We start from the raw sequence: 112840 nt of genomic DNA on the forward strand, positions 1-112840 counted from the left end.
ACCTCAAGATGGATACGCTGATCCGCGACAGCCATCATGTTCTCGGCCTTTGTCAGAGGCGCGAAGACGGCGGAATTGTCGAAATCCTTGCCCAGGCTCCAGGGGCGCTGCTTGGCGCGTTCGCTCAGTTGAAGATCGCGCCGCGTCATGTCGAGCGCGCAGCCATAGGCATAAATGGCCGCGCTTGCCGCCTCTCTCGTCACGCGAAAGACAGGCGCGCCGATCGCGATCACGAGTTCCATCTCGTAGTGAAAGTTCCCGGTTCCCGGAGGGTATGGCACCCGCGCTCCGCTCAATACGGCGGACGCGGGCGATTTCATGAAATAGAACGGCTTTTCCCTGTCGACCTCCACCCCCATTTCGGCCGCGTGGGCCGCATAGTTGCGTCCGACGCAAAAAATGCGGCCGATCGGATAGGTCGCGGTTTCGCCCTTTACGGGAATTCCGGGGACCTGTGGCAGGTCGAACAGGGTTTCGGTCATCTTTGTCGTTCCTTATGGGAGCCTTGCCGCGACTGAAGCGCGCGGTCTTTTATACCCATCGGAAGCAGACCCTGTCTGCCCTCGGTTTCGGGTCGGCGATGAACGCATCATTTTGGCCTCACGTCTCGATTGGCCGTTTGCCTGGGCCGGGCTCTTTTCGGCGATCACGCAATGAATTCAGGAAGTCGGACGCAAGGGTGGAGAAACGAGCGACCGCCCTTGTCGCATCTGGCGGCAAGGGCGGTGCGGTTCATTCCGCCGCGGTCAGGTTGTCCGAGGACAGCGCGGACACGCGGCAGGCCGAAAACTTGAACTCGGGGATCTTGCCGTAGGGGTCGAGCTTCGGATTGGTCAGGATGTTCGCCGCCGCCTCGACATAGGCGAAGGGCAGAAACACCATGTCGGTCGCAACGGCGCGATCCGCCCGCGCCATGATCTCGATCCTGCCGCGGCGTGTTTCCAGCGCGATCATGTCGCCCGGCCTGACCCCCAGCTTGCGAAGGGTCTGCGGGTGCAGCGAAGCGTTGGCCTCCGGTTCCGCCCAATCCAGAACGCTGGCGCGGCGCGTCATGGACCCCGTGTGCCAGTGTTCCAACTGCCGGCCGGTGGTCAGGATCATCGGATACTCCTGGTCGGGAACCTCTGCGGGCGCGATGACGCTGGCGGGCGTGAACCTCGCCCGTCCGTCCGGCCGCGGGAAGCCATCGCTGAAAACGATCGGCTGGCCCGGATCGTCGGGCGTCAGGCTGGGATAGGTCACGGCCGTCTTTTCCAGCCGTTCCCAGGTGATGTTGTTCATGCTGGGCATGTTCAACGCCATCTCGGCGAAAACCTGTTTCGGATGGGTATAGGACCAGTTCAGCCCGAGGCGTTTCGCCAGTTCCGTCGTGATCCACCAGTCCTCTTTCGCGTCGCCCGGCGGCGGCACCGCAGGCCGTCCCATCTGAACCTGGCGGTTGGTGTTCGTTACGGTGCCGGTTTTTTCCGGCCAGGCCGAGGACGGCAGGACCACATCGGCGAAATTCGCGGTTTCGGTCAGGAAGATGTCCTGGACCACAAGGCAGTCGAGCTTTGCGAGCGCATCCCGCGCATGTTCCGCATCCGGGTCAGACATGGCCGGATTCTCGCCGAGGATGTACATGCCCTTGATCTGGTCCGCGTGAATCGCATCCATGATCTCGACGACGGTCAGACCGCGCTTGTTGGAAAAATCGCCGCTGCCCCAAACCTCGGTAAAAGCCGAGCGCACGCCGTCGTCTTCCACCGACTGATAATCCGGCAGGAACATCGGGATCAGCCCGGCGTCTGACGCGCCCTGGACGTTGTTCTGGCCCCGCAGCGGATGGAGGCCCGCCCCCGGCCTGCCGACCTGACCGGTCATCAGCGCCAGCGAGATGAGGCAGCGCGAATTGTCGGTGCCGTGGATGTGCTGGGAAACCCCCATACCCCAGAAGATCATCGCCGCCCTGGCCCCGGCGAAGGTGCGGGCCACGTCGCGCAGAACGTCGGCCTTGACGCCGCAAAGCGGTTCCATCTTCTCCGGCGTGAAGTCGGCGAGATGATCCTTCATCGCTGCCCAGTTTTCCGTAAAGGCGGCGATATACTGTTCGTCATACAGTTTCTCTTCGACGATCACGTTCATGATCGCGTTCAGCATCGCCACGTCGGTGCCCGGCCGGAACTGCAACATGTGCGATGCATGGCGTTTCATTCCGGTGCCGCGCGGATCCATGATGATCAGCTTGCCGCCGCGTTTCGCGAACTGCTTGAAATAGGTGGCCGCCACCGGGTGGTTTTCCGTCGGGTTGGCGCCGATCACGATCGCCACATCGGCGTTTTCGATTTCGTTGAAAGTGGCCGTCACCGCGCCCGAACCCACATTTTCCAGCAAGGCCGCGACAGAGGACGCATGGCAAAGCCGAGTGCAGTGATCGACGTTGTTGTGGCCAAATCCCTGGCGGATCAGTTTCTGGAACAGGTAAGCCTCTTCGTTGGAACACTTGGCGGAACCGAAACCGGCGATCTCGGTGCCGCGCCCCTTGAGCCCCTTGGCCGCAGCGTCCAGCGCCTCGTCCCAGGACGCTTCGCGAAAATGCGTCATCAGGTTCGCGGGATCGACGTTCAATCCCTTGGCGGGCGCATCTTCGCGCCGGATCAGGGGCTTCGTCAGGCGGTGGGGGTGGTGGATGTAATCGAACCCGAACCGGCCCTTGACGCACAGCCGGTTTTCGTTTGCCGGCCCTTCGACCCCATCGACCCAGGCGATCTTTTCGTCCTTGATCTTGAACGACAACTGGCATCCGACTCCGCAGAACGGGCAGACGCTCTCGACTTCGCGGTCAAAGCTCTTGCTGTCGCCGACACCGGATTCATCCAGAACCGTCGCCGGCATGAGCGCGCCGGTCGGGCAGGCCTGCACGCATTCGCCGCAGGCCACGCAGGTCGACGCCCCCATCGGATCGTCGAAATCAAAGGTGATCTTGGCGTCATGCCCGCGACCGGACATGCCGATCACGTCATTGACCTGCACTTCCCGGCATGCACGGACGCACAGGTTGCAATGGATGCAGGAATCCAGGTTGACCGACATGGCGACGTGCGACGCATCCAGCAGCGGAACCCGCTTTGCTTCGATCGGGGGAAACCGGCTCGAACGGACGCCCTGAAGGTCGGCCATGTCCCAGAAATGCGAGGATCGGTCATGCGCCCGATCCCGCTCCGGCTGGTCGGCGAGCAGCATTTCCACGACCATCTTGCGGGCCGTTTCGGCGCGGGCGGATTCGCTGCGCACGATCATGCCTTCGGACGGGGTGCGGATACAGCTCGCAGCCAGCACCCGCTCGCCGTCGATCTCCACCATACAGGCGCGGCAGTTGCCATCGGACCGATACCCCGTCGCATCCTTGTGGCACAGGTGCGGAATGGTCTTGCCGTTTCGCTTGGCGACCTGCCAGATCGTTTCGCCAGGGTTGGCCGTGACGTCCTGGCCGTCAAGGTTGAATGTGACTGTCTTGCTCATGGCTCAGACCTCGTCCGCAAAGTGTTTCATTGTCAGCCGGATGGGATTGGGCGCCGCCTGCCCCAAGCCGCAGATGGATGCATCGACCATCACGTTGCACAGATCCTCGAGCAGCGGCTTGTCCCAGGTGTCGGCCTGCATCAGCTTGACGGCCTTCTCGCACCCGACCCGGCAGGGCGTGCATTGACCGCAGCTTTCATCTTCGAAGAACCGCAGCATGTTCAGCGCCGCATCTCGGGCCCTGTCCTTGTCTGACAGAATGACGATCGCCGCCGATCCGATGAAGCTCCCGTGCGGCTGGAGCGTGTCGAAATCCATCGGAATGTCGTTCATCGACGCCGGCAACAGACCGGCGGAAGGCCCGCCGGGCTGATACGCCTTGAATGCATGGCCATCCAGCATCCCGCCGCTGGCCTCGATGATGTCCAGGATCGTTGAGCCGGCGGGCAACAGGTGAACGCCTGGGGACTTGACCCGGCCCGACACCGAATAGGCCCGAAGACCTTTGCGGCCGTTCCTTTCGGTGCCATTCAGGATCTCGGGGCCTTCGCGGCAGATCCGCGCGACCCAGTAGAGCGTTTCGACATTGTGCACCAGGGTCGGGCGGTTGAAGATGCCCACCTGCGCAACGAACGGCGGCCGATGGCGCGGGATACCGCGCTTGCCTTCGATGCTTTCGATCATCGCGCTTTCTTCGCCGCAGATATAGGCGCCGGCGCCGCGCCGCAGGTCGATGAATCCTTCCGGCACGATCCCGGCGCTTTCGAGTTCCGCGATCTCGTGGCGCAGGATCTCGAGCACTGCCGGGTATTCGTCGCGCATGTAGATGAAACAGGTGTCGGCCTGCACGGCCCAGGCGCAGATCAGCATGCCTTCCAGGAACAGGTGCGGCGTGCGTTCGAGAAGGAACCGGTCCTTGAACGTGCCGGGTTCGCCCTCGTCGCCGTTCACGGCCAGATAGCGCGGGCCGGCCTCGGCGCGCACGAAGCGCAGTTTCTTGCCGGACGGGAAACCGGCGCCGCCGAGCCCGCGCAGCCCGGCGTCGAGGACACGGTCGAGTTCGGCTTCCCAGTCGCCGTCGTTGCGCAACTGCACCAGCTTGTCATAGCCGCCTTTCGCCCGGTAGTCGGCAAAGCCTTCGTAGTCGGGCAAATGGGCATGCGTGTCGCCCGCCTCGATCGCGGCCAGCACCTTTTCCGGCGTGGCGTGATCGATGTGGTTGTGCCCGAGTTCCAGAACCGGCGCGGTGTCGCACCTCCCCATGCAGGGCGCGCGCAGGACGCGCACTTTCGCCGGGTCGAGGCCGGATTCGAGCGCAGACCTGAGTTGCTGCGCCCCGGCGAGTTCGCAACTCAGGGAATCGCAGACGCGGATCGTCAGCGCCGGTGGCGGAGTTTCGCCTTCCTTCACCACGTCGAAATGCGCGTAGAACGTCGCCACCTCGTAGACTTCGGCCTGCGACAGCCGCATCTCTTCGGCCAGCGCCCGAAGATGCGCCGACGACAGGCACCCGAACCCGTCCTGAATGAGGTGCAGGTGTTCGATCAGAAGATCGGACCTGCGGGGCCGGTCCCCCAGAAGCGCGCGGATATCGGAAAGAGCCTCATCGTCGAACTGCCGTCCCTTGGGCGTATTCCGGCCCTTGCCTTTTCCGGATTTCCAGACGCCGGGCTTCGTATTGACAACGTTCATGTCGAGACTCTCCATTCTTTCGGCTTCATGTCCCATTGTTACGTCATATGTTCAAATAGCGATTTCATAAGGTATCATCTGATTTTGTTATAATGAACTCCGCACGGCCTCTCGGAACGCCTTGATGATCGGCGGAACCGGCGACTGTTCCTTGATTGTCAAACCGATGGCCTGCGTCAGATGAGGCTCGACCAGATCCAGCTTTATGGCGTCCTGCGCCGCGAAATAGGTTTCGGCAACGATCCTCGGCGCGATCGTGGCGGCATTCCCGCTGACGATCTGGGCAAGGACGGCCGTGAACCCGTTCGCTTCCATGACCACGTTGGGGCTCGCTCCGATGGACCGAAAGGTTTCGTCCACGAACTGTCGGTTCCGCATGTCCTGAGTCAGCAGGCACAATGGCAGATCCGCGGCTTCCAACCAGCTGGCCCTGCCGCTGGACCGCGGCGCAAGCTGCGCAGGGGCCAGGAGCACATAGCTCTCATCGTAGAGCAATTCCGTGCAGTCGGGATCGGCTTCGTTGACATAGGTAATCCCTGCGTCCAGCGAATAATCGTTCAGACGGATTTCGATCTGGCGTGACGACAGCGATTGCAGTTGCAGCGACAGGTCCGGATGGGAGGAGCGAAGACGCGAGGATACACGGGCGGCAAAGGGCAAGGCGGTCGGAATTGTCCCGACGACCAGCTTGCCCGTCAGATTGTTGCGGAGCGCATCCATTTCCTGGCGCATCCCTTCGGTGTCGTTCAGCAGGCGGCGGGCCCATTTGAGAACTACCTCGCCCTCACGGGTGAAGCCGAGAAACTTGTTGCCACGCCTGACAAGCGGAATCGCGAATTCCTCCTCCATCTTCCGGATCCGCGCGGAAAAGGCGGGCTGGGAGACCCCGCAATCATCCGCGGCGCGCGAAAAATGCTTGTGATGCGCCAGCGAAACCAACAGTTTCAAGTCGCGTATTTCCGCCATCGGTTCTCGTGCACCCTATCACAGAAAGTCGTGACCGGCAGCCGATCATACGCCATCAGGCTAGGGTCGCGCGGTTCGGTTTTCCAGCGAATTCGGACGGAAACCGGCCGTTGTCCCGGCTCGGCGGTCAAGTATTCGCCCGGATAGAACCATCGTCTGCGGGCGATCCCAATCCAGGATTTTCCCGTTTTCCCGGTGCGAACGGGCGGTTGCCGGACCGGTTGCCGGACGGAGGCGAACTCGAAGCTTCCTCGGTACCGGGCTCCGCGCGCCTTCCCGTTCGGTCAGGGAAAATAACTGCGCACGAGCGCGCTTGCGATGAGGCTCCAACCGTCCGCGACGACAAAAAAGGCCAGTTTGAAGGGGAGCGAGACAATCGCCGGGGGGACCATCATCATCCCCATCGACATCAGTATCGCGGCCACGACGAGGTCGATGATCAGGAAGGGCAGGAAGACCAGAAATCCGATCTGGAACGCGCGCGCGATCTCTGACAGCAGAAAACTGGGAACCAGGACCGACAGGGGCGCGTCCGGCCCGACTTGGATGCCACCCGAATCGGGACGCAGATCCGCCATCGCGCGAAACGTGTCCGGATCGACCCGCGCCGCCATGAAACCCCGGAACGGGACCAGCGCCCTGGTCATCGCGGTTTCGACATCGATCGTTTCTTCCATCAGCGGGCTGATGCCGGTGTCCCACGCCTCCGTGAACACCGGCTCCATCACGAAGTAGGTCAGGAACAGCGCCAGGCTCACGATCAGCATGTTGGGCGGCGACTGCTGCAATCCGATGGCCTGGCGCAGAATGGCCAGCACCGTCACGAGAAACGGGAAACAGGTCACCATGATCGCGAGGCCGGGCGCGAGGCTCAGAACCGTGATCAGAAGGATGAGCTGGATCGAGCGGGCGGAAATGGACCCGTCATCGCCCAGAGACAATGTAATGTCCTGGGCCACAGCGGCGTCCGGCACGAAGACGCAGGCGAGAACCAGGCCCGCCGCGACGAGCGATCGGGGCACGAATGTCATCAGAGCCCGTTCTGAACGTCTGCGATCTCGGTCAACCTGACGGCCAGTTGGCCGGACTGTTCGCCCGTCAGTTCTTCCAGCTGCCCGCGCGCCACGAGACGGTCTCCGACATAAAGCTCGACCGGGTCCTCGACTCGTTTATCGAGGGTCAGAACCGCATTTTCCCCAAGGTTGACCAGGTCGCGGATCAGGGGGCGCGCCTTGCCGACCGAGACAGTGATCTCGATCGGCACCGCGACAAAGGGGTTCGTGTGGTCAGGCCCCGCATGCGTGTCCGGTTTCTTATCCATATTGTTTTGCCTCACTCAAACTGTAGGAGAACGCTTCGATCGACTCGCGGAGACTGGACAGAAGAAGGGTCGTGTCGATCTCGCGTTCTCGATCGCCAAGCCTAAGAAAAACCTGCCCCGCACCGATCCTGTCGCTCTCCTGAATATCGACCTTCATGGCCAGGTTCTTTTGTACCGCCGGCCGGATCGCCGCGCTCGATCCGACAGGGACCACCAGCTTTACCGGTTGATCAAGCTGGCCGGCGGCCAACTCCCGGCACTGCTCCACGATCTGCAAGCCGATGGTTTGCATCATGGCTTCCGGAAGGACCGTTTCGACCAGCGCCTGGAACACCGGTTCGACGGCCGCCATCATCTGCACGAGGGCTTCCTGGTAGGTGAACGACAGGTCTTCGAGATTCCGGCCCAAGACGCCCATGATGCGGGATTGATCATCGGCCTGCGCCCGGATCGCATCGTCCCAGCCGGCCTTGTATCCCTGCTCGAAGGACGCAAGCTTGACATCTTCCAGCCGGTCTTCGGTCATCAAGGTCGTCGGCTCCAGGTCCAGAGGCTTCAAGCTGAAGTCCTCCAGAAGATGAGAAATCGCCATCATGCATTCTCCTCGCTTTCTTCCAGCCAGCTGCGCAGTATCTCCACGGTTTCCTCCTGTCTTTCACCGATCATCGACCGCAGTCTCTCGACCGGCGACAATCCGTTTTCCTGCAGGGCCGGGACCGGGTTTTCAGTGGATCCGTCGCGCGCTTCGATCCTGCCCGGCGATCGGAACGCGTCAGCGCCTTCATCGTCTATTTCACCTGTCAGGACCGGGCCGTCGTTCAGCTCCGCAGGTCTGTCCCGTCCCTCTTTGGGCAACGCGCCGACGGCCGGGGCCGGGACGCTTTGCGGGCGGGCAAGAATCGGACGCACAACGAAGAGCCCGAGAACAAGCGCGACAAGAGCGAGCGCGCCCACCTGGATCAGTGACATCGCATCAAGACCGGTGCCGTCGAAGAAAGCGACGTTTGCGGCGGTCCCGAGCGGCGCCGCCGAGGGAAGATCCATCGACTTGAGCGTGATCACATCGCCGCGTTCCGCATCAAAGCCCACCGCCGAAGCCACGAGATCCCTGAGCGCCGACAGCTCTTCTTCCGAACGCTGCCGAAAGACCGGAGCGCCGTTTTCTGCGGCTTCGGTAAATCCATTGACAAGAACCGCCACGGTCAGCCTTTTCACGGCTCCCGGCGTCCGCAGGATTTCGTGTTCGGTTTCCGAAACCTCGTAGTTGACGCGCTCCCGCGTCTCGGTTGCATTCGCCTTCGATCCTTCTGCCGCCTGTTCTCCGTCCGGCAGGTTCGAAGCGACCGTGACATCTCCGCCGGCGGCATTCGTGGACGAATCGCTGCGCTCTTCCGTGTCGGTGCTTATCACGACACGGCCTTCGGGATCGAAACGCCGCTCCCGGATGGATTCGGTTTGGGTCACTGTATCGACGCTGACTTCGACAACGGCATTTCCGGCCCCGACCCGCGCCTCGACCAGGCGCAGGACCCGGTCCCTCAGCACTTGAGCCTTGTCATCCGCCGTGCTCGGAGAGGCGGCGGTTTCAGCCGATCCGATCAAGGTGCCGTTCGCATCGATCACCGCCACATTCTCGACCGCGAGTCCGGCGACGGCAGACGCGATCAGAAACCGGATCGCATTGGCCTGGGCCGGCGTGACCGGAGCGCCCGTCGGCACGACGGACACGGAAGCCGTGGGATCAATGGTTCTCTGAAACGGATTGGATCCGGTATTTGCAATATGAACGCGGGCCTGCGCGACGTGCGGACTGGCGACGATGGTCCGGGCCAGTTCGCCTTCCTTGGCCCGCCAATAGGCCGCATCGAACATTTGCGACGTCGTGCCGAACCCGCTGAGCGTGTCCAGCAGTTCGTAGCCTTTTCCGCCATTGGCCGGAAGACCTTCCCCGGCCAGAACCATCCGCAGTTCATCACGCTGATTCGCGGGCACATAGATCGATCCACCGCGCACTTCGAAGACGGTTCCTCGCTGCTCCAGGGCTGTCACCACATCCCCGGCAGATCCGACTTCCAGACCGGCGTAGAGCAGTTTCATCGTTGGCGCCGTCGCCATGCGCGACATGAAGACAAGGGTCGTCACGATGACCAGTGAGGCCAGGACGATGATGACTTGCTTGCGCCTGTCCAATGCAATCCAAGCGGATTTGATCTGCTGCACGGTGTCCTCCGTATCGCCGACGTTCTGCCAACGTTCCGCCATGTTTGGGCGATTGGCCTTAACAATCGGTTAGTTCCTGACTGGTTATGAAGAGACCCGAAGAACGGATAGGAATTACGATGTCGGATGCTGTTGCAGACACCCCTGAAGCGGTTGCGAAATCCAGAAAGCTCCCACTTTTACTTGGGGTGCTGTTCGCGATTCTCGGTGCCGGGGCCGGATATTACATCATGTCATCGGGGCTGCTCGGAGTAACGGACAATCATGTCCTGAGTGGCTCCGCGACAGAACGTCCGGCAGCCTTGCCGGACATTGCTTTCGTCGAAGTGGATCCGTTCCTGATCTCGCTGACCGGAAGCGAGACGGCCCGGCATCTGCGATTTCGCGCCCAGCTGGAGGTCGAGGCGGCGTCCAGGGATGATGTCGAACATGTTCTTCCACGCGTCACGGATGTCCTCAACGGATATCTCCGGGCTCTGAATGCCCATGATCTTGAAGAACCCCAGGCGTTGATTCGCATCCGGAGCCAGATGTTGCGTCGCGTTCAGATCGTGGTCGGAAAAGGCCGGGTGCGCGATTTGCTGATCATGGAATTTGTGCTGAGTTAGGAGGCCATCGTGGAAATGATAGCGGATATACTACTGGTCGCCGGGGCGTTGGGCGCGGGTTTCTATTGTTTTGTTCTCGCGCGCCGCCTGAAGCGTTTCAATGATCTTGAAAAGGGTGTCGGAGGTGCGGTCGCCGTGTTGTCCGCCCAGGTGGACGACCTGAACAAGACGCTGATTGCCGCGCGCGATGCATCCAACGGATCGACCGCCAGTTTGCACGACCTGACCGGCCGGGCGGAAGCAGTTGCGAATCGGCTCGAACTCATGATGGCTTCCTTGCACGACATACCGGATGCGGCCGACGCGCCGCAAAGATCCGAACCCGGAAAAGCGGCCCCAGAAGCCAACCCGCCGGCCAGGGCGACCGGTCCCATGTTCATGCGCCACGAGCGAACCCAGACGGGATTGTCGCAATGACCCGAAAGACACGCGGCAGCGCAAGGCGCAGGTTTCGCACCGGAACGCTGTTTGCGATATCCGTCTTGCTGATCGGTTCGGCATCGCTGCGCATCGGATTGCAGGCCGGACCGGCGATCGCACGAGAATCCGCCCCGAACCAGGCATCGCATGAACAGGCCGCGATGGCCCCGGCAGGTTCCGGCGCGACCTCGGAAGATCTGGGCGCGTTGATCTCCGCCCTGCAGAAGCGCGAACAGGATCTGAAGCGGCGGGAACGCCAGATCGAAGATCGCATGAAGGCGCTCAGTATCGCCGAAACGGCAATCGAAGACCGGATTGCGGCTCTGCAAGGCGCCGAACAGGCGCTGAGCGCGACGCTTTCGCTTGCGGACAAGGCGGCCGAGAACGACCTGGCTGGCCTGACGGATGTTTACGAGAAAATGAAACCCAAACAGTCGGCGGCGCTGTTTGAAGCAATGGACCCGGAATTTGCGGCGGGATTTCTGGCGCGCATGAAACCGGAAGCCGCGGCCAGCATCATGGCCGGATTGAGCCCGATGGCAGCCTACGCCATCAGTGTCGTTCTGGCCGGTCGAAACGCCTCCGTGCCGACCGAATAAACTTCGGGACAAGTCAGCGTTTATTAAGGCGAACACGAGACACTCCCCAAAGCCCAGTTTGAAACGGAGTCGAAAAATGATCGGCATGATTGGCATTGTCACGATTTTTGCTATGGTGTTCGGCGGCTATTTGCTTGCCGGGGGCAAGATGGCCATCATTCTCAAGAGCCTGCCGTTTGAAATGATCATTATCGGCGGGGCCGCCGCTGGCGCATTTCTGATCAGCAACGATTCCTCTGCGGTGAAGCACACGCTCAAGGACATCGGAAAAGTCTTCAAGGGGCCGAAATGGAATCCTCAGGACTACAGCGATCTTCTTTGCCTTCTGTTCGCATTGATCCGGATTGCGAAACAGAATCCGATCGAAGTCGAACACCATATCGAAGACCCGAGCAATTCGGCGATCTTTTCCAGATACCCGAAGATTCAAGCGGATGAAGAAGCCATTAACCTGATCTGCGACACCATGCGGTCGGCGTCCATGAACTACGACGACCCTCACCAAGTCGAAGAAGTTCTGGACAAGCGCATGGACGCAACTCTGCAACATGCGCTGCATCCGAGCCACGCCCTGCAGACGGTCGCCGACGGACTCCCGGCTCTTGGCATCGTGGCGGCTGTTCTGGGGGTCATCAAAACCATGGGATCCATCGACCAGCCCCCTGAAGTGCTCGGCAAACTGATCGGTGGCGCCCTGGTCGGGACGTTTCTTGGGGTCTTCCTGGCCTATGGTCTGGTCGGTCCCTTCGCCTCGAAGGTCAAGACTGTCGTCGAAGAGGACAGCCACTTCTACTTTCTTATTCGCGAGGTGCTGATCGCCAACCTTCACAATCATTCCGCCGCGATGTGCATCGAAGTCGGCCGCCAGAACACGCCCGCTCACATCCGTCCAAAATACGCCGAACTTGAAGAAGCTCTGAAAGCCGTCAAACAGGACGCAGCATGATCCGATTTGTCCTGTTTGCATTTGTTCTCGGACTTGCCGCGTCCCATGCGGAAGCCCGCACATCCGTTGTGAGGTCCGGTGAGCACCGAACTTTCACCCGGCTCACGGTGCAGGTTCCCCAGAATGCCAGATGGTCAATTTTCAATCACCAGAGTGTTTCCGAGATTTCAGTCGATCAACCGGAGATTCTTTTCGATACCAGCCAGGTTTTCAATCGCATCCCGAAGAAAAGACTGATTGATCTGGAACAATCCGGACCCGGAGGAGCATTGTTGTTGACTCTGGGCTGTGAATGCGACGTGACCGGATTCAAGCTCGACGATACGATGCTCGTCATAGACATCAAGGATCCAGAGGAAAACCCGACGACTGAAGCGACGGAACCGGCTCCGATCCAGGGCGGCCCATTCGGGTTCAGCCAATCCAACCCGCATGAAACCGCTGCCCGGAGAGAGGATTTTCGGTTGCCTGCACCCGTAGGTTTCAACCGGAACATGCAGCCTCAATTGCCGCCGGATCCTGCGGTCCCTGACGGGCTTGCTGAAAGATCCACAGATGTCGCAATCAACATCTCCGAGCAGCGGCTGCTGGAGCAGATCGCGAGAGCCTCGCAACAGGGTTTGATCACGCCTGTTTCTCCAAACCGGCCCGCGAAAGCCGATCCCGTAACGGCGACCGGGCAAATCGGCACAGCGGAGCAAACCTTTCCCGCTGCGCCGAATGTCAATATCGTGGCGGCCACTTCGATTGACAGGGACATGAAGAACGCAGCCGGACTCTTTCCCGCAACGGCGGCAAAACAGCAATGTCTTTCCGCGGACATGGTTTCAATTTCCGAATGGAGTGACGGGCGGACATTCTCGGAACAGATCGGCGAATTGCGGGCCGAAGTTTTCGAGGAGTTCGACCGGCTGGACAAAGCCGCGCTCAGAAATCTCGCCAAGACCTATCTCCACTTCGGTTTTGGGGCAGAAGCGACGGACGCCCTGCAAATGACGGGCAATCCTGAGCCGGAAGACATGGTCTTGCTGGCGCTGGCCAAGATCGTCGACGACGATCCGATCGAAACCGTCAATCCCCTGGATGGTCAAGAAAGCTGCACAAATGAAGCCGCTCTTTGGGCCGTCTTGAGTCACCCGGAACTTGCAAGCGCGGCAGACCCGGACACGATCCAGCAAGCTTTTGCGCGCCTGCCCTTGCATCTCAGAGCATATCTCGGTCCTCGGTTGAGCCAGGTCTTTTCCAGATCCGGGGATCCAAACCTGGCCGCCGCAATTCTGAGGGCGACTGACCGGTCAGGAGAAACTGCCGGCCCGGCGCAGGATTTCGCCCATGCCGTTCTTCAGAATTCTCGTGGCAACGTTGAAGACGCCCGTCGGAAAATGACCGACGCGGTCGATCAGAACACGGAGTTTTCGCCGGAAGCCTTGATTGAACTGATCGAAACCCATTGGGTGGAACGGCTGCCGATAGCGCCCGATCTGCCGGACCTGGCGGCTGCCTACGCGGTAGAGCTCCGTATGAGTGAAATGGCTCTTGCGATGCATCGCGCGCACGCGATTTCCCTGGCGCTTTCCGGTGCGTTCGATGCCGCCTTCGCTCAGGTTTCGGAAATCGCCGAACTGTATGGGGGTCCGGCGAAAGAACAGGCATCAATTCCCGTTCTTTTCCTGTTGGCCGAGAATGCGGACAACGTGACTTTTCTGAAACACGCCATGAATTCCGCAAGCGCGAATGAAACCGCCCTGCCTGTGGAACTGGAAGATGCGACAGCAAGCCGGCTTCTGGAACTCGGGTTTCCGGAAACGGCCATGACGTATCTTTCGGCGAAGGAAACCGGGCCGGCGTCATCCGGAAGACGTTTGATGCGCACCGAGGCGGCCATCGCATTGGGATTGCCCCACCGGGCGCTGATCGAACTCCTGGGCGTGACCGGGCCGGAAGCGGAAAGACTGCGGGCCGATGCAATGTGGCAGAACGGCGACGTCAAGCGCGCGAGCGAAATCCTGCAAGACTCCTTGGGCGACGAAGCCGCCAGGCGCGGATTCTGGTTGTCGGATTCCCTGGATCAGGTCGATACCGGCACAGACAGCAAATATGCAACACTGACAGAAATATCCCTCAGGCTTCAGGAAGAAGCGGCAGCGCCCGAAGCGTCGGCCCCCTTGGCCAGCGCGCGGGCATTGCTTTCTGGCAGCGAACGGACAAGAGAAGAAATCGATTCCCTTCTGGGTCTGGCACGAGACAGTTCCGCCGCAAACTGACGGGCGTCATACCGGCGGGAATTTGGGTTTGGTGACCAACGAACATGGCCGTCAGGAACCGCTGATAACCGAATCTCAATCCGACACCTATTAGCCTACCGAAACCTGGAACTGGGTATGGGATTGGCAGGATGCCGAGAATCGATTGCCGCGTCGGAAACACGAAGTCTGAAAATGCGCTTCTTTCTGTAAACGGGCACTTCGCGCGTCTGCTTGCGGCCATTGTCCTGGCATTTTGCACGATCGTCACGCCCGCACCGGCAGGAGCTGATCTCGGACCTGCGTCCAGCCTGTGTGACAACGCGGCCCGATCGGCATCGGCCTCACACGGCGTTCCCCATGATGTCTTGATGGCCATTTCCCGTGCCGAGACCGGAAGGTCGAAATCGGGCAGGCTGCAACCCTGGCCGTGGACCGTCAACATGGAAGGCGCCGGGAAATGGTTCGCGGATCAGGATGAGGCGCGCGCCTATGTGTTCAAACATTTCAAACGCGGTGCCCGAAGCTTTGACGTCGGTTGCTTTCAGGTCAACTACAAATGGCATGGCGCTGCGTTTCGTTCCATCGACGACATGTTCGATCCAAAGCTGAACGCGGACTATGCCGCCCAATTCCTGCTGGAGTTGTATAACGAATTCGGGAATTGGACCGCCGCCGCCGGTGCATATCACTCGCGAACGCCGGTGCACGCCAAGTCCTATGCGGCTCGGTTCGAAAAGATCCGGAACTCGATCGAACCGGCGGACGATCCAGAATATGCGGCCAACACCCGAACCCCGGATGACGAACCGCTGGTTGCCGGCGATCTCTTGAATGGCGGTTTCCGCAAGCCGTTGATCGGGAGCGGTTCCGCCAGGCTTGGTTCCCTGGTTCCGCTGCTCCGAAAGGACGAGAGCCAGGGCCGGGCCTTCGTGATGATGAACTAGGATCGACTTTCATGCCCAGATTTTCCGCAAGAGAGATTTTCAGCCCGACCGTGTTATTGGCGCTGGCGCTGATGGCCGTGATCGTCATGATGATCCTGCCGATGCCCGCCTGGGTGCTGGATGTCGGGCTGGCTGCGTCCTTCGGGCTCGCGATCCTGATCTTCACGGTCACCCTGTTCATCGAACGTCCTCTGGATTTTTCCGCGTTCCCGACGATCCTTCTCGCATCTCTGATGCTCAGGCTCTCCCTGAACGTCTCGTCGACCAAGCTGATCATCGGGCAGGGGCATACGGGGCCGAACGCCGCAGGAGACGTCATCGAAGGGTTTGCCCAGTTCGTAATGGGCGGCAGTGTCTTCCTCGGGTTGGTGGTGTTCGGCGTCCTGTTGATCGTCAACTTCATGGTCATCACCAAGGGGGCTGCGCGCATGGCCGAAGTCGGCGCGCGCTTCGCCCTGGACGGAATGCCCGGAAAGCAACTGGCCATCGACAGCGACATGTCGGCGGGCGCGATCGATCACAAGCAGGCCAAGGAAAGGCGGGAACTCGAACAGCAGGAAACGACCTTCTTCGGATCGCTGGATGGGGCTTCGAAATTCGTCAAGGGCGATGCCATCGCGGGCCTTCTGATCACGCTTCTCAACCTTGTCATGGGATTGATCATGGGCGTCGCGGTTCACCGGATGCCCATCGGAGCCGCCTTTGAAACCTATGCCATCCTGACGGTTGGCGATGGCCTGGTCTCGCAGATTCCGGCCGTCATCATCTCGATCGCTTCGGCCCTCCTTCTGGCCCGCGGCGGCACCCGCGGGGCCACCGATCTCGCGCTGTTCGATCAACTGGGGAAATTCCCGGCAGCGCTGGGGACTGTCGCAGTGCTTATGGCGCTGTTCGCTCTGGTGCCCGGCCTGCCATTCCTGCCGTTCATCCTGGGGGGCGGAGTCCTGGGCGTGGCCGCCTTCCTGATGAAGAAAAAATCGGATGGCCGGGCAGAGGAAGAGGAAGCCGAACAGACGCAGGCGCCGGTTCGAAAAGAGCTCGGAGATGTTCTTGACCTCGACGACGTGCACCTGGAATTCGCGCCCGACCTGGTCAGCATGATCCTTGACGCGGGCACCGGGCTGGACACCCGAATTGCAAACATGCGGACCCACGTCGCGGCGGTCTTTGGTCTCATTCTTCCGGACATACGGCTGACCGATCAGCCAGAACTTCAGATCGGCACCTATGTCATCCGCGTTCAGGGAGTCGAACAGGCGCGCGGCACGTTGCATCCGGATCTGGTCCTCGCCCTGATGCCGGAGGATCGGGGCGCGCTGCCATCCGGAACAGACGTGACCGAACCGGTCTACGGCGCCCCCGCCCGCTGGATATCCCCGAAAGACCAGGAATCCGCCGCTCTCGCAGGGGCGACCATCGTCACGCCGCCGGAGATTCTGGCCACCCATCTTCTTGAGATGATCAAGCAGAACTTCGCACGCCTTCTGACGCTCAAATCGCTCCGGCGTCTGTTGGCGGAAATGGGTCGTCTGTCCGACCCGGCCAGATCCGAGGCAAATCGCAAGCTGCTCGACGAACTCATACCGGACAAGGTTCCGATCGATACATTGCATAGCGTTCTTCGCCTGCTGCTCGAAGAACGCGTGTCCATTCGAAACATGCCGCTTATCCTTGAGTCGATCGCAGAGGCGCGGATTTTCACCACCCAGCCCGAGGGGATCTGCGAACACGTGCGCCAAAGGATGGGATTCCAGCTCGTCGCCGAACTGAAGCGCCAGGATGGCAGTATTCCGCTCGTGCAACTGGCGCCCGAATGGGAAGACACGTTCCAGGCCTACCAGGTCGAGACCGCACATGGCGGGTTCGATATCGCTCTGCCGCCAGAGCTTTTCAATCGGCTGGCGGATGGCGTGTCGGACCGACTGAACCAGACATCGCATCAGGGACTGTTTCCAGCCATCGTCACATCGACGAGAAGACGCCGGTTTCTGCGAACGATCCTGCGCGCCAGGGGCATAACCAATCCCGTCCTGTCCTTTGAGGAAATCGGACTCGAAGCACGCCCCTCCCTGGTCGGAATGGTCGCGGCATGATCTCGGTTCCGGCTGAACTTCTCGGCCTGCTGTCCGATTGGCTCTGGCAGACGATGATGGTTTTTATCCGGGTGTCCGCGCTGGTTTCCGTTCTGCCGGCCTTCGGCGAACGCGCCGTTCCGATGCGGATCAAGCTGGGGATCGCAATCGCATTTACCCTGATCATCACCCCGGCGCTGCCGTCAAGCCCGCTTTCGCCCGAGTTCCCCGCCCTGGCGCGACTAGCCGTTTCCGAAGCCATCGTCGGTCTGGTGCTGGGATTGGGAATACGCCTGTTCGTCCTGGCCCTGCAGACGGCCGGATCGATCGCCGCGCAATCCACATCGCTTTCCCAGATCCTCGGCGGCGCCGCGGCCGAACCGATCCCGGCGATGGGCTATGTTCTTGTGGTCGGGGGCCTGGCGCTCGCCGTGATGGCCGGCCTGCATGTATATGCCGCCGAACTCGTCATCAGATCCTACCTGGTGTTTCCGGCCGGGGAGTTTCCCTTCGCCCGTGACCTTTCGGCCTGGGGGATCGCGCGCATTTCCAACGCGTTCTCGCTGGCCTTCATGCTGGCCGCGCCATTCGTCATAACCTCGGTTCTCTACAATCTTACCCTTGGCGTGATCAACCGCGCCATGCCGCAATTGATGGTCGCGTTTGTCGGCGCGCCCGTCATCACACTGGGCGGCATGTTCCTTCTGTTTCTCTGCGCGCCATTCATGCTTGCGGTGTGGACCGAAGCCATGATCGCCTTTCTTCAGAATCCCATGGGACCGGCCCGATGAGCGGCGGCGACGACGAATCCGAAAAGTCCCACGAGGCGACACCGCAGAAACTCCAGAAAGCCCGTGAAAAGGGCGAGGTCGCCAAATCCGCCGACCTTTCTGTCGCCGCTGCATACGGAGGGCTCCTGCTGGCAGCGGTCGCTATCGGAGCGCAAACGCTCGAGGATCTCGGCACGACGTTCATGGTCTTGCTCGACCAACCCGACCGGTTGTCGGATCTGATGCTGAGCGGGCCGGCGACGGCCCCGGTCGGCGGCCTTCTGTCGGCGCTGGCAAGCCCGTTGTCGCCGTGGTTCCTGATGCCGGCGACCGCGGTTCTGCTATCCATCGTCGCGCAACGCGCCTTTGTCGTCGCACCGACCAAGATAGCACCGAAACTGTCGCGCATTTCCATCGTCTCCAACGCAAAGAACAAATTCGGCCGGTCGGGCCTGTTCGAATTTGCCAAGAGCTTTGTGAAGCTCGTCCTCTATTCCGTTTGTCTCGGACTGTTCCTGAACGCCCAACTGCCAGAGATCGTCGCGGCGACCGGTTCCAGCCCGCAGATGGCGGTGTCTCAACTCGTTCGACTTTGCATTCAGTTCCTGTTTCTGGTCCTGGTGATCGCCACGGTTATCGGCGGGATCGATGCGGTCTGGCAACACAAGGAACATCTCCGCAAGAACCGGATGTCGCGCAAGGAAGTGACCGACGAGGCCAAGGAGGCCGAGGGCGATCCCCACATGAAACAGCATCGCCGGCAACGCGGCCAGGAAATCGCCATGAACCGGATGATGGCCGACGTTCCAACGGCGGATGTGGTGATCGTGAACCCGACCCACTACGCCGTCGCGCTGAAATGGAACAGGACGCCGGGAGCGGCGCCCGTTTGCGTGGCCAAGGGTGTCGACGAGGTCGCCGCTTCCATACGCGAAGCGGCAAACCTGGCCGGCGTTCCGATTCACCATGATCCCCCGACCGCCCGCGCGCTTCACGCCACAATAGACCTTGGGCAGGAAATTTCCGAAGACCACTACCGGGCGGTCGCCGCCGCCATTCGGTTTGCCGAACAGATGCGCAAACGCGCGAAAGGAAGGGGGCGATGAAACAGGACAAGCTGGGGCAGATGGCGGATGTGACGCACGCGGTCTATCTGAACGAGTTTCAGAAGGTCAGAGGCATCCTAGAGGAAGAGTCGCGATTGCGACAGCAACTCGCGCGCGTCAAGGATCAGTCCAGACAGGGGCGCGAAGACATGAAGGAGGACGTTTCGATGCGTTCGGTCGGCGCGGATCTTCTGTGGCAGGCGTGGCTGACCCGCACCCAGCGCCAGCTGAACATCGAACTGTCCCAGGTCATGGCCCGGAAATTGACGGCGATGGGGCGTGTCCGCCGCGCGTTCGGCAGGCAGAACGCCGTCGCGGCGATGCATGAAACCCGGAAGGACGAAACCGAAAAGGCGCGTCGCAGGAAAGCCTTCGAACTCTTGATCCAGAACTCATCCATAGGCTGATCCGGACTTTGTCAAACGCGTCCGTGGCCCACCGACTTTTCCCGCGCTTGCGGCGCGAGACTTTCCAGCCTCCGTCGCCGGTCACGAGGATCAACTGTCCTGACGGGTGATATCGGTGATCAGAACGCTTTGCACATCGGCCCCGAGCTCCTTGCGCGCCACGTCGTTCAAGGAATTCCGGAGGATGGAAAGCATGTCGGACTTCGTGAACGCGCCGTTGAATCCACCCATGTTGGCATGGTCAAACAGAACTTGCAGAAAGGCGTCCCGCAGCCTGGGTTCCCGTTCATACACGACGTCTCTCATCGGGATTCGGGTCTCGATGCTCAGCGAAAGCACCACGAGCGACGCAACCTTTTCGTCTTCGATGACGGGAATGACGAACTGGTTGTTGAGCTTGACGAATTCGGTGTCTGTTTCGTCGCGGCCGATGTCGGCCGGCTTCCGTTCCGTACCCGGTCTGGCGTCCTCGGTTCCGAGCTCATCGGTCGGCGAGAGGACCAGCGCCGCGCCGACGCCTGCGCCGATACCCAGTATCAGCATGAAAACGGGCAGAAGTTTCAACAGCATGTCCTGTCCCTAGAACGGCAGAACCGTATCGAGTATCTGCTGGCCATACCGCGGTTGCTGCACATCGGTGATCTGACCGCGCCCGCCGTAGGAAACCCGCGCGGAGGCAATCTTGTCGTAGGTGATCTCGTTCTGGCGGGAAATGTCTTCCGGCCGCACATAACCGGTGACAAGAAGTTCGCGAAGCTCGAAATTCACCCGCAGTTCCTGCGTTCCGGAAATCGCGAGGACACCGTTCGGCAACACGTCGACAATGGTCGCCGCCACCCGCAGCGTCAGCTTTTCGTTGCGCTTGACCGATCCTTTGCCCTTGGTCGCGCTGCTGGAGCCGAGCCCCACCGCCTGGGCCATCGACGCGCCTTCCGGCAGGCTTTCATCCAGCCGTTGCGGCAATCCCAACAGGTTGGGCACCTTCATGGATTCCTCGCCAAGACGCGACCGCTGCGTGTCGTTGCTGATCTCGGCCTTCTCGTCGATTTCGATGACCACGGTCATGATGTCGCCCTTGCGCACCGCGCGCCGGTCGCCAAGCAGAGATTGACGTCCTCCGCTCCAGAGCGAAGCCTGATCGACGCTCCGCTGCGGCTGGGTCTGAAGGGGCAGGCCGGGCATGAGCATCGCCACATGTTCCGGCGTTTCGGTATTCGAACTGAACGAAGGCGCCTTGCCGAGATGATCCATCCGACCGCAGGCGGTCATGGCCAGAATGGCGGTCAATCCCACGAAACTTTTGAAATTCGGCTTGTGCATTATTGAACCTCTATGGATCCGTCGCCCGAAATGCGACCTGTCACGGTTGTGCGCGATGACAGGTTCATCGCGCGGATGGTTTCACCCAATGCGCCGCGCCCCAGCGCGCGCCCTTCGGTTTCGATGCGCAGCCCGCCCTTGAAGAAGACGAGCGTCACCACGTCATTGTTGCTGACGATGGCCGGCGGTCCGACATCGCCGGTGCGGACCGGCCGTCCGGGATAGAGCGCCACCCTTGCTTCCTGACCGACAAGGTCGCGCGGATCGGACAGGGCGCCGTCGATCTCGACCTCCTTGGGCACGAGATCTTCGGCGGCGATGATCTCCTTGGCGCGGATGGTGCGCGCCGGAACTAGGATGTCGGCTTTCAGTTCGAAGGCCGCCAGCGACATCGCGAGAAGAACGAGGTGCCTCATCATCGGATCTGCGTCGTCGCGCCCATCATCTGATCCGCCGCAGATATGACCTTGGCGTTCATTTCGTAGCCGCGCTGCGCTTCGATCAGTTCGGTAACTTCCCGCACCGCATCGACCGAGCTGGCTTCGAGATATCCTTGCCGGAATGTGCCGAGCCCGTCTTCACCCGGAGTCGCAACGAGGGCCGGTCCCGAAGCCTCGGTTTCCACGAACAGATTGCTCCCGATCGCCTCCAGGCCCTTGGCGTTGGTGAAACCGGCGATCGAAAACTGACCCAGAAGCTGACCCTCGGGCGTTTCATCGAAATAGGCATAGACCTCTCCCGACGCGTTGATCGAAATGCTGCGGGCATCCGTGGGGATCACGATCTCGGGCGCCACCGCATGCCCGTCGGACGTGACGATCATGCCTTCGGCGGATCGTTTCAGACTGCCATCGCGTGTATAGGCGGACTGCCCTGACGGCAGCGTCAGTTCGAGATAGCCCTTTCCCTCGATCGCGATGTCCAGATCGTTGCCGGTTTCTTCCAGCGTTCCCTGGGCCAGATGCACCGTCACGGAACTCGGCCGGACGCCAAGCCCCAGCTGCACCCCGGTCGGAAGAACCGTGCCGTCCGACGCATTCACCGTTCCCGCACGCGATACCTGTTGATAGTGCAGGTCGGAGAATTCCGCGCGGCGGGCGTTGTAGCCGGTCGTGTTCATGTTCGCGAGATTGTTAGAAATCGTTTCCACCCGCAGCTGCTGTGCACTCATTCCGGTGGCGGCAATACTCAGGGCACGCATAGGATTCTCCTTTGCTGGTTACTTGATCAGGGTCTTCACGGCGTTCCTGATGCGCTGGTCTTCGGTGTCCAGAAAGCTCTGGCCCATTTCATAGGCGCGCTGGATCTCGATCATGCGGGACACCTGGAGGATCGCGTTGACGTTGGACCCTTCGACGAACCCCTGCAGGACGGTTGCCTGTTCCGCCGGTTCGAAACCGCCGTCGGCCCGGAACATGACGCCATCCTCGCGGATCATGCCCAGCTGGTCGACGGGTTGCACCAGGCCGATCTGGCCCAGAACGCGCCCCTTGGCGCTGATCGTGCCGTCGGCCGCGACACTGATGTCGGCGGCGTCCGGCGGCACGAAGATCGGCGCCCCGCCCGAATCCAGCACCCGGTGCCCGTTCGGGTTCACAAGGTCGCCATCGGCATTCGGGGAAAAGCTGCCGGCACGAGTGAGCCGTTCGCCCGCCGGCGTTTCGAGAAGGAAGAAGCCGTCGCCTTCGATCGCGAAATCGAAACTACCGTTGGTCTGGGTCAGACCTCCCTGATCCATGGAGGTGTTGCGCACGCGCGCCTCGCTCATCGACAGGGACGACTGGTCCGGGGCGGACTGCACGTATTCCGAAAAGATCAGCCCTTCCTGCCGATAGCCGGTGGTCGCGGCATTGGCGATGTTGTTGGCCACGATCCGCATTTCACGCATCAGGCCCGATTGGCGGGACAGCGTGACATATCCGGCAGCTTCCATCAGGAACCTCCGACAATCAGGGGAATGATGTGGCCGTCAAAGAACGCGACCAGCGCCTGGGTCATGAATCCCATGGACAGCCAGAACACGATCACGATGGCCGCCAGTTTCGGAACGAACGTCAGGGTCATTTCCTGGATCGAAGTCAGGGCCTGGAACAGGCCGATCACCAGCCCCGTGACCAGGGCCACGGCGAGTATCGGGATCGACACGACGACGGCGACCCAAAGGCCCTGTCGCAACGTGTCATAGAAAATACCCTCGGTCAGCATGTCACACCGGCATCCGCAGGATTTCCTGGTAGGCTTCGACCACCTTGTTGCGCACCGTTACCGCCGTTTCCACGGCCAGTTCGGTCTGCGCGAGCGCCTGGACCAGCGCGTGGGGATCGGCGTCGCCCGTCATGGCGGCCAGGGCGGTGTCTTCACTGCGCTGCAACGTCGCGGCGAAATCCTGGAACGCGGACCGGATCTGCGATCCTGCTCCCTCCGCGTCCGGATCGACCCGGGTGGCGGGGCGGGCCGCCGCATAGTTCTGCATCGCCGAAAGACTGCGAACATCCATTCTGGATCTCCCTTATTTACGCAACAGGTCCATCAGGCTCGACGACATCTGCCGCGACTGATCGAACATCTTCAGATTGGCTTCGTAACTGCGCTGCGCCTCGCGGGCGTCCGCGATCTCGAGCATCAGGTCGACATTGGACCCTTCGTAGTGACCGGTTTCGTCCGCCATCGGGTGCGATGGGTCGTAGATCCGTTCCAGGTCGCTCCTGTCCAGCTTCACAGGGCCGGCGAAAACCTCCGCGGCGCCGTCCGGGCCACGCACGGTTTCAAAAGACACGGTCTTGCGGCGATAGCCCGGCGTGTCCGCGTTCGAGATATTCTCGGAAACGTGCCGCAACCGGGTCGCCTGCGCTTTCAGCGCGCTGGCCGAAACCGACAGGGCCCTGGAAAATTCGCTCATCCCGCCGCTCTCCCTCAGGCCCGGCCGAGGCTGGCGCGCAGCACGTTGAGAGACGACTTGTAGATGGCGAGCGCCCGGTCGTGCTGACGCTTGGCTTCGATTCCTTTCATCAGTTCCAGCTCGACGGACACGGAGTTTCCGTTCGGGTCCGTCTGTGAATCGGTCTGAAAGCTGTTCCACCCGGACTGGCCGTGCGTGCCGTTCATATGGCCGGTCCGGCTGGCACGCATGCCGGTTTCACCGTCGCTGCCATAGACCTGCGCAAAGGGCGCAATATCGCGCGCCTTGAACCCAGGCGTGTCGGCGTTCGCCATGTTTTCCGCGACGACAGCCTGACGCTGCCCTGCGTGGGTTGCCATGGCGTACGCGGTCTTAAAGACGTTCAATCCCTGGAACATCGGGGCTTCTCCCTCGATCAATTTCAATCAAGGCTTAACCCCGATTCGTTTAGAAACTGTTGTCAGTGAACAAAACGGGATCGCATCCATGACGATGAACCTGAAAACCCTGAAAACCGAAATTCGCAAGGCGCGCCTATCGCGGCCCGTCGGTCGCGTCGTTGGCGTGCATGGCGGTTCGATTCGCATTTCCGGCCTGGCGCAGGACGCGCATATCGGTGACCATCTCGTGCTCAGGCGCGATCCCGGCACGCCGCTGGGAGGAGAGGTTCTTCAGATCGACGGCGACTGCGTCTACATGCTGCCGGACTCGGCCGCCGACGGGGTTGCGATCGGCGACCGCGCCGTGCTGCACGCGATCCCCGCATTCGCCCCCGGCGACAATTGGATCGGCCGGGTGGTCGACCCCTATGGCCGCCCGCTCGACAGCAAGCCCCTGATGCCGGGTCCCGTGGCCCGGAACCTTGTCGCGCCGCCGCCGCCCGCCGTGGACCGGCGACCGCTCGGGGAACGGGTGGCGACAGGCCTGTCGGTCCTGAACACGATCCTGCCCGTCGTGCAGGGGCAGCGGGTCGGACTCTTCGCCGGCTCCGGCGTCGGCAAGTCCAGCCTTCTGGCGGACCTGGCGCGGAACATGCAGGCCGATGTCGTGGTGATCGCCCTGATCGGCGAGCGGGGCCGGGAAGTGAACCACTTCGTGGACCATGTGCTCGGACCCGAAGGCATGAAGCGGGCGGTGGTCGTCGCGGCGACTTCGGACCAGTCGGCCCTGACCAGGCGCCGTTGCGCCTGGGCCGCCATGTCCGTCGCCGAACATTTCCGGGATCTCGGGCTCAATGTTCTGTTCCTCGCGGATTCGGTGACGCGATTTGCCGAGGCGCACCGCGAAATCGCGGTTTCCGGCGGGGAGGCCCCGGCGTTGCGCGGCTACCCGCCTTCGGTCACGCCGCTGATCACCGCGCTGTGCGAACGCGCCGGACCGGGCCGCGCGGACCAGGGCCATATCACCGCCGTTTTCAGCGTCCTGGTCGCGGGCTCGGACATGGACGAACCCATCGCCGACATCCTGCGCGGCGTGCTCGACGGGCATATCGTACTGGACCGCGACATCGCGGAGCGCGGCCGTTTCCCCGCAATCGACGTCGGGCGGTCCGTTTCGCGCAGCCTGCCCGGCGCCGCCAGCGAATCCGAAAACGCCTTGATCCAGGACGTCCGCAAGATGCTGGGCGCCTACGAACAATCCGAAGTCATGATCAAGGCCGGTCTCTATTCCGAAGGCTCCGATCCGACGCTGGATCAGGCGATCCGGCTCTGGCCCGAACTGGACGCCTTTTTCGCCAAACCCGATCCGACCGGCATTCAGAACAGCTTTGACCGGCTCGATCTGATCCTGCGGCGCGCGGGCGGCACACCGGCCAGGCGAAAGCCCTGAATTTGGCGGTCAGCCGCCGAAAAACGAAATCCAGCGGCAGTTGAGTTTGCCGGGCAAAGCGCCTATCTCGGCAGGAACTCCGCAGGGGCGGAGAGACGAGGAACCCGAACTTGGCCAATCATCTTTATCAGAACGACCTGCCCGACGGGCTTGACCTGGGACCGATCGTTGCGATCGATTGCGAAACCATGGGGCTGAACCCGCACCGGGACCGGCTCTGCGTGATCCAGATGTCCGGGGGCGACGGCGACACCCATATCGTGCAGGTCGCGCAGGGTCAGACCGAAGCGCCCAATATCTGCGCCATGCTGGAAAACCCGGACGTATTGAAGCTGTTCCACTTCGGCCGGTTCGACATTGCCGCGATGTTCCACGCTTTCGGCGCGCTGGCGGCGCCTGTCTACTGCACCAAGATCGCAAGCCGGCTGGTCCGCACATACACCGACCGGCACGGGCTGAAGAACCTGACACAGGAATTGATCGGCGTGGACATCAGCAAGCAGCAGCAGATGAGCGACTGGGGCGCGGAGACGCTGACTCCGGCGCAGCTCGACTATGCCGCCTCCGACGTTCTCTATCTGCACCGGCTGCGCGACGAACTGAACGCAAGGCTGGCGCGCGAGGGACGGACCGAAATGGCGCAGGCCTGTTTCGATTTTCTTCCGATGCGGGCAAGGCTGGACCTGGCCGGCTGGCCGGAAACAGATATCTTCGCGCACGCATGAGCAGCACCTTTCAGGACACCGCCCGCCGCGTCATCCGGACGGAAGCAAACGCACTGGGTCTGCTGGAAAACAGCCTTGACGACTCGTTCGACCGTGCCGTCGACCTGTTGCTGAACGCACGCGGGCGCGTCATCGTCAGCGGCATGGGAAAATCCGGCCACATCGCGCGCAAGATCGCCGCCACCTTCGCCAGCACCGGAACTCCCGCGCATTTCGTTCACCCTGCCGAAGCCAGCCACGGCGATCTGGGAATGATGGCCCAGGGCGACGTGGCGCTGGTTCTGTCGAACTCCGGTGAAACGCCGGAACTGGCCGATCTCGTGGCCTATACCCGCCGGTTCGCAATTCCCCTGATCGGCGTCGCCGGCCGGCCGGAATCGACGCTCCTGAAACAGTCCGATGTCGCGCTTGTCCTGCCCGGCGCCGAAGAAGCCTGCGGAACCGGCATCGTTCCGACCACCTCGACCACCATGACTCTCGCGCTCGGCGACGCGCTGGCGGTGGCGCTGATGGAACATCGCGCCTTCACGCCGGAACATTTCCGCGAATTCCACCCCGGCGGCAAACTGGGCGCGCGCCTGTCGAAGGTCCGCGACCTGATGCATGTCGGCGACTCGCTTCCCCTGGTGCAAACGGACTCCCCCATGAGCGACACGCTGATCGAAATCAGCCGGAAAGGGTTCGGCGTCGCCGGGGTCTGCGGCACGGACGGTGCCCTGGCCGGAATCATCACGGACGGGGACCTGCGCCGCAAGATGGACGGGTTGCTGTCCCATAACGCCGGCGAGGTCATGACGGCCAACCCGACCACGATCGGTCCGGACGCATTGGCCGAAGAAGCGGTCGCCGTCATGAACCACCGCAAGATCACCTGCCTTTTCGTGGTCGATCCGAAAGGGCCGCCAAAGCCTCTGGGGCTGCTCCACATCCATGACTGCCTGCGGGTCGGTCTGGGTTGAAACGGGGTCCCGGATGGACAGGTATTCCCGCGCGGTCACCTTTCTCAAGGTTCTGCTGCCGCTGACCGCGCTGGCGATTCTCGCGACCGTCTTTCTTTTGTCCCGCACCGACGACCCGATCGCGAACATCCCCTTCGCCGACGCCGACATGACCGCCCGCATCAAGGACCAGCAGGTCACGAAACCCTTCTTTTCGGGCACGACTCCGAAAGGCGAGGAAATCATGGTGACAGCGGATATCATCCGCCCCGGCGGCGCGGGGCAACCGGGCGCGGCCGTCAATCTCAGCGCGCGTCTGAATTTGCAGGATGGCAGGCAGATCACACTGGATTCAGACGAAGGGGTCATTGATACGGCCGCCGACACGGCGACCTTCGACGGCAATGTCCGGATCGTGACATCGACCGGACTCGTGGTTCAGACCGAAAGGCTGATCACGGCACTCTCCGGGATCCGCGGCAACACGCCGGGCACCGTGACCGGCACCGGACCGATGGGAGACTTCACGGCGGGAAGGATGCAAATCGATGCAGAAAACGGCGACGGCGACGTGCACATGCTTTTCAAGAATGGCGTTAAGCTGATATACACGCCCGAAAAGCCAGAAAGATAATTCGTGTTCCGAGTTTCCGCCCTGATCCTGTGCCTCGTATTCGCGCCCGGCATCGCTGTGGCACAGGAGACGAAAGTGGCGTTCGGAGCGATCAAGGCCGACCCGACCCTGCCGGTCGAAGTCACGTCCGACACGCTTGACGTCAATCAGTCGGACGGGTCCGCCGAATTCATTGGCAACGTGCTGGTGGGACAAGGGGTGATGCGCCTGTCGGCCGACCGGGTTCTGGTGATCTACGACCAGGAGGCGGGCGGCATCGAGCAGATGCAAGCCACCGGCGACGTGGTTCTCGTGAACGGACCCGACGCCGCGCAGGCGGACCGGGCCGACTATAGCATCGCGTCAGGGGTCATCGTGATGACCGGGGACGTCCTGCTGACCCAGGGACGGAATGCCCTCACCTCCGAAAAGATGACGGTGAACCTGACGACGGGCACCGCCAACATGGTCGGCCGGGTCAAGACGGTTCTACAGCCCGGTGAAGACAATTGACGCCACCCGAACTGACAGTCACCGAAGGCTCCTCCGGACTGCGGATCGAGCGGTTGCGCAAATCCTACCGCAAGCGGGTCGTCATCCGGGACGTCACCATGTCGCTGGACCGAAGCGAGGTGGTGGCCTTGCTGGGGCCGAACGGGTCCGGCAAGACGACCACCTTCTACGCGATCGCCGGACTCGTGTTTCCCGAAGCCGGACGCGTGACCATCGACGGGCAAACCGTCACGTCCTTGCCGATGTATCGCCGCGCCCGGCTGGGAATCGGCTATCTTCCGCAGGAAATGTCGATCTTCCGCGGCCTCAGCGTGGAAGACAACATTTCAGCCGTTCTCGACATATCACAGAACGACCGCCACAAGCGGCGCGAGCGGCTGGAGGAACTGCTGTCCGACTTTTCGATCGAGCATCTCCGCCGCGCGCCCGCGCTGGCCTTGTCGGGCGGCGAAAGGCGCCGCGTGGAAATTGCGCGCTGTCTCGCGGCGGACCCGAAATACCTGCTTCTTGACGAACCCTTTGCCGGGGTCGATCCGATTTCGGTCGGGGACATACGCCACCTCGTCGCGGATCTGAAAAAACGTGGCATCGGGGTGCTGATCACCGATCACAACGTGCGCGAGACGCTCGAGATCGTGGATCGCGCCTATATCCTGCACGATGGTCAGGTCCTGATGTCCGGAACCCCTGCCGAAGTGGTGGAAAACGAAAACGTGCGGCGGGTGTATCTGGGCGAGAATTTCCGGATCTCCTGACCGGCCCCTCCGGCCATTGAACAAGTTTCGATTCCGGCCGGAATGACGCGGCTTTTGATTGACAGTCGCCCCGACTGTCGCCTCAAATGGGGCCATGGCAAATGCACCGTCTGATGCTGTCTCTGAATCGGCCTTCCCCCGAAGGATCGGCGATATGCCACAGACCGCATGGCCAACCCTCATCACGCGGCAGTAACGTCTCATGGGCTTGATGCGCCATGGTGCCAGGTGAATAATGCGAAGGAGAGCATATGCGTTACCAAATCAGCGGAAAGCAGATCGACATAGGAGAAGCTCTGCAAACGCACGTGAAATCGGAACTGACCGAGGTCGTGCAGAAATATGCGCAGCGTCCGACGGATGCGAATGTCATCTTTTCTCGCTCTGCCAGTGAGTTCGCCTGCGAAGCCACGATCCATCTGTCCACTGGTCTGACAGCGACCGCCAAAGCGCAAGCGCATGAAATCTATGGCGCTTTCGAGAAATGTGCCGACAAGCTGGAAAAGCAGCTGCGCCGCTACAAGCGCCGCCTGAAGGACCATCACAAGGATCGCACCGAACCGGTTGAACTCTTCGGCGCGTCCTCTTATATCCTCGCCTCGGAAGATCTGGCCGACGAAGCCGAGCCCGACACGCTCCAGCCGATCATTGTCGCCGAGATGGAGACACAGATACCGTCGTTGTCTGTGGGCGAAGCAGTGATGCAAATGGAGTTGGCGGGCGCGCCAGTGCTGGTTTTCCGGAACGAAGGCAAGAAGGGGTTGAACGTGGTGTACCGTCGCGAGGACGGAAACATCGGCTGGATCGACCCCTGAAGCCAGAATTTTGGCCCGCGCGCCTGACAGGTGCCAGTGTGGAGACGATGACAAATGGATCTGTCCGGCATCCTAAAGCCAGAAGCCGTAAAGGTGTTTGCGGCGGCTTCCAGCAAGAAACGCCTGTTTCAGGAATTCGGCGACATAGCGCATGGCGTCCATGGACTCGATGCCGCCGCGACCGTCGAAGCGCTGCTTGAACGCGAAAGCCTTGGCCCGACAGGTGTGGGCCATGGCGTCGCGCTTCCGCATGCGCGGCTGCCGAAGCTGGATCGGGTCGTGGGGGCGTTCATTATGCTGGAAAAGCCGATCGACTTCGGTGCCGTCGACAGACAGCCGGTCGATATCGCCTTTGCCTTGTTCGCGCCCGAAAACGCGGGTGCGGAACATCTGAAAGCGCTCGCACTGGTGTCGCGCACCCTGCGCGAATCCGCGCTCTGCTCCAAACTGCGCGCAAACCCCGATCCAAGCACTCTCTACGCGCTGCTGACCGGGTCCGAATCCGTACAGGCTGCCTAGGCTTTCCGCCAGGGGCCGAATCCGAACATCATGTAATCCCGCCGGTAGACATCCGCGACGCGCGATTCCAGCGAGCCGTCGTAGATATCGGCAAGGCGGCAGGCCGCCGGCGGCGCTCCGCCAAGGTCCCGAAACGTCGGGACCGACGTTTTTTCCGGTAGCAGAAACGGCAGCATCCGGGGCAGTTCGCTGTCTCTCAGGATGTGATCGGGCAGTGCGAACGCACCGAAATTCGCCAGGGCCGCCGCCTGCGTGCCCCAGGCCGGATCCAGGCGAACCGCCGTTTGCCCTGCGATACTGGTCTTCACGAAACCGAGAAAGGCGTCGAAAGCCTTTCGGTGGACCGCGCGGGCAAGGCTTTCCCCTTCTGGGTGATCCGGCAGATCGACATCGCATTGCCGCCGCAGGATCTGTCGAACCTGCGGGTTCGATCCGGGTCCGGCATTCAGAGCCTGTTCGCAGAACACCGCATGCGCCCGCGCGACCGGATGTTTCAACACGGTGAAACTGCGATGCGCGGGATGTTCGCGTTTCCACTGGCGCAGCTGCTTCTGCGACAGACCGGTCGGCAGGTCCTGAACGCCGACCCCATCCAGCTCCGCCATCCAGGTAAGGACGGCCGCATCCGCTTGCCCGCACAAAGGCATGTAGATCAGTCCGGACCGCGACGCGGCGACATAGGTCGGAATCCCCGGTCCGCGCCGGGGTTCGAAATTCGGGGTGCGGGTCAGATCGAAGCGATCCAGCCGTTCCAGCGCCGCCGACATCTCCGCGAAATTCTCCACCCTCTGATCGATCGGCACCGGATTCTGCGGTTTCAGGCTCTGATCGAGGCGACACAACCGGCCGGAAACCCCAAGCCATTTCGCCAGCCCGTTGAGGATCTCGATCTCCTGCAGGTCTTCATAGGCAAGATAGAACGCCGTCTGGCCGCTGATCTGCAGCCGGTTCAGGATCCGAAGTTGAAACGCCTGCAGTTCCCGGACATGGGTTTCGAACTCGGTCCCGTCGAAAACCGCCTGACCGGCCTTCCGGCGGTTCGCATCCGTGAGTTTCCACTGCCCGGTCGCCTGTGCGATCTTCAGCGAAAGATAGCTGTCCAACGGGTTTCGCGTCAGAATGATCTTGGCGCAACGGGGATCGTCCAGAAACAGGTCGAGCGCGCGCGGGTCATGATCGTGAAAGAAGCGAAAGCCGCCCAATCCGTCCGGGTCTTGCCGGATCGCGTCGATCAGCCGGGCAGGGTCCGTGTCCCTCTGCGCCCGCGTCACCTTCAGAATTTCCTGTCGCCTGGGATATCCGATGAAATGCGGATTGAACGCTTCCCCGTGGCAGGACAATCCGTCGATGGCATTCAGGTTGGTTTCCAGGAAATTGGACCCGGTGCGCATTTCCGCAAGCAGCACGAAATAGTCGAAGGCGCCGGACATCCCGCGATCACCGCACCAGATAGGGTCTGGCAGCTTCGGGCGTCGTGTCGACCGGGACCGTATCGACCGGGAAATCGCCGGTGAGATAGGGGTGCATTCCCTGGTTCTTCAGGTTCTGGAGAAACTGTCCGAACCCCGACAGGTCCGCCATGATCGGAACTTCCGTCAGGCGGTTCCGCACGGGCGCCTCTCCGGTTTCGGAGATGATCTGTTGCAGGGGCTCCATCGGGTTCTCGACGAACTCGGCCATGGTCCAGATCCTGACATGGGCCTGGGATTGTCCGGACCGCAGCAGCTTCAGGAATGCGCTCTCGATCTTCTGAAGCCGCGCGGCCTCTCTACGCAGATCGGCGAAGTTCCGGTTCGACTGAAACAGGGGGACAGCCCAGGCGCCGGAAATCACATGGATCCTGGCATTGCGGTCCCGCGCGAGAAACGGCGCAATCTGCTGCCGGTCCGACGGCGCGAACTGGAAACACTGCCGTTCGCCGCGCGTGTTCCAGATCAGGCTGGTCAGAAACGCCTCCGGCGCATAGTCGCGCTTGGCGGCGCTATCGCTCAGGGCACCGCGCGCCACGGCATGACCCGCGGCGAACTCGACCTTCTCCGCCGCGAAAAGATGCCCGTGCGCACAGGCGCCGGTCGCTTTCGCCAGCCAGTGATCGAAACTGCCGAAAATCGCGTCGAACCCCTGAAACACCGAATAGGCGTTGGCCGTGATCCCCTTCTCCCATCCCGGCCGGGGCATCCGGCTCTGCATGTACAGTCCCGGCCGTCCCGAGGTCCGCCGGTCGACGGCCCTGGAAAATATCCGGTCGATCGCACCGGGATCGGGTTCAACCGTCGATGTCCCGGTTTGGCCACCGGACAGGAATGCGCGGTAAAGACCGTCCGCACCGGGCCAGACCTTGCGGGCGACGAAAAACCCGGACCGCCGGAGCAGCTTGAGGTGATCGTCGTAGAAGATATGCGGCTTGCCCTGAAAATCGAACCTGGACAGGGTCAGGGAACGGCTTTCGATCTTGCCGGAAAAGAGCCGGGCAAGGGTCTGGAAATAGCTTTCATCGGGGATCCAGACCCGCCGGAAATAGCGGTCATAGACCGGCCTGTTCGGGTCCTGCAATATGGCGGACAAGGTCCGTCGGGTCAGGCACCACCACTGGCTTCCCATGTGCGGCACGAGGCCGGGCGGGATGCGCCGGCGCAGACCGAGACGGCGCTGCAATGCGACATAGCGGTCAAACAGCCTGCGGTTCCGGCGCCAGGAAAACGGAAAACGCAGCGTGAACCGTTCCTCGTCCAGCCCGCCGACCGTCCAGGGCACATCCTCCGTCGTCGCGCTCTCGATGAAATCCGTGCGCGGACGGGCCTTCAGATACTCCGCCAGGTCCCGCGCCGGACGCAACGGCAGGCAGGACCCGGAGGACAGGTAGACGTGATCCACCTGACCGAAGGTTTCGAGCATCAATTCCGACGCGGCCTGGGTTGCGGCAACGATTCCCCAGGTTCCCCATTGGCAGCGATGGCGCTTGCAGAACCGGACCAGGGGGTCATGCCCGAGCGCCGCCTCGAAGGCGCGAAACGCCTGATCCGGCGTGTTGCGATCCACATGCAGTACCACCGGACATCCGGCGGCGGTCCAGTGGCGCACGACCTGTTCGGCCCGTTCCAGGCCGTCATGCACCAGCATCACGATTCCGACCGTCATGCCCAGCTTCCCTTGGACATCAGGCCGAGGATCTCGATCTGCCGCCAGTTGACGTATTTCTCGCTCCGCCCGCACCACAGGTCCGGTTGCGCCGGAAGGCTCGCCGCATAGGCCCTGTATTCCGCCGAGGCCGCATAGTGCTGGTTTCGCGTCAGTTCTTCCGCCGCCTTGTCCGCGAACATGTCGAGAAACTTGGCATGCAGCAAGACACCGCTTGCCTTTTCGCCACCCCATTCGTCATAGACCTGGTTCAATCCCCGCGGCAGCAGCATGTGGGTCGAACTGACATAGGCATAGCGCCGATCCCATTTCACCAGCGGGATCTTGTTCAGCGCCGGCGCCTTTTCCGGCGCGCCGGCAAAAAAAGCCCGGCTGCGCGGTCCCCCCTGAATCCACAGGTTTCCGAACTTCCGGTTCTTCCTGATCGTGTAATTCCCGCTGTCGAACCAGCAGGCGATCTCCAGCGGGTCGCTCCCGGCCGTGTAGCGGCGCGCGTCCAGCGTCCCCTTGGGGTACATGTCCAGAAGCATCGCGCCGAAGGACTTGATCGACGACGCGTCGAGCCAATCGGTGAGGGCGCGCAACGGCCGGGTGTCGCAGAACGGATAGATCAGGAATTCGTCCGGATCGACGACCAGCGTCCAGTGGCCGTGGGCATGCCGGATCTGAAGCCACGTGACCCAGTCCATGCCGAACCGCGACCGGCTGTAACTCGCGTCCGTGCGCCAAAGCGAAACATCGCTCTGGTCGGCGAGGTAATCCGCCGACCCGTCGTCGCTGCCATTGTCGACGATCAGGAAATGGCCGACGCCCAGGGTTCTGTAATATTCAAGGAAATAGGGCAGGCGGACAGCCTCGTTCCTGAGGGTGCAGAACAAGAGAATATCCTGCGGCGCGATCTGCCCTGTGCGGTCGGCCACCGGGCGCAATTCCAGGGATTTCCGCAAGGCGCGCAGCCGCAGACGCTTGCGCGCCAACCGCATCCGGTAGGATTCCAGAATACTCACGCCGCTGCCCTTTTTGCCCCCGGCCTTCGGATTCACCGTGCAGCTACTGCATATCGGCGATTTACTGACACTTTATTACTTGTTGCCGGCGTCATCGCAATGGGGCCATTGCGGCGTCAAGCTACCATGGCCCGCGCTCCATCAAACCGAGATCGACAAGTTGCCGCCAGCCCTCATATCTGGTGGACTCCGCCTCCCAGAGATCCGGGTCCCGGCTCACCGCGTCATAATAGACGTCGTAATAGCCGGCATCGGTGAAATGCTCCTGGCGGCGTTTTTCGGTTTCCGCCCGCGCAGGGGCGTCGGGCAGGAATTTCGTGTGCAGCAGCAGGCCGGACGGACGGTCGGCACCCGCGGTTCCGTGCAGCCGGTTCAGGGCGACCGGCAACAGCATATGGGTCGAATTGACATAGGCTGTCGTGGCGCGCCACCGGACCAGCGGCACCTTGTTCAGGAACGGTGCGCGGTCCGGATCCTCCGCAAAGAAACACCGCGCCCGGACACCGCCCTTCAGACACACGTTCTGGAAATTCGGTTTCCGCTGGGCCCAATAGCCATGGGCGTCGAACCAGCCGGCGATCTCCGTCGGGTCCTGTCCGGCGCGGTAGCAATGCGTTCCCGGCCGGCCCCTGGGATAGAGTTCGAGCATCATCGCGCCCATGCTTTCGATCCCCCGCCGGTCCAGCCATCCGGTCAGGCTCCGCAGGTCGCGATTGTCCCAGTCGGGATAGATCAGCAGTTCGTCGGCATCCGCCACCACGGCCCATCGGCCCCGCGCGTGGCGGCGCAGCAGCCAGTTCAGCCAATCCATCCCGAACCGCGCGGCGCGATAGCTGGCTTCGGTGCGCCAGACCGTCACATCCGGTTGCGCGGAAAGCAGTTCGCCGGTTCCGTCGGTGCTGCCATTGTCGACGATCAGGAAATGGCCGACGCCCAGCTTGCGGTAATGTTCCAGAAAGAACGGCAGGCGCAGGTGCTCATTACGCATCACCGACAGCGCAAGAACGTCCTTGGCCGCGATGGCGCCCCGCCGGTCCGACACGATCCGCAGCTCCCGCCGCTTGCGGAAGGCCCGCCACAAGAGACGCTTGCGGTGCAGGCGGCGGCGATAGCGACGGCGGAGGTCCGAAAGGTCGATCATGCCGCAGGGTCGCCCCTATCTGTCGTAGTGACCCGCCTGGTGCCAGCGCCAGGCGTCCGCGATCATCGTCTGCAACGACGATCGGGTCGGCGACCAGCCGAGCTCCCGCTCGGCCCGGACCGACCCCGACACCAGCTTCGTGCAATCGCCGCCGCGCCGGGGTCCGATGACGATCGGCACGTCGCGATTGGTGACGGACCGGGAATGGTCGATCACCTCGCGCACGGAAAAGCCCGTTCCGGTTCCGAGGTTGAACACCCGGCTGCCCTTGCCCCGTTCCAGCCAGTTCAACCCCAGGACATGCGCATCCACCAGGTCGCAGACATGCACATAATCCCGGATACAGGTGCCGTCGGGCGTGTCATAGTCGGTTCCAAAGACCGTCAGGGCATCCCGCTTGCCATCGATGGCGTCCAGCATCAGCGGCACAAGATGGGTTTCCGGGCGGTGGAATTCGCCGACTTCGGCCTCCGGGTCCGCCCCGGCCACGTTGAAATACCGGAAGATCACGTGCCGCAGCCCGTGCGCCGCCTCGAAGTCCCGCAGGATATCCTCTATCGCGCGTTTGGACGCGCCATAGGAATTCAGCGGCGCCTGCGGCGTATCCTCGTCCAGAACCACGTTGTCGTGGTCCCCATAGGTGGCGCAGGTAGACGAAAAGACGAAATCCAGGCAGCCGGCCTCGACCGCGGCTTCGATCAGGCACAGCGACCCGCTCACGTTGTTGCGCCAGTATTTCCCCGGCTCCGCCATCGCCTCGCCAACCTGGCTGAGGGCGGCGAAATGCATCACGGCGGCGGGGCGGTATTGCGCGAATACCTCGTTCAGCCGGGCGCGGTCCAGCAGGTCGCCCTGCTCGAACGGCCCGAACTTCACCGCATCCCGCCATCCCGTCACCAGGTTGTCATAGGTGACGGGCCTGTATCCCGCCGCCGCCAGAGCCTTGCAGGCATGCGAACCGATATAGCCCGCGCCGCCGGTCACAAGAATGGTCTTCACTGACGAGTCTCCGCGCCGGCCTATTCGGCGGCCTTGTCCAGTTGCACCATTTCCCGCAGATACCGCGACAGTTCATCGCGCAGATCGTCCCGTGCAAGAGCGAAGGCGACCGTCGCCTGCAGGAAACCCGCCTTGGAGCCGCAGTCGAACCGTTGTCCACGGAAGCGGTAGCCATGGACGGGAACGCTGTTCTCGATATCCTTGGCGATCGCATCGGTCAGCTGGATTTCACCGCCCGCGCCCTGCCTCATCTGGTTGAGGTTGCGCAGAACCGACGGGCTCAGGATGTAGCGGCCGATGACCGCCAGGTTCGACGGCGCCTCTTCGGCCTTCGGCTTCTCGACCATGCCCTTGACCGACACGATCGAACCCATGTCCTCGGACACGTCGAGCACGCCATAGGAAGACGCCCGTTCCGGCGGCACTTCCATCGCGGCGACCATGTTGCCGCCGGTTTCGGCGTAGGCTTCCATCATCTGCTGAAGACAGGGGGTTTCGGCGGCGATCACGTCGTCCGGCAGCAGCACCGCGAAAGGTTCGTTGGCGATCAGACGGCGGGCGCACCACACCGCATGGCCAAGACCCAGGGCCTTGTGCTGGCGGATATAGGCGATGGCCCCGCTTTCCATGTCGGTGCTCTTGAGGATCTTCAGCAGTTCCGTCTTGCCCTTGCTGCGCAATTCCTGCTCCAGCATCGGCGCGTTGTCGAAATAATCCTCCAGCGCGCCCTTGCCCCGGGACGTGACGAAGATGAACTCCTTGATCCCGGCGGCGCGGGCCTCGTCGATGGCATACTGAACCAGCGGGCGATCGACGAGCGTCATGATTTCCTTCGGGACCGATTTGGTCGCAGGCAGGAACCGCGTTCCCATCCCTGCAACTGGAAAAATGGCTTTCGTTACTTTTCTGGTCATGGGTCTTCCTTGGTTCAACAATTCACGACTACAATACACGGCGTACTGTTACACCTTTTGATGACAAGTCACATCCGCGAACTTGTTTCAACCGGCCTGGCATCACGTTCCGCTTTCTGTTGCTTTTCCGACAGTCATTGCAATCCCCGCACTTCGCGGATCCGGTCGATCTCCGAACGCACACGCCGACCGAACGTCCAGAAGGAAATCAGGGGTTGGGTTCTTTCGCTCTTGCCGAACATGCCGCCAGTCTGTTCCCAATACCCGTCGTTGGTGAATCGGACCTTATGAAACAACCCGGTCGGCGACAATCGGATCACTGTGACCGAGCCATTTTTCGCCAATGCCTGCGCCCGAAGACGCGAACGGGACCAGAAGCGGCCGCTCAGAACCGATGGCGGCCCGAGCTTTTGCCAGACGAAGGGGCGAAAGGCCTCCTTCGGATGCGCCAGCCGCGGCATGAGCGCGCGCTCCCGCGCCAGTCCGGCGCGCCATCCCCTCTCGAAGCTTTCCATCAGCCGGCGCACGTCGCGCGGCTCAAGCCTGCCATCGATCATCCGGGTCAAAGCGCGGCGGCGCTGATCCGCCTTCAGGCGGCGCAACAGATCGGGCAGCCGCGCTTCATCGCAATGTTTGCGCAGGAACACCGCCCAGCTTTCCCCCAGATCGGACAGGTCCCGCGCAACTCCCTTCGCGCGCCGCACGTCATTGGCGCCGCGATGGACCTGCGCCAGCGGTGCAATCGCGGTGCAATGTCCCAGGTCGGCCAGCCGCAGATTGAGGTCCGTGTCCCCCAGGCCGGTGCGAAACACCGGATCGAAGCCGCCGATATCCGCCAGGACCGACCGGCGCACCGCCATGTTGGTGGCCACGGTCCGGATCGCCCGGTCCGCGGTGGCCGAAAACATCACGCTGCCCTCTCCCGCCAGTTCGATCGGCCCGGTCTTTCCGGTTCTGTCGACCCATTCCGCCTTGTTCCGGAACGAAATGCCGTTGCGGCCCCGCACGAAACCGCCCGCCGCCACGACCTCCTGCCGGGCAAAGGGCGCGATCAGGTAATGCAGCCACGTCGGTTCCGGCACCGAAATATCGTCGATGAAGGCCACGATCTCCCCGGCGGCGGATTCGATTCCGACATTGCGCGCCGCCGAAACATTGGCGGTGTCGCATGCGACCAGCCTGGCATGCGCCGCCTGGGGCAAATCACGCATCGCCGTGCAACTGTCCGGATCGGCAACGACCACCACTTCAAAGCGATGATACATCAACTGCGCCACCCCGGTCAGGCACCGGCGCAGGGCTTCCGGCCGTTGCCTGCTGACGATCACCACGCTGACCGTCAGCGCATCGCTCATTCCAGACCCATCTCGCGCATCATCCGCTCCAGCCGCGGCACGTCCTCGGGATTGTTCAGCTCCCAGAACTGGCGGCCCCGCGCCTCGACCTCGACGCACAGAACCTTGCGGCCGTTCTCCATGAAGCGCAACTGCTCCAGCCCTTCCAGCTGTTCGAGCGGGCCGGTGGGCCAGGCCGGATAGGCCGCCAGCGCATCCGGTCGGTAGGCATAGACACCGACATGGTGGAACACCGGCGTCTCCTCGTCGTCGCCGTAGCGCCGGGAGGTGAAGGGAATCACCTCCTTGGAGAAATACATCGCGCTGTGATCCGCGGCGAAGACGGCCGTGGTTCCGCCGACGCGGCCCTCGCGCCGGTCCGCGAGAAACCCGTTCAGCGCCGCCCCGTCGCAGCGCAACACCGGCGTGGCCACGCCCGCATCGGGGGCGGCGCGCAGCCCGGCGACCAGATCCTCGATGAACCAGTGCGGCGTCAGCGGCGCATCCCCCTGAAGGTTCACCACGATGTCGAACCCTCCGCCCAGCGCCGCGTGGGTTTCGGCGCAGCGTTCGGTTCCGTTGGCGCAGTCCGAAGAGGTCATCACCACCTCGGCCCCGAACGCCTCGCAGGCTTCCCGGATACGCGCGTCATCGGTCGCCACGACGACGCGGTCGACACCCGACACCTCCCGCGCGGCGCGCCAGGACCGTTCGATGAGGCTGCGCGAAACGCCCGTTGCCCCGGTCAGCGGAACAAGCGGTTTCCCCGGATAGCGGGTCGACGCGAACCGCGCCGGGATGGCGACCAGGACCGGCATCACGCCTCCTTCAGACCGACGCCCGGCGCATGGGCGATGAAGAACGGGTTGGCGTAGCCCGGCTTGCCATAGGTCAGCGGGCTGTGATCGTCAAAGCGCACGACGCTGCCGCCGGCGCCGGCCAGAACCGCATGCCCTGCCGCCGTGTCCCATTCCATGGTGCGCCCGACCCGCGGATAGAGATCCGCCTCGCCGGTCGCCACCAGGCAGAATTTCAGCGAGGATCCCGCGCTCTTCATGTCCTTGACCGCGTATTTTCCGATGTAATCGTCGGTGGCCTGGTCGCGGTGCGACTTGGACGCCACCACCATCAGCGCCGCGTTGTCGGGCTTCGCCACGCGGATCGGGCTGGTCGGTCCGGCAGAGCCCTTGTCGAGCGCCCCGGTCTCCTCGACCGATTGCCCGTCCGCCAGGGTGTAGAACATGCGCCCCTTGGCCGGGGCATAGACCACGCCCCGCGTCGGAACGCCGTTTTCGACCAGGGCGATATTCACCGTGAAATCGCCGCGGCGGTGGATGAACTCCTTGGTGCCGTCCAGCGGATCGACGATCAGGAACGTGTCGCCGCGCGCGCTGTGACTGTCGGCCTGTTCCTCGGTCACCAGCATCATGTCGGGAAAGGCGGCGCGCAGACCGGCCGAGATGATCACATCCGCCGCCTCGTCCGCCGCCGTCACCGGGCTGTCGTCGGATTTGACCTTCACGTCGAAATCGTCGGCATCGTAGATCTCCATGATCTTGTCGCCGGCCTCCAGCGCCAGTCTTCGGATCACGGGGATAAGGGTGTCATAGGTCACTCGGCTGCTCCAGTCACGGTTTGGCATGTTGATGTGTCGCGGTCGCACTCTTATGCTGCGCCGGCAACGGAACGGCAAGAATTCAGTGTCAGGATTGCCTGACTCACTGTTTCACGGGATCGCGGTCGATGTTCAGATACTCCAGACGCCGGACCAGGGCGGCCGGCGCGACCCAGATGATGGAACTGATCTTCCATTCCATCGTGCGCAGCATCCGCAAATCCGACAGGAACGCCTTTGTCGCCATCCTGCGGAACATGCTCCAGGTGGTGCTGTTCGTGCTGGTCTTCTATTTCATGTTCATCGTCCTGGGCCTGCGCAGCACCGCGGTGCGCGGCGATTTCCTGCTTTATGTCATGTCGGGCATCTTCCTGTTCATGTGCCACGCCAAGGCGGTGAGCGCCGTGGCGGGGGCCGAGGGGCCGAATTCCCCGATGATGCAGCACGCCCCGATGAACACGATCGTCGCCATCGCCGCGGCGGCGCTGGGCTCGCTTTACGTGCAGACCCTGTCGATGCTCGCGATCCTCTACATCTATCACGCCGCCTTCACGCCGGTGGAGATCGACCAGCCCATCGCCGCCTACGGGATGATGCTGCTCGCGTGGTTCACCGGCTGTGCGGTCGGCCTGATCTTCCTGGTGCTGAAACCCTGGTTTCCCACCGCGGTCGGCATCATGACCACCATCTACCAGCGCGCCAACGTCATCGCCTCGGGCAAGATGTTCCTGGCCAACACGCTGCCCGGCTTCATGCTCGCCATGTTCGACTGGAACCCGCTGTTTCACACCATCGACCAAGCGCGCGGCTTCATTTTCATCAACTACAACCCGCATTACAGCAACTGGGAATACGCTGCCTGGGTCGGCGTCGTGCTGGTGATGATCGGCCTGATGGGCGAATTCTACACCCGCCGCCACGTCTCGGTCAGCTGGGGCGCGCGCCGCTGAACCCGGCTCAGGTCACGACCCGCAGCGTCAGATTGATCCGCCCGCCCGCCGGCAGCAGGCGGGACGATCCGAACCGGATCCGGTCGACGCCATGATAGGCCAACCGCGCCGCGCCGCCCATGACCACCACGTCGCCCGACGTCAGCCAGACCGATTCCGTCTTGCCGCCCCGCGTGCGGCTGCCGATCCGGAACAGCCCGTCGTCGCCCAGCGACACCGACACCACCGGCCAGGAGAAATCCGCCTCGTCCCGGTCCTGGTGCAGTCCCATGCGCGCGCCTTCGCCATACCAGTTGACCAGGCAGCACTCCGGTTGCCGCGACAGCCCGGTCACCTCGTCCCAGATCCGCAGGATTCCGGCCGGGATGTCCGGCCAGGCCGCGCCGCCGGGATGATGCGTGACATAGCGATACCCGGCCCGGTCCGAATACCAGCCGAAACGGCCCGCGGAAGACATCCGCACCGACATCGGCCTGCCAAGGGATGTCTGCGGCGCGAACAGCGGCGCCGCGCGCAGGATCTGGCGCACCTCCTCCACGATCCGCGCCTGCTCCGGCGGCGGCAGAAACCCCTTGAAGATCCCGGCGCCGCGCAGTTCGAGCCTTGCCATCCGCCGTTTTCCACTCCTTAACAGAACGCCTGAATAATTCGCCCGGATTCGCGAAATCGGACGCGCGTCGATGGTTGCAGCCCCCCGATGCGCTCCCTATATACGCCGGGACGCACGGTGAGCGGAACCGCGGCCGTGCCTGTGGATCGGGGTCAGGATGCCGAAACGGGTTCAGACCTCGGGTAATCGCCTTGAAGCAAGAAGGGATCAAAGATGAGCAAAGTAATCGGAATCGACCTTGGCACCACGAACAGCTGCGTCGCCATCATGGACGGCAGCAAGCCCCGCGTGATCGAAAACGCCGAGGGCGCCCGCACCACCCCGTCGATCGTCGCCTTCACGGATGACGAACGCCTGGTCGGCCAGCCGGCGAAACGCCAGGCCGTGACCAACCCAGACAACACCATCTTCGGCGTCAAGCGCCTGATCGGTCGCCGCAACGACGACAAGGATCTCGCCAAGGACAAGAAGAACCTGCCGTTCGAAGTCATCGACGGCGGCAACGGCGACGCATGGGTGCGCGCCAAGGGCGAAAAATACAGCCCCAGCCAGATTTCCGCCTTCATCCTCGGCAAGATGAAGGAAACCGCCGAAAGCTATCTCGGCGAAGAAGTGAAGCAGGCCGTCATCACCGTGCCCGCCTATTTCAACGACGCCCAGCGCCAGGCCACCAAGGACGCCGGCAAGATCGCCGGTCTCGAAGTGCTGCGGATCATCAACGAACCCACCGCCGCCGCGCTGGCCTATGGTCTGGACAAGGAAAACACCCACACCATCGCGGTCTACGACCTTGGCGGCGGCACCTTCGACGTGACCATCCTGGAAATCGACGATGGCCTGTTCGAAGTGAAATCGACCAACGGCGACACCTTCCTGGGTGGCGAAGACTTCGACATGCGCATCGTCAACTACCTGGCGGACGAATTCAAAAAGGAAAACGGCGTCGACCTGACCAAGGACAAGATGGCCCTCCAGCGCCTGAAGGAAGCCGCCGAAAAGGCCAAGATCGAACTGTCCAGCGCCAACCAGACCGAAATCAACCAGCCGTTCATCTCGATGGACCCGAAAGGCGGCCAGCCGCTGCACCTGGTGATGAAACTGACCCGCGCAAAGCTCGAACAGCTGGTCGGCGACCTGATCAAGCAATCGCTCGCGCCCTGCAAGGCCGCGCTCAAGGATGCGGGCATGTCGGCCGGTGACGTGGACGAGATCGTTCTCGTGGGCGGCATGACCCGGATGCCCAAGGTGATCGAGGAAGTGACCAAGTTCTTCGGCAAGGAACCCCACAAGGGCGTGAACCCGGACGAGGTCGTCGCCATGGGCGCCGCCATCCAGGCCGGCGTGCTTCAGGGTGACGTGAAAGACGTGGTTCTGCTGGACGTGACCCCGCTCAGCCTCGGCATCGAAACGCTCGGCGGCGTGTTCACGCGCCTGATCGACCGCAACACGACGATCCCGACCAAGAAATCGCAGATCTTCTCGACCGCCGAAGACAACCAGAACGCCGTGACCATCCGGGTATTCCAGGGCGAACGCGAAATGGCCGCCGACAACAAGATCCTCGGTCAGTTCAACCTTGAAAACATCCCGCCGGCCCCGCGCGGCATGCCGCAGATCGAAGTCACCTTCGACATCGACGCCAACGGCATCGTGTCGGTCGGCGCGCTCGACAAGGGCACCGGCAAGGAACAGAAGATCACGATCCAGGCGTCGGGCGGTCTGTCGGATGCCGACATCGAGAAAATGGTCAAGGACGCCGAGGAAAACGCCGAATCCGACAAGGCGCGCCGCGAGCTGATCGAGGCGAAGAACCACGCGGAAAGCATCATCCATTCGACCGAGAAATCGATCGAAGAGCATTCCGACAAGGTGGATCCGACCACGGTCGAAGCCATCGAACTGGCGATCGCCGCGCTCAAGGACGAGCTGGAAACCGACAATGCCGACAAGATCAAGTCCGGCATCCAGAACGTCACCGAAGCGGCGATGAAACTGGGCGAAGCCATCTACAAGGCCAGCCAGGAAAGCGAAGAGGAACCCGTGGCGGCCGATGCGGGCGGGGCGGCGGATGACGACGACATCGTCGACGCCGAATTCGAAGACCTGGACAATGACAAGCGTGCCTGAGGCACGGGCCTGAACCTGGACGGGCCGGCCTGGAAAACGGGTCGGCCCTCTGCCGTTCAGACAGGAGGACGACGAGATGTCCAAACGTGATTTCTATGACGTGCTCGGCGTGTCCAAGGGCGCATCGGCGGACGAAATAAAGAAAGCCTACCGCAGCAAGGCCAAGGAACTGCACCCGGACCGCAATTCGGACAACCCGAAGGCGGAAAGCCAGTTCAAGGAAGCCAACGAAGCCTACGAGATCCTCAAGGACGCGAACAAGAAGGCCGCCTATGACCGCTATGGCCACGCCGCTTTCGAAGGCGGGGGCGGCGGCCCGCGTCCGGGCCATGGCTTTGGCGGCGGCGATTTCTCCTCCGCCTTCTCCGATGTTTTCGACGATCTGTTCGGCGATTTCATGGGCGGTCAGCGCGGCGGCGGACGGCGCGCGGCGCGCGGCTCCGACCTGCGCTACAACCTGCGCGTCACCATGGAAGACGCCTATTCCGGCCTCCAGAAATCGATCCATGTGCCCACCGCCGTGGCCTGTTCCGCCTGTGACGGCAACGGTGCCGAAGGCGGCGCGGAACCGACGACCTGCCCGACCTGTTCCGGCATGGGCAAGGTCCGCGCACAACAGGGCTTCTTCACCGTCGAGCGCACCTGCCCGACCTGCTCGGGTCTCGGGCAGATCATCAAGAATCCCTGCAAGACCTGCGGCGGACAGGGCCGGGTCGAAAAGGACCGGGCGCTGAACGTCAACATTCCCGCCGGCGTCGAAACCGGCACCCGCATCCGTCTCGCCGGCGAAGGCGAAGCCGGGATGCGCGGCGGGCCACCGGGCGATCTCTACATCTTCGTGGAGGTCCAGGCCCACGACCTGTTCGAACGCGACGGCACCAACCTCTATTGCCGCGTGCCCGTGAGCATGGCCAAGGCGGCGCTCGGCGGCGCGATCGAGGTGCCGACGATCGACGGTGGCCGCGGCCGGGTGCAGATCCCTGCGGGCAGCCAGTCGGGCCGCCAGATGCGCCTGCGCGGCAAGGGCATGCCCGCCCTGCGCGGCGGCGGCATCGGCGACATGTTCATCGAACTGGCCGTCGAGACCCCGGTCAACCTGACCAGCCGGCAAAAGGAACTGCTGCGCGAGTTCGAGGATCTGAGCGAAGACAACAATCCCGAATCCAAGACCTTCTTCTCCTCCGTCAAGTCCTTCTGGGACGGGATGAAGGGCTGACCACGCCACCGCGCCCACCAAAACGCTGCGAACCGACGCCGGCCCCGACAGGCCGGCGTTTTTTGTGCCCGACGACCGCGATGCACGCGATATGCACAGCGTATGTACGCCTGGCACACCCCCGTTTCGCCGCCGGCGCGGGCGGGCATTAACCGGATATTCACCTCGCGGGCGGATCGTCGCCCCATGACCAACGGCCACTCCTTTCACGAAGCGCCCATGCTGTTTGACAGCGACGAGGTCCCCGTCACCCCGCTTCCGGGCGGGCGGCTGCCCTCCTATATCGCCGATCACCGGCAACGCCTGCGCGACCGGTTCATGCAGGGCGGCGCGGCGGCGATGCCCGATTACGAACTGCTGGAACTGGTGCTGTTCCGGTCGATCCCGCGCCGTGACGTCAAACCGCTCGCCCGCGCCCTGCTCGACGCGTTCGGAGACTTCAACAGGGTTCTCGCCGCCCCGCCCGACCGGCTCGCCCGCATCAAGGGCGTCGGCGACGCGGTGGTGGCCGATCTCAAGATCCTCGAGGCTGCGGCGCACCGCATGGCCCGCTCCAAAGTTTTGAAAACCCACGTCATTTCCAGTTGGGACGCGATCATCGACTATTGTCACACCACCATGGCCCATCGCGAGACCGAACAGTTCCGCGTGCTGTATCTCGACCGCAAGAACGTGCTGATCGCGGACGAGGAACAGGCGCGCGGAACGGTCGATCATGTGCCTGTCTACCCGCGCGAAGTGGCGAAACGCGCGCTGGAACTGAACGCCTCGGCCCTCATCCTGGTGCATAATCATCCCTCCGGCGACCCGACGCCGTCAGAGGCAGACATCGACATGACGAACCGGGTGCAGGCCGCCTGCGCCGCGCTGGGGCTGACCCTGCACGATCACCTGATCATCGGAAAATCCACCGAACTCAGCTTTCGCGCACAAGGTTATCTTTAGAATTCAGAGACTAAGCATTCCAGGTAGCCGGTGCCCTGCGGGGTCGGGCAGGCCGGATCAGGGTGCGCCTACTGGTTGGAAACCATCGGATCTTCGGTCAGGTTGCTCAGCACAAGAAACTCTCCGACGGCGGAACAGTCGGGCATGGACAGAACGATATCGCGGGCCCTCGGCCGCATGTTCCGGCGCAGATCCAGCGAGCGAGCGGCTATGTCGCGCCCGCAGGTATCGGCAGTGACCTCGGCTTCCACCACCAGCCCCATGTCCCCGGACCGGGTCCTCAGCCCCGCCGGAATGGTATAGACCTTCGCCACTTTCGGCGCGGAACCGGCAGGATTGCCCAGCGGTATCACCGCTGCAACCGGTGTCGCATCCGTTTCCGCGCCTTTCCGGGACGCGGACGCCGACCACAGGTAATCACGGGCATCGGTTTCTGCATCACTGCCCGGCGCATGGAACTGAAAATCGCCTGTGCCCGTCCACTGCAAGACAAAGCGGTCATATTTCGCAAGCGACGGCACTCTTGCAACGGCAATACCTCGTTGCCCCGACCGGGTTCGGGCAAGGATCACGACATTCTCGTTCAACACCGGCACACGCACCGTCAGCTTGCCCGATTTGTCCAGCACCTCGGCAAATTCCAAGCCGTCATGGTGAAGGACAATGCGTTCATGGCCATGACAGGGAGCAGCCACGGTCAGAACAACCGTTGCCATGTCGGACGGCGTCGCGGTTGCCGTCAGAGCGCAGTTCTGCTCGCTGGCGGCGACCGGCGGAAGCGGGGCCGCGGCCCGCGGGACATCCGGCGAACCGATCTCGGTCCGGGGCGTCATGAGGATTGCCTTTGCCGCCCGGCCGGACCCCGGTTCCGGTATCGGTGCGATCGGATCCAGATAGGCCGAACCCAGGCGCTCCGCTTGCGCCGATGTCAGTGAATGGCCCTGCAAGAAGAAGAACCCCGCGCCCAGAGCGCAGGACAGTATCCCGCCCATCAATACGATTTTGCGCATGTCTGACATCTTGCACCGTCCGGTCATTCAGGTCCGGACAACCGTCTCACGCAAAAGCGGCCGGTATGTGGCCGCTTTCGGGAGTCAATCTGACGCGCTGATCAAACCGTTCAGAGAACGCTGCCGTGGCAATGCTTGAACTTCTTGCCGCTGCCGCAGGGGCATTTTTCATTGCGGCCGGGGTTACCCCAGGTCGCGGGATCGTCTTCGACGAACCCCTCCCTGGGGGCCGCGTCCTGGGCAGGCGAACCTTCGGGTTCAGCCGCCGCCTGGTTCAGTCTCGCCTGCTGCGCGGCGATCTGCGCCATCATCTGCTGCTGTTCCTCGGGCGACAGCGGCCGGATCTGCGCAAGGTTCTGGGTCACGCTTTCGCGCAGCCCGTCCAGCAGACCTTCGAACAACTGGAACGCTTCGGTCTTGTATTCATTCAGAGGATCGCGTTGCGCATAGCCGCGGAACCCGACGACCGACCGCAGGTGCTCCAGCGTCAGAAGATGTTCCCGCCATTTGCTGTCGATGGTCTGCAACAGGATCTGCTTTTCGATGTCGCGCATGGTTTCCGGACCGAAGGCGACAGCCTTCTTGGCCATCATCTCGTCTGTCGCCTTGAGCAGACGGTCCCGGATCACCTCGTCGTCGACGCCCTCTTCCGCCGCCCATTCCATCACCGGCACATCGACGCCCAGCTTTTCGATGACTTGGGCATAAAGCCCTTCGGTATCCCACTGATCCGCATAGGTCTTTGGCGGCATGTAGGTGTCGATCAGGTCGTCGATCACCTGCGCGCGCATGTCCGCGGTGATATCGGACAGATCCTTGGCCGCCATGATTTCGCGGCGCTGTTCGAAGATCACCTTGCGCTGATCGTTCATCACGTCATCGAATTTCAGAACGTTCTTGCGCATATCGAAGTTGCGCGCCTCGACCTTGGCCTGCGCGCGTTCCAGCGACTTGTTCACCCAGGGGTGCACGATCGCTTCGCCCTCCTTCAGGCCGAGCGTCTTCAGAACCTTGTCCAGACGATCCGACCCGAAGATCCGCATCAGGTCGTCTTCAAGGCTGAGATAGAATGCCGTTCGGCCGGGATCGCCCTGGCGGCCGGACCGGCCGCGCAACTGGTTGTCGATGCGGCGGCTTTCATGGCGTTCGGACGCCATGACATAGAGCCCTCCGGCGTCGATCACCTTCTGCTTTTCCTCGGCATGCCGCGCCTCTTCGGCAGCGCGCAGTTCCGCCGGGTCGGCATCCGGATTCTCTTCGAGCGCGGCGAGCACCTTGAGTTCGACATTGCCGCCGAGCTGGATGTCGGTGCCGCGTCCGGCCATGTTGGTCGCGATGGTGACGGCGCCCAGGCGTCCGGCATCGGCGACGATCTGCGCTTCCTTCTCGTGCTGCCGCGCATTCAGGACGTTATGCTCGATTCCCGCCGCGGTGAGCATCTGGCTCAGCATTTCCGATTTCTCGATCGACGTCGTGCCGACGAGGACCGGCTGCCCTTTCGCGTTCGCCGCCTTGATCTCTTCGATCATCGCCTCGTATTTCTCGCGCGCGGTGCGATAGACCTGATCGTCCTCGTCGATCCGGGCGATTTCGCGGTTGGTGGGGACCTCGACGACGCCCAGCCCATAGATTTCCTGGAATTCGTCGGCTTCCGTGACCGCGGTTCCGGTCATGCCGGACAATCCGTCGTAAAGCCGAAAGTAGTTCTGAAACGTGACCGAGGCGAGCGTGACGTTTTCCGGCTGTATCTTGACGCCTTCCTTGGCTTCGATTGCCTGATGCAGGCCTTCGGACAGACGGCGCCCGGCCATCATGCGTCCGGTGAATTCGTCGATCAGCACGACGTCGCCATCGCGCACGATGTATTCCTTGTCCTTCTGGAACAGCTTGTGCGCGCGCAGGCCCTGGTTCACATGGTGCACGATCGTCGTGCTTTCCGGATCATACAGCGACTGGCCCGGATCGAGCAGACCGCGGGCATGCAGCTGTTCTTCGAGAAACTCGTTGCCATCGTCGGTAAAGGTGACATTGCGTGTCTTCTCGTCGATCGTGAAATGATCGTCGGACAGGGACGGGATCACGGCGTCGATCTTCTGATAGAGTTCCGACCGGTCTTCGGCGGGGCCGGAAATGATCAGCGGCGTGCGCGCCTCGTCGATCAGGATGCTGTCGACCTCGTCCACGATGGCGAAGTTGTGCTGTTTCTGAAGCACTTCGGACAGATCCGATTTGAGGTTGTCCCGCAGATAGTCGAAGCCGAATTCGTTGTTGGTGCCATAGGTGATGTCGCTGGTATAGGCGCCCATCTTGTCGGCCGGGTTCATGTTCGGGTAGATCACACCGGTGGTCATGCCAAGCATGGCAAAGACCTTGCCCATCCATTCGCTGTCGCGCCGGGCCAGATAATCGTTGACCGTGACAACATGCACGCCCTTGCCGGTCAGCGCGTTCAGATAGGCCGGAAAGGTCGCGACTAGCGTCTTGCCTTCGCCGGTCTTCATCTCGGCGATATTGCCCTGGTGCAGGAACACACCGCCCATCAGCTGCACGTCGAAGGCCCGCAGGCCAAGGGCGCGCCGAGCGGCCTCGCGGCAGTTCGCAAAGGCTTCGGGCAGAAGGTCGTCAAGGCTGGTTCCGTCAAGGGCGCGTTTGCGCAGATCCGCGGTCTTTTCTTTCAGCTGGTCGTCGGTCAGTTTCTCGAAATCGGGTTCCAGCGCGTTGATCTGATCGATCAAGGGTCGCGTCGCCTTGATTTTCCGGTCGTTCGGTGTTCCGAACACCTTTTTGGCGATAGTTCCGAATCCCAGCATGATCTCTCCAGCCAATCTGACTTTTACTCATTGGTGCAGGCTTGCCCGCCCTGCCTGCAACCCATAGATACGGGGAAGAAAGACGGCGCTGCATAGGCCACAAGGCGATGTAAGGGCCGGGTGAAACAGTGTCAACGCCGCGCCCTGTCGCGGCCCCCGAATAGGAAGATTTCATGCCCAAACGCTTCACTTTCATGTCCGTGATCGCAATCTGCTCCGCTCTGGCGCTGCCCGCGGCAGCCGAGTCGGTGGTCGATGCGGACACGGTCGTCGCGCGGGTGAACGGCGAAGATATCACCCTGGCGCATATGATCATCGCGCGCGCTACCTTGCCGGAACAATACCAGCAGGTTCCCGCGGACGTTCTGTACAATGCCATTCTGGACCAGCTGATCCAGCAGACGGCGCTGATGCAATCGCGCGACGCCGAGGTTCCCGACCAGGTTCGGGTCTCGCTTGAGAACGAACGCCGGTCCCTGCTGGCCGCGGCTGCGATCGAGACCGTGATGACCGGGGTCGGCAGCGACGAAGAGATCCGGGCCGCCTATGATGCGAAATACGCCGATGGCTTCGGTGAAACCGAATACGATGCCTCGCATATTCTGGTCGAAACCGAAGAAGAGGCGCAGGCCATCAAGGCCGAACTGGACGGCGGAGCGGATTTCGCCGAGACCGCCAAGGCCAAGTCGACAGGTCCTTCCGGCCCCAACGGCGGCAACCTCGGCTGGTTCGCGGACGGCGCCATGGTTGCCGAATTCCAGGCCGCCGTGAACGCGCTGGCGGCCGGGGAAATTTCCGACCCGGTGCAGACGCAGTTCGGCTGGCATATCATCGTCCTGAACGAATCCCGCAAGAAAACCGCTCCGGAACTTGACGTGGTGCGTAACGAACTGCTTCAGAAACTGCGCCAGGATGCGGTGGAAGCGCGGATCGAGGACCTGACCCGGAACGCGGATATCGAACGCCCGGTGATCGACGATCTGAACCCCGAAATCCTTCTTGATCTCGGCCTTGTCGGAAACTGAATCATGGCAAAAATCACCAAGCGGTCGCCGCTTGCCCCTGAAAGGTTCCCGGATCTTCCGGCCGTCGACGGCGTGCGCTTTGCGACCGCGGCCGCTGGGGTGCGCTATGCAGGACGGACCGATGTCATGCTGGCCGTCCTCGATGCGGGGACCAGCATCGCCGGCGTGTTCACCCGGTCATCGACCCGGTCCGCGCCGGTGCTGGACTGCCAGGCCAAGCTGGGCGGCGCATCCGACGGACCCGCGGCGATTCTGGTGAACTCCGGCAATTCCAACGCGTTTACCGGTCACTACGGCCAGACTTCGGTGGACGAGATCGCGCGGGCCACCGCCATGGCCACCGGCGTTTCCGCCAATCGCGTTTTCACCGCATCGACCGGCGTGATCGGGGAACCGCTTCCGCATGACCGCATCGTGCAGAAGCTTCAGGATCTGAACGACGGTCTTGACGCGGCGCGCATCGAAGATGCGGCGCGGGCGATCATGACCACGGACACCTTCCCGAAGGGCGCGCAGGCGCAGGTCGAAATCGACGGCCGGACAGTGACCATTGCGGGTATCGCGAAAGGCTCCGGCATGATCGCGCCCGACATGGCGACGATGCTGGTCTATATCTTCACGGATGCAATGGTCGCGCAGGACAGGTTGCAAGCGGTCTTGTCCAATCTGACCGACAGGACTTTCAATTGCATCACCGTGGACAGCGATACGTCCACGTCGGACAGCCTGATGCTCTGCGCGACGGGTGCGTCCGGTGTCGATGCAACCGACAACCCCGTTTTCACCGATGCCCTGCACAGGGTGATGCTGGACCTGGCCCATCAGGTCGTGCGCGATGGCGAGGGCGCCAGCAAGTTCGTCGAGATCCGCGTGACCGGCGCCGCGTCGGCGGCGGATGCAAGAACCCACGCCATGTCGATCGCCAATTCCCCACTGGTGAAGACGGCCATCGCGGGTGAAGACCCCAACTGGGGGAGGATCGTCATGGCGATCGGCAAATCCGGAGCGGCGGCGGATCGCGACCGGTTGAGCATCCGGTTCGGCGACGTCCTTGTGGCGGAAAACGGATGGGTCTGCCCGAGCTATCGCGAAGAGGACGGGGCCGCGCATATGAAAGGGCAGAACCTGCTCATCTCGGTGGAGCTGGGACTGGGCGAAGGCGCGGCAACCGTCTGGACCTGCGACCTGACCCACGGCTACATCGAGATCAACGCGGATTACCGATCTTGAAAACCGTCCTGGTCTCTGCCGTCGCCCTGATCGACACGGACGGGCGGGTTCTGCTCGCCCAACGGCCAGAGGGAAAATCGATGGCCGGACTGTGGGAATTTCCCGGCGGCAAGGTCGAACCGGGCGAAACACCCGAAGCGGCCCTGATCCGTGAACTGGAAGAGGAACTGGCGATCAATACCTGGTCTTCCTGCCTCGCGCCGCTGACATTCGCGAGCCACAACTATGACGATTTCCACCTTCTCATGCCGTTGTTCGCCTGCCGGAAATGGCAGGGCATTCCGCGTTCAAACGAGGGGCAGGCCCTGGCCTGGGTTCGGCCGCAGAACCTGAAGGACTACCCGATGCCACCGGCGGATAAACCGCTGGTTTCGATCCTGCGCGATTGGCTTTAGGGCGCCGAAAACCCCTGGTGCGCCCCGATCCAGCGTTGCATTGGTGCAGAAAACGATGAATTATTTTGCAACACCCGCGTTTTTTCGCGGGTTTTCGAACAAATTTTAGGTGCTTTGTAAAACTTTTGTGGCTTAGCCTGAAACCGTCGCGTCTTTCGGAGGAGAAGACATGCTACGCACAATCATCATGGGGACTTGTGTGTTTATTCAGGGAACTTTCGTCAAGACACTGCCCGACGGGCGCATCGTCATTCGTGTCGGCAACACGACCTACGAAGGGAAGCCGATAAATCCTGCGGCCTGAATTCCCCGGAACGCAATGAAAAAGGACCCATCCGGCCGGGATGAGTCCTCTGACGATACAGTCTGGACAATCGTTTAGTCCAAGGTGCGCGTGACTTCCTCGCGCTCGAAGATTTCGATGACATCCTTGGGACGGATATCGTCGTAATTCTCGAAGGCCATGCCGCATTCCTGGCCCGACTGAACCTCGGCCACTTCATCCTTGAAGCGCTTCAGCGTTTTCAGCGTGCCTTCGTGGATGACCACGTTGTCGCGCAGCAGGCGCACACCGGCAGAACGACGCGCGACGCCTTCGGTGACGAGACAGCCGGCGACCTTGCCGACGCCCGTGACCTTGAACACTTCCTTGATCTCGGCATAGCCGATGAACTTTTCGCGGATCTCGGCGCTCAGCAGACCGCTGGCCGCCGCCTTCACATCATCCACGAGATCATAGATCACGGAATAATACCGGATCTCGACACCCTTCTGGTTGGCGGTGCTGCGCGCGCTCGCGTTGGCGCGCACATTGAAGCCCATGATCGGGGCATTGCTGGCTTCGGCGAGCCCGACATCGGTTTCGGTGATCGCGCCGACACCGGAATGCAGCACGCGCACGCGCACCTCTTCGTTGCCGATCTTCTCCATCGCCTGAACGATGGCTTCCGCGGACCCCTGCACGTCGGCCTTGATCAGAATCGGCAGCTCGCTGACGCTCTCGTCGGCCTTGGCGTTCGCCATCAGCTGTTCCAGCGTGGTGGCGGCACCGGCTGCGGCGCGCTTGTCCTTGGCCGCATTCGCTCGGTACTCGGCGATTTCGCGCGCCTGCGCTTCGGTTTCCGTCACGTTGAGCACATCGCCGGCTTCGGGGGTGCCGTTCAGGCCCAGGACCTCGACCGGAACAGAAGGTCCGGCTTCCTTGATCCGTTCGCCCTTGTCGTTCTCCATCGCGCGGACCTTGCCCCATTGTTCACCGACGACAAAGATGTCGCCCTGTTTCAATGTGCCGTTCTGCACGAGCACGGTCGCGACGGGCCCGCGGCCCACATCGAGCTTTGCCTCGATCACAGCGCCCTGTGCGGCACGGTTCGGGTTCGCCTTGAGTTCGAGAATCTCCGCCTGCAGCGCGATGGCTTCCAGAAGTTCGTCGAGTCCCTGCCCGGTGATCGCGGAGACTTCGACATCCTGAACGTCGCCCGACATCTTTTCCACGATGACTTCGTGCTGCAACAGATCCGTGCGCACCTTGTCCGGGTTGGCTTCATGACGGTCGATCTTGTTGATCGCCACGATCATCGGCACCTTGGCCGCCTTGGCATGGTTGATCGCCTCGATGGTCTGCGGCATCACGGCGTCATCCGCCGCGACGACCAGAACCACGATGTCCGTCACCTGCGCACCGCGCGACCGCATGGAGGTGAACGCGGCGTGGCCCGGCGTGTCGAGGAAGGTCAGCAACTGACCGTCCTCGGTCTTGACCTGGTAGGCGCCGATATGCTGGGTGATGCCCCCGGCTTCGCCCGCCACAACCTTCGCTTTCCGGATCGCGTCCAGCAGCGAGGTCTTGCCGTGGTCCACGTGTCCCATGACGGTGATGACCGGCGGCCGCGGCTCCAGATTGGTCTCATCGTCTTCGACATGCATGATCACGTCTTCGACGTCGGCATCCGATACGCGGACGACGTTGTGCCCGAATTCCTCGATGATCAGTTCCGCTGTGTCGGCGTCGATCGTCTGGTTCTGCGTGACCATCATGCCCATGTTCATCAGCGACTTGACGACGGATCCGACCCGTTCGGCCATCCGGTTCGCCAGTTCCGAAACGATGATGGCTTCGGGCAGTTGCACGTCGCGCACGATCTTTTCGCGCTCGACATTACCGCCCATGGCTTTCTGCCGGGCGCGCTCCTGTTTGCGCTTCATCGCCGCCATCGACCGCTGGCGGCCACCTTCGCCGCCGCTGAGCGCCTGATTCAGGGTGAGCTTGCCTGAACGGCGGCCGTCGTCGTCCCGGCCCTTTGTCCTGGCCGGGCGTTGTTCGCGTTCACGTTCGACCTTGCGGGCCGTCACCGGTGCGGCACCCTTGCCGGCGCCGCCGCGCGGTGTTTCGGCAACGGGTTCGTCAGCCGCAGGCGCGGCCGCGGCTCGTTTCTCGGCCTCTTCGGCATCGCGCTTCTGGCGTTCTTCTTCCTCGGCCTTGGCCTTCAGCGCCTCTTCGCGTTCCTTTTCCTCGCGCTCCTTGGCTTCGGCTTCGGCACGGCGGCGTTCGCGTTCTTCGGCGCGTTCGCGTTCTTCGGCCTCGCGCTGAGCAGCCTCTTCGCTCTCACGCGCCTTGGCGGCCTGAACCGCCTTCAGGCGGCGTTCCATTTCCGCATCGGTAATGCCGGCAGGACGGCGGGAAGGGTCCCCCGCAGGAGCGGTGCCCGATGCAGTTGATTTTCCGGCACCGGGTTTGGGAACCACAACGCGCTTGCGCTTGGTTTCGACCACGACATTCTTTGTCCGGCCGTGGCTGAAACTCTGTTTCACGTTCCCCGGACGGGAACCCCCACGCAGACCCAATGTCTTTTTGCCGTCAGTATCGCTCATAAAGCTCTTTACCCTTCCAGGCGGCCCTTGCCGCCTTCCGTTTTGCGCACGCCCCGCAATCGCTGGGCCTCCTCTACAACACGTTGCGCGAGTCCACCAGAGGCGAGCGCCGCATGTATCACAGTTTGCCGCCCAAATGCCATGCCCAGTTCATCGGCCGTCAGCCAGCCGATGTAATGGCCGAAGTGCGGCGTGCTGAGTTTCGATTTGCCGCGGCCCGAACCGTCCACCGCCTGGACGAGAACCACCGCTTCTTCCTTGGACAACCAGTCCTTGACCTTTTCATAGCCGGCAACGGCGTCGCCGGACTTGCGGGCCAGGCTGATCGTATCGATGACACGGCGGACGAGTTGCCGTTCGACTTCATCGACCAGATCGTCACTTACCCGAACCTGCATCTTCAACCCGCGGCCGAAGAGCTTTTTGGCTACGGCTTTCTCGAGCGCCGCCCGGTCGGCGGCAACGTAGACACCGCGCCCTGGAAGCTTGCCCCGGATGTCCGGCACAATCTCGCCGTCCGGTCCGGCCACGAAACGGATGAGCCCGTGCTTCGGCTGCACCTCGCCCGTCACGATACACCGTCTTTCAGGACCGTCCCTGCGGTCTTCCGAGGCACCACCGCGACTCATCTGGCACAATCGAGGCCCGAAATCAGGCCTCGGCCTCCGGAGATTCCGCGTCTTCGTCCAGTTCTTCGGCTTCCAGATCGGCCGGATCGACCCAGCCAAGCAGGATACGCGCCGTCATGACCAGATTCTGCGCCTCTTCGAGCGAAACGTCAAACGGTTCGAGAATGCCGTCATCCTTGATGCGTTCGCCATTTTCCGTGGTCCAGCCGCCGGCCAGTTCCCAATCCGCGCAGGTTGCGAAATCTTCCAGCGTCTTCACGCCGTCCTTGGCCAGCGCCTCGATCATCTGGGGTGTCAGACCCTCGAATTCAACCAGGCTGTCTTCGACACCCAGCGCGCGGGCATTGTCCAGGGCCGCCTTGGCCTGGGCTTCAAGGTTCTCGCGGGCGCGAATCTGAAGTTCCTGCGCGGTGTCCTCGTCGACACCGTCGATCACCAGAAGTTCATCCTGATCGACATAGGCGACTTCTTCGAGGTTGGTGAAGCCTTCGGACACCAGCAACTGGGCGAAGAATTCATCGAGATCCAGGGTCTCCATGAACAGGTTCGTGCGTTCCTCGAATTCCTTCTGGCGACGCGCGCTTTCTTCCTCTTCGGTCATGATGTCGATATCCAGACCGGTCAGCTGGCTGGCCAGGCGCACGTTCTGTCCGCGCCGCCCGATGGCGAGGCTCAACTGCTCTTCAGGCACCACCACTTCGATCTTGCCGGCTTCTTCGTCCAGAACGACCTTGGACACTTCGGCCGGCTGGAGCGCGTTGACCAGGAACGTCGGCTGGTCCTCGTTCCATGGAATGATGTCGATCTTTTCCCCCTGAAGTTCGTTCACGACGGCCTGCACCCGGCTTCCGCGCATCCCGACGCAGGCACCGACCGGGTCGATGCTGCTGTCATAGGAGATCACGGCAATCTTGGCGCGGCTGCCCGGATCGCGGGCGACGGCCTTGATTTCGATGATGCCGTCGTAGATTTCCGGCACTTCCATCTTGAACAGTTCGGCCATGAATTCCGGTGCCGTGCGGCTCAGGAAGATCTGTGGGCCGCGCGGTTCGCGCCGAACATCCTTGATATAGCAGCGGATACGGTCGTTCGGGCGGTAGCTTTCGCGACCGATCTTTTCGTTACGCCGCAGGATTGCTTCGCCAGCGCCCACATCGACGATGACATTGCCATATTCTTCACGCTTGACCTGACCGTTGATGATCGTGCCGGCGCGGTCCTTGAATTCTTCATACTGGCGATCCCGTTCGGCTTCGCGCACGCGCTGAAGGATCACCTGCTTGGCCGACTGGGCGGCGATGCGGCCCATTTCGACCGGCGGCACCTCTTCGATGAACTGGTCGCCGACCTTGGGGTCGTCCATGTATTGACGGGCCTGCTCGACAGTGAACTCGGCCTGATAGTTTTCCAGTTCGTCGTCCTGCACCACGGTGCGCACGCGGGTGAACTTCGCCCGGCCGGTCTTGCGGTCGATGGACACGCGAATGTCCATTTCCGCGCCATAGCGGCTCTTGGCAGCACGGGCGAGGGATTCTTCCATCGCCTCTACAACCAGGCCGGGGTCGATCATCTTCTCGCGGGCCACGGCTTCGGCGGTTTGCAAAAGCTCCAGCTGATTTGCGGATGTGATTGCCATCAGGTGTTCTCCTCGTTCGACCCTTCGGTCTCTATCTCGTCAAACTTGTCTTCGTTGAGCGCGCCGGCCGCCTTGCGCTGGCGGAGCATTTCCTTGATCAGATCGTCGGTCAGGACCAGCTTGGCGTCGGTCAGCCAGTCGAACTTCAGGCCGATCGTGCCTTCTTCGACATTGATCAGAACCTCGTCGTCTTCCACCCCGGCCAGTTCGCCCTTGAAGCGGCGGCGCCCGTCGATCAGCTCGGCGGTTTCCAGCTTCGCCTCGTAGCCCTCGAAGGTGTCGAAATCCTTCAGACGCGTCAGCGGGCGGTCGATGCCGGGGCTGGAAACCTCCAGCGTATAGGCATCCAGGATCGGGTCCTCGACATCCAGAGTGGCGCTGACCGCATTCGAGATCGCGGCGCAATCGTCGACCTCTATCCCGCCTTCGGGACGGTCGGCCATGATCTGCAAGGTCGTCGACTTGCCCGACATCAGGCGCACCCGCACCAGTTCGAACCCCATGTCCTCGAGAACCGGGGTGATGATCTCGGCCAGGCGCCGGTCAATCGCAGCTTTCGCAATCAGGTCGTTCGTCATCGTCTTTCATCCAGAGCGCGGGCACAAAAAAACGGGCCCGCGGCCCGTCATCGTATTCCGGTGGTGCGTTGGCCCAGAGCCCGACGCGCCGCTGTTGAACGGCATATACGCCGCTCCCCCGGTTTCCGCAAGAGGGATTGTCGGGGTCCGATCAGACCCGCCACCAGCGTTCAGCCAGACGCCCGTCGTCCAGCGGACCATTGGCACCGATCTCGCGCGGAACGCCGACCGACCTGCGCGCCGCCAGCGCCATGTCGGAAAAGGAAGGATGAAAGATGAAATCCTTCTGCTCTCGCAGCCCCTCGGGCGCCGGCAGAACCGCGATATCGACATAGCCATCGCGCAATGCCTCTGACCGTATCGCGGGATCCGGTATCACAACGGCCTCGATACTGTCGGCCCAGCCGGCGCGCCCGTCCTTGTAATGCTGTTCGACCTTCTGACCCAGATAGCCCCGGTCCGGTTCATGCCGTCGCGTGCGATAGCATCCGGTGCCGATCGCCTCGGCGAGGGACAGATCCACATGACCGTCCTGACAGATCGTAAACATCTGATCCGCAAGCCGAAGGGGCAGGCCCCGGTCACCCTCTTGCAGTTCCAGCCGGACCGCCCGCACCCCTGTCGCCTCGATCGTCCGGAGTCGCAGACGCCCCATTTCAGCGTATCCGGAAAGCGACGCGACAACGTCCTGCGCCCGCATCGGGGCACCGTTGTGAAAGGCCACGTCATCGCGCAGGTCGAAATGCCAGACCCGCCCGTTCTCGTTGCCAGACCAGCCGGTCGCGAGTTCCCCCTGCAACACGCCGTTGGCGGCGATCTCGGTCAGGCTGTCGAACGCCGCCCCCCGCACCAGCCGGCCGAGACTGACGCCGTCGCGCGGCACGGCCACCCGAAGCCGCCCCCCCGTGTGCGGAGCCGCCTCCAGCGACACCCCGGACGCCGCCAGAAGGGCGGCGGCGGCGCCAGACGAAAAAAGCGCCCTCCGGTCAATCGTTTTCATGGCGATCCATCGATTCGGAAATCTGGTCCATGACGCGCACCAGCTCTGCGCTTATACCCGGTTCCGACAGGGCATGCCCGGCGTTGCGGACCAGCTTCAGCTCTCCCGCCGGCCAGTTTTCGGACAGCCGCCACGCGGAGACCGGCGGGCAAATCATGTCATACCGGCCCTGCACGATCACACCCGGTATATGCGCGATCCGGTCCATTTGCGACAGGATCTGCCCATCGGCATCAAGGAACCCGTTGTTGATGAAATAGTGGCATTCCAGACGCGCGAAGGCGCGCGCATAATCGCCCGGCCCCTCGCCCGACGCGCCGCTGGAATGGATCGACGCCAGCGCGTTTTCCCATGCCGACCAAGCGCGCCCATAGCGCGTTTCAAGGGCCAGGTCACCGGAAAACAGCCGCCGGTGATAGGCACCGATCATGTCGCCGCGTTCCGCTTCGGGAATGAGGGATTCGAACCGCGCCCAGGTTTCCGGCCAGAACTTGCCCGCGCCGCCACCATAAAACCAGTCGAGTTCCGCTTGCGTCATCAGGAAGACCCCGCGCAGCACCAGGTGCAGCACCCTGTCCGGATGGGTCTGCGCATAGATCAGCGACAAGGTCGCCCCCCAGCTGCCGCCAAAGACGATCCATGACTCGATATCAAGCTGACGGCGGATCGTTTCGATGTCCTCGACAAGATGCCACGTCGTGTTGTCCTTGACCGACGCATGGGGGCGCGACCGGCCGCAGCCGCGCTGATCGAACAGAATCACCCGGTAAACCTCGGGATCGAAATAGCGCCGCATCGCCGGGCTGCACCCGCCGCCGGGGCCGCCGTGCAACACGACCACCGCTATCCCGTTGGGATTACCGCATTGTTCCACATAGACATGATGACCCTGACCGACGTCGAGCATGCGTTGATCGAAGGGATCGACCGGCGAATAGAGATACTGCACTGCGCGCTTTTGGTCCGAGTATTTGTCCATGGATGTCCTATATTGTGCGTGTCGGTAAGAAGAGCATACGGAGACAGGAATGCAAGCGCCACAGAACTCGGTCGATCCTTCGGAAATCGCCAAATTCGAGGCCATGGCCGCCGAATGGTGGGATCCGTCGGGAAAATTCAAACCGCTGCATATGCTCAACCCTTGTCGGCTGGACTATATCACGACACAGATCGCCGGGGAATTCGACCGCGACCTGACCGCGCAGGCCCCGTTTCGCGGTCTGCGCATCCTGGATATCGGGTGCGGCGGAGGACTGCTGGCCGAACCCATGGCCCGGCTCGGGGCCGGTGTCGTCGGCGCCGACGCCGCGGAACGCAACATTCCGGTAGCGCGGGTCCACGCCGCGCAATCGGGTCTCGAAATCGACTACCGGCACACCACCGCCGAGACGCTGGCCGATGCCGGTGAACAGTTCGACGTCGTCCTGAACATGGAAGTCGTGGAACATGTCAGCGATCCGCTCGCCTATCTGACCGCATGCAGAACCCTGCTGAAACCGGGCGGTCTGCACATCTGTTCGACTATCAACCGCAACGCAAAGTCCTACATGGTGGCCATCGTGGGCGCCGAGGTCGTCATGCGCTGGCTGCCGAAAGGCACCCATGACTGGTCGAAGTTCATCACGCCGGAAGAACTTTACGACCTGCTGTCGCAGGCCGGCCTGACCCCGGTGGACCGCAAGGGATTCGTGTTCAATCCGGTCACATGGTCCTGGAGCCTGTCCGCCCGCGACCTGAGCGTGAACTACGTCACCGCAAGCCTGAAACCGGCCTAGTCGCGGGTTTCAAGCCGGGTGCGCAACTCGCGCAGGACGGGCAGAACGGTCCGCACCTTGTCGGATCCCAGTTCTCCGACAACCTGGTTGACCATCGGTGTCAGGGCGGAAATCGCCTGTTCCCGCGCCTGCCGTCCGGCCGGGCTGATCGCGACCATCTTGCGCCGCGCGTCGTCCCAATCCGGCCGGATATGCACGTAGCCTGCCCATTCCAGTTTGTTCAGCGTGTTGGTCATCGCGCCGCGGGTCACGTGGAACATGCCCGCCAACTGGGCGGGAGAGCGTTCTTCACCGGCAAAAGCCAGGTGGTTCAGAACCGAGAAATGCGAAATCTCCATGCCCTTGGGCAGCACCCTGGACAGGCGGTTGCGCAGGAGCTGATCCGCTGTCAGGATCTCGCTGAACAGGGCGACGGCAAGGGCATTCGTGTCATCACTCATGCATCGGACTCAGTCAGGGCCATCGAACGGTCGGATGTGGGTCATCGACGGAACCTTGCGGCGCGCTTCGGTCACGGCCTCGTCATCGATGTCGAGAAGGTGAATACCGGGGTCGGTTCCGCCGTCGACCAGAACCTCGCCCCAGGGCGAAATCGCGAGGCTGTGCCCATAGGTCCGGCGCCGTTTTCCGGTCTTGCCGACATGTTCGCCGGTCTGCGCCGGGGCCAGAACATAGCAGCCGGTTTCGATTGCCCGCGCCCGGAGCAACGCGTGCCAATGGGCCGCGCCGGTGACATAGGAAAAGGCCGCGGGAACCGTCAGGATGCGCGCACCGGCCTGCGCCAGCGCCTGGTAGAGGTTTGGAAACCGAACATCGTAGCAGATGCTCATGCCGATTGCGCCGAACGGAGTCCGCGCCAGAACCGCCCTGTCACCCGGCCGGTAACCGTCCGATTCGCGGTAGGTCTCCTCGGGTGTCACCTGAACATCGAACATGTGGATCTTGTCATACCGGGCGGCAATGCTCCCATCCGGGGCAATCAGGAAAGACCGGTTCGCAAACCGTCCGTCCGCATCCCCGGTCTTGAGCCCGAGCGAGCCGATCAACAGCCAGATGCCGAGCTCTTCGGCCTGCACCCGCATCGCCGCCAGGGTCGGGTCTTCCTGTTCAAGCCGCAGAACCTCCGCCTGTTGCGACCGGATGGTGGAAACGCAATTGCTGACCTCAGGCGTCAGGACAAAGCCCGCGCCCACATCGGCGGCCTGCGCCACGTATCCCTGGATCATCGGCAGGTTTGCGGCCGGATCATCCGAAGATGTGAGCTGGATCAGAGCGGTTTTCATCAGGCGGCCAGCAGCGGATCGAGCTTGCCGGCGCGTTCCAGGGCGAACAGGTCGTCGCAGCCGCCGACATGGACATCGCCGATGAAGATCTGCGGCACCGTGCGACCGCCATTGGCGCGCTGGATCATCTCGGGCTTGCGGTCCGGATGCGCGAGAACGTCGATTTCAGAAAATTCCACGCCCTTCTGTGCCAGGAGACGCTTGGCCGCGTGGCAATAACCGCACAAAGGCGAAGTGTAGATTTCGACCGGCTGCATGCCAGACCCCTCTGGTTGTTGACGTCGTTGTCGGGGATTTAGGCGTCCTTTGCAACACGCGCCAGTGTCAGCACGCAAACGTCATGCGCTCCAGCGTCAAGACAGGCCCGCGTGCAGGCCGTCAAGGTGGCGCCCGTTGTCATCACGTCATCGACAAGAAGAATGGATCGTGCGACCAGCCGGTGCCGCCGCTTCGGATGGACCCGGATTGCGTCCGACAGGTCCGAAAACCGCTCCTGCGCCGTCTTCCCGTCCAGCATCGCGGTGCGTTTGGTTCGGAGAAGCAGATCGGGACAGTTCGGCAGCCCGGTTTGCCGCGCCACTTCCTGCGCCAGAAGGGCCGACTGGTTGTAGCGACGCTTCAGGAACCGGGTCCAATGCAGTGGAACCGGCGCGATCAGCATGTTTTCCCGCAGGATCGGACGCGCGGCGCGCATCATCCAGAGCGCGGCGGGACGTGCAATCTCCGGCCGGTCGCCGTGTTTCAGGGCCAGCACCATGCGCCGCGCCCGATCCTTGTAAAGCAGCGCCGCCCGGCCATCGGTCCAGAGACGGGGAGTCTTCATGCAATCGTCGCATTCCACACGGTAGCCATCCGCGCCGCCGGGAACCGGACTGCCGCAGCTGTCGCATACCGTTCCGCCGATGAAGGGCGTGTCGCGCCAGCAGCCGCCGCACAATCCGAAATCACTGTCCACCATCGTGCCGCAACCCAGACACCGGGGTGGATACAGAAGCGAAACCGCCGTTTGAATTCTTGTCAGCATTTGCCTAGTTTCCGCCCATGAACCCGACACCCCAATTATTCGACCGGTCCGCCTTGCTGCGTCAGCGCCGGCGGGCGCGCCGCGACGACCTGTTCCTGCAACAACTGGCCGTGGACGAGGTGCAGGATCGCCTGGCGATGGTTAACAGGTCATTTAGATCGCCCGCTGTGGTCACGGGCTTTCCGGAGATCTGGCGGCACCGGTTTGCCGACGCGACAGTGGTCCGGGACACGGACACGCTCGACCTTGAAACCGAAGCTCATGACCTCGTGGTTCACGCCATGTGCCTGCATTGGTCCAACGATCCCGTCGGGCAGATCATCCAGTGCCGCCGCGCCCTGCGACCGGACGGGCTGTTCCTGGCGGTGCTCCTTGGCGGGCAGACGCTGCACGAACTGCGGTCCGCCCTGGCCGAAGCGGAAAGCCGCGAGACCGGCGGCCTGTCGCCCCGCATCGCGCCGATGGCGGAAATCCGCGATCTCGGCGCCCTGCTGCAACGATCGGGTCTGGCGCTGCCGGTCGCCGATACCCAGGTCAGCGTCGCGCGGTATCGCGACCTGATGCATCTGATGCACGATCTGCGGGGGATGGGAGAGACGAACGCCCTCGCCGGGCGCCTGCGCAGACCGACGCGCCGCGCGGTCTTTGCAAGTGCCGCCGATCTTTATGCCGCTTCCTTCAGTGCCGATGACGGAACGCTGATGGCGACCTTCGAAACCATCTGTCTCACCGGCTGGGCACCTTCCGACAGCCAGCCCAAACCGCTCCGGCCCGGATCGGCGGCGGCCCGTCTCGCCGACGTCTTGAAGACGACGGAAACCAAACTGCGCGATTGACCCGTGATCAAAACCGGTTATCTGCAAAAAAGCTCCAGACAGATCAGGAATTCGGAATGCTCGACACGACCAACACCGCGACCCGCCCCAGGCATGCGCCGGCAGACCATCCGACCCTGCCGGAAGAAAAGGTCGGGATTCTGCTGGCCAATCTCGGGACCCCGGACAACTACGACTACTGGTCGATGCGTCGCTACCTCAACGAATTCCTGTCGGACAAGCGCGTCATCGACTATGCGTCCTGGAAATGGCAGCCTCTGCTGCAACTGATCATCCTGTCAAAACGGCCCTTTACCAGCGGCGCGGCCTACAAGTCGATCTGGAATCACCAGGCGGGTGAAAGCCCGCTGATGACGATCACCAGGCAACAGACCGCCAAGATCAAGGACGCGATGGAACAGCGCTATGGCGATCGGGTCATGGTCGATTTCTGCATGCGCTACGGCAATCCGTCGACCCGGTCAAAGGTGCGCGCGCTGATCGACGCCGGATGCCGCAAGATCCTGTTCTTTCCACTTTATCCCCAGTATGCGGGGGCCACGTCCGCGACGGCGAACGATGCGTTCTTCCGTGCCCTGATGACCGAGAAATGGCAGCCGACGAGCCGCACCGTCGAACCGTATTTCGATCAGCCCGCCTATATCGACGCGCTGGCGCAATCCATCGAACGGGCTTATGCGGGGCTGGAAAAACGCCCGGACATCCTGGTCTGTTCCTATCACGGAGTCCCGATTCGTTACTTGACGGAAGGCGATCCCTACCACTGCCAGTGCCAGAAAACGACGCGCTTGCTGAAGGAAAGGCTGGGCTGGGCGGATACCGACATCATCACGACCTTCCAGTCGAAATTCGGACCCGAAGTATGGTTGCAGCCCTACACCGTCGAAGAGGTCGCCCGTCTTGCCGCGCGCGGCAAGACCAACATCGCCATCTGCGCGCCTGCCTTTTCCGCCGACTGCATCGAGACGCTGGAAGAGATCAACGAAGAGATCAAGGAGAGCTTCGAACACGCGGGAGGTGAAACATTCACCTACATTCCCTGCCTGAACGACGACGACGCCCATATCGCCGCGCTTTCGGGTGTCATTGAACAGAACCTGCGAGGCTGGCTGGACTGACCGCTGCGCAACCTGTCGGAAGGCACAAAAAAAGGCGGTGGAGTTCCACCGCCTTTTTCGATGTCTTTTCGCTCAGCTTAGCTGGATGCGACTGCGGCACCAACCAGAACCAGCAGGATCAGCGGCAGCCAGATGCCGCTGGACGAGCTGCGGGTTTCTTCAACGATAACGGGTGCTTCCACAACCGGCTCGGCCAGGTTGCCAGCAGTTGCGGACGATGCAGCAGCAACCAGTGCAGCGGCGAGAACGAGTTTCTTCATATTAACCTCCAGAGTTAGCGCGATTCACAACAGCGGAACCACGCACCAAGACTTACCTCGTAGTTTTTTCTAAGCAGTAATGCACAAAGATTGCAAATGCTTGTTGGTGCCATCGCAACCCGGAGACAGGGAATGTCGTCAAATTAGCAACACTTGGGTTCCGACCTTGGTCAAGCCGAACAGTTCTTCGATATGCTCGTTGTAAAGACCGATGCAGCCATTCGACGACTGCCTGCCGATCTTGCGCGTATCGTGGGTGCCGTGGATACGGTAATACTGCCAACTCAGATACAGGGCATGGGTGCCGAGCGGGTTGTCCGGACCCGGAGGAATATAGGCAGGCCATTCGGGATTGCGCTTGCGCATCGACGGCGTCGGACTCCAGCTCGGGCCGACGACCTTGCGGATGACGCTGGTGCGGCCCTTTCGGGTCATTTCCGGGGTCAGCGGCACACTGGACGGATACAGCTTGTAGACACTGTGGTCTTCGGACCAGTAGTGCAGGGCGCGCGACGTCGTATCGACCAGAATGGCGCCGTTCCGGAGCGAACTGAAATACGGCTCCCAGCGAATCGACCGGAAACTGGAGATGTTGCGGCGCACCGGCGGTTCCGGAGCGGGCGGCGGGCGCAGCGGATCATACTCCGCGTTCTCGGTGTCTTCCTGGGCGACAAGCGGAGATGCCACAAAGGCCGCAGTTCCGGCGAGAAACCCGCGGCGCGTGGACTTCAGGACAGGGCGTTCTTCCATTGTCTTTGATTGCTTTCCTTTGGTTTCTGAAATCTGGTCCCAGTCTATGACCTGAAAGCCTCAGTCGCAAATCAATCCGCTGACAGACGGGAATCAGCGAATTTGTGAGTTTGCGCCGCGACGCCAGTCACGCTATCTGGGACGTTAACACATTTCTCGGAGTGAATCATGCTGCGCGTCGTATTCTTTCTGTTGGCCGGTCTGCTGGTTCTGTCCGCATGCGGGGTGCCCAATTCCTCCGGAACCATCGGATCGGACGGCAGACCCCTGCCCACGGTCTACAAGATCCGGAACAGCGACGTTTCCAAGATTCAGTACCGGATCCTTGATTCGGTGAACGCGCTGCGCTCTGCGTCCGGCGCGGGACAGGTGCAGCTGAACGCACAATTGAACGCCGCTGCCGAAACCCATTCCCGCGACATGTCCAAACAGAACAGGCCATGGCATTTCGGATCGGACGGATCGTCTCCGATAGACCGGGTGGCGCGGGCCGGCTATCCCGGCCCGATGCTGGGCGAAAACATCTCCGAAACCTTCGAGAACGAACTCGAGACACTCGGGGCCTGGATGGATCAGCCAGGGACTCGGCAGGTGATTCTCGAACCCAATGCGATCAACATGGGTTTCGCCTGGCATCAGGAATCCAGCGGCAAGATCTGGTGGACCCTGTTGATGGGCGGCTAGGCCCGCAACGTGATGACCGTGCCGTTCCTCACCATGGCATAGATCTGTTCGATCTCCTTGTTCTGGACAGCTATACATCCGGCGGTCCAGTCCCGTCCCTTGGCCTTTTCGTTGTTGGGCTGACCGTGAATGAAGATCTCGCCGCCGGGGCTCTTGCCCAAGGCGCGGGCGATTTGCCTGTCGCGCGAATTCGGATACGAAATCCCGATAGACAGGTGGAACTGGCTGCGCGGGTTGCGACGGTCGATCAGGTAGGTGCCTTCCGGCGTCTTTCCATCGCCTTCGACCTGCTTGTGCCCGACCGGTGAAAAGCCCAGATCGAAATCATAGGCTTCCAGAATATCTTCGTTGTTCAGAAGGAACATCCGCCGGTCGCCCTTGTTGACCACGATGGATGTCACTTCCGGCCCGTCATACCTGAGAAGCCTTGGCCCGCTGCTGCACCCCGCAAGCGCCAGGGTCGACATCGCCCCGAGCCCGAAAACTCGCCTTTTCATTTTGTTGCTCTCTAGTTTCTTGCCTCTGACGTCCGCATACCCTTTGCGCATAATATCTCAAAATCACTTTTTGTGCAGTCCTTGCGACAAAGTCGACCCCATTGTCCGGCCCGCGCCCTTTCCGGCCCGAAAAGATCAATCCCGCGGCACATGAATGACCGACGAACCAATCGCCCCGGATTCCGAAATGAAAGCAGATGCTTGGTTAATTTCCTGTTCAAATTCCGCCACAGACGTTCCATCATACCGGAAGTTGCAAGGATTCGAACTAAAACAATCCCAGCGCCGCCGAAACGCAAGGCCCGCACGGGGCCACGAGGGGACCTACTGGATGACGTGGAAACTTTCCGGACTGACATGCGCGGCACTTGCCGCGGCCTTCCTGAATCTCCAACCGCCTCCGGCAACCGCCCAGCAGGGGGATGGCGCCCAGTCGCAAGGCGCCGCCGATCTGTCCGAACAGGCGGCTTCGTTCCGGCGAATCATCGAACTGCTGGAAGAAGACATCGCCGCCCTCGAAGACGATATCGCGGCGGCGAAATCCCGTCTCGAAACCGAATCGGATCAACTGGCGCAGACGCGTGGCGAACTCTCGGACGCGCAGACCCAACTGGAAGAAACCCGCGCGGCGACCGATGCCCAGAAGGCGGAACTGGAAGACTTGCGCGCTCAGCACGATCTGGCCGTAACGGACGCCAGGAACGCCGAAGCCGCCGCCATCCAGGCGCGCGATGCGGCCGCTGAGGAACTGGAAAGCCTTCAATCCCAAAAAGACAGCCTGTCCCAACAGATCGCGTCCGGGCAGGCTGAACTCGGCGATCTGCGCGCCCAGGTGGAAACCGCCGGCGATTCCGCCGCGTCGACCGCGGAAAACACCCGGCAACTGGAAGACATGGAAACCGCGATTGCCGCGGCCCAGGACGAACTTTCGCAACTGACTGCAAATCTCGAACAGGCGAGGTCGCAACTTTCCGCCGCCGTTGCCGAACGCGACGCGGCGGAATCGCGCAAGGACGAACTTGACGCCGCGCTGGGCGAAGCGACGGCGCGTCTCGCCGAAACGCAGTCCCAGGATGCGCAGCTGTCCCAGACCCTTGCCGAGAAGCAAGACACCCTTGAACAGACAACCGCCGCCGTCACGGAGTCGGAAGCGACCCTGGAAAGACTCGCCGCCGAATCGGCAGCCCTGCAATCGGAAATTGCCGGTTCCCGCGATGCGCTGGCGGCGCAGAAATCTGAAGCCGACAGCGCGCAATCTGCCCTCGCGGACAGCGCGGCGCAACTGTCCGAACTGGAAACCGCGCGCGACGAGCTTCAGCAGCGGAATCGCGTGCTGCAAGAGACGCTCGATCAGCGACAGGCAGCGGTTGCTGAATTGCAGGACGGCGAAAAGGCCCTGTCGGACAGGGCGCAGGCGTTGCAGGATGAAATCGCACAACGGCAGGAGGTTCTTTCGGGCCTGACGCAGGATGCAGCGCAGTTGGAGAACGCAATCGCGGCGAAAACGACGGAAATGGACAACCTGCGCGAATCGACCGAGGCGCTGAAAGCGGACAATGACGCCGCCATGGCCGCCAGTTCCGAACGCGCGCAGCAGACGGAAAGCCGCCTGGCCGCGACTCGGACCGAACTGGCCGAAGCGACCAGTCTCAGGACCGAACTGGACCAGCAGGTGGCCGCGTTGCAGACGGAAATCGCGGCATTGCGGGACACATTGGAAACGGAACGGTCCGAGCAGGCCGCCGAACGCAACGCGACCAATGCCGAAATCGCCCGGCTTCAAGCGACATTGCAGGACCTGTCCCAGCAGCAGACCGCCGAATCGGAAAGCGTAGCCGAAATGCGCGCAGAAGCCGAAACCCTTCGCCGGCAGATCGAAACGGACCGCGCCGCGATGGCCGAAATGTCGGAACAACGAACACGGCTCCAGGTCGAGCTTGCCGCGTTGGAGCAGGACAGCATGGATGCAACGGCCCGGTTGCAGGACCTGAGACAGCAAGCCCTCGATGCCGAGGATCAGCCATCGACCGCCACCGAACAACCGGCCGCAACGCCGCAGCAACCGCAGAATTTGCGGGGTGCGGACCCGCGCAACCCGTCTCTGGTGTCCAGCGCCCTGAACCGCGCACCGGGCTTGCCCGACACCCAGACTGCACAGATGGATCAGTTGTACGATCTGCTCGTGAGGGGTGTCTGCCCGATCGATGCGTTGCAGGCGTCGTTCGGAGAAATCAACCGACAGACGCTGGTGTCTCTCGTCAGATCCCTGGGCGGGTGCTGATGGCGGACAATATTACGTTCATGGATTTGGAGAACCGGACATGACACTTGCCAGAATAGTATCGACTTGCGCCGCCGTCATGCTGGCCGCCCTTTTCGGGCTGGCCGCCCCCGCGCAGGCACAGGAATTCGAAAAGAACATCCTGACCGGAGGCGCGACCGGAACCTATATCCAGTTCGGCCGCAACATCAGCGAAATGGCCGCGAAATGCGGCGTGACCCTGAATGTGGTGGAAAGCGCCGGTTCGCTCGAAAATTTTCTCGGGGTGCGTAAGCGCCGGTTCACGCAGCTTGGCATCGTGCAATCGGACGTGCTGGAATACCTGAAAACCTTTGCCGCCGACGACCCGAGCATCGCGCGGGCCATTCTGGGCGTCCGGATCGCCTTTCCGCTCTACAACGAAGAAGTCCATATCCTCGCCCGCAAGGACATTTCCTCGCTTTCCGATCTCAACGGCAAGAAGGTCGCGATCGGCGTCGAGGACAGCGGCACCTTTCTGACGGCGTCGCTGGTGCTGGACCTGGCCCAGATTGCGCCTGCCGAACGGCTCAAGATCAACGCCGACGATTCGCTTGCGGCATTGATGAACGGGCAGATCGACGCATTTTTCTACGTGGCGGGCGCACCGACGAAAATTTTCCAGTCCCCCGACATCGATCCCGAAAGGTTCCACCTGCTTCCGATCAGCGATCCGACGCTTCAGGCCGTGTATCTTCCCGGCAAGATCCCGGCAGGGTCCTATCCGTTCCAGCCCGACGCGGTCGATGTCGTTGCGGTGAAGGCCGTGCTGATGACCTATGAATACGATCCGGGGCGCAACCCCTATCACCGCGAAAGCTGCCGCGCGGTGTCCGACATTTCCCATGTGATCGCCACCCGGTTCAATGAACTGCGCGAAACCGGACACCCGAAATGGATGCAGGTGGACCTGAACGATCTGCCGCCCGGCTGGAATGTCGGCGCCTGCGTCAACGCCGGTCTGGAACCGTCCTATCAACTCACCTGCGAAGGTGACATTCCGGCGGCGCCACCGCAGGCCGGGTCGCCGGACAGTGCCGCGAATTCGGCCTATCGCCGGGCGATCTGCGCCGCCATCGGCTGCTGATTGGGCAAATCCTTGACGGGCGGCCCTTCTAGGGAGCCGCCAGCAAGACGTGTATCTGCCCCGGCAGGGGCGGGTCCGTTCCCGGCGCCGACGATCTCACGGCGGACACGGAATCGCCGACCTGATTGGCGACCCGCTCTGCCAGGTCCCGGTCCTTGTCGTAGAAATACCGGACGACAGTCTGAATCAAAGTCTCTCCGGTATTGACGGCGGCGCTTATATCCGCGCCGGGGAATGTCCCGGCCAAGGCCTCCGCAAGCCTCGCGTTCGCGCCGGACGGATCGAAGATGGTGATGTTCGGAACGACCGGGGTGACGATCTGAACCGACGGATCGGGGGCGGCACCCATGAGACGCCATTGCGAGATCGAATAAAGCCCCAGATCCGCGTTCGCCGCGATCACGCGCCAGACGCGGGCATCGCCGGTATCGTCCTGCTTCATGGCTGACAGCGTTGTCATGCCCAGTTTCGTGGGCGTCGCGTCCGGGGCAGTCGCGCTTTCGACCAGATAAAAGGCCGGATCGGCGCCGTCACCGCTGGTCCAGATGAATTCGGACCCGCCGCCTTCGACAGGGCCACCCAGCGACGGCAAGGGCGGGGCGAGATTGGTGCCGTTTTCCGGCGGCGCCAGGTCCTCGAGCCGGCGGCGTGCGCTGCGAACGTCTTCTTCGGCCAGCATGTACCAGGCCCGTGCCAGGGCGCGATCACGGGCAACACCGTTTCCGGTCTCGAACACCTGACCGAGATAATAGGCCGCCCTGGGCTGATCCCTCAGCGCGGCGCGCGCAAAGGCGAGCGCCGCGGCCGCCGGTTCTACCCCACCGGCATTCAACGCTTGCTCCAGCAACCGGGATCCGTCCGGATTGTCCAGCGGAACGATGCTCACGACAGGCCGGCTTTCCGGTTGCGGGGTAACGACGGTCCGGAAGTCTTCGGCAGCTTGCGCTGATTCGACAGAAGCAACAGGTGCGTCAGGAAGACTGAAAATCGTCGCGTAGACGGCGGCCACGACGCAGGACACCAAAGCGGCGTTCAGACCGTGATCGAGACAGGCCAAAAGACGGGAGCGCCCGGCTGGCCCTTCCGGCTTTTCCTCTGCAAGCGGCCGCACGGCTTCGGCATCGGCCTGCGGGGAACTTTCGGACACCTCGCCCGATTCCCGCGCCGGAGCGGCCTTCACCGGCGTCGCGTGCGGCGCGGCCCGCATCACGGATTGAAGAACATCCACCTGTTCGTCGTCGGGCGCAGGTCGCGCACGATCCGTTTCCGGCAATGAGTCCGCCAGGTTTTCCGCCACCACCGGATCGGTCCTCTCATGCCGGTTCGCCGGATCATCCTGATCGGCATTCTCGGGTTCCGAAATCAGCCGGATCTGCTGATGGCCGTTGCCTTTGCGCGCCGGGCTGCGGAACGGGATCGGTTCGAATCGAGCGGGGCTTTTCGGTTTTTCCGCTTCGACCTCCCTGGGCGGTGGTGGTGGTTGCAGATCGGACTGAAGCGGCAGATGTGCCATCATTCCGTTCGCTTCCGCTTCCGCAAGCAGTTCTTCCATGAACGGCCCGTCGATCTTTTCCACCTCGTCGCCAAACGCAGTGACCATGGCCAGTTCGCAGACCACATTGGTCAATCGCGGCACCCCGCCCGCGACCTTGTGCACAAGGTCCAGCGCCTCATCGTCGAAAATCTCGCGCGTGCCCCCGGCCACCTTGATCCGGTGGCGCACATAGTTGCGGGTGTCTTCCAGCGACATCGGACCGAGATGGAACGAAGCGCCCACGCGCTGCGCGATCTGGCGGTTGTCCGGTTGCAGCAGCCTGTCGCGCAATTGCGGCTGGCCCACCAGAAACAGCATGAACAGGGAATCCTTTCCCGCGTTCATGTTTGTCAGCATCCGCAGCTGTTCGAGATCGGCATCCGACACGTTCTGCGCCTCGTCCACGATCAGAACGCACCGACGCCCGGCCGCGTATTCCGATACGACGAAATCCTGAAACCTGCGAAACAGTTCGACTTCGGACCCGGCGGACGGCAGGTCGAAGGCATTCAGGATCCACTGGTAGAGTCCGCCCATGCCGCTCCAGAAATTGGAGATCAGTCCGACTGTCATGTCGGTGGGCGCATCTTCGAGAAACTGCTGCAAGAGGGTCGTCTTGCCGGTGCCGACTTCGCCCGTCACGACCGTGATCGGCACCAGCTGCTCGATCCCGAAGGCGAGAATGCTGGCAGCGCGCCGGTTGCCCTTGTTCCAGTAGATGAAGGCGGGATCGGGCGTGATCTTGAACGGCAATACCTCAAGGCCGAAGAACGCTTCATACATGGCGCGGATCCGTCAACCTGTTCACAGTACCGAAACCCCGAAAGAACCTTGCCGCCAATTGCCGTAAGGGCATTCTGGCAGGTCGCCGTGGTTTTTCAAGTCGGCTTGCCGTTTCCGGCGCCGGGACCGATCCGGGCCATTTTCGGCAAACGCGCCGAAAGACCGGCCCTATTCAGCCCGGCCCGGCAAGAAACATCCGACGAGTTCCACATGTGAGGACCAGCGGAACTGGTCGACGACCCGGACCCGGTCAAGACGATATCCCGCGCCGATCAGTCGGCTGGCATCGCGGGCGAAGGTGACGGGATTGCAGGAGACATAGGCGATGGGCACAGGATCGATCTGCGCCAGTTCGACGACCTGCGCCTCGGCCCCGGCGCGCGGCGGGTCCAGAACGATCGCATCGAACCGGGCCAGTTCATCGGCCATGAGAGGACGCCGGAACAGATCCCGGACTTCGGTCGAAACCCGCTTCAACCCCTGCGCCTGCCGCCATCCCCGGTCAAGCGCGTCCGTCATCGCTGCGTCGCCTTCCACCGCGTGGACTTCGGCCCGTTCCGCCAAAGGCAAAGCGAAGGTGCCGCAGCCCGCGAACAGATCAACGATGCGCTGTGCGCCCTGCGTGATGTCCCGGACCTCGGCCAGCAGGGCCCTTTCGCCCTGCGGCGTGGCTTGCAGAAACGCGCCCGGCGGCGGAACTACGCGCGCGGACCCGAAAACCTGCACCGGCGGACGCCGCATGGCGATGATTTCATCCTCCCATGTCAGCCGGACCAGGTCATGTTGTTCCGCGACTTGCGCCAGCACGACCCGCAATTGGCCATCCAAGGGCTTGCCCCCGAACACGACCACATCCAAGCCAGAGTTCGAAACGGTCATCGTGACCGACAGGGCCGCCTTCCGGCTGGCGCCCGCAACGGCCAGGGCCTCGGCAACCGGCATGCCCGCCAGAAGCCGGTCGTCCACGAGCTGGCAGTCGGGAATCGGCACGACGATGTCGGTGGACCGGGCGTGAAATCCGACCAGCGCGCCCTTTTTCGTGCGCTTCGCGGCAAAGGCCGCGCGACGGCGGCTCCTTGGCGGCGATGTAAGGATCGGGCGCATGATGGTCTGAATCCCCTGCGCCGCAAGTGCCGACTCCACGATCTGTCGTTTCCATTCCGCAACGAAGGCATCGGAGGCATGCTGTACCTGGCAACCGCCGCAGGACTTGAAATGCCGGCACGGAGGCTGCACCCGATCCGGGGACGGCGTTACGATCCTGATGTCCGTCAGTTGCGTGCCGTCGCGGATCCCGCGGACGACTTCGCCCGGCAAGGTCAGCGGCGCAAAGACCGGACCGTCGGCAATGCCGTCGCCATGGTGGCCGAGCCGAAGGATCGAAAAGGTTTCCGTCATGGCTGTCTGATAGCGGGCCTTGGGCGCGGGAAACAGCCCCTATTCAGCGGCTTCCGCGCCGATGAACCCGCCGGACTGACGGTTCCAGAACTGCGCGTAAAGCCCGCCCCGCGCCAGCAGCGCGGCATGCGTGCCGCTTTCGACGATCCGCCCCCGGTCCAGGACGATGATGCGGTCCATTTCAGACAAGGTGGACAGGCGGTGCGCGATGGCCAGAACGGTCTTGCCTTCCATGACCCGGTGCAGGGCGATCTGTATCGACGCCTCGACTTCGCTGTCCAGCGCGCTGGTGGCTTCGTCGAGCACCAGGATCGGCGCATCCTTGAGAATGGCGCGCGCCAAGGCAATGCGCTGCCGTTGTCCGCCGGACAGCTTGACGCCGCGTTCGCCCAGATGCGCGTCATAGCCACTGCGCCCGCGAAAATCCTGAAGACCGCAGATGAACTCGTGCGCTTCGGCCTTTCTGGCGGCGGCGATCATTTCGGATTCGGTCGCATCGGGCCGCCCATACAATATGTTGTCCCGCGCCGAGCGGTTGAACATCGCGGTTTCCTGCGTGACCATGCCGATCTGCCGGCGCAGGCTTTCCTGCGTGATCCCGGCGATGTCCTGCCCATCGATCCGAATCCGCCCGTTTTCGCCCGGATAGAGCCGCAGAAGCAGCGACACCAGGGTAGATTTCCCCGCGCCCGACGCGCCCACGATGCCCAGCTTTTCGCCCGCTCCGATCGTCAGGTTGATGTTTTCGACCCCGCCGGCATCGCGCCCATAGGCAAAGCTGACGTTTTCGAAAGCAATCTCGCCCTTCGGCACCGCCAAGTCAGGCGCATCCGGAAGATCGGGAATGCGCGCCCGCGGCGTAAGCGTTCGCATCCCGTCCTCGATCTCCCCGATGTTGGAATAGATCGCCATAAGGGTGAAACTGACCCATCCGGTCATCTGCGCGATGCGGATCGCGACCGCGCCCGCGGCCACGATATCGCCCTCGCTCGCCATACCGCGCTGCCACAGAAACAGCGTGCCGCCGATCAAGAGCACCGGCAGAATGCCCGCCAGCGTCATCAGGCACAGCCGGAACCCGGCGGCGAGATAGCCGAAGGACAATGCCCGGTCCCGGAACGTGCCCATGGCCCCCAATGCGGCCCGGTCTTCGTGATCCGCATGGGCGAACAGCTTGACGGTCTTGATATTCGTGATCGTATCAACCACCTGGCCCGACACCATGGCCCGCGCCCCGGCCCGCGCGGCCGACCGTTTCCGGACCATCGGCATGAACCAGCGGATCATGGCGAAATAGGCCACCAGCCATACAAGGAACAGGCCGGTCATGCGCATGTCGATCGTCGCCAGCAGGATCACGGAACCCACGAGGGATGCGAGGGCGAAGGCAACCACGTTGATGAGTTCTGCCGCCACATCGGTCACGGCGCGCGCCGCCTGCATCTGTTTCTGCGCGATGCGGCCCGCGAAATCGTCGTCAAAGAACGCCACCGACTGACCGAGCGTCCAGCGGTGAAGACGCGACAGCACCATCGGATTGACATTCGGCTGCACGATGATGGCGTTGGACGCCGCCGACAGGCCGAACAGTAGCGGCCGCGCGATCAGGAAGAACGCGACCGATGCCACGATCATCAGCGTATTGGTCCCGTCAAAAAAGGTTTCCGGCCCGCCGCCCGCGGCAGCATCGATCACCCACCCCAGAATCAGCGCCGTGCCGGCCTCCAAGGCACCCGCCGCCGCCGACAGGATCGCCGCCAGCCAGAGCGCCGGCCAGGCCCCCGACAGGCACCACAGCATGAATGCGCCGAGCGTTTGCGGCGGCGGACCTTCGGCGGCGCGAAAGGGATCGATCCAGTTTCCGATGTTCATTCGGCCGCCTCCGGGTTCAGGAACCCGCCGGATTGACGCGCCCAGAACTGCGCATATAGCCCGTTCCCGGCCAAAAGCCCGGAATGGCTGCCCTGTTCGACGATCCGGCCCTGATCCATGACGAGGATCCGGTCCATTCGGGCGATGGTGGACAGGCGATGCGCGATGGCGATCACCGTCTTGCCTTCCATCATGCCATAAAGCGTGTCCTGTATCGCCGCCTCGACCTCGCTGTCCAGTGCGCTGGTGGCCTCGTCCAGCAGCAGGATCGGGGCATCCTTCAGGATCACACGCGCCAGAGTCACCCGCTGGCGTTGCCCGCCGGACAGTTTCACCCCGCGTTCGCCCACATGGGCGTCATAGCCGGTGCGCCCCTGCGGATCGGCGAGGTCGAGAATGAACTCATGCGCCTCCGCTTGCTGCGCGGCCGCGATCATCTGGTCTTCGGTGGCATCCGGCCGGCCGTAGAGAATGTTGTCGCGCACCGATCTGTGAAGCAGCGCGCTGTCCTGCTGCACCATGCCGATATGGCGGCGGAGACTGTCCTGGCGCAGATGGGTGATGTCCTGCCCATCGATCAGTATGCAACCGGATTCCGGGTCATAGAACCGCAGCAGCAGTTTCACCAATGTCGATTTTCCCGCGCCGGACCGCCCGATCAGGCCGACTTTCTCACCCGGCGCGATGGTCAGGCTGATCCGGTCGAGTCCGCCGGAGCCGCGCCCGTAGTGGTGCGACAGGGTCCGAATCTCGATCCTGCCGTCCTTCAGGCGCAGCGGCTTCGCGGAGGGATCGTCCACGAGGTCGATCGGCTGGGCGATGGTCTGCATGCCTTCGGCAACGACACCGAGTTGCCGGAAGAACGTCGTCAGCGCCCACATGATCCAGCCGGTCATGGCGTTGAGCCGCAGCGTCAGCGCAGTCGCCGCCGCAACCACCCCGACGGAAGCTTGCCCCTGCACCCAGAGATATATCGCCCATCCAACAACCCCCACGATCAGCAGCCCGTTCAGTGTCACAAGCGCCATATCCATCAGGGTGTAGATGCGCATCTCGGTCTGAAAGGTGCGGCGGGTGTTTTCGATGGCGTCCCTGGCGTAGCTCATTTCATGGTCGTGATGGGCGAACATCTTCACCGAATGAATGTTGGTATAGGCATCCACCACGCGCCCGGTGACGGTCGAGCGGGCATCGGACGCGGCTTGCGACGCCGGACCCACGCGCGCCACGGTCCAGCGGATCAGCAACGCGTAAAGCACGAACCAGATCAGAAGCGGCAACATCAGCCGCGTATCCGCGGCCGCCAGCAGGATCGCGGCCCCCACAAGATAGGCCAGGGAAAAGGAAATCGCGTCAAAAACCTGAAACACGACTTCGCCGGCAGCGGGCGGGGTCTGCATGATCCTGTTGGCGATACGCCCGGCAAAATCGTTCTCGAACCACCCGACCGACTGGCGCAGAACATGTTTGTGCGCCCGCCAGCGGATCAGTGTGCCGAAGTTCGGCAGGATCGCATTGTTCAACAGCGCCACGTCCAGCATGTGCAGAACGGGCCGCAGGAACACGATCAACAGTCCGACAACGACCAGTTCCGGCCCATGATCCGAAATGACCTGCGTGGGATCGCCCGACAACAGGTCGACCACCCGGCCCATGTAGTAGATCAGGCCGATCTCGATTGCCGCTACCACCACGGACAGTATTCCGGTCCAGATGAACACATGCCGGAACGGTTCGGCATAGGCCTTCATGAACGGCCAGAGCCGGGTCGGCGGGCGGTCTTCCTGCGGGTAATCGCAATAGGGATCTACGAGGTTCTCAAAGAAACGAAACATGGCGGATGCTCCTGATGAGCCGGACGGCAAGATGCATTGGGGCGATTGGTGCCGATCACCCCGTCAAGGAAGGGGATTTCAGCCCAGGCTGTTCCAGATCCCGAAATACATCTTGCATCCTCCGTGTGTCGCACCTTTCGAACTAGCCGATGGATGCCGTTCTGTCACCCAAAAATGTCAGCTCCGAAGGAGGGTGTCCTTGTCAAGCGCAAAGCCCGACGCGATCCAATTCCCTTCGAGCCGGGCCAGTTCCGCACCCAGGGCGGGGCCGGAAAATGCGGGCATCAGGTCGGCGGCGGCGACCGGGAACCGAGCCGTCGCACCTTTATCGATCTCGGCGGCATATCCCGCCTTCCACGGCTGTTCGGTCAGCGCGCATCGGAGCAGGACCGCGTCACGGGCAAGCTTCGCGCCAAGCCGATAGCCCAACTCCGCCGCGCTGGCCGACCCCGTCGCCCCGTCGCGCACACGATCCAGGTATTGCGTATCGACCCGGCTGAGGCGCAGTTGCCCGGTGACATCGCTGCCCCCCAATGCGGCAAGGCGCAGCAATCGGTTGGCCTTCGCACCAGCATCGGTTTCCAGATCCACGAGAACGGCCAGAGCGCGATCGCCGGACCCCGGCAGAAGCTGACCCAGCGCGCCGGTCGACCGCATCGCCGCTATCGACGGAGCCGGATTGCCTGCCGCCAGCAGTTTCAGCATCTCCGCGCCGATACGTTCATGGGAAAGCCTGTTCAGACCTTCGAGGTTGGCGGCGATGGCCGACAGGGCTTCGGGATCAAACCCCGCCGATTCGTCTCCGTACCAGGCGTGAAACCTGAAATACCGCAGCGACCGCAGGTAGTCTTCGCGGATCCGGGCGTTGGCGTCACCGATGAAGCGCACGCGCCGGGCGTCGAGATCGGGCAAACCGTTCAGCGGATCGATCACCGTCCCGTCCGGTCTGGCGTAGAGCGCGTTCATGGTGAAATCCCGTCGCGCGGCGTCTTCCGCCACATCGGTGGAAAACGATACCGTGGCCCGCCGCCCGTCGGTCGACACGTCGCGCCGGAACGTCGTGACCTCGTGCGGCAGCCCGTCCTTGATCAATGTCACCGTCCCGTGGTCGATACCTGTCGGGACCACCTTGATGCCGGCGGCCGACGCAGTTGAAGCAACGATATCAGGCGTCGCATCCGTCGCGATGTCGATGTCGCTGACCGGCACGCCCAAAAGGCTGTTGCGGACACATCCGCCGACGAACAGAACCGTGGCGCCATCAACGGACAGGGCGGAACAGACCGCCTGCGTCGCCGGATGGCGGACCCAATCCTGCGTCAACCGCGTCATTGTTCCATCCGCGCCGCCAATCCGCGCAACATGCGCGCCGTCGCGCCCCAGATGTAATAGGGACCGAACGGCACCGTGTAGTAATATCGCCGCTGACCGCGCCACTGCCGGGATTCCACGAGATAGTTTTCCGGCCTCAGGAGATGATCCAGCGGAACCGAAAAGACCTCGTCCACCTCGCCCGGTTCGGGCACAATCTCGAAATCCTGCCGCAGGACCGCCAGAACCGGCGTCACCATGAAACTGGTCACGGTTTCATGCGCGGGCAGAAAGCCGATGATTTCGGGCAACCCGGCCGGCAGGCCGATTTCTTCCTCTGCTTCGCGCAAAGCGGCGGCGGTGACGTCCGCATCGCCTTCGTCCTGTTTGCCGCCAGGAAAGGCGATCTGCCCCGGATGGTGCTTCAACGCCGAGGATCGTTTTGTCAGGATCACCCCCGGCCGCTCGCCTGCCAGGGAAATGCCGATCAGCACGCCCGCCGGACGCAGGGTGCGGCCGACGGGCAGTTCCGTGTTCGGATTGAGATCGAAATCGGATGACTGATGGCCCGGAAGGGCCAGCGCGTTCCTCAGTCTTTCGATCAGTTCAGTCGTCATCGGCGGTCTTGGCATCCATGCCGACGGTCGCCGGGTCCAGATCGTAATGGGCGCTGCAGAACTGGCAGTCCGCCGTCACGCGACCGTCTTCGGTCGTCATCTTTTCGATGTCGCGCGCGGAGTAGATGGACAGGCTCTGCCGCACCCGGTCTTCGGAACAGGTGCACCCGAACCGGACCGCCTGCGCGTCAAAGACACGCGGGCTTTCCTCGTGAAACAGGCGCACCAGAAGGTCCGTGGGCGGCACGACCGGGCCAATCAGTTCAAGATCGTCGACCGTGTCCAGCAGGATGTTCACACGGTTCCAGTTCTCACCCTCCTCGCCCTCGACCAGATCGCCAGCGCGCAGGATCTCGCCTGTGCCCGCGTCGGTCGCGACAAAAGGCGAAGCTTTGGGCATGTGCTGCAACATGATGCCCCCAGCGCGCCAGTGTTCCGGGATGCCGGGCTCCGAGGATCTGCCGAAACTCAGCGAGAACCGTGTCGGCAGTTGTTCGGACTGCGCGAAATAGGATTCGGCGCAGGCGCTCAGCGATACGCCGGTCAAGGGTGTGATGCCCTGATAGGGTGCGTTGCCCTTGCCCTGATCGATCAGGATCGCGAAATATCCTTCGCCCACCTGGTCGAACGGCGCTGAATCGGTCAGCCGATCCGCATCGAAACTCGCATAGGCGCGGATCTTCGCGGATTCGCCTTCCTTTTTCGGGGCATAATAGTCGGTGGCGATCATCCGCACCGGGCCCTTGGACTGCACCTGCAGGGACAGTTTCCAACGCAGTTTCACCGTCTGCCCGATCAAGGCGGTCAGGAGCGCCATTTCGGCGACAAGGGCTTCGACCTGCGGCGGATAGGCGTGCTGTTCCAGAATGCCGCCCAATACGCCATCCAGACGGGCAACGCGGCCACGCATGTCCGAGTTGTCGAGTTGAAAAGGCAGAACCGTATCGTCCCAGGCGAGTTTTGAACCGATAGTCATGGGGTTTCCTTATGCGCCACAGGTTGGCATACCGCCGCAATATAGGAGCCACAACCGGCGATGTAAGGGCTGGGTCCATGATCAGACGTTTCGGAAAGCCGCCGTCGCCGTCCCAGAACTACATCCGGCGCATGGGGGCCTACGCTCTGTTGCCTCGCGACAGCAGGCTGCTTGTGACCTGCCAAAGCGATCCAGATCCGGATTATCAGCTTCCTGGCGGCGGCGTGGATCCCGGCGAATCGCCTGTTGCGGCGCTGCACCGCGAAGTGTTCGAGGAAACCGGCTGGCGCATAGCAGACCCACGCCGCATCGGCGCGTTTCGCCGCTTTGCCTATATGCCGGAATACGACCTGTGGGCGGAAAAGATCTGCCTCGTCTATCTGGCGCGTCCAACACTTCGGCTGGGGCCGCCATCCGAACCGCGTCATTCGGCCCATTGGGTCGCGGCGCATGAGGCGGCGCAGATGCTCGGGAATGCCGGTGACCGCCATTTTGCCGGTCTTTGGGCGAAAACGGCTTAGGGCGGGTGATATTCGAAGAGAGTCGCGGACACGTCGTCCTCCATGCCAAATTCGGGCGACATGGCCTGCGACAGTCTCCAGAAGAGATCGTCGAGAAATTCCCGCCCGGTCTGGCGACCGTCACATGTTGCGATGAGATCGAGCAACCCGACCTGCTCCAGCATCTTGCCATTCCTGAGACGGCATTCGGTGAACCCGTCGGAGTACAGCAGCAACCGGTCGCCCGGCTGAAGCGTCATCTCGATCTGCGCATAGGGAACGCCGGACAGCAACCCGACCGGAACCCCGCCTTCACCGATGAATTCGGCACGGCCATCCCGGCGCAGGATCAACGGATGGGGATGCCCGGCCTGGACCATTTTCATCAATCCGGTTCTCAGATCCACGACGGCGTAGGCCATTGTAAAATATTCATCTATCCCGGTATCTGCGAGCAGGCGTTCGTTCAGGAGCCCCGCGACGGTCTCCGGTTCCCGCAGGCTGTGGCTGCCATCCGGTCGCCATTCCATCCCGAGATTCTGATCGAAATAGGAACCGCTGAGATACCCGCCAAGACGCGCCGTCACCATTGCCGAGGTGATGCCGTGACCGGACACATCAATGGAATAGAAACCCACGTGATCCGGATCGGTCGCGAACATACCGACGAGATCGCCGCCGATATGGCCGCAGGGTTTCAACAGCAAGCTGACACGGGAGTTGCCGAAACTGCGGGACAGTTCCGGCACCAGGGATTCCTGGATCTTCTTCGCCTGGATCAGATCCTTGTCGATCATGTCGTAGGCCGCCTGAAGCTGGTCCAGGGTTTCCGAGATCATGCGGTTCTTGTCGGAAAGTTCGCGCTGCATCTCGAGAATCCGGTCGCCGGCGGAAATGCGGGCGCGCAGTTCGTTCGAATTGACCGGTTTGATCAGGAAATCGTCCGCGCCCGCGTCCAGACCCTGGGCCACCTCGTTCTTTTCACTCTTGGACGTCAGAAGAATGAAATAGCCGTATCCGTCGGACGGAAGATCGCGGAAGGCGCGGCAAAATTCCAGCCCGTCCATGCCGGGCATCATCCAATCGCTGAGGATCAGATCCGGCGGCGCGGATTCGCAAATGGCCATCGCTGCCTCCCCGCTTTCGGCCTCGATGACTTCAAAACCCCATTTTTTAAGGGAAGCGACGAGGATCCTGCGCTGAAGACGGCTGTCGTCGACGACAAGAACGCGTCGGATCGATCCGTTTTCAGCTCCTCTTTCGCTGTCAGGTTTCTTGTCCGGAACTGTGTTGGACATGGAAAAACTACTCTTGCACTGGTTCAATCCGTCCATCATCGGCAGCGGCCCTTAACGACGGATGAAAGATGCAATTGTCCGGATTCCGCAGCGCGGCTTAACCGCTTGTTGACGCGACACTCCTACGCTCTTTTCCTGGATGGTCGCCCGAAACAGGATTCAGATGATGATCGAATGGTCCCGCGTGAATGAACTTCGAGAAGAGGTCGGCGCCGAAGATTTCAACGAGGTGGTCGAACTGTTCCTCGAAGAAGTCGAAGGCGTGATCGACCGGCTGCGGACCGACCCCGATCGCTCGCAACTGGAAGATGACATGCATTTCCTGAAAGGCAGCGCGCTCAGCCTCGGTTTTTCTGCATTCTCCAAGCTGTGCCAGACCGGGGAAAAACTGTCTTCCGACGGCTTGTCTGAATCCGTCGACGTTGCAGAAGTCATCCGCTGCTTTGAGCAATCCAAGACCGTGTTCCAGTCCGAGCTTCAGGAAAACCTTGCGGCCTGACGGGCGGACCGCTCAAACAAGAAACTGCGCCAGGGTTTCGTCATTGGTGATGTCACGGTAGATGAACCCGGAGTCGTCGAGATGCGCAAAGAGCCTTTCGAAATTTTCAGGTTTCGCGGTTTCGATCCCGAGCAGGACAGACCCGAAGTTGCGCGCCGATTTCTTGAGATACTCGAACCGGGCAATGTCGTCTTCCGGACCGAGGATGTTCAGAAATTCCTTGAGCGCGCCGGGCCGTTGCGGCAACCGCAGGATCAGGTACTTCTTGACGCCGGAATAGCGCTGGGCGCGTTCCTTGACCTCGGGCAGGCGTTCGAAATCGAAATTGCCCCCGGATGTGACGCAAACCACGGACTTGCCGCGAACAAGGTGTTCGATTTCGCCCAATGCCTCAACCGACAGGGCTCCGGCGGGTTCAAGCACTATGCCTTCGACGTTGAGCATCTCGATCATGGTCGTGCATATCCGGTCCTCGCCAAGAACCAGGACATCCGAGAGCGGAACGGATTTCAGGAGTTCGAAGGTTCGAATGCCGATCCGTCCCACCGCAGCGCCATCTACAAAGGTATCGACACGCGGCAGGGTCACGGGATGGCCCGCCGCCAAGGCCGCCTTGAGACAGGCGCCCCCGGCGGGTTCGACGAAAAGGCAACGCGTCTGACCGCCGAACCATGACGACACACCGGAGGACATGCCGCCGCCACCGACCGGCAGGATCACCACATCAGGCGTCTGACCCAGTTGATCGGATATCTCGACCCCGACAGATGCCTGGCCTTCGATCACATCCGCATCGTCGAACGGAGACAGGAAATGCCCCCCCTGCTGGTCGCACCACGCCTGTGCCGCGGTCAGGGTATCGTCGAAATAGTCTCCGACCAGGTGAATTTCGATCTGATCGCCACCGAACATCCGGGTCTTCAGGATCTTCTGCTGTGGCGTCGTGACCGGCATGAAGATCACGCCCTTGACGCCGAAATGGCTGCACATGAACGCGACGCCCTGCGCATGGTTGCCGGCGCTGGCGCAAACGAACAGCTTCTGTTCCGGCAGCTTGCGCATGGCATTGAACGCCCCGCGCAACTTGTAGGAACGGACCGGGCTCAGGTCTTCGCGCTTCAGCCAGATATCGGCTTCGTAGCGGTCCGAAAGATGGACGTTCCTCTGCAGCGGCGTGGCCGGGAACACGTCGCGCATGGCGGCCTCGGCCGCGCGGGCCTTGTCACGAAAATCATTCATTTTCCCTGTCTGACTCAGCTTGACCGCCCGCGCAAGCATACCTTGCCCCGCGCCACAAAACCCGATAATCCGCAGCCGATCCAAGGTAAGAGGAATTCCAAATGTCTGCGCCCAAGAAAGTGGTTCTGGCCTATTCAGGCGGTCTGGACACGTCGATCATCCTGAAATGGCTACAGACGGAATATGGTTGCGAGGTCGTGACCTTCACCGCCGATCTCGGTCAGGGCGAAGAACTGGAACCCGCCCGCAAGAAAGCCGAGATGATGGGGGCGAAAGAGATCTATATCGAGGATCTGCGCGAGGAATTCGTGCGCGATTTCGTCTTCCCGATGTTCCGCGCAAACGCGCTCTACGAAGGTCTTTACCTGCTCGGCACCTCCATCGCGCGCCCGCTGATTTCCAAGCGGCTGGTCGAGATCGCGGCTGAAACCGGGGCCGATGCCGTGGCCCACGGCGCGACCGGAAAGGGCAACGATCAGGTGCGCTTTGAACTGGCGGCCTATGCGCTGAACCCCGACATCAAGGTGATCGCGCCCTGGCGGGAATGGGATCTGACCAGCCGCACCCGGCTGATCGACTTTGCCGAAAAAAACCAGATCCCGATCGCCAAGGACAAGCGCGGCGAAGCGCCGTTTTCGGTCGATGCCAACCTTCTGCACACGTCTTCCGAAGGCAAGGTGCTTGAAAACCCGGCCGAGGAAGCGCCCGATTATGTCTACCAGCGCACGGTGAATCCCGAAGACGCGCCCAATGCGCCTGAATTCATCGAGATCGGGTTTGAAAAAGGCGACGCGGTCAGCCTGAATGGCGAGGCGATGTCGCCCGCAACGATCCTGACCAAGTTGAACGAACTGGGCGGCAAGCACGGGGTCGGGCGGCTCGACCTGGTCGAAGGGCGGTTCGTCGGCATGAAATCGCGCGGCATCTACGAAACTCCTGGCGGCACCATCCTTCTGGAGGCGCATCGCGGCATCGAACAGATCACGCTGGATCGCGGGGCCGCGCATCTGAAGGACCAGATCATGCCGCAATACGCGGAACTGATCTACAACGGCTTCTGGTTCAGCCCCGAACGCGAGATGCTTCAGGCGCTGATCGACAAGAGCCAGGAACACGTCACCGGAACTGTGCGGCTGAAGCTCTACAAAGGTCTGGCCCGCACCGTCGGACGCTGGTCCGACCTGTCGCTCTATTCCGAAGAACACGTGACCTTCGAGGATGACGCAGGCGCCTATGACCAGAAGGATGCAGCCGGGTTCATCAAGCTGAACGCGCTGCGGCTACGGTTGATCGCAATGCGGAATCGTCGGTTGAAATGAACGACGAAACCGACGCCGACCTGTTCATCGAGGCGCAGGACACCGTCTGGGAGTCTGTCGTCGAGGAACTGGCGGCGGGTCGCAAGACCGGACACTGGATGTGGTTCGTCTTTCCGCAACTGGCGTCGCTTGGCCAGTCGGACATGGCGCAGCTGTTCGGGCTTCACGATCTGGCCGAAGCGCGGGCCTATCTCGCCCATCCGGTCCTGAACGATCGGCTGGTTCAGGCCAGCGAACTCATGCTGACCCATTCCGGCCGGGCGGCGAAAGACATCCTTGGCCCGGTGGACGCGAAGAAGCTGCAATCCTGCATGACGCTGTTCGCCGCCGTTCCCGGCGCATCGCCGGTGTTTTCGCAGGTGCTCGACGCGTTCTACGATGGTGCGCCCTGCACGGTTACGGCGCAGAACATCGGTTAGAGCGCCACCGCCTTCAGCCGCCGGTAATGCGGCATCGCACCGTCCAGCACCGGGCGAAGATGTTCCGGCACGGTCGGCAACGGACCCTCGGCAGCGGCAAAGCCGGTGCTGTTCCAGACCGCGCCATACCAGTGTTCGGCCCAGATACCGTCTTCGGGATGACCCCCGCGCGGCCATTTCAGCATCTTGGGGGTAAAGGGCAATCCGACCGCAATACATAGCCGCCGCAACATCTTTTCCGGATCCTTGCGGATATCGGTGCTGTCGATGACAACCGGGCTGCCCTGCCAGCTCATCACCTCGTCGAACAGTTCCGCCTGCTGGACGAAGCCGATGTCCTGCAAGGTCGGGTTTTCGCGCTTCGCGGCATAGCTCGCGATGACCCGCGCCGGGTGGCGGATCAGGAACACGTTGGAAAACCCGCGCATCCAGCCGCGCGGCACGTTCGGCAGCATGTGCTGCGTCATGTGTTTCTGATAAAAATGCGGTGCGTTTCCGGGTATCGGCCCGGTAATCCGGTTGACCACCTCTTGCGGTTCGCCGGGCTGAGCGGCCAGAATCGCGTCGCGCATGGGATGGTCCAGGTCCGTCGCGTGCAGGTATGCGGCATAGAAAGGTTCGTCGATAACGGCGCAATCGCCGCGCGCGCCGAAGGCATACATCATCGCCGTCGACAGGTTGCGCGGCCCCGACCACATCGCGATCTTCATGCCTGATATCCCTGTCCGGATCGGTTCATGCAAATTCGAGTCCGGGGTTTATCCGTATTGAACATGTGTCAAGACCCGGTCTTCGCGGCGATCAGATCGGAATAGAGTCCGCGCAGCCGCTTGGTCACGGGGCCCATGTCGCCTGCACCGATACGGCGGCCGTCGATTTCGGACACCGGGGTCTGCGCACCGAAGGTTCCGGTCAGAAAGGCTTCGTCGGCTCCGTAGGTGTCCACAAGGCTGAAGTTGCGTTCGAATACCGGGATGCCGTTGCCGCGGCACAGGTCGATCACCTTCTGCCGGGTGATCCCGTTCATGCAGTAATCGCCAGTGCTGGTCCAGACTTCGCCCTTGCGCACGATGAAGAAGTTGCAGGCATTCGTCGTGTTCACGAACCCGTTGACATCCAGCATCAGCGCCTCATCGGCCCCGGCCTTTTCGGCGGCGATGCAGGCAAGGATGCAGTTCAGCTTGGAGTGGCTGTTCAGTTTCGGGTCCTGGGTCATCGGCAATCCGCGCAGATGCGGCACGGTGGCGAGCCGGATCGGGCGCGGCAGGCGGGGGCGGGAATGTTCCATGATGATGACCATGGTCGGCCCCGACCGGCTGAGTGCGGGATGCTGGAACGGCCGGATCTTGACCCCGCGCGTCACCATCAGCCGCGCATGGGCGTCGGTGGTCATGCCGTTGGCCTGCTGCGTTGCGCGGATCGCGTCGATCACGCCGGCGCGGTCCAGCCCGATATCGAGATCGATGGCCTTGGCGGCTTCGAACAGGCGGTCCATGTGCTCTTCTAGGAATGCCCAGGTGCCGTTGTACAACCGGATCCCTTCCCAGACCCCGTCGCCCAGCATGAAGCCGCTGTCATAGACGCTTACCATGGCCTCCGCCTTGGGCACGATCCGACCGTTCAGGTAGATCCTGATGGTTTCGTTGCGGGCGTCGTCTTCGGCCTGGTGGGTGGTCATCTTGTCGGTCATTCCGGTCTCCTGTCCGGGCGCACGCTAGGCCCAGAGAGCGCCAAGGCCAAGCGGTAAAATCCAGTCACCACGGCGTGACAATACATGAAATGGGCTTGCTTTGCGCAGAGCAACGCAACACGCTTTCGGCCAAAGGAGACTGGCCATGAAATGCCTGAACACTCTCAAGCCGCTGGCATTGATCCTGCTGATCGCCGTGGCGATGATCCTCCGCCAGGGGCACGCCCATGCCGCACCGACCCAGACGCTGATGGTCGCCGGGGGCTGTTTCTGGTGCGTGGAGGCCGATTTCGAGAAGGTCAAGGGCGTGTCGGGCGTCGTATCCGGGTTCAGCGGCGGAATGGTGGCCGATCCGACCTACAAGCAGATCGTGGCCGGCGGCACCGGGCATTTCGAAGCGGTTCGGATCGCGTTCGATCCCGACGTGGTCAGCCGGTCCGCCCTGCTAAACATGTTCCTGCGATCAATCGATCCGACCGACGCGGGAGGACAGTTCTGCGATCGAGGCGACAGTTACCGAACCGCGATCTTTGTGTCCGGCGCGCAGGAACAGGCGCTGGCCGAAGCCGCGATCGAACAGGCCGAAGCGGACCTGGGCCAGAAGATCGTCACGCCGATCCTGCCCGAAGCGCCGTTTTATCCGGCCGACGCGGCGCACCAGGATTATTACAAGAGCGGCGCGCTGGTGCTGACCCGGTTCGGGCCGCGCACCAGGAAAGCGGCCTATGACCTGTATCGGGAGGCCTGCGGTCGCGACGGGCGGGTGCGCACACTTTGGGGCGATGCCGCCCCCTTCGCAGGGAGCTAGGGCCGGGCACCGGACGCAGGGGGCTTTGCCCCCGTCCCTTCGGGACTCCCCCGGAGTATTTTGGACAAGGTGAAGGCGCGATGGCTGTGCGGAACCGGCATGACCGGATTCTACCCGATCTTGCAGGAGGCCAGCACCGCCATGTTCAGGATGTCATTGGCGGTCGAGACCGACGAGCAGATCTGGATCGGCTTGTCGAGGCCCGAAAGGATCGGACCGATCACGGTCGCGCCGCCCATCTCCTGCATCAGCTTGACCGAGATGCTGGCGGAATGGCGTGCCGGCACGACAAGGATGTTGGCGGGTCCCGTGAGGCGTGAGAACGGATAACTTTCCTTCGATTTCGCGTTCAGCGCCACATCCACGGTCATTTCGCCTTCGAATTCGAAATCCACGCCGCGCTGTTCCAGGATATGCGGCGCCTGGCCCATCTTGAACGCGCGTTCGGACACCGGGTAGCCGAAGGTCGAGAAGCTGACGAAGGCGACGCGGGGCTCGAGCCCCATGTGCCGCGCCACGTCGGCGGCGCGTTCAGCGATGGTCGCGAGGTCTTCGGCCTCGGGCCATTCCTGCACCAGCGTGTCCGCGATCAGCACGATCCGACCCTTGTGCAGCAGCGCAGTGACTCCGGCGACCCCGTTTTCGGCATTGGCGTCGAACACGTGATTGATGCGGTCGAGGATATGCGCCGACTTGCGCGTCGCACCGGTCACCAACCCGTCGCCATGCCCATGCGCCAGCATCAGCGCCGAGAACACGTGCCGGTCACGCGCGGCAAGCCGGTGGATGTCCTGGCGGTCGAACCCGCGCCGTTGCAGGCGCTGGTAGAGGAACGCCTTGTAGGCATCGAGATGCTGGGAGTTGCCCGCATTGACGATTTCAAGTTCCCGCGCCGCGTCGCCGAGTCCGACGCTTTCGAGTTTGGCCTTCACATCGTCGGGCCGGCCGACGACCAGCGCGGTGCCGAGGCCCGAGCGCTGGTAGGTGACTGCGGCGCGCAGCACGCGCGGGTCGTCTCCCTCGGCAAAAATCATCCGGGCCTTGGCGGCGCGGGCGCGGGTGTTGAGCCCGCGCAGGATGCTGGCGGTCGGGTCCATCCGCGCCTTGAGCGTGGCCTCGTAGGCCTCCATATCGATGATCGGACGGCGCGCGGCGCCCGTATCCATTCCGGCCTTGGCGACGGCGGGCGGGATGCGGTGGATCAGGCGGGGATCGAATGGCGTCGGGATGATGTAATCGCGCCCGAAGCTGAGATTCTGCCCGTAGGCCAGCGCCACCTCGTCGGGCACATCCTCTCGCGCCAGCGCCGCGAGCGCCTCGGCGCAGGCGATCTTCATCTGGTCGTTGATCGCGCGGGCATGAATGTCGAGAGCGCCGCGGAAGAGATAGGGAAAGCCGAGCACGTTGTTGACCTGGTTGGGATAGTCGCTGCGCCCGGTGGCGACGATGGCGTCCATGCGGACCTCGTGCGCCTCTTCCGGCGTAATCTCCGGGTCGGGATTGGCCATGGCGAAGATCACCGGATTGTCGGCCATGCTCGCGACCATGTCCTGGGTCACCGCGCCCTTGACGCTGACGCCGAGGAACACGTCGGCGTCTTTCATCGCGTCGGCGAGGCTGCGCGCCCCGGTCTTGACGGCATGGGCCGATTTCCACTGGTTCATGCCCTCGGTGCGGCCCTGCCAGATGACGCCCTTTGTGTCGCACATGATGCAGTTCTCGTGCCGCGCGCCCATGTATTTCAGAAGTTCGAGACAGGCGATGCCTGCCGCTCCCGCGCCGTTCAGCACGATTTTCACATCCTCGATCTTCTTGCCCGAGATGTGCAGCGCATTGATCAGACCCGCCGCACAGATCACGGCGGTGCCGTGCTGGTCGTCATGGAAGACCGGGATGTCGAGTTCTTCCTTGAGCCGCTGTTCGATAATGAAACAATCGGGCGCACGGATGTCTTCGAGGTTGATGCCGCCGAAGGTCGGGGCCATCAGCCTGACCGCCTTGCAGAATTCGTCGGTGTCCTCCGTGTCCAGTTCGATGTCGATGCTGTTGACGTCGGCGAAGGCCTTGAACAGGACCGACTTGCCCTCCATCACCGGCTTGGCACCCAGCGCCCCGAGATTGCCGAGACCGAGCACCGCCGTCCCGTTCGAAATCACCGCGACGAGATTGCCCTTGATCGTGTAGTCATAGGCGGTTTCCGGGTTCTTCGCGATCTCCTCGCAGGGCACCGCCACCCCGGGCGAATAGGCCAGCGACAAGTCCCGCTGGGTGTTCAGCGGCACCGTCGCCTGGATCTCGAACTTGCCTGGCATCGGTTCGAGGTGGAAGGCCAGCGCCTCGTCTCTGGTATATTTGATTCTGGACATGGACGGCGCGCCTCCTCGCTGCGGTTTTTCGCTCATACCCCGCGGATCGGGCTTCCTCAACACCCATGCGTTTTCGCCTTTCGTCGCAGGCCGCGGATTTGTAAGGTCGGCGGCGATCCGAAGACCGGGGGATGATCGGTGGCCAATGTCACGCCCATGATGGCGCAATATCTCGACATCAAGGCGGCGCATGCCGATGCGCTACTGTTCTACCGGATGGGCGATTTCTACGAGATGTTCTTTGACGACGCCGTGGCCGCGGCCGAGGCGCTCGACATCGCGCTGACCAAGCGGGGCAAGCACGACGGGGCGGACATTCCCATGTGCGGCGTGCCCTATCATGCCGCCGAAGGGTATTTCCTGACCCTGATCCGCAAGGGGTTCCGTGTCGCGGTCTGCGAACAGATGGAAAGCCCGGCCGAAGCCAGGAAACGCGGCTCCAAATCGGTGGTGCGCCGCGAGGTGGTGCGGCTGGTCACACCCGGCACCCTGACCGAGGACGCGCTGCTCGAAGCACGCCGGCACAACTTTCTCGCCGCCTTCGCGCGGGTTCGGGACTCTGCGGCCCTGGCCTGGGCGGACATTTCCACCGGCGCGTTTCTCGTGGAGGAATTGCCTGATGCCCGGATCGGGCCTGAACTGGCCCGGCTGGCGCCGTCCGAACTGATTGTCACCGAGACCGAAGCCGGCGCCCTGCGGCAAGCCGCAGGGGATCTGGGCGTGCCGTTGACCCCGCTTGGCGGCGCGAGCTTTGACAGCACCGCGTCCGAAAAACGTCTCTGCAGCCTGTTTGGCGTCGGCACGCTGGATGCGTTCGGAACCTTCGGGCGCGCCGAGGTTTCGGCCATGGGCGCGCTGATCGATTACCTCGACATCACCCAGAAGGGCAAGCTGCCGCTGCTGCAACCGCCGGTGCGCGAAACGATGGACCGGGTCGTGCAGATCGATGCGGCAACCCGCCGGAACCTGGAATTGACCCGGTCGCTTTCGGGATCACGCTCCGGATCCCTGCTGTCGGTCATGGACCGGACGGTAACGCCGGGCGGGGCGCGGTTGCTGGAACAGCGCCTGTCCAGCCCGTCCCGCGATCTCGCCACGATCCACCATCGACTGGACGCGATCGATTTCGCAATCGGCCAGGACCGCCTGGCGACCGACCTGAGAACCGCCCTGCGCAAGACTCCCGATCTGGACCGCGCCCTGTCGCGGCTGTCGCTGGATCGCGGCGGTCCGCGCGACCTGGCCGCCATCCGAAACGGGCTCGAACAGGGAAGAGCGGTTGCGGGACATTGCGCGCGCGGCGACCTGCCCGATCTTTTCGCCGGATCCGTGAACGCGCTTGGTGGATTTGACGATCTCGTCGCGCTGTTGGATGCGGCCCTGGTCGCCGATCCGCCGGTCCTGGCGCGGGACGGCGGTTTCATTGCCAGCGGTTTCGATCCGGACCTCGACGAGGCCCGCACCCTGCGCGACGAGGGACGGTCGGTGATCGCGGCCATGCAGAAACGCTATTGCGACGATACCGGGATCGCGTCGCTGAAGATCAAGCACAACAACGTGCTGGGGTATTTCATCGAAACCACCGCGACTCATGCCGCGAGGATGCTGTCGCCGCCGCTTTCGGAAACCTACATCCACCGGCAGACCACAGCGAACCAGGTCCGGTTCACGACCGTGGAGCTCGGTGAGATGGAAACCCGGATCCTGAACGCGGGAAACCGTGCCCTGGAGATCGAGAAACAGCTCTATAAACGGCTCAGGCACGAAATTCTCGACCAGGCGGGTCCGATCAGTGCGGCCTCGCGCGCGCTGGCCGAACTCGACCTGGCGACGGCGCTGGCGGATCTGGCGCGCGCCGAAAACTGGTGCCGTCCCAAGGTGGACGAGAGCCGCGCTTTTGCCATCGACGGCGGGCGGCATCCGGTTGTGGAACAGGCGCTGCGCCGGCAGGGGGGCGACGGATTCATCGCCAACGATTGCGACCTGACAGCGTCCGGCGGGGCCGCGATCTGGTTGCTGACCGGTCCCAACATGGCCGGAAAGTCGACCTTTCTGCGTCAGAACGCGTTGATTGCCCTGCTCGCCCAGGTCGGCAGTTTCGTGCCGGCCCGCGCGGCGCATGTAGGACTGGTCAGCCAGCTCTTCAGCCGCGTCGGCGCCTCCGACGACCTGGCGCGGGGCCGATCCACTTTCATGGTCGAAATGGTGGAAACGGCGGCCATTCTCAACCAGGCGGACGATCGCGCGCTTGTCATCCTGGACGAAATAGGTCGCGGCACCGCGACCTATGACGGCCTGTCCATAGCCTGGGCGACACTGGAACATCTGCATTCCAGCAACCGGTGTCGCGCGCTGTTCGCCACCCACTATCATGAACTCACGGCGCTCGCCGGAAAACTCGTAGGCGTGGAAAACGCAACGGTCGCGGTGAAGGAATGGAATGGCGAAGTCGTCTTCCTGCACGAAGTCCGCAAGGGCGCCGCCGACCGATCCTACGGCGTTCAGGTCGCACAACTGGCCGGGCTGCCGAAATCCGTTCTCGACCGGGCCAGAGTCGTGCTCGAAGCGCTCGAAAAAGGCGAACGCGAAGGCGGCGCGACCAAGAAGACGTTGATCGACGATCTGCCGCTTTTCGCCGTTGCGCCGCCTGCCTCCAGACCCGAGAAATCCTCGCCCGCTCTTGATATGCTCAAGGCTGTCCAACCGGACGAGCTGAGCCCGAAACAGGCGCTGGATCTGATTTACAGACTGAAAGAGGCGGCCAATTCCTGACCGCCCCGTTATCCTCTTGCCGCAAATACTCCCGCCGGAGGCTCCCCAACCATCCGCCGGCGCGACGGCGGGTCAGGACGCCGGAGTCGACGACACCCCCACTTGTGCGGGGCGCAGCAGGCGATCATGCAGCATGAAGCCTTCGACAGCCACCTGGATGATGTCGCCGGCCCGCGTTCCCGGTACCGGTGCTTCGAACATGGCCTGATGCAACCGCGGGTCGAACCGGTCTCCGACTTCCGGGGCGATCAATTCGATCCCGTGCTTGTTGAACACGTTCAGCAATTCGCGCATCGTCAGTTCGATGCCTTCGATCAGTGCCGAGGACACGTTTTTCTGCTCTTCCGTCGCGGTTTCGATCGCCCGTTTCATGTTGTCGAACACCGGCATCATGTCGCGCGCCAGTTTCGATCCGCCGTATTGTTCCGCCTCGCGCCGGTCGCGTTCCGACCGTTTGCGCGCGTTCTCCGCATCCGCGAGCGCCCGCATGAAACGGTCCTTGTAGTCGTCACGCTCTGCCCGGAGCGAATCCAGTTCAATCGCCTCGGGGTCCATTTCGGCCATTTCCTTGGCGAATTCCTCGGCTTCCATATCGGCCAAATCGTCCAGAAAATCGTTGTTCTTGGGGTCTGCCATCTTTCACCTCTAATTGCGGTCGGAAATCAGCCGTCCCACCAGCTGCGCCGTATAGTCCACGATCGGCACGATCCGTCCGTAATTCAGACGGGTCGGACCGATGACGCCGACCGCGCCAATGATCTTTCGATCAGCGTTCATATAAGGAGACACAACCAAAGAGGAACCCGAAAGTGAAAAAAGTTTGTTCTCGGAACCGATAAAAATGCGCACTCCTTCACCTTCTTCGGTCAGTTGCAGGAACTCCGCGATGTCGCGTTTGCGCTCCAGATCGTCAAACAGGGTGCGTATGCGTTCCAGTTCTTCACCGTCATCCTCGCCGCCCAGCAGGTTGGCCCGGCCACGGACGATGAGTCGGTCCTCTTCGCCCCCGTCGCCCTCCCAGACGGCCAGGCCGCTCTTGACCATTTCGCGGGCCAGGCTGTCGATCTCGCTGCGGCGTTTCTTGATCTCCGCCCGGATCGACCGGTTGACGTCGCTCAGGGTCTTGCCCTCGATCAGCGCGTTCAGGAAATTCGCAGCTTCGCGCATCGAACTCGGGGTTTGGCCCGGCGGCGGGGTGAACAGCCTGTTTTCCACGTGGCCATCCGCGAAGACCAGCACCACCAGAGCCCGGTTATGCGCCAGAGACACGAATTCGATATGCCGTATCTCCGCCTCGTGTTTCGGGGTCAGGACCAGAGATGCGCCGTGGGTGACGCCGGACAGGGCCGACCCGATCCGGTCGAGCATCCCGCCGACGTCGGGTGAATTCCGGGCCATGGTCTCATCCAGTTTCTGACGGTCCGCCGCGTCCAGATCGCTGACTTCGAGAAGCCCGTCCACGAACATCCGCAATCCCATCTGCGTCGGAATCCGCCCGGCGCTGACATGCGGACTGTCCAGCAATCCCAGATATTCCAGGTCCTGCATCACGTTGCGCACCGTGGCCGCGCTCAGTTTCTCGCTGAGCGTGCGGGTCAGGGTCCGGCTGCCAACCGGTCCGCCCGTGTCCAGATAGGATTCGACGACCAGCCGGAACACTTCCCTGGACCGGTCGTTCATCTCATCCAACAGCTTCGTCGCATCGTTCATGCGTGCTATCCTTGGTTGGATCGCCATTAAAGTCCACATGTCGCAAAGGTCAATCGGGCTTGCATCGCAGGTGCGCTGAACGGTATTGCGGCCCCAGCAATCAAAGGATTTCCAATGCGACCCTCCGGAAGAAACTTAAGCGAAATGCGCCCCGTTTCAATCGAAACAGGCTTCACAAAGCACGCCGAAGGCTCTTGCCTGATCAGGATTGGCGACACCCATGTCCTTTGCACGGCAACCATAGAAGACCGCGTGCCGCCCTTCATCAAGGGGTCCGGACTGGGCTGGGTCACGGCGGAGTACGGCATGCTGCCCCGTGCCACAAACACGCGGATGCGCCGTGAGGCGGCTTCTGGAAAACAGGGGGGGCGGACGGTGGAAATCCAGCGGCTGATCGGGCGCGCATTGCGGGCCGGTGTGGACCGCGTGGCGCTTGGAGAACGCCAGATCACGGTGGATTGCGACGTGCTTCAGGCCGATGGCGGCACCCGTTGCGCATCGATCACCGGCGGTTGGGTCGCGCTGCGCCTGGCGGTAAACCGTCTGATGAAGACAGGCGACGTGATCACCGACCCGCTGGTGGACCCAGTCGCCGCCGTGTCCTGCGGGATCTACGCCGGCCAGCCGGTGCTGGATCTCGATTACCCCGAAGACAGCGAAGCGGGCGTTGACGGCAATTTCATCATGACCGGATCGGGGAAACTGATCGAAGTGCAGATGTCCGCGGAAGGGTCCGTATTCTCGCGGGACCAGATGAACAGCCTGATGGACCTGGCGCAAAAGGGTGTGTCCGAACTGGTGGCGGCGCAGAAGGCCGCCGCATGATCCGGAAGTTCACCGGCGACAGGCTGCTGATCGCAACGCACAATACCGGCAAGCTGGAAGAGATGGCCCATCTTCTGGAGCCCTACGGGGTTTCGGTGATCGGCGCTGCCGAGATGAACCTGCCGGAGCCGGACGAAACCGAAGACAGTTTTGTCGGCAACGCGCGGATCAAGGCGCATGCGGCCGCGCGGGCGACCGGGCTTCCGGCTCTGGCCGACGATTCCGGCATCGAGATCGACGCGCTTGGCGGCGCGCCCGGTGTTTATACTGCCGATTGGGCTGAAACCCCGACCGGGCGGGATTTTGCGATGGCGATGGAACGCACCCATCGCGAACTTGAGGCGGTGAACGCGCCGCATCCGCGCACGGCCCGGTTCTGCTGCACATTGGTCCTTGCCTGGCCCGACGGGCATGACGAGGTCTTTCCCGGTGTCCTGCCCGGCCACGTGGTCTGGCCGATGCGCGGGATCCGGGGCCATGGCTATGACCCGATCTTTGTGCCAGAAGGATTCGACCAGACTTTCGGGGAAATGGACCGCTGGGAAAAGAACCGTATCAGCCATCGCGCAAGGGCGGTGAGCGCTTTCGTTCAGGGCTGTTTTGACTGAAGATTGGCGACATGGTGGCTTTGGCCTGTACGTCCACTGGCCTTTCTGCCAGGCGAAATGCCCCTATTGCGATTTCAACAGCCATGTGGCCCGCCGGATCGACCATGATGGGTGGCGTGACGCCTACCTCGCCGAACTGGAACGGGTTGCGCAGGATACGCCGGGGCGGGTGCTGAATTCCGTCTTTTTCGGCGGCGGAACGCCGAGCCTGATGCAACCGGACACGGTGGCGGAGATCATCGCCGCCGCCAGCCGCCTCTGGACCCCGGCGAACGATATCGAGATCACGCTCGAAGCGAATCCGGGGTCCGTTGAGGCCGGCCGGTTCGCCGGATTTCGCGATGCGGGCGTTAACCGCGTGTCGATGGGCATTCAGGCTCTGAGCGACGACGACTTGCGACGTCTGGGACGGGTTCACACCGTGGCCGAGGCCCGCGTGGCCTTCGACGTGGCCCGATCCTGTTTCCAGCGGGTCAGTTTCGACCTGATCTATGCCCGGCAGGACCAGACGCTGGACGATTGGCGGGTCGAACTGACCGAGGCGCTCGGCATGGCGATCGATCATCTGTCCCTCTATCAGCTGACCATCGAACCGGGGACCGCCTTTGGCGACCGTTTCGCCGTCGGCAAGTTGCGCGGGTTGCCGTCGGACGACCTGTCCGCCGACATGTACGATCTGACCCAGGATCTGTGCGATGCTCATGGGCTGCCGATGTATGAGGTGTCAAACCACGCCCGTCCCGGCGCGGAATCCCGTCACAACCAGATCTATTGGAACGGTGGCGACTATGTGGGAGTCGGGCCGGGCGCGCATGGGCGCGTCACCGTGAACGGCCGGCGCTTCGCGACGGAATGCAGGCGTGATCCTTCGGCATGGCTGGCATCGGTGCCTCAGGAAAAAGCCGAAAACGTCCGCACGCCCCTGTCCGGGCTGGAACAGGGCGAAGAATACCTGATGATGGGCCTGCGGGTCCGAAGCGGGCTGGACATCGCCCGCTATGAGTCCCTGACCGGGCGGAAGCTGAACCAGAAGGCCCGGAGGTCCTTGTCTGAACTGGGGATGATCATCGACACTGGAAACAAGATAATCGTTTCCAAACAAGGTGTTATGTTATTGAATTCGGTGATATCCGAGTTTCTTGCGGGTTAGGTTCCGCTCAGCAAACGGCATAGGGTGTCGAGTTCGTCCAGGGACTGATACCTGATCGTCATGGTCCCGGAATCGGCGCCCGGCGCGTGGCTGAGCGACACTTTCATCGCCAGGTTCGCCGACAGATCGCCTTCGAGCGCCCGCGTGTCCGCGTCTTTTTCAGGGATCTTCTTCGGTGCCTTTGACATCGGACCGCCGCGCTCGGTCCGTTTCTTGACCAGCGATTCCGTGGCCCGCACGGAGAGTCCGCCCCGAACGATCTCTTTCGCCAGGTCCGAAGGGTTGTCCGCCGTGATCAAGGCGCGCGCGTGACCCGCGGTCAGTATTCCATCCCGAAGCAGGTCGCGGACATCCTCCGGCAGGGTCAGCAGGCGCATCAGGTTGGCGATGTGGCTGCGGCTCTTGCCAAGAGCTTCGGCGAGCTTTTCCTGCGTGTGGCCGAAGCTGTCCATCAGCTGCCTGTAACCGGCCGCCTCTTCGATCGCATTCAGATCCGCGCGCTGGATGTTTTCGATGATCGCGACCTCAAGAACCTCGACATCGTCGAAATTGCGAACGAGGACCGGAATTTCATGCAGTTGCGCCATTTGCGCGGCCCGCCAGCGGCGTTCTCCCGCGACGATTTCATAGGTGTCGCCAATTCTCGGACGCACAATCAGAGGTTGTAGAACCCCCTTCTCTTTGATCGAGGCCGTCAGATCATCGAGGTCGCTTTGCACGAAGGTTCGGCGCGGCTGGTTCGGATTGGCGAAAAGCTTTTCGATCGGAACTTGGATATCGGCGCTGCTCCGCTCCCCTTTGCGCGCCTGTGGCTCGGGATTCACATCCGCCATCAGCGCCGAAAGTCCCCGACCCAAACCGCGCGGCTTCGCTTTCTTGTCCATCATCTGTCTCTCCGGGCCAGTCAGGCCGCCAATGGGGCATGTTTCTTCAGAATTTCCTGCGCCAATGCCTGATAGGCCCTCGCGCCTTTCGATTTCGGATCGTAGCTAAGGACCGGCATGGCATAGGATGGGGCTTCGCTGACGCGCACGTTTCGTGGAATACGGGTTCTGAACACCAGTTCGCCAAGGTTCTCGCGTGCATCCAGTTCAACCTGTTGGGACAGGTTGTTCCTGCGGTCATACATGGTCAGCACCACCCCTTCGATCCGAAGCTCCGGATTTGCGGTCTGCCGCACTTCCCGGATCGACAACATCAGCTGCGACAGCCCTTCAAGCGCGAAGAATTCGCTTTGCAAGGGGACCAGAACAGAATGCGCCGCAACCATGGCGTTGACGGTCAGCAGATTGAGAGACGGCGGGCAATCGATCAGGATGAAATCGAAATCGAAGGGTTTCATTGCATCTTGCCGCAATGCAGCATGAAGCAGGAAACTGCGCCTTTCATTGGACATCAGTTCGATATCAGCGGAACTCAGGTCCACCGTTGCAGGGATGATGAAGAGCCCTTCCGTTTCGGTTTTCTGGATCGCCTGTTCCAGCGGGATGTCATCTACCAGCAGTTCGTAGGTCGTGTATTCCCGGTCGGCCGCCTCAACGCCCAACCCGGTCGATGCGTTTCCCTGCGGATCGAGATCGACGACGAGAACGCGCCGCCCGGCTTCGGCCATGGCCGCGGCAAGGTTTATCGAGGTTGTTGTTTTTCCAACGCCGCCCTTCTGGTTGGCAATGGCCATGATATGCGGCCCGTTCCGCTGCGACAGGTCAGGCACGGGACACCCCACTGATCTTCAGGATGACGGATCCGTCCATGGTCTTGCTGTCGACTTTCTCCATGTCAAAGCTCCAGTTCTTGCGTGCCTCTGCCACCTCTTCTTTCCATGTAACACCTTTGGGAAACAAGGCCGTTCCGTTGGAATCAAGATGGCGCTCGCAGAACCCAAGCAATCCGGTCAAATCCGCCAGCGCTCTGGCCGACAAAATGGTCGCATTCTGTGGGTCGAGGGTTTCAATGCGTTCCGCACGAACCCGGCCTCGAACACCGGTTTCCCGAATCGCCGTGCGCAGAAAGGCCGCCTTTCGCTGATCGCTTTCCACCAGGGTCACGTCCATCTCTGGCGCGGCATCCGCGGCAAGGATCGCCACGACCACACCCGGAAAACCTCCGCCGCTGCCCAGGTCCAGCCAATGGGCAGCGGGAGGGGTGCACTGGAAAATCTGAATAGAATCAATGATATGCCTGCCCCAAAGATGAACAAGACTGTTCCTGGACACCAGATTTATTCTGGGATTCCACTTCTCGACCAGATCTGCAAAGACCTGCAACCGCTCCTGTGTTTCACGTGAAACATTCTGCCCCGCCAAATCGATATGTTCCGGCGCACTCATCCACGCACGGCCCGTTGACTCTTGCGAATTCTCGAAAGAATGAGCGCAAGCGCGGCCGGGGTCATCCCGTCGATCCGATTTGCCTGGGCGATATTCGCCGGCCGTGAAGCTGTCAGTTTCTGTTTCAATTCGTTGGACAGGCCATCGACAAGATCGAATCTGAAATCAACAGGGATCACATGATCCTCATCGCGTTTCAGCGCATCCACATCCTGTTCCTGGCGCTGGATGTAATTCGCGTAGATCGCATCCCGTTCAACCTGCTTTCGCGTTTCATCGTCCAGAGCCGACAGGTCCGGCTGCAACACCGCCAATTGCTTCATACCAACATCCGGAAAAGCCAGGACATTCATTCCCGATCGACGTTTTCCGTCTTGGCTCACCAAAATTCCGGCCTGTTCCAGTTCCTTTGGCGTGAAAGTTAATTCGTTCAAAAGGGCCCGTGCCGTTTCCAGACGTTCCATCTTTTCCTGGAACCGATGCCGGCGTTGATCACTGACGCAACCGAGAGAGATTGCCACCGAGGTCAGCCGCTGATCTGCATTGTCCGCGCGCAGGGACAACCGGAATTCCGCGCGCGACGTGAACATACGATACGGCTCGCTGACGCCGCGAACGGTCAGGTCGTCAATCATCACCCCGATGTAGCTCGTCGACCGGGTGAAAGTCACTGGATCGCGATCCAGGGCCGCGCTCGCCGAATTGAGTCCAGCAACCAGCCCTTGCGCCGCAGCCTCTTCGTACCCGGTCGTTCCGTTGATCTGGCCGGCGAGATACAAGCCATGCACATCCTTCAGCTCCAAGGAAGGCTTCAGGGCGCGAGGGTCCATGTAATCATATTCGATCGCATAACCAGGTTGCAGAATCCTGGCGTGTTCCAGTCCTCTTATCGAATGGACATAGGATTCCTGAACATCAACCGGCAAGGACGTCGAGATCCCGTTCGGATAAACCGTGTCGTCATCGAGCCCTTCGGGTTCGAGAAAAATCTGATGTGAATCCTTTTCCGCAAACCGCACGATCTTGTCTTCTATCGACGGACAATAACGCGGTCCGATACCATCAATACGGCCGCCATACATTGCGGAACGGGACAGGTTCTTCTCAATGATTTCATGAGTTTGCGGATTCGTGTACGTAATACCGCAGGCAATCTGTCGCGCCGATGCGCCCTTCGTCAGAAAAGAGAAAAATATCGGATCGTCATCCCCTTCCTGCATTTCAAGACCAGACCAATCAATCGTTCGGCCGTCCAGTCTCGGCGGTGTTCCGGTCTTAAGGCGGCCCAACGGCAACCCGAATGAATCGATGCGCTCTGCGAGCCGGACAGACGGCTTGTCCCCCATCCGGCCGCCCGGTTTCGACAGGTCCCCGATGTGAATCACGCCACGCAGAAATGTTCCCGTTGTCAGAACAACCGCCCGGGATCCTATTTCACTCCCATCTGCAAGGACCACACCGGCAACCCTGTCGCCTTCCATGCGAAAATCGGCAACCTCCCCTACGATAATATCCAGGTTCTCGCGTCGCTCCGTCTCGGAAAGCATGGCTTTCCTGTAAAGCCGCCGATCCGCCTGCGTCCTCGGCCCCTGAACCGCCGGGCCTTTGCGGCGGTTCAACAACCGGAACTGAATACCGGCCTTGTCGGCGACCCGACCCATAACGCCGTCGAATGCATCGATTTCCCGAACGAGATGGCCTTTACCCAACCCACCTATGGCCGGGTTGCAGGACATGACACCGATTCCTTCGCGTTTCAATGTCACCAAGGCTGTGCGCGCACCCATTCGGGCGGACGCATGTGCGGCCTCGGTTCCCGCGTGGCCGCCGCCGATCACAATGACATCAAAATGTTTCACGTGAAACACTCCTCACTTACCAAGGCAGAAACTGGAGAAAATCTCATCCAGTATGTTCTCGACATCGACACGCCCCACCAAGGATTCAAGAGCGCGAATCGCTGTCCGTAGTTCTTCCGCAGCAAGTTCATACTGGTCCGAACCCGTCATTAAAAGCTGGCGGGCCGCAGCAAGCGAGATATTTGCCCTCTGCATCGCGATCCGATGCCTTTCCCGGGTCGCCAACCCCGCACTCGCACTCCGTGATTTGAGCGTCGATGCGATCTGTCCGACAAGTTCGGAAATGCCTTCGCCCGTCTTCCCGGAAACCGCGCCCGACTTGTCGCACAATGTGTCCGCTTTCGGACGCACGCGGATATCCCCATTCCTGAAGGGGACATCGATCACGGAGTTATCGTCCGCCAGGAAAACCCTGAGATCCGCCCGTTCGGCGCGGTCCTTTGCCAAAGCGATTCCCAAGTCCTCCACATGATCCGCGGTCTCGCGCAATCCGGCGGTATCGAGCAATGTGACAGCCAATCCATCAAGATCCATCCGGACCTCGATAACATCACGCGTGGTTCCCGCGAATTCCGATGTGATCGCCGCCTTGCGTCCGGCCAAGGCATTCAAAAGAGTGGATTTTCCCACGTTCGGCGCCCCAATGATCGCCACCTCGAACCCGTTGCGGATCCGTTCCGCGATCACGACACCGGTCGTCTCACGGGAAAGATCGGTTGAAACCTTGTCCAGAAGCGCAGAGACCTCTGGGGTTACATCCGTGGGGATGTCCTCATCAGCGAAATCAATGGTCGCCTCGATCAAGGAGGCAGCGCGAATGAGATCCATTCTCCAACACTCGGCAAGGTTTCCGAGTTCGCCGCTCAACACCGATTGCGCCTGCTTACGCTGCGCTTCGGTTTCCGCGTCGATCAGATCGGCCAGACCTTCCACTTGGGACAAGTCGAGCTTTGCGTTCTCCAGCGCGCGACGCGTGAACTCCCCAGGATCCGCAAGGCGCAATCCCTCCATCCGGGACAATTCAGTCAGAACCAAAGACACGACGGCCACACTGCCATGAAGTTGCAGTTCAACCACGTCCTCTCCGGTAAAACTGGCCGGTGCGCAAAACGTCAGCACCAGCGCATCGTCCAGCATCCCCCCTGTCCGGTCCCGCAGTTTGACCAGGTTCATACCTCTGGACGGAAGATCGCGGCAGGACAAATCGTGAACAGCGGAATGCGACCGGGGACCGGAAATACGAATGACCGCTACGCCGGCCTTTCCCTGTGCGCTGGCCAGCGCATAAATTGTATCCATGACATAACCCCGTGCGCGAAGACCCGGATCAGGTGTTCATAGAATCGAAGAAATCGCTGTTGGATTTGGTCTGCTTAAGTTTGGAAATCAGAAATTCGATAGCATCGGTCGTGCCCATCGGATTCAAGATCCGACGCAGCACGAACGTCTTCTGAAGATCGACCTTGTCGACCAACAGATCTTCCTTGCGCGTTCCGGATTTCAGGATGTCGATGGCCGGGAAAACCCGCTTGTCGGCGATCTTGCGATCCAGAACGATCTCGGAGTTTCCGGTTCCCTTGAACTCCTCAAAGATCACCTCATCCATCCGGCTGCCGGTATCGATCAGCGCAGTGGCGATGATGGTCAGCGATCCGCCTTCTTCGATGTTGCGCGCTGCACCGAAGAATCGCTTGGGGCGTTGCAGGGCATTGGCGTCGACGCCCCCGGTCAGAACCTTGCCGGATGACGGAACGACCGTGTTGAACGCCCTACCGAGTCTTGTGATAGAATCTAAAAGAATAACAACATCTCGTTTATGTTCAACCAGACGCTTCGCCTTTTCAATCACCATCTCGGACACGGCCACATGTCTCGTGGCGGGTTCGTCAAAGGTTGACGAGACGACTTCGCCCTTGACCGAACGTTGCATGTCGGTGACTTCTTCGGGGCGTTCATCGATCAGCAGAACGATCAGATAGCACTCCGGATGGTTCTTTTCGATCGAGTTGGCGATATTCTGCAGTATAACCGTCTTGCCGGTGCGGGGCGGCGCCACGATCAGCGAACGCTGGCCTTTCCCGATCGGCGCCACCAGATCGATGATCCGGGCCGTGCGATCCTTGATCGTCGGATCCTCGATCTCCATCTTCAGACGCTCGTCCGGGTAGAGCGGGGTCAGGTTGTCAAAGGCGATCTTGTGTTTGGCCTTTTCAGGATCTTCAAAGTTGATCTCCGTGACATTGGTCAGCGCGAAATAGCGTTCGTTTTCGTTCGGCGCCTGGATCACCCCGTAAATCGTATCGCCCGTGCGCAACGAATGCTGGCGGATCATCTCCGGAGACACATAAATATCGTCGGGGCCCGGCAGATAGTTCGCCTCCGGCGAACGCAGAAACCCGAACCCGTCCTGGAGAACTTCGAGCACGCCGTCGCCGGACACTTCCCATCCTTCGTCCGCGCGTTCGCGCAGGATCTGGAACATCATCTCGCCCTTGCGCATCGTCGATGCGTTTTCGATCTCGAGATCTTCGGCCATCGCCAGAAGATCCTTGGGGCTCTTGGCTTTCAGATCGGAAAGGGTCAGTTTTTCTACGGTCATGATGATACAGCCTGTCTGCGACCGGACCGAACCGGAGGCATTCTGTCGGAATTGGGAAAACGCCCTGCCCGGACGGGCTGGCTGCGAACGTGTTAGACAAGGTCGCATGGAAAGTCAAACGGTCATCAGAACCTGACGACCACAGCCAGAACGATCACGATCATCAGAACCGTCGGAACTTCGTTCATCAACCGGAACTGCCGCCCCGTGACGGAATTCCGGCCGTCGGAGAAGTCCTTGAGTCGCAGCCCGAGCCAATGGTGAAACCAGGTCATGGCCAGAACACAGGCACCTTTCACCCAGGGCCAGACAGCGGACCAATCCACGATCCCCGGCGTGAACACCAGAAGCAACCCGAATGCCCAAGTGGCGATCATGGCAGGCCGCATGATCAATCGAAGCAGTTTGCCTTCCATCATCTCGAAGACCGGCGCCAGACCGTCGATGGCATCGGACCGTTCCACATGATGAACGAACAGCCTCGGCAGGTAAAACAACCCTGCCATCCATGATATCACGGCCATGATGTGAAACGCCTTGGTCCAGGGATAGATTGAGGTCAGGAAATCGGTCATCGGGTCCTCGGCTTTCGCTCCGGTCTAACCAAAATAAATATATATATAAAGATAAGGAAGTTGGTTTTGTAGGCAGGCCCAGACTCTGTGGATCATTCAGTTCGACGTGGCTTATCCACAAGGCTTGGTGATGTGGAAAAATCGTACACGAGATAAGATTGTGTCTGAAAAATAATAATAATACCAATAAGATGCAAGATCCAATCCGGCCAAGATCACGGGGATAAGTCAGGAAGAACCTTGAACATTCGCAGCTATGCCCGGACAGAGGGTTTTCCTTATCCATGAGGTATGAATAAAGAATGAACCGGACAAGTCGCGCGGGTTTTCCCGGTCTTGCGCGCGGAACCGAAAACCATACAACTCATCTCCGATGATCCCCTGTCCAGGACCCGAGTTTTCCACATGGCTATCCCCATCGTCCTTGCGTCCGGTTCCGCGATACGCGCGCAACTTTTGCGCCAAGTCGGTGTCCCGTTTCAGGTGGTGATCCCGCGCATCGACGAAGATGCGGTCAAGTCGTCGATGGTGGCCGAGACGGCGAAACCGCGCGACATCGCCGACGCATTGGCCGAAATGAAGGCGCGAAAGGTCAGCGACAAAGTGCCCGGAGCGATGGTCCTGGGATGTGATCAGGTTCTGGATTTTGGCGGAACTCTCCTGTCCAAGCCGCTGTCGCCGGACGATGCGTTGCATCAGCTTGCCGCGATGCGCGGCGCGCGGCATATGCTCCTGTCCGCGGCGGTGATCTATCAGGACGGCCAGCCGATCTGGCGGCACGTGGGGCAGGTCCGGCTTCGGATGCGGGATGCGAGCGAGGCCTATCTGAAAGCCTATGTCGACCGGAACTGGGAAACTATCCGCCACGCGGTCGGGGGCTACAAGATCGAGGAAGAGGGAGTCAGGCTGTTCGCCAGCATTGACGGGGACTATTTTAACGTCTTGGGTATGCCCTTGTTGCCACTACTGAATTTTCTGGCGTTGCGAGGAGTGATCGACGGATGACACATGACCGTATTCCCCTGGCCGGTGTCATAGGATCGCCGGTCGCCCATTCCAGATCCCCGCAGCTGCATGGACATTGGCTGAAGTCATTGGGACTGCGCGGGTTTTACATTCCGATGGATGTTGCGCGGGATGATCTTGCGCAGGTTATCCGGACCTTGCCCCGGATGGGTTTCGTCGGGGCGAACGTCACCGTTCCGCACAAGGAGGCGGTGATGGCGATCGCCGACAAGATTTCCGACCGCGCCACGCTGATCGGTGCCGCGAACACGCTGATCTTTCGCGAAGACGGAACGATCCATGCCGACAATACGGACGGCTACGGGTTCATCGAGAATCTCCGTCATGGGGCGCCGGACTGGCGCGCCGACGCGGGTCCGGCAGTGGTTCTGGGAGCCGGCGGAGCGGCGCGGGCGGTCATTGCGGCCCTGACGGATGCCGGTGTGCCCGAGATCGTTCTGAGCAACCGCACCCGCGTGCGGGCGGAACGACTGAAGGACGACTTTGGCCAAAGGGTCCAGGTCGTGGACTGGGTTCAGGCAGGAAACGCCCTGGACGATGCCGCGCTGGTGGTCAATACCACATCGCTCGGAATGGTCGGTCAGCCGGAACTGCGCGTGCCGCTGGATGGCTTGCGAAAGGGGCAGGTCGTGACGGATCTTGTCTACACTCCGCTGAAGACACGGCTTCTCGCGGCGGCTGAACAGGTCGGATGCGAAACGGTGGACGGGCTTGGCATGTTGCTGTACCAGGCGGTGCCCGGTTTCGAACGCTGGTTCGGGGTTCGTCCCGTTGTCGATGACGAAGCCCGGGCGGCGGCCCTGAGATGAGCTTTCTCCTGGGTCTCACCGGCTCCATCGGAATGGGCAAGAGCACGACGGCCCGGCTGTTCGTCGAAGAAGGCTGCGCTCTCTGGGATGCGGATGCCGCCGTGCACCGGCTTTATGACCGGGGCGGGGCCGCGGTCGTTCCCCTGCGTGCCGTCTTTCCCGAAGCAGTGCGCGACGACCGGGTGGACAGGCAGGTCCTGAAGCGGATCATTTCCGAAGACCCCGTCGCGCTGGCCCGGATTGAAAAGATCGTGCATCCGCTGGTGGCGTCGGACCGAGAGATGTTCAAGACCACGGCCGATGCGGATATACTGGTCTTTGATATTCCTCTGCTTTTCGAAACCGGCGGTGATGTGCTGATGGACGCTGTGGCCTGCGTTACCGCCCCGGCAGAGGTGCAGGAACAGCGGGTTCTGGAACGCGGAAGCATGACGCGCGCGCAATTCGAACAGATCAAGAGCAAACAGATGCCGGACGCGGAAAAACGGACCAGATCGGATTTCGTCATCCTTACGGATACGCTGGAACATGCCCGCACGCAGGTGCATGATATCGTGACAACGATCAGAGAGCGGCTGGCCCATGCGTGAAATCGTCCTTGATACGGAAACCACCGGATTCGACCCGGAAACCGGGGACAGGATCGTCGAGATCGGCGCGGTGGAGCTATACAATCACATTGCCACGGGCCGGACCTATCACCAGTATATCAATCCGGAACGCTCGATGCCGGCGGAAGCCTTCGAAGTGCATGGCCTGGGCGACGATTTCCTGCGCGACAAGCCGAGATTCGCGGAGATCGGACAGGCGTTCCTGGATTTCGTGCAGGATTCCAAGCTGATCATCCACAACGCGTCCTTCGACATGAAGTTCCTGAACGCGGAACTCGGCTGGATGAAGCTGCCGTTGTTGCCGTGGGATCGGGCGATCGACACGCTCGCCATCGCGCGCCAAAGGTTTCCGGGCTCGCCGGCCAGCCTGGATGCGCTGTGCCGCCGCTTCAACATCGACAACTCCTCGCGCACGCTGCACGGGGCCTTGCTGGACTCCGAGATCCTAGCGGAAGTTTATCTCGAACTGATCGGCGGTCGTCAGCCGGACCTGTCGCTATCGATCGCAAGCGTCGATTCTGAATCGGCCACCGGAGGAATATGGCGTCCGATGCCGCGCCCGGCTCCCTTGCCATCCCGGTTGACCGAAGATGAACGCGAGGCGCACGATGCCTTTGTCAAGTCTCTGGGAGAGTCGGCCCTTTGGGCGCGCGCCTGAGATCAGGTCAGGCGCGCCAACCCGTCACGCCTTTGCGGTCTGTTCCGCCTGTTGCGCCTGCTGGCGGCGCGCCAATTCCGCGCGATAGATCTGGACGAAATCGATGTTGTCCAGATTCAGCGGCGGATACCCTCCGTCGCGAGTCACGTCGCTGACGATGCGGCGCAGGAAGGGAAACAACATCCTCGGACATTCGATCAGAAGAAAGGGATGCAGCTGCTCTTCCGGGACACCTTCGATGTGGAACACGCCGGCGTAGTCGATTTCCAGCAGGAAAAGCTGGTCCCGGCTTTCCTTGGACTTGGAATCGACGTTCAGCTTGATGGACACTTCATACTGGTTTTCCGTGGACCGCTTCTTGGCGTCCAGGTTGACCTGGACGTTGACATCGGGCTGCATTTCGCCCGACCCGCCTTTTTGGGCCATGACGTTCTCAAATGACAGATCGCGGACAAACTGCCCCATGATGTTCATCTTGACCTGTGGGGCCTGCTGACCACCGGTTGCACCATTTGCGCCGTTTTCGGCCATTGAATATCTCCTCAATTCACGTTTGCCGCTGCTTACCAGCTTGTTATGCGCATCTCAATGCCGCTTGGACCCTTCGACCCATCCCGAAGGCCGTCCGGCGGGCCGGGAAGCAGGGCGAATCTCTTCGTATTCGCCGTCGATCACGTCGCTGGCTGAATCGTGGGTTCCGTGCGGCGGGGTCGGTCCCATCTGGAACTGCCGAACGACCACGCGGGATCGCAGAAAGCGAAACACGGCCTTCCGGACAGGGGGCATCAGCAAGGCAAAGCCGACGGCGTCGGTGAAGAAACCGGGGGTCAAAAGCAATGCGCCGGAAAACAGGATCATCGCGCCATGCGCCAGCGGTTCGGTCGGATCGTTGAGTTCGGAAAAGGAACTTCGCAATTGCCCGAGGGCCATGCGCCCCTGGGTGCGCACGAGCCAGGTGCCGATGACGGCCGTCAGCACCACGATCGCCAGTGTCGGCCACAGCCCGATCAGCCCGCCGATCTGGATGAACAGGGCGATTTCGATCAGGGGCACCATCAAGAACGCCAGAAACAGATACATAGTGCGTTTCCTTTCCTTCTGCCGGACGGTAGACTTGATCCCGCCCCTAACCTACATAAGTGCGTAGGGCAGTGCTTACAAAGCCCATCGTCTTTACGAGGTCCAAATGAATTCACCGATCATCCAGCTTCTGGTGCTGGCGGGTATCGCCATCTTCCTGATCCTGCGCCTGAAAAGCGTGTTGGGATCGCGGGAAGGATTCGAGAAGCCCAACGTGCCGGCGTCGGACTCAAGGCCGGCGCGCGCCGGTTTCGAGGTGATCGAAGGCGGGCCGGATCGTGATATCACGGACCATGTTCCCGAGAACAGCCAGCAAGCGCGGGACCTGGCGGCGATGAAGCGGGTCGAACCGTCATTCTCGGTCAGCCAGTTCGTGCAGGGCGCGCGCGGCGCGTATGAGATGATCGTCATGGGTTTTGAACGCGGCGACCTGAACGATATCCAGCCATTCCTCGCAGAGGATGTATTCGAAACCTTCGTCGATGTGGTCGCGGCCCGCGAGGATCAGGGTTTGAAGATCGAGGCTGAATTCATCGGGGTGCGTGAAACCGCTATCCAGGGTGTCAATTTCGAAAGGGACACGAACCTTGCCGAGATCACCATGAGGTTTGTCGGCGAACTGACCTCGGTCGTCCGCAACAAGGAGGGCGAGGTCATCGAAGGCAGTGCGACGACCGTGAAACGGCAGAAGGATACCTGGACCTTTGCGCGCACCATGGGGTCGAACGATCCCAATTGGTTGCTTGTCGCCACGGACGCATGATCGCAGCGCTGGGCGCTGTTCTGCTGGCAGGGGCCGTCCTGATGACTTCCGACAAGGCCCTTGCCGAAACCACTTATGACATCCTCGGTTTCGACGATCTCGACGGTTGGAAGGCCGACGATCACGGTGCCGCGCTTGCGGTCTTCCTCAACTCCTGTGCCGATCTCGACGATCCCGACTGGCACCCGGTCTGCGTTGCCGCCAAGACCCAGGCGCCGGGGGCTGCCCGCGGGTTCTTCGAGACGCTGTTCCGGCCGGTTCTGATCCGCGATGGACAGTCACCGCTTTTTACCGGCTATTTCGAACCGGAGCTGAACGGATCCCGTCTGCCGACGGACCGATTTCGCCACCCGCTCTACTTAACGCCCCCCGAAGCGGAAAAGTCTCGTCCCTGGCTCAGCCGGCGCGGCTTGCTCGAAACCAAAAGTTTGGAAAACCGGAATCTGGAAATCGCATGGGTCGACGACCCGGTCGACCTGTTCTTCTTGCAGATCCAGGGATCGGGCCGGATACGGTTGCCGGATGGCCAGGTTCTGCGGGTCGGATATGGCGGCACCAATGGACATCCCTACAGGTCCATTGGGGCGGAACTGGTGCGGCGCGGGGTATTCTCTGCCCAGCGGATCAGCGCCGAAGGCATCAAATCCTGGATACGACTCAATCCCGAAGCGGGACAGGAGTTGATGTATCACAACCCTTCCTACGTATTTTTCCGTGAGCTGTCGCATGTCGCGCCCGAGCATGGTCCGCTGGGGGCCATGAACCGGTCCGTGACGCCCCTGCGCAGCGTGGCCGTGGACCCGGAGTTCACGCCGCTCGGAGCGCCGGTCTGGGTCGAAACGGACGGCGCGTTTTCGCTTCGGCGTTTGATGGTCGCGCAGGACACGGGTTCGGCCATCAAGGGCGCACAGCGCGCGGATATCTTTTTCGGAACCGGAGCCGCGGCGGGACAGTCCGCCGGGCGGCTGCGCTATCCGGGACGGCTGGTCGTCCTTTTGCCCCTCGAGCGGGCCATGGCCCTCGATCCGGATCGCGCGGGATGACCCGGCGCAGGTTGACGGCAGAGGAGATCAAGCTGTGGCACCAGGTCGTTGAGAAGACGGAACGCCTGCATACGACGGCGAACCCGCCACGGCCCCTGCCCAAGCCCAAGCCCGCCAAGACACCTGCGCCCCGCGTCGCGGCAACGCCCGAGGCGCCGCCGGTCAAACCGGCTCCACGACTGGGAATCCAAGGGCAAACCCCGAAACCCGAGCCGGTGCTGATGGACCGCAAGGCCTATGGCAGGATGAAGCGCGGCAAGCTGGTGCCGGAACGCCGGATCGACCTGCACGGTATGACGCTGGACCGGGCGCATCCGGCGCTGACACGATTCATCCTGTCGGCGCAGGCGTCCGGCCTGCGCCTGGTTCTCGTCATCACCGGCAAGGGCAAGGCCGGTGCCGATGACAGTCCGATTCCTG

The 112840-nt window shown here is 62.0% G+C and carries 113 protein-coding genes (2 of these 113 only partly in view); 48 read left to right on the forward strand and 65 right to left on the reverse strand.

Annotated features, from left to right (window positions below):
• From QO034_RS01015 to fliF, 8 genes are all read right to left on the reverse strand, one after another.
• Positions 1 to 482, reverse strand: the 5' portion of a protein-coding gene (locus QO034_RS01015) for a fumarylacetoacetate hydrolase family protein (RefSeq protein ID WP_284483631.1). Its footprint begins 217 nt before the window's first position; the window shows 482 of its 699 coding nt (coding positions 1-482); its start codon is at positions 480 to 482; its stop codon lies off the left edge, out of view.
• A 250-nt stretch (positions 483 to 732) separates the two neighbouring features.
• Complete coding sequence (gene fdhF / locus QO034_RS01020) at positions 733 to 3501, reverse strand: formate dehydrogenase subunit alpha (protein WP_284483632.1); 2769 nt, start codon at positions 3499 to 3501, stop codon at positions 733 to 735.
• 3 nt (positions 3502 to 3504) lie between these two features.
• A complete protein-coding gene (locus QO034_RS01025; RefSeq protein ID WP_284483633.1) occupies positions 3505 to 5193 on the reverse strand; it encodes an NAD(P)H-dependent oxidoreductase subunit E in 1689 nt (562 codons plus the stop codon).
• 87 nt (positions 5194 to 5280) lie between these two features.
• The gene (locus QO034_RS01030; protein ID WP_284483634.1) at positions 5281 to 6141 is read right to left on the reverse strand and encodes a LysR family transcriptional regulator; all 861 of its coding nucleotides are present in this window, start codon (positions 6139 to 6141) and stop codon (positions 5281 to 5283) included.
• Positions 6142 to 6443: 302 nt separating this feature from the next.
• Positions 6444 to 7190, reverse strand: a complete 747-nt coding sequence (fliP, locus tag QO034_RS01035) for a flagellar type III secretion system pore protein FliP (RefSeq protein ID WP_284483635.1) — start codon at positions 7188 to 7190, stop codon at positions 6444 to 6446.
• Positions 7190 to 7480 carry a FliM/FliN family flagellar motor C-terminal domain-containing protein gene (locus QO034_RS01040; protein ID WP_284483636.1) on the reverse strand — a complete coding sequence of 97 codons (291 nt, stop codon included), beginning with the start codon at positions 7478 to 7480 and terminating at the stop codon, positions 7190 to 7192. The genes fliP and QO034_RS01040 overlap by 1 nt, the downstream gene beginning before the upstream one ends.
• The gene (locus tag QO034_RS01045; RefSeq protein ID WP_284483637.1) at positions 7473 to 8009 is read right to left on the reverse strand and encodes an ABC transporter ATP-binding protein; all 537 of its coding nucleotides are present in this window, start codon (positions 8007 to 8009) and stop codon (positions 7473 to 7475) included. The genes QO034_RS01040 and QO034_RS01045 overlap by 8 nt, the downstream gene beginning before the upstream one ends.
• A gap of 62 nt (positions 8010 to 8071) precedes the next feature.
• Positions 8072 to 9742 carry a flagellar basal-body MS-ring/collar protein FliF gene (gene fliF / locus QO034_RS01050; RefSeq protein WP_284483638.1) on the reverse strand — a complete coding sequence of 557 codons (1671 nt, stop codon included), beginning with the start codon at positions 9740 to 9742 and terminating at the stop codon, positions 8072 to 8074.
• 77 nt (positions 9743 to 9819) lie between these two features.
• Here fliF and QO034_RS01055 point away from each other — a divergent pair, with 77 nt between their 5' ends.
• The 10 genes from QO034_RS01055 to QO034_RS01100 all read left to right on the forward strand — a co-directional run bounded on the left by QO034_RS01055 (position 9820) and on the right by QO034_RS01100 (position 19818).
• Positions 9820 to 10308 (forward strand): flagellar basal body-associated FliL family protein, encoded by a 489-nt coding sequence (locus tag QO034_RS01055; RefSeq protein ID WP_284483639.1) that lies wholly within the window; start codon positions 9820 to 9822, stop codon positions 10306 to 10308.
• A gap of 9 nt (positions 10309 to 10317) precedes the next feature.
• Positions 10318 to 10725, forward strand: coding sequence for a hypothetical protein (locus tag QO034_RS01060; RefSeq protein ID WP_284483640.1), 408 nt, complete (start codon positions 10318 to 10320; stop codon positions 10723 to 10725).
• Entirely contained in the window at positions 10722 to 11327 is a 606-nt protein-coding gene (locus QO034_RS01065; protein WP_284483641.1) for a MotE family protein, read from the forward strand. Before QO034_RS01060 ends, QO034_RS01065 begins: the two co-directional genes overlap by 4 nt.
• Positions 11328 to 11403: 76 nt before the next feature.
• Positions 11404 to 12273, forward strand: coding sequence for a flagellar motor stator protein MotA (gene motA, locus QO034_RS01070; RefSeq protein WP_284483642.1), 870 nt, complete (start codon positions 11404 to 11406; stop codon positions 12271 to 12273).
• Positions 12270 to 14537, forward strand: a complete 2268-nt coding sequence (locus tag QO034_RS01075; protein WP_284483643.1) for a hypothetical protein — start codon at positions 12270 to 12272, stop codon at positions 14535 to 14537. The genes motA and QO034_RS01075 overlap by 4 nt, the downstream gene beginning before the upstream one ends.
• 350 nt (positions 14538 to 14887) lie before the next feature.
• A complete protein-coding gene (locus QO034_RS01080) occupies positions 14888 to 15463 on the forward strand; it encodes a transglycosylase SLT domain-containing protein (protein WP_407696702.1) in 576 nt (191 codons plus the stop codon).
• A gap of 11 nt (positions 15464 to 15474) precedes the next feature.
• Positions 15475 to 17556 carry a flagellar biosynthesis protein FlhA gene (gene flhA, locus QO034_RS01085; protein WP_284483644.1) on the forward strand — a complete coding sequence of 694 codons (2082 nt, stop codon included), beginning with the start codon at positions 15475 to 15477 and terminating at the stop codon, positions 17554 to 17556.
• Positions 17553 to 18326 (forward strand): flagellar biosynthetic protein FliR, encoded by a 774-nt coding sequence (locus QO034_RS01090; RefSeq protein ID WP_284483645.1) that lies wholly within the window; start codon positions 17553 to 17555, stop codon positions 18324 to 18326. The genes flhA and QO034_RS01090 overlap by 4 nt, the downstream gene beginning before the upstream one ends.
• The gene (flhB, locus tag QO034_RS01095) at positions 18323 to 19411 is read left to right on the forward strand and encodes a flagellar type III secretion system protein FlhB (protein WP_284483646.1); all 1089 of its coding nucleotides are present in this window, start codon (positions 18323 to 18325) and stop codon (positions 19409 to 19411) included. The genes QO034_RS01090 and flhB overlap by 4 nt, the downstream gene beginning before the upstream one ends.
• Positions 19408 to 19818 (forward strand): hypothetical protein, encoded by a 411-nt coding sequence (locus QO034_RS01100; protein WP_284483647.1) that lies wholly within the window; start codon positions 19408 to 19410, stop codon positions 19816 to 19818. The genes flhB and QO034_RS01100 overlap by 4 nt, the downstream gene beginning before the upstream one ends.
• A gap of 90 nt (positions 19819 to 19908) precedes the next feature.
• Here the strand turns inward: QO034_RS01100 and QO034_RS01105 are convergent, their stop codons facing one another.
• The 9 genes from QO034_RS01105 to QO034_RS01145 are packed head-to-tail and all read right to left on the reverse strand — an operon-like array spanning position 19909 to position 24435.
• A complete protein-coding gene (locus QO034_RS01105; RefSeq protein ID WP_284483648.1) occupies positions 19909 to 20388 on the reverse strand; it encodes a flagellar basal body-associated FliL family protein in 480 nt (159 codons plus the stop codon).
• 9 nt (positions 20389 to 20397) lie between these two features.
• Complete coding sequence (gene flgH / locus QO034_RS01110; protein WP_284483649.1) at positions 20398 to 21138, reverse strand: flagellar basal body L-ring protein FlgH; 741 nt, start codon at positions 21136 to 21138, stop codon at positions 20398 to 20400.
• A complete protein-coding gene (gene flgA, locus QO034_RS01115) occupies positions 21138 to 21554 on the reverse strand; it encodes a flagellar basal body P-ring formation chaperone FlgA (protein WP_284483798.1) in 417 nt (138 codons plus the stop codon). Before flgA ends, flgH begins: the two co-directional genes overlap by 1 nt.
• The gene (flgG, locus tag QO034_RS01120) at positions 21554 to 22339 is read right to left on the reverse strand and encodes a flagellar basal-body rod protein FlgG (protein WP_284483650.1); all 786 of its coding nucleotides are present in this window, start codon (positions 22337 to 22339) and stop codon (positions 21554 to 21556) included. Before flgG ends, flgA begins: the two co-directional genes overlap by 1 nt.
• 18 nt (positions 22340 to 22357) lie before the next feature.
• Complete coding sequence (locus tag QO034_RS01125; protein ID WP_284483651.1) at positions 22358 to 23071, reverse strand: flagellar hook-basal body complex protein; 714 nt, start codon at positions 23069 to 23071, stop codon at positions 22358 to 22360.
• On the reverse strand, positions 23071 to 23343 hold the full coding sequence (locus QO034_RS01130; RefSeq protein ID WP_284483652.1) for a flagellar biosynthetic protein FliQ: 273 nt from the start codon (positions 23341 to 23343) through the stop codon (positions 23071 to 23073). Before QO034_RS01130 ends, QO034_RS01125 begins: the two co-directional genes overlap by 1 nt.
• Before the next feature lies 1 nt (position 23344).
• On the reverse strand, positions 23345 to 23635 hold the full coding sequence (fliE, locus tag QO034_RS01135; RefSeq protein ID WP_284483653.1) for a flagellar hook-basal body complex protein FliE: 291 nt from the start codon (positions 23633 to 23635) through the stop codon (positions 23345 to 23347).
• A 12-nt stretch (positions 23636 to 23647) separates the two neighbouring features.
• A complete protein-coding gene (gene flgC, locus QO034_RS01140) occupies positions 23648 to 24037 on the reverse strand; it encodes a flagellar basal body rod protein FlgC (protein ID WP_284483654.1) in 390 nt (129 codons plus the stop codon).
• 14 nt (positions 24038 to 24051) lie between these two features.
• Positions 24052 to 24435, reverse strand: a complete 384-nt coding sequence (locus QO034_RS01145; RefSeq protein WP_284483655.1) for a FlgB family protein — start codon at positions 24433 to 24435, stop codon at positions 24052 to 24054.
• A gap of 88 nt (positions 24436 to 24523) precedes the next feature.
• On the opposite strand from QO034_RS01145, the gene QO034_RS01150 reads away from it, so the two are divergent.
• From QO034_RS01150 to QO034_RS01185, 8 genes are all read left to right on the forward strand, one after another.
• Entirely contained in the window at positions 24524 to 25867 is a 1344-nt protein-coding gene (locus tag QO034_RS01150) for a FliI/YscN family ATPase (protein WP_284483656.1), read from the forward strand.
• A 110-nt stretch (positions 25868 to 25977) separates the two neighbouring features.
• The gene (locus tag QO034_RS01155; RefSeq protein ID WP_284483657.1) at positions 25978 to 26592 is read left to right on the forward strand and encodes a ribonuclease D; all 615 of its coding nucleotides are present in this window, start codon (positions 25978 to 25980) and stop codon (positions 26590 to 26592) included.
• A complete protein-coding gene (locus tag QO034_RS01160; protein WP_284483658.1) occupies positions 26589 to 27551 on the forward strand; it encodes a KpsF/GutQ family sugar-phosphate isomerase in 963 nt (320 codons plus the stop codon). Before QO034_RS01155 ends, QO034_RS01160 begins: the two co-directional genes overlap by 4 nt.
• 13 nt (positions 27552 to 27564) lie before the next feature.
• Entirely contained in the window at positions 27565 to 28164 is a 600-nt protein-coding gene (gene lptC, locus QO034_RS01165; RefSeq protein WP_284483659.1) for an LPS export ABC transporter periplasmic protein LptC, read from the forward strand.
• Between the two features lie 3 nt (positions 28165 to 28167).
• Positions 28168 to 28656, forward strand: a complete 489-nt coding sequence (locus QO034_RS01170; RefSeq protein WP_284483660.1) for an LptA/OstA family protein — start codon at positions 28168 to 28170, stop codon at positions 28654 to 28656.
• A complete protein-coding gene (gene lptB, locus QO034_RS01175) occupies positions 28653 to 29411 on the forward strand; it encodes an LPS export ABC transporter ATP-binding protein (RefSeq protein WP_284483661.1) in 759 nt (252 codons plus the stop codon). Before QO034_RS01170 ends, lptB begins: the two co-directional genes overlap by 4 nt.
• Positions 29412 to 29662: 251 nt before the next feature.
• Positions 29663 to 30226 carry a ribosome hibernation-promoting factor, HPF/YfiA family gene (gene hpf, locus QO034_RS01180; protein ID WP_284483662.1) on the forward strand — a complete coding sequence of 188 codons (564 nt, stop codon included), beginning with the start codon at positions 29663 to 29665 and terminating at the stop codon, positions 30224 to 30226.
• A gap of 54 nt (positions 30227 to 30280) precedes the next feature.
• Entirely contained in the window at positions 30281 to 30745 is a 465-nt protein-coding gene (locus QO034_RS01185) for a PTS sugar transporter subunit IIA (RefSeq protein WP_284483663.1), read from the forward strand.
• On the opposite strand, the gene QO034_RS01190 is transcribed toward QO034_RS01185, so the two are convergent.
• The 9 genes from QO034_RS01190 to cysQ all read right to left on the reverse strand — a co-directional run bounded on the left by QO034_RS01190 (position 30742) and on the right by cysQ (position 40893).
• Positions 30742 to 32175, reverse strand: coding sequence for a nodulation protein NodH (locus tag QO034_RS01190; protein WP_284483664.1), 1434 nt, complete (start codon positions 32173 to 32175; stop codon positions 30742 to 30744). The genes QO034_RS01185 and QO034_RS01190 overlap by 4 nt on opposite strands.
• A gap of 7 nt (positions 32176 to 32182) precedes the next feature.
• A complete protein-coding gene (locus QO034_RS01195) occupies positions 32183 to 33883 on the reverse strand; it encodes a DUF5927 domain-containing protein (protein WP_284483665.1) in 1701 nt (566 codons plus the stop codon).
• Positions 33880 to 34866 carry a glycosyltransferase family 2 protein gene (locus QO034_RS01200; RefSeq protein WP_407696709.1) on the reverse strand — a complete coding sequence of 329 codons (987 nt, stop codon included), beginning with the start codon at positions 34864 to 34866 and terminating at the stop codon, positions 33880 to 33882. Before QO034_RS01200 ends, QO034_RS01195 begins: the two co-directional genes overlap by 4 nt.
• A 145-nt stretch (positions 34867 to 35011) precedes the next feature.
• Positions 35012 to 36031, reverse strand: a complete 1020-nt coding sequence (locus QO034_RS01205; protein WP_284483667.1) for a glycosyltransferase family 2 protein — start codon at positions 36029 to 36031, stop codon at positions 35012 to 35014.
• Between the two features lie 15 nt (positions 36032 to 36046).
• Positions 36047 to 37030, reverse strand: a complete 984-nt coding sequence (gene galE / locus QO034_RS01210) for a UDP-glucose 4-epimerase GalE (RefSeq protein ID WP_284483668.1) — start codon at positions 37028 to 37030, stop codon at positions 36047 to 36049.
• Between the two features lie 20 nt (positions 37031 to 37050).
• Positions 37051 to 37944 (reverse strand): UTP--glucose-1-phosphate uridylyltransferase GalU, encoded by an 894-nt coding sequence (gene galU / locus QO034_RS01215; RefSeq protein ID WP_284483669.1) that lies wholly within the window; start codon positions 37942 to 37944, stop codon positions 37051 to 37053.
• Between the two features lie 134 nt (positions 37945 to 38078).
• Entirely contained in the window at positions 38079 to 39299 is a 1221-nt protein-coding gene (locus tag QO034_RS01220) for a glycosyltransferase family 2 protein (protein WP_284483670.1), read from the reverse strand.
• On the reverse strand, positions 39296 to 40096 hold the full coding sequence (locus QO034_RS01225; protein ID WP_284483671.1) for a 3-deoxy-manno-octulosonate cytidylyltransferase: 801 nt from the start codon (positions 40094 to 40096) through the stop codon (positions 39296 to 39298). Before QO034_RS01225 ends, QO034_RS01220 begins: the two co-directional genes overlap by 4 nt.
• Complete coding sequence (gene cysQ, locus QO034_RS01230) at positions 40096 to 40893, reverse strand: 3'(2'),5'-bisphosphate nucleotidase CysQ (RefSeq protein ID WP_284483672.1); 798 nt, start codon at positions 40891 to 40893, stop codon at positions 40096 to 40098. Before cysQ ends, QO034_RS01225 begins: the two co-directional genes overlap by 1 nt.
• Positions 40894 to 41021: 128 nt before the next feature.
• Between cysQ and QO034_RS01235 the strand changes: the two genes are divergently transcribed.
• Positions 41022 to 41843: an ABC transporter permease gene (locus QO034_RS01235; RefSeq protein WP_284483673.1), complete on the forward strand. Its 822-nt coding sequence runs from the start codon at positions 41022 to 41024 to the stop codon at positions 41841 to 41843.
• Between the two features lie 7 nt (positions 41844 to 41850).
• Here QO034_RS01235 and QO034_RS01240 read toward each other — a convergent pair whose 3' ends face one another.
• A complete protein-coding gene (locus tag QO034_RS01240) occupies positions 41851 to 42453 on the reverse strand; it encodes an alpha-ketoglutarate-dependent dioxygenase AlkB family protein (protein WP_284483674.1) in 603 nt (200 codons plus the stop codon).
• Positions 42454 to 42666: 213 nt separating this feature from the next.
• Here QO034_RS01240 and dnaK point away from each other — a divergent pair, with 213 nt between their 5' ends.
• The 3 genes from dnaK to radC all read left to right on the forward strand — a co-directional run bounded on the left by dnaK (position 42667) and on the right by radC (position 46741).
• Positions 42667 to 44580: a molecular chaperone DnaK gene (dnaK, locus tag QO034_RS01245; protein WP_284483675.1), complete on the forward strand. Its 1914-nt coding sequence runs from the start codon at positions 42667 to 42669 to the stop codon at positions 44578 to 44580.
• A 76-nt stretch (positions 44581 to 44656) separates the two neighbouring features.
• Positions 44657 to 45796, forward strand: coding sequence for a molecular chaperone DnaJ (gene dnaJ / locus QO034_RS01250; RefSeq protein ID WP_284483676.1), 1140 nt, complete (start codon positions 44657 to 44659; stop codon positions 45794 to 45796).
• Positions 45797 to 45982: 186 nt separating this feature from the next.
• Positions 45983 to 46741 (forward strand): RadC family protein, encoded by a 759-nt coding sequence (gene radC / locus QO034_RS01255; protein WP_407696703.1) that lies wholly within the window; start codon positions 45983 to 45985, stop codon positions 46739 to 46741.
• 68 nt (positions 46742 to 46809) lie between these two features.
• Here radC and QO034_RS01260 read toward each other — a convergent pair whose 3' ends face one another.
• Together QO034_RS01260 and secA are read right to left on the reverse strand one after the other, a co-directional pair.
• The gene (locus QO034_RS01260) at positions 46810 to 47751 is read right to left on the reverse strand and encodes a hypothetical protein (RefSeq protein WP_284483677.1); all 942 of its coding nucleotides are present in this window, start codon (positions 47749 to 47751) and stop codon (positions 46810 to 46812) included.
• A gap of 110 nt (positions 47752 to 47861) precedes the next feature.
• The gene (gene secA / locus QO034_RS01265) at positions 47862 to 50561 is read right to left on the reverse strand and encodes a preprotein translocase subunit SecA (RefSeq protein ID WP_284483678.1); all 2700 of its coding nucleotides are present in this window, start codon (positions 50559 to 50561) and stop codon (positions 47862 to 47864) included.
• A gap of 173 nt (positions 50562 to 50734) precedes the next feature.
• Here secA and QO034_RS01270 point away from each other — a divergent pair, with 173 nt between their 5' ends.
• The 4 genes from QO034_RS01270 to QO034_RS01285 all read left to right on the forward strand — a co-directional run bounded on the left by QO034_RS01270 (position 50735) and on the right by QO034_RS01285 (position 53515).
• Positions 50735 to 51586, forward strand: coding sequence for a peptidylprolyl isomerase (locus QO034_RS01270; RefSeq protein WP_284483679.1), 852 nt, complete (start codon positions 50735 to 50737; stop codon positions 51584 to 51586).
• A gap of 3 nt (positions 51587 to 51589) precedes the next feature.
• Positions 51590 to 52816, forward strand: a complete 1227-nt coding sequence (argJ, locus tag QO034_RS01275) for a bifunctional glutamate N-acetyltransferase/amino-acid acetyltransferase ArgJ (protein WP_284483680.1) — start codon at positions 51590 to 51592, stop codon at positions 52814 to 52816.
• Entirely contained in the window at positions 52813 to 53211 is a 399-nt protein-coding gene (locus tag QO034_RS01280) for a (deoxy)nucleoside triphosphate pyrophosphohydrolase (protein WP_284483681.1), read from the forward strand. The genes argJ and QO034_RS01280 overlap by 4 nt, the downstream gene beginning before the upstream one ends.
• Before the next feature lie 169 nt (positions 53212 to 53380).
• Positions 53381 to 53515 carry a hypothetical protein gene (locus QO034_RS01285; RefSeq protein ID WP_284483682.1) on the forward strand — a complete coding sequence of 45 codons (135 nt, stop codon included), beginning with the start codon at positions 53381 to 53383 and terminating at the stop codon, positions 53513 to 53515.
• Between the two features lie 74 nt (positions 53516 to 53589).
• On the opposite strand, the gene infB is transcribed toward QO034_RS01285, so the two are convergent.
• The 6 genes from infB to pip form a co-directional block, all read right to left on the reverse strand.
• Complete coding sequence (infB, locus tag QO034_RS01290) at positions 53590 to 56082, reverse strand: translation initiation factor IF-2 (RefSeq protein ID WP_284483683.1); 2493 nt, start codon at positions 56080 to 56082, stop codon at positions 53590 to 53592.
• An 8-nt stretch (positions 56083 to 56090) separates the two neighbouring features.
• On the reverse strand, positions 56091 to 56711 hold the full coding sequence (locus tag QO034_RS01295) for an RNA-binding protein (protein ID WP_284483684.1): 621 nt from the start codon (positions 56709 to 56711) through the stop codon (positions 56091 to 56093).
• A 22-nt stretch (positions 56712 to 56733) separates the two neighbouring features.
• Entirely contained in the window at positions 56734 to 58347 is a 1614-nt protein-coding gene (nusA, locus tag QO034_RS01300; protein ID WP_284483685.1) for a transcription termination factor NusA, read from the reverse strand.
• Complete coding sequence (rimP, locus tag QO034_RS01305) at positions 58347 to 58925, reverse strand: ribosome maturation factor RimP (protein ID WP_284483686.1); 579 nt, start codon at positions 58923 to 58925, stop codon at positions 58347 to 58349. The genes nusA and rimP overlap by 1 nt, the downstream gene beginning before the upstream one ends.
• Before the next feature lie 151 nt (positions 58926 to 59076).
• Positions 59077 to 59925 carry an ABC transporter substrate-binding protein gene (locus tag QO034_RS01310; protein ID WP_284483687.1) on the reverse strand — a complete coding sequence of 283 codons (849 nt, stop codon included), beginning with the start codon at positions 59923 to 59925 and terminating at the stop codon, positions 59077 to 59079.
• On the reverse strand, positions 59912 to 60904 hold the full coding sequence (gene pip, locus QO034_RS01315) for a prolyl aminopeptidase (protein ID WP_284483688.1): 993 nt from the start codon (positions 60902 to 60904) through the stop codon (positions 59912 to 59914). Before pip ends, QO034_RS01310 begins: the two co-directional genes overlap by 14 nt.
• 49 nt (positions 60905 to 60953) lie before the next feature.
• On the opposite strand from pip, the gene ubiG reads away from it, so the two are divergent.
• Entirely contained in the window at positions 60954 to 61700 is a 747-nt protein-coding gene (gene ubiG, locus QO034_RS01320; RefSeq protein WP_284483689.1) for a bifunctional 2-polyprenyl-6-hydroxyphenol methylase/3-demethylubiquinol 3-O-methyltransferase UbiG, read from the forward strand.
• Here the strand turns inward: ubiG and QO034_RS01325 are convergent.
• Genes QO034_RS01325 through QO034_RS01340 form a run of 4 tightly spaced genes read right to left on the reverse strand, consistent with a single transcriptional unit; the run spans position 61697 to position 64007 of the window.
• Entirely contained in the window at positions 61697 to 62140 is a 444-nt protein-coding gene (locus QO034_RS01325) for a MarR family winged helix-turn-helix transcriptional regulator (RefSeq protein ID WP_284483690.1), read from the reverse strand. The two genes, ubiG and QO034_RS01325, sit on opposite strands and share 4 nt — an antisense overlap.
• Before the next feature lie 9 nt (positions 62141 to 62149).
• A complete protein-coding gene (locus QO034_RS01330; protein WP_284483691.1) occupies positions 62150 to 62983 on the reverse strand; it encodes a carbon-nitrogen hydrolase family protein in 834 nt (277 codons plus the stop codon).
• Complete coding sequence (gene grxC, locus QO034_RS01335; RefSeq protein ID WP_284483692.1) at positions 62983 to 63240, reverse strand: glutaredoxin 3; 258 nt, start codon at positions 63238 to 63240, stop codon at positions 62983 to 62985. Before grxC ends, QO034_RS01330 begins: the two co-directional genes overlap by 1 nt.
• A 38-nt stretch (positions 63241 to 63278) precedes the next feature.
• The gene (locus QO034_RS01340) at positions 63279 to 64007 is read right to left on the reverse strand and encodes a ComF family protein (RefSeq protein ID WP_284483693.1); all 729 of its coding nucleotides are present in this window, start codon (positions 64005 to 64007) and stop codon (positions 63279 to 63281) included.
• A 17-nt stretch (positions 64008 to 64024) separates the two neighbouring features.
• Here QO034_RS01340 and QO034_RS01345 point away from each other — a divergent pair, with 17 nt between their 5' ends.
• Together QO034_RS01345 and hemH are read left to right on the forward strand one after the other, a co-directional pair.
• Positions 64025 to 64843 carry a methyltransferase domain-containing protein gene (locus QO034_RS01345; protein WP_284483694.1) on the forward strand — a complete coding sequence of 273 codons (819 nt, stop codon included), beginning with the start codon at positions 64025 to 64027 and terminating at the stop codon, positions 64841 to 64843.
• 56 nt (positions 64844 to 64899) lie between these two features.
• The gene (gene hemH, locus QO034_RS01350; protein ID WP_284483695.1) at positions 64900 to 65961 is read left to right on the forward strand and encodes a ferrochelatase; all 1062 of its coding nucleotides are present in this window, start codon (positions 64900 to 64902) and stop codon (positions 65959 to 65961) included.
• Between the two features lie 77 nt (positions 65962 to 66038).
• On the opposite strand, the gene QO034_RS01355 is transcribed toward hemH, so the two are convergent.
• Positions 66039 to 66221 carry a hypothetical protein gene (locus QO034_RS01355; protein ID WP_284483696.1) on the reverse strand — a complete coding sequence of 61 codons (183 nt, stop codon included), beginning with the start codon at positions 66219 to 66221 and terminating at the stop codon, positions 66039 to 66041.
• Positions 66222 to 66359: 138 nt separating this feature from the next.
• Positions 66360 to 66971 (reverse strand): L,D-transpeptidase, encoded by a 612-nt coding sequence (locus QO034_RS01360; RefSeq protein ID WP_284483697.1) that lies wholly within the window; start codon positions 66969 to 66971, stop codon positions 66360 to 66362.
• A 168-nt stretch (positions 66972 to 67139) separates the two neighbouring features.
• Between QO034_RS01360 and dalA the strand changes: the two genes are divergently transcribed.
• On the forward strand, positions 67140 to 67655 hold the full coding sequence (gene dalA, locus QO034_RS01365) for a divisome-associated lipoprotein DalA (protein WP_284483698.1): 516 nt from the start codon (positions 67140 to 67142) through the stop codon (positions 67653 to 67655).
• Here dalA and QO034_RS01370 read toward each other — a convergent pair.
• Positions 67652 to 68152: a L,D-transpeptidase family protein gene (locus tag QO034_RS01370; protein ID WP_284483699.1), complete on the reverse strand. Its 501-nt coding sequence runs from the start codon at positions 68150 to 68152 to the stop codon at positions 67652 to 67654. The two genes, dalA and QO034_RS01370, sit on opposite strands and share 4 nt — an antisense overlap.
• A 331-nt stretch (positions 68153 to 68483) precedes the next feature.
• On the opposite strand from QO034_RS01370, the gene QO034_RS01375 reads away from it, so the two are divergent.
• Together QO034_RS01375 and QO034_RS01380 are read left to right on the forward strand one after the other, a co-directional pair.
• Positions 68484 to 70433 carry a coiled-coil domain-containing protein gene (locus tag QO034_RS01375; protein WP_284483700.1) on the forward strand — a complete coding sequence of 650 codons (1950 nt, stop codon included), beginning with the start codon at positions 68484 to 68486 and terminating at the stop codon, positions 70431 to 70433.
• A gap of 40 nt (positions 70434 to 70473) precedes the next feature.
• Complete coding sequence (locus QO034_RS01380; protein ID WP_284483701.1) at positions 70474 to 71538, forward strand: TAXI family TRAP transporter solute-binding subunit; 1065 nt, start codon at positions 70474 to 70476, stop codon at positions 71536 to 71538.
• Positions 71539 to 71566: 28 nt separating this feature from the next.
• Here the strand turns inward: QO034_RS01380 and QO034_RS01385 are convergent, their stop codons facing one another.
• The 7 genes from QO034_RS01385 to hslO all read right to left on the reverse strand — a co-directional run bounded on the left by QO034_RS01385 (position 71567) and on the right by hslO (position 81864).
• Complete coding sequence (locus QO034_RS01385) at positions 71567 to 73855, reverse strand: AAA family ATPase (RefSeq protein WP_284483702.1); 2289 nt, start codon at positions 73853 to 73855, stop codon at positions 71567 to 71569.
• Positions 73856 to 74023: 168 nt separating this feature from the next.
• Complete coding sequence (locus QO034_RS01390; RefSeq protein ID WP_284483703.1) at positions 74024 to 75253, reverse strand: class I SAM-dependent RNA methyltransferase; 1230 nt, start codon at positions 75251 to 75253, stop codon at positions 74024 to 74026.
• A gap of 39 nt (positions 75254 to 75292) precedes the next feature.
• Complete coding sequence (locus tag QO034_RS01395) at positions 75293 to 77125, reverse strand: ABC transporter ATP-binding protein (protein WP_284483704.1); 1833 nt, start codon at positions 77123 to 77125, stop codon at positions 75293 to 75295.
• A complete protein-coding gene (locus QO034_RS01400; RefSeq protein ID WP_284483705.1) occupies positions 77122 to 78960 on the reverse strand; it encodes an ABC transporter ATP-binding protein in 1839 nt (612 codons plus the stop codon). The genes QO034_RS01395 and QO034_RS01400 overlap by 4 nt, the downstream gene beginning before the upstream one ends.
• Positions 78961 to 79137: 177 nt before the next feature.
• Positions 79138 to 80292 (reverse strand): CCA tRNA nucleotidyltransferase, encoded by a 1155-nt coding sequence (locus QO034_RS01405; protein ID WP_284483706.1) that lies wholly within the window; start codon positions 80290 to 80292, stop codon positions 79138 to 79140.
• Positions 80289 to 80888 (reverse strand): CoA pyrophosphatase, encoded by a 600-nt coding sequence (locus QO034_RS01410; RefSeq protein ID WP_284483707.1) that lies wholly within the window; start codon positions 80886 to 80888, stop codon positions 80289 to 80291. The genes QO034_RS01405 and QO034_RS01410 overlap by 4 nt, the downstream gene beginning before the upstream one ends.
• Positions 80878 to 81864: an Hsp33 family molecular chaperone HslO gene (gene hslO, locus QO034_RS01415; RefSeq protein WP_284483708.1), complete on the reverse strand. Its 987-nt coding sequence runs from the start codon at positions 81862 to 81864 to the stop codon at positions 80878 to 80880. The genes QO034_RS01410 and hslO overlap by 11 nt, the downstream gene beginning before the upstream one ends.
• A 77-nt stretch (positions 81865 to 81941) precedes the next feature.
• On the opposite strand from hslO, the gene QO034_RS01420 reads away from it, so the two are divergent.
• Positions 81942 to 82385 (forward strand): NUDIX hydrolase, encoded by a 444-nt coding sequence (locus QO034_RS01420; RefSeq protein WP_284483709.1) that lies wholly within the window; start codon positions 81942 to 81944, stop codon positions 82383 to 82385.
• On the opposite strand, the gene QO034_RS01425 is transcribed toward QO034_RS01420, so the two are convergent.
• A complete protein-coding gene (locus QO034_RS01425; protein ID WP_284483710.1) occupies positions 82382 to 83662 on the reverse strand; it encodes a PP2C family protein-serine/threonine phosphatase in 1281 nt (426 codons plus the stop codon). The two genes, QO034_RS01420 and QO034_RS01425, sit on opposite strands and share 4 nt — an antisense overlap.
• Positions 83663 to 83828: 166 nt before the next feature.
• Between QO034_RS01425 and QO034_RS01430 the strand changes: the two genes are divergently transcribed.
• Positions 83829 to 84161, forward strand: coding sequence for an Hpt domain-containing protein (locus QO034_RS01430; RefSeq protein ID WP_284483711.1), 333 nt, complete (start codon positions 83829 to 83831; stop codon positions 84159 to 84161).
• Between the two features lie 12 nt (positions 84162 to 84173).
• Here QO034_RS01430 and ilvA read toward each other — a convergent pair whose 3' ends face one another.
• On the reverse strand, positions 84174 to 85400 hold the full coding sequence (ilvA, locus tag QO034_RS01435; protein ID WP_284483712.1) for a threonine ammonia-lyase IlvA: 1227 nt from the start codon (positions 85398 to 85400) through the stop codon (positions 84174 to 84176).
• Positions 85401 to 85501: 101 nt separating this feature from the next.
• Here ilvA and QO034_RS01440 point away from each other — a divergent pair, with 101 nt between their 5' ends.
• Positions 85502 to 86719: an argininosuccinate synthase gene (locus QO034_RS01440; protein ID WP_284483713.1), complete on the forward strand. Its 1218-nt coding sequence runs from the start codon at positions 85502 to 85504 to the stop codon at positions 86717 to 86719.
• Positions 86716 to 87138, forward strand: a complete 423-nt coding sequence (locus QO034_RS01445; RefSeq protein WP_284483714.1) for a DUF1810 domain-containing protein — start codon at positions 86716 to 86718, stop codon at positions 87136 to 87138. The genes QO034_RS01440 and QO034_RS01445 overlap by 4 nt, the downstream gene beginning before the upstream one ends.
• On the opposite strand, the gene QO034_RS01450 is transcribed toward QO034_RS01445, so the two are convergent.
• Together QO034_RS01450 and QO034_RS01455 are read right to left on the reverse strand one after the other, a co-directional pair.
• The gene (locus tag QO034_RS01450; protein ID WP_284483715.1) at positions 87135 to 87848 is read right to left on the reverse strand and encodes a sulfotransferase-like domain-containing protein; all 714 of its coding nucleotides are present in this window, start codon (positions 87846 to 87848) and stop codon (positions 87135 to 87137) included. The two genes, QO034_RS01445 and QO034_RS01450, sit on opposite strands and share 4 nt — an antisense overlap.
• Positions 87849 to 87916: 68 nt before the next feature.
• Positions 87917 to 88828, reverse strand: coding sequence for a D-amino acid aminotransferase (locus tag QO034_RS01455; protein WP_284483716.1), 912 nt, complete (start codon positions 88826 to 88828; stop codon positions 87917 to 87919).
• Between the two features lie 145 nt (positions 88829 to 88973).
• Here QO034_RS01455 and msrA point away from each other — a divergent pair, with 145 nt between their 5' ends.
• Complete coding sequence (gene msrA / locus QO034_RS01460) at positions 88974 to 89636, forward strand: peptide-methionine (S)-S-oxide reductase MsrA (protein ID WP_284483717.1); 663 nt, start codon at positions 88974 to 88976, stop codon at positions 89634 to 89636.
• 110 nt (positions 89637 to 89746) lie between these two features.
• On the opposite strand, the gene QO034_RS01465 is transcribed toward msrA, so the two are convergent.
• Positions 89747 to 92002, reverse strand: a complete 2256-nt coding sequence (locus QO034_RS01465) for an NADP-dependent malic enzyme (protein WP_284483718.1) — start codon at positions 92000 to 92002, stop codon at positions 89747 to 89749.
• Between the two features lie 156 nt (positions 92003 to 92158).
• Between QO034_RS01465 and mutS the strand changes: the two genes are divergently transcribed.
• Positions 92159 to 94774 (forward strand): DNA mismatch repair protein MutS, encoded by a 2616-nt coding sequence (mutS, locus tag QO034_RS01470; RefSeq protein WP_284483800.1) that lies wholly within the window; start codon positions 92159 to 92161, stop codon positions 94772 to 94774.
• Positions 94775 to 94846: 72 nt separating this feature from the next.
• Here mutS and QO034_RS01475 read toward each other — a convergent pair whose 3' ends face one another.
• Together QO034_RS01475 and hrcA are read right to left on the reverse strand one after the other, a co-directional pair.
• Positions 94847 to 95410 carry a nucleotide exchange factor GrpE gene (locus QO034_RS01475; RefSeq protein WP_284483719.1) on the reverse strand — a complete coding sequence of 188 codons (564 nt, stop codon included), beginning with the start codon at positions 95408 to 95410 and terminating at the stop codon, positions 94847 to 94849.
• Between the two features lie 9 nt (positions 95411 to 95419).
• Positions 95420 to 96484 (reverse strand): heat-inducible transcriptional repressor HrcA, encoded by a 1065-nt coding sequence (gene hrcA / locus QO034_RS01480; protein WP_284483720.1) that lies wholly within the window; start codon positions 96482 to 96484, stop codon positions 95420 to 95422.
• A 114-nt stretch (positions 96485 to 96598) separates the two neighbouring features.
• Here hrcA and rph point away from each other — a divergent pair, with 114 nt between their 5' ends.
• Genes rph through hemW form a run of 3 tightly spaced genes read left to right on the forward strand, consistent with a single transcriptional unit; the run spans position 96599 to position 99067 of the window.
• Positions 96599 to 97309, forward strand: a complete 711-nt coding sequence (gene rph / locus QO034_RS01485) for a ribonuclease PH (RefSeq protein ID WP_284483721.1) — start codon at positions 96599 to 96601, stop codon at positions 97307 to 97309.
• Complete coding sequence (gene rdgB / locus QO034_RS01490; protein WP_284483722.1) at positions 97306 to 97917, forward strand: RdgB/HAM1 family non-canonical purine NTP pyrophosphatase; 612 nt, start codon at positions 97306 to 97308, stop codon at positions 97915 to 97917. Before rph ends, rdgB begins: the two co-directional genes overlap by 4 nt.
• Entirely contained in the window at positions 97910 to 99067 is a 1158-nt protein-coding gene (gene hemW / locus QO034_RS01495) for a radical SAM family heme chaperone HemW (RefSeq protein ID WP_284483723.1), read from the forward strand. Before rdgB ends, hemW begins: the two co-directional genes overlap by 8 nt.
• On the opposite strand, the gene QO034_RS01500 is transcribed toward hemW, so the two are convergent.
• The 7 genes from QO034_RS01500 to QO034_RS01530 all read right to left on the reverse strand — a co-directional run bounded on the left by QO034_RS01500 (position 99064) and on the right by QO034_RS01530 (position 106430).
• Positions 99064 to 99954, reverse strand: coding sequence for a ParB/RepB/Spo0J family partition protein (locus QO034_RS01500; protein WP_284483724.1), 891 nt, complete (start codon positions 99952 to 99954; stop codon positions 99064 to 99066). The two genes, hemW and QO034_RS01500, sit on opposite strands and share 4 nt — an antisense overlap.
• Positions 99955 to 99971: 17 nt before the next feature.
• Positions 99972 to 100745, reverse strand: a complete 774-nt coding sequence (locus QO034_RS01505) for a ParA family protein (RefSeq protein WP_407696710.1) — start codon at positions 100743 to 100745, stop codon at positions 99972 to 99974.
• Between the two features lie 28 nt (positions 100746 to 100773).
• Entirely contained in the window at positions 100774 to 101397 is a 624-nt protein-coding gene (gene rsmG / locus QO034_RS01510; protein ID WP_284483726.1) for a 16S rRNA (guanine(527)-N(7))-methyltransferase RsmG, read from the reverse strand.
• Entirely contained in the window at positions 101394 to 103256 is a 1863-nt protein-coding gene (mnmG, locus tag QO034_RS01515; protein WP_284483727.1) for a tRNA uridine-5-carboxymethylaminomethyl(34) synthesis enzyme MnmG, read from the reverse strand. Before mnmG ends, rsmG begins: the two co-directional genes overlap by 4 nt.
• A 12-nt stretch (positions 103257 to 103268) precedes the next feature.
• Entirely contained in the window at positions 103269 to 104555 is a 1287-nt protein-coding gene (gene mnmE, locus QO034_RS01520; RefSeq protein ID WP_284483728.1) for a tRNA uridine-5-carboxymethylaminomethyl(34) synthesis GTPase MnmE, read from the reverse strand.
• A gap of 28 nt (positions 104556 to 104583) precedes the next feature.
• Positions 104584 to 105855, reverse strand: coding sequence for a transcription termination factor Rho (rho, locus tag QO034_RS01525; RefSeq protein ID WP_284483729.1), 1272 nt, complete (start codon positions 105853 to 105855; stop codon positions 104584 to 104586).
• A gap of 125 nt (positions 105856 to 105980) precedes the next feature.
• Positions 105981 to 106430 (reverse strand): CopD family protein, encoded by a 450-nt coding sequence (locus tag QO034_RS01530; protein WP_284483730.1) that lies wholly within the window; start codon positions 106428 to 106430, stop codon positions 105981 to 105983.
• A gap of 405 nt (positions 106431 to 106835) precedes the next feature.
• On the opposite strand from QO034_RS01530, the gene QO034_RS01535 reads away from it, so the two are divergent.
• The 4 genes from QO034_RS01535 to dnaQ are packed head-to-tail and all read left to right on the forward strand — an operon-like array spanning position 106836 to position 109534.
• Positions 106836 to 107435 (forward strand): Maf family protein, encoded by a 600-nt coding sequence (locus QO034_RS01535; RefSeq protein ID WP_284483731.1) that lies wholly within the window; start codon positions 106836 to 106838, stop codon positions 107433 to 107435.
• Positions 107432 to 108265, forward strand: a complete 834-nt coding sequence (locus tag QO034_RS01540; protein WP_284483732.1) for a shikimate dehydrogenase — start codon at positions 107432 to 107434, stop codon at positions 108263 to 108265. Before QO034_RS01535 ends, QO034_RS01540 begins: the two co-directional genes overlap by 4 nt.
• Complete coding sequence (coaE, locus tag QO034_RS01545) at positions 108262 to 108855, forward strand: dephospho-CoA kinase (protein ID WP_284483733.1); 594 nt, start codon at positions 108262 to 108264, stop codon at positions 108853 to 108855. The genes QO034_RS01540 and coaE overlap by 4 nt, the downstream gene beginning before the upstream one ends.
• A complete protein-coding gene (gene dnaQ, locus QO034_RS01550) occupies positions 108848 to 109534 on the forward strand; it encodes a DNA polymerase III subunit epsilon (RefSeq protein ID WP_284483734.1) in 687 nt (228 codons plus the stop codon). Before coaE ends, dnaQ begins: the two co-directional genes overlap by 8 nt.
• 24 nt (positions 109535 to 109558) lie before the next feature.
• Here dnaQ and secB read toward each other — a convergent pair whose 3' ends face one another.
• Both secB and QO034_RS01560 read right to left on the reverse strand, forming a co-directional pair.
• Positions 109559 to 110065 carry a protein-export chaperone SecB gene (gene secB, locus QO034_RS01555; protein WP_284483735.1) on the reverse strand — a complete coding sequence of 169 codons (507 nt, stop codon included), beginning with the start codon at positions 110063 to 110065 and terminating at the stop codon, positions 109559 to 109561.
• 54 nt (positions 110066 to 110119) lie between these two features.
• Positions 110120 to 110614: an FxsA family protein gene (locus tag QO034_RS01560; RefSeq protein WP_284483736.1), complete on the reverse strand. Its 495-nt coding sequence runs from the start codon at positions 110612 to 110614 to the stop codon at positions 110120 to 110122.
• Between the two features lie 106 nt (positions 110615 to 110720).
• Between QO034_RS01560 and QO034_RS01565 the strand changes: the two genes are divergently transcribed.
• The 3 genes in view from QO034_RS01565 to QO034_RS01575 are tightly spaced (each overlapping or abutting the next) and all read left to right on the forward strand, a layout consistent with a single transcriptional unit that may run on beyond the window.
• Entirely contained in the window at positions 110721 to 111377 is a 657-nt protein-coding gene (locus tag QO034_RS01565) for a Tim44/TimA family putative adaptor protein (RefSeq protein WP_284483737.1), read from the forward strand.
• Positions 111374 to 112420 (forward strand): murein transglycosylase A, encoded by a 1047-nt coding sequence (mltA, locus tag QO034_RS01570; RefSeq protein WP_284483738.1) that lies wholly within the window; start codon positions 111374 to 111376, stop codon positions 112418 to 112420. Before QO034_RS01565 ends, mltA begins: the two co-directional genes overlap by 4 nt.
• Positions 112417 to 112840: the 5' portion of a Smr/MutS family protein gene (locus tag QO034_RS01575; RefSeq protein ID WP_284483739.1), read on the forward strand. 143 nt of this gene lie beyond the right edge of the window; 424 of the gene's 567 nt are visible here — the first part of the coding sequence; the start codon lies at positions 112417 to 112419; its stop codon lies beyond the right edge, outside the window. Before mltA ends, QO034_RS01575 begins: the two co-directional genes overlap by 4 nt.

This window comes from Sedimentitalea xiamensis (genome assembly GCF_030164465.1).
GTDB lineage: Bacteria > Pseudomonadota > Alphaproteobacteria > Rhodobacterales > Rhodobacteraceae > Sedimentitalea > Sedimentitalea xiamensis.

Bases quoted from the DNA above. Each gene is read 5' to 3' on its own strand.
- fdhF (WP_284483632.1), bottom strand. From the start codon at position 3,501: ATGAGCAAGACAGTCACATTCAACCTTGACGGCCAGGACGTCACGGCC.
- QO034_RS01025 (WP_284483633.1), bottom strand. From the start codon at position 5,193: ATGAACGTTGTCAATACGAAGCCCGGCGTCTGGAAATCCGGAAAAGGC.
- fliP (WP_284483635.1), bottom strand. From the start codon at position 7,190: ATGACATTCGTGCCCCGATCGCTCGTCGCGGCGGGCCTGGTTCTCGCC.
- QO034_RS01040 (WP_284483636.1), bottom strand. From the start codon at position 7,480: ATGGATAAGAAACCGGACACGCATGCGGGGCCTGACCACACGAACCCC.
- fliF (WP_284483638.1), bottom strand. From the start codon at position 9,742: ATGGCGGAACGTTGGCAGAACGTCGGCGATACGGAGGACACCGTGCAG.
- QO034_RS01055 (WP_284483639.1), top strand. From the start codon at position 9,820: ATGTCGGATGCTGTTGCAGACACCCCTGAAGCGGTTGCGAAATCCAGA.
- QO034_RS01065 (WP_284483641.1), top strand. From the start codon at position 10,722: ATGACCCGAAAGACACGCGGCAGCGCAAGGCGCAGGTTTCGCACCGGA.
- motA (WP_284483642.1), top strand. From the start codon at position 11,404: ATGATCGGCATGATTGGCATTGTCACGATTTTTGCTATGGTGTTCGGC.
- QO034_RS01075 (WP_284483643.1), top strand. From the start codon at position 12,270: ATGATCCGATTTGTCCTGTTTGCATTTGTTCTCGGACTTGCCGCGTCC.
- QO034_RS01080 (WP_407696702.1), top strand. From the start codon at position 14,888: ATGGCCATTTCCCGTGCCGAGACCGGAAGGTCGAAATCGGGCAGGCTG.
- flhA (WP_284483644.1), top strand. From the start codon at position 15,475: ATGCCCAGATTTTCCGCAAGAGAGATTTTCAGCCCGACCGTGTTATTG.
- QO034_RS01090 (WP_284483645.1), top strand. From the start codon at position 17,553: ATGATCTCGGTTCCGGCTGAACTTCTCGGCCTGCTGTCCGATTGGCTC.
- flhB (WP_284483646.1), top strand. From the start codon at position 18,323: ATGAGCGGCGGCGACGACGAATCCGAAAAGTCCCACGAGGCGACACCG.
- QO034_RS01100 (WP_284483647.1), top strand. From the start codon at position 19,408: ATGAAACAGGACAAGCTGGGGCAGATGGCGGATGTGACGCACGCGGTC.
- QO034_RS01105 (WP_284483648.1), bottom strand. From the start codon at position 20,388: ATGCTGTTGAAACTTCTGCCCGTTTTCATGCTGATACTGGGTATCGGC.
- flgH (WP_284483649.1), bottom strand. From the start codon at position 21,138: ATGCACAAGCCGAATTTCAAAAGTTTCGTGGGATTGACCGCCATTCTG.
- flgA (WP_284483798.1), bottom strand. From the start codon at position 21,554: ATGAGGCACCTCGTTCTTCTCGCGATGTCGCTGGCGGCCTTCGAACTG.
- flgG (WP_284483650.1), bottom strand. From the start codon at position 22,339: ATGCGTGCCCTGAGTATTGCCGCCACCGGAATGAGTGCACAGCAGCTG.
- QO034_RS01125 (WP_284483651.1), bottom strand. From the start codon at position 23,071: ATGGAAGCTGCCGGATATGTCACGCTGTCCCGCCAATCGGGCCTGATG.
- QO034_RS01130 (WP_284483652.1), bottom strand. From the start codon at position 23,343: ATGCTGACCGAGGGTATTTTCTATGACACGTTGCGACAGGGCCTTTGG.
- fliE (WP_284483653.1), bottom strand. From the start codon at position 23,635: ATGGATGTTCGCAGTCTTTCGGCGATGCAGAACTATGCGGCGGCCCGC.
- flgC (WP_284483654.1), bottom strand. From the start codon at position 24,037: ATGAGCGAATTTTCCAGGGCCCTGTCGGTTTCGGCCAGCGCGCTGAAA.
- QO034_RS01145 (WP_284483655.1), bottom strand. From the start codon at position 24,435: ATGTTCCAGGGATTGAACGTCTTTAAGACCGCGTACGCCATGGCAACC.
- QO034_RS01150 (WP_284483656.1), top strand. From the start codon at position 24,524: ATGACGATGAACCTGAAAACCCTGAAAACCGAAATTCGCAAGGCGCGC.
- QO034_RS01160 (WP_284483658.1), top strand. From the start codon at position 26,589: ATGAGCAGCACCTTTCAGGACACCGCCCGCCGCGTCATCCGGACGGAA.
- lptC (WP_284483659.1), top strand. From the start codon at position 27,565: ATGGACAGGTATTCCCGCGCGGTCACCTTTCTCAAGGTTCTGCTGCCG.
- hpf (WP_284483662.1), top strand. From the start codon at position 29,663: ATGCGTTACCAAATCAGCGGAAAGCAGATCGACATAGGAGAAGCTCTG.
- QO034_RS01185 (WP_284483663.1), top strand. From the start codon at position 30,281: ATGGATCTGTCCGGCATCCTAAAGCCAGAAGCCGTAAAGGTGTTTGCG.
- QO034_RS01190 (WP_284483664.1), bottom strand. From the start codon at position 32,175: ATGTCCGGCGCCTTCGACTATTTCGTGCTGCTTGCGGAAATGCGCACC.
- QO034_RS01195 (WP_284483665.1), bottom strand. From the start codon at position 33,883: ATGACGGTCGGAATCGTGATGCTGGTGCATGACGGCCTGGAACGGGCC.
- QO034_RS01200 (WP_407696709.1), bottom strand. From the start codon at position 34,866: ATGCGGTTGGCGCGCAAGCGTCTGCGGCTGCGCGCCTTGCGGAAATCC.
- QO034_RS01205 (WP_284483667.1), bottom strand. From the start codon at position 36,031: ATGATCGACCTTTCGGACCTCCGCCGTCGCTATCGCCGCCGCCTGCAC.
- galU (WP_284483669.1), bottom strand. From the start codon at position 37,944: ATGACCAGAAAAGTAACGAAAGCCATTTTTCCAGTTGCAGGGATGGGA.
- QO034_RS01220 (WP_284483670.1), bottom strand. From the start codon at position 39,299: ATGAGCGATGCGCTGACGGTCAGCGTGGTGATCGTCAGCAGGCAACGG.
- QO034_RS01225 (WP_284483671.1), bottom strand. From the start codon at position 40,096: ATGCCGGTCCTGGTCGCCATCCCGGCGCGGTTCGCGTCGACCCGCTAT.
- QO034_RS01235 (WP_284483673.1), top strand. From the start codon at position 41,022: ATGTTCAGATACTCCAGACGCCGGACCAGGGCGGCCGGCGCGACCCAG.
- QO034_RS01240 (WP_284483674.1), bottom strand. From the start codon at position 42,453: ATGGCAAGGCTCGAACTGCGCGGCGCCGGGATCTTCAAGGGGTTTCTG.
- dnaK (WP_284483675.1), top strand. From the start codon at position 42,667: ATGAGCAAAGTAATCGGAATCGACCTTGGCACCACGAACAGCTGCGTC.
- dnaJ (WP_284483676.1), top strand. From the start codon at position 44,657: ATGTCCAAACGTGATTTCTATGACGTGCTCGGCGTGTCCAAGGGCGCA.
- radC (WP_407696703.1), top strand. From the start codon at position 45,983: ATGACCAACGGCCACTCCTTTCACGAAGCGCCCATGCTGTTTGACAGC.
- QO034_RS01260 (WP_284483677.1), bottom strand. From the start codon at position 47,751: ATGCGCAAAATCGTATTGATGGGCGGGATACTGTCCTGCGCTCTGGGC.
- secA (WP_284483678.1), bottom strand. From the start codon at position 50,561: ATGCTGGGATTCGGAACTATCGCCAAAAAGGTGTTCGGAACACCGAAC.
- QO034_RS01270 (WP_284483679.1), top strand. From the start codon at position 50,735: ATGCCCAAACGCTTCACTTTCATGTCCGTGATCGCAATCTGCTCCGCT.
- argJ (WP_284483680.1), top strand. From the start codon at position 51,590: ATGGCAAAAATCACCAAGCGGTCGCCGCTTGCCCCTGAAAGGTTCCCG.
- QO034_RS01285 (WP_284483682.1), top strand. From the start codon at position 53,381: ATGCTACGCACAATCATCATGGGGACTTGTGTGTTTATTCAGGGAACT.
- infB (WP_284483683.1), bottom strand. From the start codon at position 56,082: ATGAGCGATACTGACGGCAAAAAGACATTGGGTCTGCGTGGGGGTTCC.
- QO034_RS01295 (WP_284483684.1), bottom strand. From the start codon at position 56,711: ATGAGTCGCGGTGGTGCCTCGGAAGACCGCAGGGACGGTCCTGAAAGA.
- nusA (WP_284483685.1), bottom strand. From the start codon at position 58,347: ATGGCAATCACATCCGCAAATCAGCTGGAGCTTTTGCAAACCGCCGAA.
- rimP (WP_284483686.1), bottom strand. From the start codon at position 58,925: ATGACGAACGACCTGATTGCGAAAGCTGCGATTGACCGGCGCCTGGCC.
- QO034_RS01310 (WP_284483687.1), bottom strand. From the start codon at position 59,925: ATGAAAACGATTGACCGGAGGGCGCTTTTTTCGTCTGGCGCCGCCGCC.
- pip (WP_284483688.1), bottom strand. From the start codon at position 60,904: ATGGACAAATACTCGGACCAAAAGCGCGCAGTGCAGTATCTCTATTCG.
- ubiG (WP_284483689.1), top strand. From the start codon at position 60,954: ATGCAAGCGCCACAGAACTCGGTCGATCCTTCGGAAATCGCCAAATTC.
- QO034_RS01325 (WP_284483690.1), bottom strand. From the start codon at position 62,140: ATGAGTGATGACACGAATGCCCTTGCCGTCGCCCTGTTCAGCGAGATC.
- QO034_RS01330 (WP_284483691.1), bottom strand. From the start codon at position 62,983: ATGAAAACCGCTCTGATCCAGCTCACATCTTCGGATGATCCGGCCGCA.
- grxC (WP_284483692.1), bottom strand. From the start codon at position 63,240: ATGCAGCCGGTCGAAATCTACACTTCGCCTTTGTGCGGTTATTGCCAC.
- QO034_RS01340 (WP_284483693.1), bottom strand. From the start codon at position 64,007: ATGCTGACAAGAATTCAAACGGCGGTTTCGCTTCTGTATCCACCCCGG.
- QO034_RS01345 (WP_284483694.1), top strand. From the start codon at position 64,025: ATGAACCCGACACCCCAATTATTCGACCGGTCCGCCTTGCTGCGTCAG.
- hemH (WP_284483695.1), top strand. From the start codon at position 64,900: ATGCTCGACACGACCAACACCGCGACCCGCCCCAGGCATGCGCCGGCA.
- QO034_RS01355 (WP_284483696.1), bottom strand. From the start codon at position 66,221: ATGAAGAAACTCGTTCTCGCCGCTGCACTGGTTGCTGCTGCATCGTCC.
- QO034_RS01360 (WP_284483697.1), bottom strand. From the start codon at position 66,971: ATGGAAGAACGCCCTGTCCTGAAGTCCACGCGCCGCGGGTTTCTCGCC.
- dalA (WP_284483698.1), top strand. From the start codon at position 67,140: ATGCTGCGCGTCGTATTCTTTCTGTTGGCCGGTCTGCTGGTTCTGTCC.
- QO034_RS01370 (WP_284483699.1), bottom strand. From the start codon at position 68,152: ATGAAAAGGCGAGTTTTCGGGCTCGGGGCGATGTCGACCCTGGCGCTT.
- QO034_RS01375 (WP_284483700.1), top strand. From the start codon at position 68,484: ATGACGTGGAAACTTTCCGGACTGACATGCGCGGCACTTGCCGCGGCC.
- QO034_RS01380 (WP_284483701.1), top strand. From the start codon at position 70,474: ATGACACTTGCCAGAATAGTATCGACTTGCGCCGCCGTCATGCTGGCC.
- QO034_RS01385 (WP_284483702.1), bottom strand. From the start codon at position 73,855: ATGTATGAAGCGTTCTTCGGCCTTGAGGTATTGCCGTTCAAGATCACG.
- QO034_RS01390 (WP_284483703.1), bottom strand. From the start codon at position 75,253: ATGACGGAAACCTTTTCGATCCTTCGGCTCGGCCACCATGGCGACGGC.
- QO034_RS01395 (WP_284483704.1), bottom strand. From the start codon at position 77,125: ATGAACATCGGAAACTGGATCGATCCCTTTCGCGCCGCCGAAGGTCCG.
- QO034_RS01400 (WP_284483705.1), bottom strand. From the start codon at position 78,960: ATGTTTCGTTTCTTTGAGAACCTCGTAGATCCCTATTGCGATTACCCG.
- QO034_RS01405 (WP_284483706.1), bottom strand. From the start codon at position 80,292: ATGACGCGGTTGACGCAGGATTGGGTCCGCCATCCGGCGACGCAGGCG.
- QO034_RS01410 (WP_284483707.1), bottom strand. From the start codon at position 80,888: ATGACGACTGAACTGATCGAAAGACTGAGGAACGCGCTGGCCCTTCCG.
- hslO (WP_284483708.1), bottom strand. From the start codon at position 81,864: ATGACTATCGGTTCAAAACTCGCCTGGGACGATACGGTTCTGCCTTTT.
- QO034_RS01420 (WP_284483709.1), top strand. From the start codon at position 81,942: ATGATCAGACGTTTCGGAAAGCCGCCGTCGCCGTCCCAGAACTACATC.
- QO034_RS01425 (WP_284483710.1), bottom strand. From the start codon at position 83,662: ATGTCCAACACAGTTCCGGACAAGAAACCTGACAGCGAAAGAGGAGCT.
- QO034_RS01430 (WP_284483711.1), top strand. From the start codon at position 83,829: ATGATCGAATGGTCCCGCGTGAATGAACTTCGAGAAGAGGTCGGCGCC.
- ilvA (WP_284483712.1), bottom strand. From the start codon at position 85,400: ATGAATGATTTTCGTGACAAGGCCCGCGCGGCCGAGGCCGCCATGCGC.
- QO034_RS01440 (WP_284483713.1), top strand. From the start codon at position 85,502: ATGTCTGCGCCCAAGAAAGTGGTTCTGGCCTATTCAGGCGGTCTGGAC.
- QO034_RS01445 (WP_284483714.1), top strand. From the start codon at position 86,716: ATGAACGACGAAACCGACGCCGACCTGTTCATCGAGGCGCAGGACACC.
- QO034_RS01450 (WP_284483715.1), bottom strand. From the start codon at position 87,848: ATGAAGATCGCGATGTGGTCGGGGCCGCGCAACCTGTCGACGGCGATG.
- QO034_RS01455 (WP_284483716.1), bottom strand. From the start codon at position 88,828: ATGACCGACAAGATGACCACCCACCAGGCCGAAGACGACGCCCGCAAC.
- msrA (WP_284483717.1), top strand. From the start codon at position 88,974: ATGAAATGCCTGAACACTCTCAAGCCGCTGGCATTGATCCTGCTGATC.
- QO034_RS01465 (WP_284483718.1), bottom strand. From the start codon at position 92,002: ATGTCCAGAATCAAATATACCAGAGACGAGGCGCTGGCCTTCCACCTC.
- mutS (WP_284483800.1), top strand. From the start codon at position 92,159: ATGATGGCGCAATATCTCGACATCAAGGCGGCGCATGCCGATGCGCTA.
- QO034_RS01475 (WP_284483719.1), bottom strand. From the start codon at position 95,410: ATGGCAGACCCCAAGAACAACGATTTTCTGGACGATTTGGCCGATATG.
- hrcA (WP_284483720.1), bottom strand. From the start codon at position 96,484: ATGAACGATGCGACGAAGCTGTTGGATGAGATGAACGACCGGTCCAGG.
- rph (WP_284483721.1), top strand. From the start codon at position 96,599: ATGCGACCCTCCGGAAGAAACTTAAGCGAAATGCGCCCCGTTTCAATC.
- rdgB (WP_284483722.1), top strand. From the start codon at position 97,306: ATGATCCGGAAGTTCACCGGCGACAGGCTGCTGATCGCAACGCACAAT.
- QO034_RS01500 (WP_284483724.1), bottom strand. From the start codon at position 99,954: ATGATGGACAAGAAAGCGAAGCCGCGCGGTTTGGGTCGGGGACTTTCG.
- QO034_RS01505 (WP_407696710.1), bottom strand. From the start codon at position 100,745: ATGGCCATTGCCAACCAGAAGGGCGGCGTTGGAAAAACAACAACCTCG.
- rsmG (WP_284483726.1), bottom strand. From the start codon at position 101,397: ATGAGTGCGCCGGAACATATCGATTTGGCGGGGCAGAATGTTTCACGT.
- mnmE (WP_284483728.1), bottom strand. From the start codon at position 104,555: ATGGATACAATTTATGCGCTGGCCAGCGCACAGGGAAAGGCCGGCGTA.
- rho (WP_284483729.1), bottom strand. From the start codon at position 105,855: ATGACCGTAGAAAAACTGACCCTTTCCGATCTGAAAGCCAAGAGCCCC.
- QO034_RS01530 (WP_284483730.1), bottom strand. From the start codon at position 106,430: ATGACCGATTTCCTGACCTCAATCTATCCCTGGACCAAGGCGTTTCAC.
- QO034_RS01535 (WP_284483731.1), top strand. From the start codon at position 106,836: ATGGCTATCCCCATCGTCCTTGCGTCCGGTTCCGCGATACGCGCGCAA.
- QO034_RS01540 (WP_284483732.1), top strand. From the start codon at position 107,432: ATGACACATGACCGTATTCCCCTGGCCGGTGTCATAGGATCGCCGGTC.
- coaE (WP_284483733.1), top strand. From the start codon at position 108,262: ATGAGCTTTCTCCTGGGTCTCACCGGCTCCATCGGAATGGGCAAGAGC.
- dnaQ (WP_284483734.1), top strand. From the start codon at position 108,848: ATGCGTGAAATCGTCCTTGATACGGAAACCACCGGATTCGACCCGGAA.
- secB (WP_284483735.1), bottom strand. From the start codon at position 110,065: ATGGCCGAAAACGGCGCAAATGGTGCAACCGGTGGTCAGCAGGCCCCA.
- QO034_RS01560 (WP_284483736.1), bottom strand. From the start codon at position 110,614: ATGTATCTGTTTCTGGCGTTCTTGATGGTGCCCCTGATCGAAATCGCC.
- QO034_RS01565 (WP_284483737.1), top strand. From the start codon at position 110,721: ATGAATTCACCGATCATCCAGCTTCTGGTGCTGGCGGGTATCGCCATC.
- mltA (WP_284483738.1), top strand. From the start codon at position 111,374: ATGATCGCAGCGCTGGGCGCTGTTCTGCTGGCAGGGGCCGTCCTGATG.